At 36.8% G+C, this 83,276-nt stretch carries 78 protein-coding genes and 3 pseudogenes; 29 read left to right on the forward strand and 52 right to left on the reverse strand.

The annotated features are described in order from the left end of the window. Positions 1-141: 141 nt before the first annotated feature. Positions 142-1,002 carry an ROK family protein gene (locus HMPREF0072_RS02140; RefSeq protein ID WP_004827162.1) on the reverse strand — a complete coding sequence of 287 codons (861 nt, stop codon included), beginning with the start codon at positions 1,000-1,002 and terminating at the stop codon, positions 142-144. Positions 1,003-1,302: 300 nt separating this feature from the next. Here HMPREF0072_RS02140 and HMPREF0072_RS02145 point away from each other — a divergent pair, with 300 nt between their 5' ends. Then, positions 1,303-2,442, forward strand: coding sequence for a YtxH domain-containing protein (locus HMPREF0072_RS02145; RefSeq protein WP_004827164.1), 1,140 nt, complete (start codon positions 1,303-1,305; stop codon positions 2,440-2,442). A 77-nt stretch (positions 2,443-2,519) separates the two neighbouring features. Here the strand turns inward: HMPREF0072_RS02145 and HMPREF0072_RS02150 are convergent, their stop codons facing one another. The 3 genes from HMPREF0072_RS02150 to thrS form a co-directional block, all read right to left on the reverse strand. Further along, a complete protein-coding gene (locus HMPREF0072_RS02150) occupies positions 2,520-3,881 on the reverse strand; it encodes an MATE family efflux transporter (protein ID WP_004827165.1) in 1,362 nt (453 codons plus the stop codon). Positions 3,882-3,945: 64 nt separating this feature from the next. After that, positions 3,946-5,121 carry a carboxylate--amine ligase gene (locus HMPREF0072_RS02155; RefSeq protein ID WP_004827166.1) on the reverse strand — a complete coding sequence of 392 codons (1,176 nt, stop codon included), beginning with the start codon at positions 5,119-5,121 and terminating at the stop codon, positions 3,946-3,948. A 3-nt stretch (positions 5,122-5,124) separates the two neighbouring features. After that, positions 5,125-7,047, reverse strand: a complete 1,923-nt coding sequence (gene thrS / locus HMPREF0072_RS02160; protein WP_004827167.1) for a threonine--tRNA ligase — start codon at positions 7,045-7,047, stop codon at positions 5,125-5,127. 409 nt (positions 7,048-7,456) lie between these two features. Between thrS and galE the strand changes: the two genes are divergently transcribed. Both galE and HMPREF0072_RS02170 read left to right on the forward strand, forming a co-directional pair. After that, on the forward strand, positions 7,457-8,482 hold the full coding sequence (galE, locus tag HMPREF0072_RS02165) for a UDP-glucose 4-epimerase GalE (protein ID WP_004827168.1): 1,026 nt from the start codon (positions 7,457-7,459) through the stop codon (positions 8,480-8,482). A 1-nt stretch (position 8,483) separates the two neighbouring features. Then, a complete protein-coding gene (locus HMPREF0072_RS02170) occupies positions 8,484-9,410 on the forward strand; it encodes a nucleotidyltransferase family protein (protein ID WP_039931000.1) in 927 nt (308 codons plus the stop codon). 149 nt (positions 9,411-9,559) lie between these two features. Here the strand turns inward: HMPREF0072_RS02170 and malQ are convergent, their stop codons facing one another. Both malQ and HMPREF0072_RS02180 read right to left on the reverse strand, forming a co-directional pair. Then, the gene (gene malQ / locus HMPREF0072_RS02175; RefSeq protein WP_004827170.1) at positions 9,560-11,059 is read right to left on the reverse strand and encodes a 4-alpha-glucanotransferase; all 1,500 of its coding nucleotides are present in this window, start codon (positions 11,057-11,059) and stop codon (positions 9,560-9,562) included. 2 nt (positions 11,060-11,061) lie between these two features. Then, a complete protein-coding gene (locus HMPREF0072_RS02180) occupies positions 11,062-12,096 on the reverse strand; it encodes a LacI family DNA-binding transcriptional regulator (protein ID WP_004827171.1) in 1,035 nt (344 codons plus the stop codon). Positions 12,097-12,484: 388 nt separating this feature from the next. Between HMPREF0072_RS02180 and HMPREF0072_RS02185 the strand changes: the two genes are divergently transcribed. Both HMPREF0072_RS02185 and HMPREF0072_RS02190 read left to right on the forward strand, forming a co-directional pair. Further along, positions 12,485-12,865: a hypothetical protein gene (locus HMPREF0072_RS02185; RefSeq protein WP_004827172.1), complete on the forward strand. Its 381-nt coding sequence runs from the start codon at positions 12,485-12,487 to the stop codon at positions 12,863-12,865. 46 nt (positions 12,866-12,911) lie between these two features. Next, the gene (locus HMPREF0072_RS02190; RefSeq protein WP_004827173.1) at positions 12,912-13,349 is read left to right on the forward strand and encodes a hypothetical protein; all 438 of its coding nucleotides are present in this window, start codon (positions 12,912-12,914) and stop codon (positions 13,347-13,349) included. Positions 13,350-13,618: 269 nt separating this feature from the next. Here HMPREF0072_RS02190 and HMPREF0072_RS02195 read toward each other — a convergent pair whose 3' ends face one another. The 12 genes from HMPREF0072_RS02195 to HMPREF0072_RS02250 all read right to left on the reverse strand — a co-directional run bounded on the left by HMPREF0072_RS02195 (position 13,619) and on the right by HMPREF0072_RS02250 (position 26,372). After that, on the reverse strand, positions 13,619-14,974 hold the full coding sequence (locus HMPREF0072_RS02195) for a hemolysin family protein (RefSeq protein ID WP_004827174.1): 1,356 nt from the start codon (positions 14,972-14,974) through the stop codon (positions 13,619-13,621). 67 nt (positions 14,975-15,041) lie between these two features. Further along, entirely contained in the window at positions 15,042-15,992 is a 951-nt protein-coding gene (locus HMPREF0072_RS02200; RefSeq protein WP_004827175.1) for a magnesium transporter CorA family protein, read from the reverse strand. Between the two features lie 72 nt (positions 15,993-16,064). Continuing rightward, a complete protein-coding gene (locus HMPREF0072_RS02205) occupies positions 16,065-17,657 on the reverse strand; it encodes a Na+/H+ antiporter NhaC family protein (RefSeq protein WP_004827176.1) in 1,593 nt (530 codons plus the stop codon). Positions 17,658-17,975: 318 nt separating this feature from the next. Then, on the reverse strand, positions 17,976-18,614 hold the full coding sequence (locus tag HMPREF0072_RS02210; protein ID WP_004827177.1) for a V-type ATP synthase subunit D: 639 nt from the start codon (positions 18,612-18,614) through the stop codon (positions 17,976-17,978). A 3-nt stretch (positions 18,615-18,617) separates the two neighbouring features. Then, on the reverse strand, positions 18,618-19,985 hold the full coding sequence (locus tag HMPREF0072_RS02215; RefSeq protein ID WP_004827178.1) for a V-type ATP synthase subunit B: 1,368 nt from the start codon (positions 19,983-19,985) through the stop codon (positions 18,618-18,620). Between the two features lie 4 nt (positions 19,986-19,989). Next, positions 19,990-21,747, reverse strand: a complete 1,758-nt coding sequence (locus HMPREF0072_RS02220; RefSeq protein WP_004827179.1) for a V-type ATP synthase subunit A — start codon at positions 21,745-21,747, stop codon at positions 19,990-19,992. Between the two features lie 11 nt (positions 21,748-21,758). Next, complete coding sequence (locus HMPREF0072_RS02225) at positions 21,759-22,070, reverse strand: V-type ATP synthase subunit F (RefSeq protein WP_004827180.1); 312 nt, start codon at positions 22,068-22,070, stop codon at positions 21,759-21,761. Next, entirely contained in the window at positions 22,063-23,097 is a 1,035-nt protein-coding gene (locus HMPREF0072_RS02230) for a V-type ATPase subunit (protein ID WP_004827181.1), read from the reverse strand. The genes HMPREF0072_RS02225 and HMPREF0072_RS02230 overlap by 8 nt, the downstream gene beginning before the upstream one ends. Continuing rightward, positions 23,094-23,657, reverse strand: coding sequence for a V-type ATP synthase subunit E (locus HMPREF0072_RS02235; protein WP_004827182.1), 564 nt, complete (start codon positions 23,655-23,657; stop codon positions 23,094-23,096). The genes HMPREF0072_RS02230 and HMPREF0072_RS02235 overlap by 4 nt, the downstream gene beginning before the upstream one ends. A gap of 15 nt (positions 23,658-23,672) precedes the next feature. Then, a complete protein-coding gene (locus tag HMPREF0072_RS02240) occupies positions 23,673-24,140 on the reverse strand; it encodes a V-type ATP synthase subunit K (RefSeq protein WP_004827183.1) in 468 nt (155 codons plus the stop codon). Continuing rightward, the gene (locus HMPREF0072_RS02245) at positions 24,140-26,062 is read right to left on the reverse strand and encodes a V-type ATP synthase subunit I (protein WP_004827184.1); all 1,923 of its coding nucleotides are present in this window, start codon (positions 26,060-26,062) and stop codon (positions 24,140-24,142) included. Before HMPREF0072_RS02245 ends, HMPREF0072_RS02240 begins: the two co-directional genes overlap by 1 nt. Continuing rightward, entirely contained in the window at positions 26,049-26,372 is a 324-nt protein-coding gene (locus HMPREF0072_RS02250) for a hypothetical protein (RefSeq protein ID WP_004827185.1), read from the reverse strand. The genes HMPREF0072_RS02245 and HMPREF0072_RS02250 overlap by 14 nt, the downstream gene beginning before the upstream one ends. A 100-nt stretch (positions 26,373-26,472) precedes the next feature. Between HMPREF0072_RS02250 and HMPREF0072_RS02255 the strand changes: the two genes are divergently transcribed. Continuing rightward, entirely contained in the window at positions 26,473-27,558 is a 1,086-nt protein-coding gene (locus HMPREF0072_RS02255; RefSeq protein ID WP_004827186.1) for a hypothetical protein, read from the forward strand. A gap of 83 nt (positions 27,559-27,641) precedes the next feature. Here HMPREF0072_RS02255 and HMPREF0072_RS02260 read toward each other — a convergent pair whose 3' ends face one another. The 5 genes from HMPREF0072_RS02260 to sppA form a co-directional block, all read right to left on the reverse strand. Continuing rightward, positions 27,642-28,700 carry a ribonucleotide-diphosphate reductase subunit beta gene (locus tag HMPREF0072_RS02260; RefSeq protein ID WP_004827187.1) on the reverse strand — a complete coding sequence of 353 codons (1,059 nt, stop codon included), beginning with the start codon at positions 28,698-28,700 and terminating at the stop codon, positions 27,642-27,644. A gap of 9 nt (positions 28,701-28,709) precedes the next feature. Then, positions 28,710-29,042 carry a phage holin family protein gene (locus HMPREF0072_RS02265; RefSeq protein ID WP_231549493.1) on the reverse strand — a complete coding sequence of 111 codons (333 nt, stop codon included), beginning with the start codon at positions 29,040-29,042 and terminating at the stop codon, positions 28,710-28,712. A 947-nt stretch (positions 29,043-29,989) separates the two neighbouring features. After that, positions 29,990-32,518 (reverse strand): ribonucleoside-diphosphate reductase subunit alpha, encoded by a 2,529-nt coding sequence (locus tag HMPREF0072_RS02270; RefSeq protein ID WP_004827189.1) that lies wholly within the window; start codon positions 32,516-32,518, stop codon positions 29,990-29,992. Positions 32,519-32,708: 190 nt separating this feature from the next. After that, the gene (locus HMPREF0072_RS02275; RefSeq protein WP_004827190.1) at positions 32,709-33,182 is read right to left on the reverse strand and encodes an RDD family protein; all 474 of its coding nucleotides are present in this window, start codon (positions 33,180-33,182) and stop codon (positions 32,709-32,711) included. Beyond that, a complete protein-coding gene (gene sppA, locus HMPREF0072_RS02280) occupies positions 33,172-34,155 on the reverse strand; it encodes a signal peptide peptidase SppA (RefSeq protein WP_004827191.1) in 984 nt (327 codons plus the stop codon). Before sppA ends, HMPREF0072_RS02275 begins: the two co-directional genes overlap by 11 nt. Before the next feature lie 241 nt (positions 34,156-34,396). Here sppA and larE point away from each other — a divergent pair, with 241 nt between their 5' ends. The 5 genes and pseudogenes from larE to HMPREF0072_RS12685 all read left to right on the forward strand — a co-directional run. After that, entirely contained in the window at positions 34,397-35,230 is an 834-nt protein-coding gene (gene larE / locus HMPREF0072_RS02285) for an ATP-dependent sacrificial sulfur transferase LarE (protein WP_004827192.1), read from the forward strand. Continuing rightward, entirely contained in the window at positions 35,230-35,988 is a 759-nt protein-coding gene (gene larB / locus HMPREF0072_RS02290; RefSeq protein ID WP_004827193.1) for a nickel pincer cofactor biosynthesis protein LarB, read from the forward strand. The genes larE and larB overlap by 1 nt, the downstream gene beginning before the upstream one ends. Next, positions 35,988-36,929 (forward strand): nickel pincer cofactor biosynthesis protein LarC, encoded by a 942-nt coding sequence (gene larC, locus HMPREF0072_RS02295; protein WP_004827194.1) that lies wholly within the window; start codon positions 35,988-35,990, stop codon positions 36,927-36,929. The genes larB and larC overlap by 1 nt, the downstream gene beginning before the upstream one ends. Before the next feature lie 11 nt (positions 36,930-36,940). Then, positions 36,941-37,354 (forward strand): annotated as a pseudogene (gene larC2 / locus HMPREF0072_RS12575) (nickel pincer cofactor biosynthesis protein LarC2); the annotation flags it as partial. A 343-nt stretch (positions 37,355-37,697) separates the two neighbouring features. Then, positions 37,698-37,835 (forward strand): annotated as a pseudogene (locus HMPREF0072_RS12685) (DUF4177 domain-containing protein); the annotation flags it as partial. Between the two features lie 142 nt (positions 37,836-37,977). On the opposite strand, the gene ftsH reads toward HMPREF0072_RS12685, so the two are convergent. The 16 genes from ftsH to mnmE form a co-directional block, all read right to left on the reverse strand. Then, a complete protein-coding gene (gene ftsH / locus HMPREF0072_RS02305; protein ID WP_004827196.1) occupies positions 37,978-40,020 on the reverse strand; it encodes an ATP-dependent zinc metalloprotease FtsH in 2,043 nt (680 codons plus the stop codon). Continuing rightward, positions 40,017-40,487 carry a MarR family winged helix-turn-helix transcriptional regulator gene (locus HMPREF0072_RS02310; protein WP_004827197.1) on the reverse strand — a complete coding sequence of 157 codons (471 nt, stop codon included), beginning with the start codon at positions 40,485-40,487 and terminating at the stop codon, positions 40,017-40,019. Before HMPREF0072_RS02310 ends, ftsH begins: the two co-directional genes overlap by 4 nt. A gap of 87 nt (positions 40,488-40,574) precedes the next feature. Further along, a complete protein-coding gene (locus tag HMPREF0072_RS02315) occupies positions 40,575-41,435 on the reverse strand; it encodes an NAD(P)/FAD-dependent oxidoreductase (RefSeq protein ID WP_004827198.1) in 861 nt (286 codons plus the stop codon). Beyond that, positions 41,435-41,743, reverse strand: a complete 309-nt coding sequence (locus HMPREF0072_RS02320; RefSeq protein WP_004827199.1) for a thioredoxin family protein — start codon at positions 41,741-41,743, stop codon at positions 41,435-41,437. Before HMPREF0072_RS02320 ends, HMPREF0072_RS02315 begins: the two co-directional genes overlap by 1 nt. A 17-nt stretch (positions 41,744-41,760) precedes the next feature. Next, positions 41,761-42,360 carry a P-II family nitrogen regulator gene (locus HMPREF0072_RS02325; RefSeq protein ID WP_004827200.1) on the reverse strand — a complete coding sequence of 200 codons (600 nt, stop codon included), beginning with the start codon at positions 42,358-42,360 and terminating at the stop codon, positions 41,761-41,763. Further along, on the reverse strand, positions 42,360-43,751 hold the full coding sequence (locus tag HMPREF0072_RS02330) for a DUF1538 domain-containing protein (RefSeq protein WP_004827201.1): 1,392 nt from the start codon (positions 43,749-43,751) through the stop codon (positions 42,360-42,362). Before HMPREF0072_RS02330 ends, HMPREF0072_RS02325 begins: the two co-directional genes overlap by 1 nt. A gap of 62 nt (positions 43,752-43,813) precedes the next feature. Next, positions 43,814-44,833: a phosphate acetyltransferase gene (pta, locus tag HMPREF0072_RS02335; protein ID WP_004827202.1), complete on the reverse strand. Its 1,020-nt coding sequence runs from the start codon at positions 44,831-44,833 to the stop codon at positions 43,814-43,816. Between the two features lie 74 nt (positions 44,834-44,907). Continuing rightward, positions 44,908-45,381 carry a DUF4446 family protein gene (locus HMPREF0072_RS02340; RefSeq protein WP_004827203.1) on the reverse strand — a complete coding sequence of 158 codons (474 nt, stop codon included), beginning with the start codon at positions 45,379-45,381 and terminating at the stop codon, positions 44,908-44,910. Then, complete coding sequence (locus HMPREF0072_RS02345) at positions 45,378-45,941, reverse strand: cyclodeaminase/cyclohydrolase family protein (RefSeq protein WP_004827204.1); 564 nt, start codon at positions 45,939-45,941, stop codon at positions 45,378-45,380. The genes HMPREF0072_RS02340 and HMPREF0072_RS02345 overlap by 4 nt, the downstream gene beginning before the upstream one ends. Next, positions 45,931-46,857 carry a ParB/RepB/Spo0J family partition protein gene (locus tag HMPREF0072_RS02350; protein WP_004827205.1) on the reverse strand — a complete coding sequence of 309 codons (927 nt, stop codon included), beginning with the start codon at positions 46,855-46,857 and terminating at the stop codon, positions 45,931-45,933. The genes HMPREF0072_RS02345 and HMPREF0072_RS02350 overlap by 11 nt, the downstream gene beginning before the upstream one ends. A gap of 8 nt (positions 46,858-46,865) precedes the next feature. Continuing rightward, on the reverse strand, positions 46,866-47,804 hold the full coding sequence (locus HMPREF0072_RS02355; RefSeq protein WP_004827206.1) for a ParA family protein: 939 nt from the start codon (positions 47,802-47,804) through the stop codon (positions 46,866-46,868). Continuing rightward, positions 47,782-48,996, reverse strand: coding sequence for a CinA family nicotinamide mononucleotide deamidase-related protein (locus tag HMPREF0072_RS02360; RefSeq protein ID WP_004827207.1), 1,215 nt, complete (start codon positions 48,994-48,996; stop codon positions 47,782-47,784). Before HMPREF0072_RS02360 ends, HMPREF0072_RS02355 begins: the two co-directional genes overlap by 23 nt. Positions 48,997-49,086: 90 nt before the next feature. Beyond that, a complete protein-coding gene (locus tag HMPREF0072_RS02365) occupies positions 49,087-49,890 on the reverse strand; it encodes a CPBP family intramembrane glutamic endopeptidase (RefSeq protein WP_004827208.1) in 804 nt (267 codons plus the stop codon). A 27-nt stretch (positions 49,891-49,917) separates the two neighbouring features. Then, positions 49,918-50,547 (reverse strand): 16S rRNA (guanine(527)-N(7))-methyltransferase RsmG, encoded by a 630-nt coding sequence (gene rsmG, locus HMPREF0072_RS02370; protein ID WP_004827209.1) that lies wholly within the window; start codon positions 50,545-50,547, stop codon positions 49,918-49,920. Further along, entirely contained in the window at positions 50,540-52,426 is a 1,887-nt protein-coding gene (gene mnmG / locus HMPREF0072_RS02375) for a tRNA uridine-5-carboxymethylaminomethyl(34) synthesis enzyme MnmG (RefSeq protein WP_039930966.1), read from the reverse strand. The genes rsmG and mnmG overlap by 8 nt, the downstream gene beginning before the upstream one ends. Next, the gene (gene mnmE / locus HMPREF0072_RS02380) at positions 52,416-53,780 is read right to left on the reverse strand and encodes a tRNA uridine-5-carboxymethylaminomethyl(34) synthesis GTPase MnmE (protein WP_004827211.1); all 1,365 of its coding nucleotides are present in this window, start codon (positions 53,778-53,780) and stop codon (positions 52,416-52,418) included. Before mnmE ends, mnmG begins: the two co-directional genes overlap by 11 nt. Before the next feature lie 233 nt (positions 53,781-54,013). Here mnmE and HMPREF0072_RS02385 point away from each other — a divergent pair, with 233 nt between their 5' ends. After that, a complete protein-coding gene (locus HMPREF0072_RS02385) occupies positions 54,014-55,705 on the forward strand; it encodes a Na/Pi cotransporter family protein (RefSeq protein ID WP_004827212.1) in 1,692 nt (563 codons plus the stop codon). Positions 55,706-55,802: 97 nt separating this feature from the next. Here the strand turns inward: HMPREF0072_RS02385 and HMPREF0072_RS02390 are convergent, their stop codons facing one another. From HMPREF0072_RS02390 to HMPREF0072_RS02410, 5 genes are all read right to left on the reverse strand, one after another. Beyond that, positions 55,803-57,101: a TRAP transporter large permease gene (locus HMPREF0072_RS02390; protein ID WP_004827213.1), complete on the reverse strand. Its 1,299-nt coding sequence runs from the start codon at positions 57,099-57,101 to the stop codon at positions 55,803-55,805. Continuing rightward, on the reverse strand, positions 57,094-57,570 hold the full coding sequence (locus HMPREF0072_RS02395; RefSeq protein WP_004827214.1) for a TRAP transporter small permease: 477 nt from the start codon (positions 57,568-57,570) through the stop codon (positions 57,094-57,096). Before HMPREF0072_RS02395 ends, HMPREF0072_RS02390 begins: the two co-directional genes overlap by 8 nt. Before the next feature lie 40 nt (positions 57,571-57,610). After that, the gene (locus HMPREF0072_RS02400; protein ID WP_231549495.1) at positions 57,611-58,693 is read right to left on the reverse strand and encodes a C4-dicarboxylate TRAP transporter substrate-binding protein; all 1,083 of its coding nucleotides are present in this window, start codon (positions 58,691-58,693) and stop codon (positions 57,611-57,613) included. Positions 58,694-58,708: 15 nt separating this feature from the next. Continuing rightward, entirely contained in the window at positions 58,709-59,416 is a 708-nt protein-coding gene (locus tag HMPREF0072_RS02405) for a glycerophosphodiester phosphodiesterase (RefSeq protein WP_004827216.1), read from the reverse strand. A gap of 159 nt (positions 59,417-59,575) precedes the next feature. After that, positions 59,576-60,364 carry an HAD-IIA family hydrolase gene (locus HMPREF0072_RS02410; RefSeq protein WP_004827217.1) on the reverse strand — a complete coding sequence of 263 codons (789 nt, stop codon included), beginning with the start codon at positions 60,362-60,364 and terminating at the stop codon, positions 59,576-59,578. Positions 60,365-60,570: 206 nt separating this feature from the next. On the opposite strand from HMPREF0072_RS02410, the gene HMPREF0072_RS02415 reads away from it, so the two are divergent. Next, entirely contained in the window at positions 60,571-61,224 is a 654-nt protein-coding gene (locus HMPREF0072_RS02415; RefSeq protein WP_004827218.1) for an MgtC/SapB family protein, read from the forward strand. 61 nt (positions 61,225-61,285) lie between these two features. Here HMPREF0072_RS02415 and HMPREF0072_RS02420 read toward each other — a convergent pair whose 3' ends face one another. From HMPREF0072_RS02420 to rpmH, 8 genes are all read right to left on the reverse strand, one after another. Beyond that, complete coding sequence (locus HMPREF0072_RS02420; RefSeq protein ID WP_004827219.1) at positions 61,286-62,032, reverse strand: TRM11 family SAM-dependent methyltransferase; 747 nt, start codon at positions 62,030-62,032, stop codon at positions 61,286-61,288. Between the two features lie 15 nt (positions 62,033-62,047). Then, positions 62,048-63,385, reverse strand: coding sequence for a type II restriction enzyme (locus HMPREF0072_RS02425; RefSeq protein WP_004827220.1), 1,338 nt, complete (start codon positions 63,383-63,385; stop codon positions 62,048-62,050). Then, positions 63,369-64,280 carry a DNA adenine methylase gene (locus HMPREF0072_RS02430; RefSeq protein ID WP_004827221.1) on the reverse strand — a complete coding sequence of 304 codons (912 nt, stop codon included), beginning with the start codon at positions 64,278-64,280 and terminating at the stop codon, positions 63,369-63,371. Before HMPREF0072_RS02430 ends, HMPREF0072_RS02425 begins: the two co-directional genes overlap by 17 nt. Positions 64,281-64,392: 112 nt before the next feature. After that, complete coding sequence (gene jag, locus HMPREF0072_RS02435) at positions 64,393-65,349, reverse strand: RNA-binding cell elongation regulator Jag/EloR (protein WP_004827222.1); 957 nt, start codon at positions 65,347-65,349, stop codon at positions 64,393-64,395. Beyond that, on the reverse strand, positions 65,346-66,056 hold the full coding sequence (locus HMPREF0072_RS02440) for a YidC/Oxa1 family membrane protein insertase (protein WP_004827223.1): 711 nt from the start codon (positions 66,054-66,056) through the stop codon (positions 65,346-65,348). The genes jag and HMPREF0072_RS02440 overlap by 4 nt, the downstream gene beginning before the upstream one ends. A gap of 41 nt (positions 66,057-66,097) precedes the next feature. Further along, complete coding sequence (gene yidD / locus HMPREF0072_RS02445; RefSeq protein ID WP_004827224.1) at positions 66,098-66,313, reverse strand: membrane protein insertion efficiency factor YidD; 216 nt, start codon at positions 66,311-66,313, stop codon at positions 66,098-66,100. Further along, a complete protein-coding gene (gene rnpA, locus HMPREF0072_RS02450; RefSeq protein WP_004827225.1) occupies positions 66,303-66,653 on the reverse strand; it encodes a ribonuclease P protein component in 351 nt (116 codons plus the stop codon). The genes yidD and rnpA overlap by 11 nt, the downstream gene beginning before the upstream one ends. A 17-nt stretch (positions 66,654-66,670) precedes the next feature. Then, a complete protein-coding gene (rpmH, locus tag HMPREF0072_RS02455; RefSeq protein ID WP_037326218.1) occupies positions 66,671-66,805 on the reverse strand; it encodes a 50S ribosomal protein L34 in 135 nt (44 codons plus the stop codon). A 713-nt stretch (positions 66,806-67,518) separates the two neighbouring features. Between rpmH and dnaA the strand changes: the two genes are divergently transcribed. The 16 genes and pseudogenes from dnaA to HMPREF0072_RS02530 all read left to right on the forward strand — a co-directional run. Continuing rightward, positions 67,519-68,898, forward strand: a complete 1,380-nt coding sequence (dnaA, locus tag HMPREF0072_RS02460; protein ID WP_004827229.1) for a chromosomal replication initiator protein DnaA — start codon at positions 67,519-67,521, stop codon at positions 68,896-68,898. Positions 68,899-69,120: 222 nt separating this feature from the next. Then, on the forward strand, positions 69,121-70,233 hold the full coding sequence (gene dnaN / locus HMPREF0072_RS02465) for a DNA polymerase III subunit beta (RefSeq protein WP_004827231.1): 1,113 nt from the start codon (positions 69,121-69,123) through the stop codon (positions 70,231-70,233). Between the two features lie 4 nt (positions 70,234-70,237). Continuing rightward, a complete protein-coding gene (locus tag HMPREF0072_RS02470) occupies positions 70,238-70,444 on the forward strand; it encodes an RNA-binding S4 domain-containing protein (RefSeq protein WP_004827233.1) in 207 nt (68 codons plus the stop codon). Then, entirely contained in the window at positions 70,444-71,547 is a 1,104-nt protein-coding gene (gene recF, locus HMPREF0072_RS02475; RefSeq protein ID WP_004827234.1) for a DNA replication/repair protein RecF, read from the forward strand. The genes HMPREF0072_RS02470 and recF overlap by 1 nt, the downstream gene beginning before the upstream one ends. Beyond that, entirely contained in the window at positions 71,501-73,429 is a 1,929-nt protein-coding gene (gene gyrB, locus HMPREF0072_RS02480; RefSeq protein WP_004827235.1) for a DNA topoisomerase (ATP-hydrolyzing) subunit B, read from the forward strand. Before recF ends, gyrB begins: the two co-directional genes overlap by 47 nt. A 9-nt stretch (positions 73,430-73,438) precedes the next feature. Then, on the forward strand, positions 73,439-75,886 hold the full coding sequence (gyrA, locus tag HMPREF0072_RS02485) for a DNA gyrase subunit A (protein WP_004827237.1): 2,448 nt from the start codon (positions 73,439-73,441) through the stop codon (positions 75,884-75,886). Further along, positions 75,879-76,184, forward strand: a complete 306-nt coding sequence (locus HMPREF0072_RS02490; protein WP_039930967.1) for an STAS domain-containing protein — start codon at positions 75,879-75,881, stop codon at positions 76,182-76,184. Before gyrA ends, HMPREF0072_RS02490 begins: the two co-directional genes overlap by 8 nt. Before the next feature lie 2 nt (positions 76,185-76,186). After that, positions 76,187-76,528 carry an ATP-binding protein gene (locus HMPREF0072_RS02495; protein ID WP_004827240.1) on the forward strand — a complete coding sequence of 114 codons (342 nt, stop codon included), beginning with the start codon at positions 76,187-76,189 and terminating at the stop codon, positions 76,526-76,528. After that, positions 76,521-77,297 (forward strand): SigB/SigF/SigG family RNA polymerase sigma factor, encoded by a 777-nt coding sequence (locus HMPREF0072_RS02500; protein WP_004827242.1) that lies wholly within the window; start codon positions 76,521-76,523, stop codon positions 77,295-77,297. Before HMPREF0072_RS02495 ends, HMPREF0072_RS02500 begins: the two co-directional genes overlap by 8 nt. Before the next feature lie 212 nt (positions 77,298-77,509). Continuing rightward, positions 77,510-78,685, forward strand: a complete 1,176-nt coding sequence (locus HMPREF0072_RS02505; RefSeq protein ID WP_037326229.1) for an iron-containing alcohol dehydrogenase — start codon at positions 77,510-77,512, stop codon at positions 78,683-78,685. Between the two features lie 19 nt (positions 78,686-78,704). Then, positions 78,705-79,004 (forward strand): cupin domain-containing protein, encoded by a 300-nt coding sequence (locus HMPREF0072_RS02510; RefSeq protein ID WP_004827245.1) that lies wholly within the window; start codon positions 78,705-78,707, stop codon positions 79,002-79,004. 89 nt (positions 79,005-79,093) lie between these two features. Continuing rightward, complete coding sequence (locus HMPREF0072_RS02515) at positions 79,094-80,419, forward strand: DUF438 domain-containing protein (protein ID WP_004827247.1); 1,326 nt, start codon at positions 79,094-79,096, stop codon at positions 80,417-80,419. Positions 80,420-80,517: 98 nt separating this feature from the next. Beyond that, entirely contained in the window at positions 80,518-81,558 is a 1,041-nt protein-coding gene (locus HMPREF0072_RS02520) for an SH3 domain-containing protein (RefSeq protein WP_004827248.1), read from the forward strand. A 103-nt stretch (positions 81,559-81,661) separates the two neighbouring features. After that, a pseudogene (locus HMPREF0072_RS12640) lies at positions 81,662-82,168 on the forward strand (type IIL restriction-modification enzyme MmeI); the annotation flags it as partial. A gap of 57 nt (positions 82,169-82,225) precedes the next feature. Further along, entirely contained in the window at positions 82,226-82,888 is a 663-nt protein-coding gene (locus HMPREF0072_RS12645) for a type IIL restriction-modification enzyme MmeI (protein WP_322785200.1), read from the forward strand. A gap of 155 nt (positions 82,889-83,043) precedes the next feature. Then, positions 83,044-83,276, forward strand: a 233-nt coding sequence (locus tag HMPREF0072_RS02530) for a replication initiator protein A (RefSeq protein ID WP_004827251.1), incomplete at its 3' end; no start/stop codon positions are given.

Here is an 83,276-nt window from a genome sequence, read left to right on the forward strand (position 1 = left end):
CTCCCTCCATTTACCGAAAGATTTGCATTACTATTTGAAAAATTAATATATTTGAGAATAAATATAGAAAAAGCGCCGATAAATCCAATTTATTAGTGGGTTTGTCGACGCTCTGAGGCCCTTATTAGGGGCCTTGTTTTTTTATAAAATTTCTTGGGCTAGGATTAAAAGTCCGTATGTCGCTGACTTTCCATCATATTTTGGTCTTACTATATAAGATTCTAGCTCCTTTATTTCTATATATCCATTCATCAATTCTTTGAATTTTTCCCTAACTTTTTCAATTAATCCCTCAACTTGCATAACCCCACCGCCAAATACAATGACATCAGGACTAAACATAAGGCTTGTGTTGTAGACGGCCTGGGCTAGGTAACCCGCCTCTATATCCCAAAATTCATCATTTGGCTCAAGATCTTGTCCACTTTTGCCAAGTCTTTTTTCAATATTTGGACCAGATGCGAGGCCTTCAAGGCAGTCACCGTGGCACATACATCCGCCCTCGTACGTATCCCTTGGGTCTTTTTTAATAATCATATGGCCCATTTCTGGATGGCTAGCTCCACCTAGGAAATTATTATTTTGGACAAAACCGCCACCCACACCTGTTCCAACAGTATAATAAGCAAGGCTAGCCTTACCCTCACCGCATCCAACCTTGTATTCACCATAGGCTGAAGCATTCACATCTGTTGTGACATAAATTGGCACAGAAAAATCTTCCTCAAGACATTTTATAATATTGAAATCTTTCCATCCCTCTTTAGGAGTATTTAAAATCTTCCCATAATCATCCGAATCTGGATTTACCTCAATAGGCCCAAAAGAGCCAATAGCTATTGATTCTATATCTGTCTTGTATTTTGCAAAAAATTCCTTAATTTCATCGAAAGTTTCTTCTGGACGTCTTGTAGCAATCCTAACTTGATCTAAAATCTCTAAATTTCGATTGCCAACAGCACAAATCATCTTAGTGCCACCAGCTTCTAACACACCAAACATAAGCCCTCCATATAAGATTTGTTTTTAATATTTTACCCAAAATTTTTATTCTTAGTCGAATCTTTTTTCAATATCAAATCCTCTTAACTTACAATCGCCAATAGCAAAGTATTTTCCATCTTAGCTTTAATCTCAAACCCCACTTTTTTGTGGAGGGCCAAGGATTTTTTGTTTAAAAAGGATTGTTTTTCATACGTTTTTCTGACATCTTTACCGATTAATTGCAATTGATTGTCGTTTCCGTATAATTCATATGGTAAATGTTCACACGAAAAGAATATTTTGAAAAGGAAGGATATTATGAAAAATAAATTTAAATTAACAGCGCTACTTGTAGCCCTTTCACTAGGTTTTGCAGGATGTGCTCAAAATGCCGGCAAAAAAGTAGATGATGCAGCTAAGGATGCTAAGGAAAAAGTTGAAGAAGCTGTAGAAGATACTAAAGATAAGGCAGAAGATGTAAAAGATGAAGCAAAGGATAAGGCAAGCGATGCTTTAGATAAAGCAAAGTCAACCCTAGAGGGCAAACTCGTTCTTAGAAGAAGCCTAAGAGCACCTCATGGCGAAGGTTCTTTTGCAAGAATCGCTGTTATTACAGATGGGGATAAAATTGTAGATGCAGCTATTGATGAATTTCAATTCTTCGATGAAGGTTCAGGTTTCCTCGCTCTCCCAAACCAAGATTCTGATACAGAATTTAAATCTGGCAATAAGGAAGGCAAGTTCTTAGGATCAAAGCTTATGAATGATGAAAAATATTCAGCTCTCATGAAGGAAAAAGCTAAGGCTACAGTTTCAATCGCAGATAACTTTAAGGCTATCCAAGATTTTGTTAAAGGTAAAACCATAGATGAACTTAAAAAAGTTGTAGCTGGGGCAGAAGATGGCAAGGCTATTGATTCTGTCACAGGAGCTACTCTTGTTGATACAAAAGGCTACCTAGAAGCCATAATCGAAACAGCAGAGGATGACGAAAACACAACAGTTTTTGAAGCTAACAAGGATGATGATATACAAATCAAGCAAAACTTTGGTACAGCTGGCAACAAAAATGCCATCACAGATACCTTTGTTGTCATGGAAGATGGCAAAATTATAGCAGCAAATATCGATGAATACCAATATATGGAAGGTAAGGGCGTACCAAACTCTGATAAGAAATTTGGTGAAAACTACGCTGATTCCAAAAAAGTCCTAGCATCTAAACTAGAAAATAACGAAGAATATTCTAAACAAATGAAGGAAATTGCCAAGGCTAGTCACACCCTAAGAGAAAGCCTAAACGCTATCGAAGCCTATGTTGTAGGTAAGACTCCTGATGAAATCAAGGACCTAATTGACGGCAGCAAACCTGGCAAACCAGTAGACGCCATCTCAGAAGCAACTCTATCAAGCACAGTTGGTTACCTAGACGAAATCTACAAGACAGCCACAAAATAAAAAATAAGACCAGAAAGTCTTCTCCTTTCCCATCTTTGGAAAGATTAAAGACTTCTGGTCTTTTATTTTGCTTAATTTTAGAGGATATCAATTTTTTCCCTAATATCCTTTCTTAAAAATATCACACAAACTATAGCATTTAAAATTTCAGCTATAGGAAAGGCCCACCAAGCAAAATTTAGACTTCCAAGCCTTGTAAAAATATAAAAAATTGGCAGAAGAAGGATAACCTGTCTTAAGAATGACTGGATCACAGGAAACTTCCAGTTTCCAATAGCCTGAAATATTCCTCCCACGCCCACTACTGATGGGGTGGAAATTATAAAGGAAAGTGAAACAATCCTAATCATTGGCACGCCGATTTCTCTCATGACATCTGTCGCAGAAAAGAGGTCAAACAATTGTTTGGAAAATATCCACATCAAAACAACTGATAAACCAACAATAACAAAGGATGCTACAAAGGCAATTTTAATCGCTTCCCTAATCCTCTCCTTGTTTTTCGCCCCATAATTATAGGAAACTATAGCTAAAAGTGCATTTGAAATCCCAAACATAGGCATAAAAGAAAAGGACTGGAGCTTATACATAATTCCATAGGCCGCTACGGCTGAAGCGCCGAAAGTGTAGAGCATATTATTAATAAAAAACAAAACCACAGAGCCAATCCCACTTATCAAAACAGAAGGAAGACCAATTGAAAAAATTTGTTTGATATTATCCATGTGGAAGCTTAAATTTCTGAAAATAAAATTCACATCCCTATTTTTCTTGCTATGGAAATAAACTCCTACCAAAGATCCACCAGTCTGACCGATTACAGTCGCAAGAGCAGCGCCTGTAACGCCAAGTTTTGGAAAACCAAAAAGACCAAAAATCATAATCGGGTCAAGAATTATATTTAATATCGCTCCTGTCCCCTGGGTAATCATGGTGTAGACAGTGTTGCCTGTTGATTGGAGGGTTTTTTCGAAAAATATTTGGAAAAATACACCACCACAGAATAGCAGAATCACATATAAATAATCCTTGGTGTACTGGATGATTTCTGGGTCTGTGGACTGACTTTTCGCATAAAAATCTGTAAAAAATATACCAAATAACATAAAGGCTGCCATGGATGCTGCCGCTAAGATTAGGCCATGGGTCGCTATTACTCCGACTCTTTTTTTATCATCCATGCCCAGATATCTTGAAAGCAAGGCTGTTGTACCTATACCTGTTCCAACTGCGAAAGCCACCATTATGTTTTGGACAGGAAAGCAAAGGGAAACAGCTGTGAGGGCCTTTTCAGAAAGTCTCGCTACGAAAATCGAATCCACAAGGTTGTAGACCGATTGGACCAAGAATGAAATGATAATCGGCAGACTCATTTTAAATAAGAGGGAGGGTATGGGCTCAGTTCCCATCCTATTTTTATTTTCTATTTTTTCGCTCATATAAGCTCCTTTCTCGCTAATAACAATATAAAGAGATAGGAGCCCTAGGCTACTATCTCTTTTTTTAATCGTATAGCTCTTTTTCTTGACGTCTTAGGGCATCTTTCACCCTGAGATTTCTCATAATTCCGTCATCATCACTATTGATTATATGGATGGCAGAATTTTCATTTCTTTTTTTATCATCAAATTCTCCTAGAAGACTTGGGTCAACGTGATTTCTCGCCACGTCTTTATTTATTGCTGTAAGCATGAAAGCTCTTTTGGTCCTCTCGCTTACAGATTTTCCTAAAACCATATCTTCTGTGGCAATTTTTATTAGGTTCACCCCAGCTAGGGTTGAATAATAAAAGGTCCTGCCTTGTCTAATATTCATCTCTAGGGTATAGACCTTACCACTTTTTGAATCTTTTTTAAAGTCAAAATTAAAAAGTCCTTCGTAGGAAAGGCTATTTGTAATTTTTTCTGCAATAGCATACATTTCGCTGTCTTCGTGATCGACTTGAACTAGGTGGTTGCCTACCCACATCGGTCTCATGTCAGATAAAAGATTTCTCGCAAGCACCATTGATACCTTGCCATCTTTTGACCTATATCCATTTAGGGAATATTCAGTGCCCTGGCCTCCATGAATAAAGACTTGAACTATGACATGGCCTTGGTAGTCGCTATCGTAGATATTATCCAAGATTTTTATAGCCTCAGCCCTGTCTTTGGCATGGTAGCCCTTTTGCTTAATCTTTATGTCGCTTGCTATGAAGTCATCGTACTCATCAGCCTTTAAGAATAATTCTCCATCAAGGTTTAAATTTTTATAATTTTCCCTATCAGCCACATAGGACTTAGGGTAGGAAACTCCAATTTCTTCTAGAATCTTATAAAACTCAGATTTTTTGAGGAGTTTACTTGCCATGTCTGGGTTTGGGTAAGGGATATGGTAGGAAAAATCAAAGTCCTTAGCATTTCTTACCAAGAGGTCTACATAGTGTTCGGTAGGTGCAAAGAAGATAAAGTCCTCTTCTGGCCTAGCTTTCGCTATCTTATTTAGGGTGTCGATAAAAATCTTATCATCTGCCGAAAAATTTTTCTCAGTATAAACGTCTGCAATTCTTGTTTTATAAAAGGGAACTAGGACTGCTGACCCAGCTACTATTGGTTTTTTGTCAAAGGCTTCATAAAAACTTCTGGCAACCGAATAGGAGTTGTGGTCAGTGCCTAGGATAATCGCATTAAAATTCATGGCTTAATAGATTGATTTTCTTGACTTAGAATCTCTTTCTTCAGAGATTTTTGCGATGAAGTCAGCAAGGTTAACGTCTTTTGTTTCTTCGCCGTCCCTATTTCTAACTGTTAGGAGACCTGATTCAATTTCCTTATCACCTACTACTAGCATGTAGTTTGTTCTCATCATTTGAGCAGATCTAATCTTGTAGCCAACGCCTTCGCTTCTCTCATCTACTCCTACCCTGAAACCTGCTTTTTCGATTTCTTTTGCAATTTCATGAGCCTTGTCAGCAAATCTGTCTGCTACTGGGATTACTTCTACTTGTCTTGGGTTAATCCAAAGTGGGAACCTACCTGCAAAGTGTTCTGTAAGAACTCCGATAAATCTTTCAACTGAACCAAGTAGGGCTCTGTGGAGCATTACTGGTCTCTTCTTTTCGCCATTTTCGTCTATATATTCTAGCTCAAAGTTGGCAGGAAGTTGGAAGTCAAGTTGGATAGTACCACATTGCCATTCCCTCTTGGCTGCATCTAGTAAGTGGAAGTCGATTTTTGGACCATAGAAAGCACCGTCGCCTGGGTTTATTTGATAATCAATGCCACGTTCTTCTAGGGCAAGTTTTAGCTGTTCTTCTGCGAAGTCCCAATCCTTGATATCTCCCATGTAGTCATCTGGTCTTGTAGATAATTCCATTGTATATTTGAAACCAAATGTAGAGTAAAGAAGGTCTGCAAGGTCAATCATCTTGTAAACTTCTTCCTTGATTTGACTTGGAAGGCAATAAACGTGAGCATCGTCTTGGGTGAATGTTCTTACTCTGAATAGACCATGTAAAGTACCAGATAATTCGTGTCTGTGAACTTGACCAAATTCTGCAAGTCTGATTGGTAGGTCTCTGTAAGAATGTTGACGAGATGCGTAAGTTAAAACTGATCCTGGACAGTTCATTGGCTTAATAGCATAGTCTTCGTCATCTATCTTTGTGAAGTACATATTTTCCTTGTAGTGATCCCAGTGACCTGATCTGTGCCATAGGTCTTCATTTAAGATAAGTGGAGTTTTGATTTCACCATAACCACTGTGGTCAAGCACATCCCTCCACCAACCAAGAAGCTCGTTCATTAAAATCATGCCATTTGGATGGAAAAATGGGAAGCCTGGTCCTTCTTCGTGGAAGGCAAATAGGTCCATTTCCTTACCAATCTTTCTGTGGTCACGTCTAGCAATTTCTTTTTGTAATTCTTCGTATTCTTCAAGGTCTTTTGCCTTAGGGAAGGAAATGCCGTAGATTCTTTGAAGCATAGCCTTATCAGAATCTCCCCTCCAATAAGCACCGGCAATTGCTTTTAGTTTTATAGCCTTGATTTCCTTTGTAGATTCAAGATGTGGTCCCCTGCAAAGGTCTGTGAAAGCATCGCCTATCTTATAAAGAGTGATTAATTCATCTTTTGGAAGGTCTTCGATTAACTCTACTTTGTAGTCTTGGCCTTCTTCCTTAAACATTTTAAGAGCTTCGTCTCTTGAAACTTCAATTCTTTCTAATTTGAGATCTTTTTTAGCAATCTCTTTCATTTTCTTTTCGATTTGCTCAAGATCTTCTGGAGTAAATCTGTGCTCAAGGTCCATATCATAGTAGAAACCATCTGCTATGGCAGGTCCTATAGCAAATTTTGTTTCTGGCCAAAGCTCCTTGATGGCAGCAGCCATAACGTGGCTTGTTGTGTGCCAGAAAATTTCCTTGCCTTCTGCATCTTCGAATTTTACAACTCTAAAGTCTGAGTCTTCTTCGATTGGCTCAGCATAGCCCATAACTTTTCCATTTACAACAGCACCTACAGCTGCCCTGTAAAGTCCCATGGAGATGTCTTTTGTCACATCACCAACAAGGACACCTTTTTCGTATTCTTTTACTGAATCATCTGGTAATTTAATCTTAATCATATCTTCTCCTTATTTTTATAAATCACGAATAAAAAACGCCCTACTATCCAAAAGGATAATAGGACGGCAATATTCCGTGGTTCCACCTAATTTACTACTCATTAGGACTGTATCGTAGTCGTACGTCTTGCTTAGTCACAAGAAACTCAGGGTTGGTATTCAGTCAAAATGTCACTAAGGCTTCTCAGCTACACCTCTCTCTGTAAGTTAAATCCGACCTACTAATCCCGTCATCGTCTTATATTATGTAACTACTTTACTCAATCCTTATAATATTGCAAATCAAAATCTAATATATAAAATTTCTTTGCTTATTCTTAAAATTTTTTAAAGCATTAAAACTTGAATAAAAGCCCCAATATTTGATATACTTAAGTAAGCAAGTATTTCCTTAAAGATAGGAGGAAAAATGAAAAATATAATGATAACCGGTGGGGCTGGCTATATCGGCACCCACACTGCTGTAGAATTATTAAACAAAAATTATAAGGTTGTAATCTACGACAACCTATCAAATTCATCAAAAATTGCTGTTGACAGGGTAGAAGAAATAACTGGTAAGAAGGTTAGCTTCTACGAGGCAGATATTCTTGATAAAGACAAACTAAAAGAAGTTTTAACCAAGGAAAAAATCGACGTCCTAATCCACTGTGCAGCCCTCAAATCTGTTGGCGAATCAGTTTCAAAACCACTTGAATATTACCACAACAACCTCACAGGCACACTTACAACTCTCGAAGCCATGAAGGAAGTAGGCTGTAAAAACCTAATCTTTTCTTCATCTGCCACTGTTTATGGCAACCCAGCGAGTGTACCTATTACAGAAGATTTCCCTAAGGGCGAGTGCACCAACCCTTATGGTTGGTCAAAGTCTATGATGGAGCAAATTATGATTGACCTTCAAAAGTCAGACCCAGAATGGAAAATCGTTCTGCTAAGGTATTTTAACCCTATTGGTGCTCACAAGTCAGGCAGGATTGGAGAAGACCCAAGAGGTATTCCAAACAACTTACTTCCATATATCGCCCAAGTTGCTGTCGGCAAACTCGACTACCTCAGAGTTTTCGGTGACGACTATGACACAGTTGACGGAACTGGCGTTCGTGATTATATCCACGTTGTAGACCTAGCCAAGGGTCATGTTTGTGCTATTGATAAACTTGATGAGCTCGACGGAGTTTCTATAATTAACCTTGCCACAGGCAATGGATATTCTGTCTTAGAAGTAGTGAAGGCTTTTGAAGAAGCTTCTGGAAGTAAAGTCCCTTACAAAATTGTTGGCCGCAGGGAGGGTGACATTGCTAAATGCTTTGCCAATGCAAAAAAAGCCTACGAGCTTTTAGGATGGAAGGCAGAAAATGGAATCAAAGAGATGTGCGAAGATTCCTGGAGATGGCAATCTCAAAATCCTAACGGCTATGAAGAAAGGAATTAAAATGGATACTACCCTTGTTGTTCTAGCGGCAGGGATTGGCTCAAGGTATAAGGCGGGCATAAAACAGCTTGCAAAAATGGATACCAACGGCTATACAATCATTGATTATTCAATCTTTGACGCAATCGAAGCCGGCTTTAACAAAGTTGTATTTATTATAAGAAAAGATATAGAAAAAGATTTTAAGGAAGTAATCGGATCTAGAATCGAGAAATTTATCAAAGTCGAATACGCCTATCAGGAATTAACTTTGCCTGGTGATTTTGTTTCTCCAACAACTAGGAAAAAACCTTGGGGCACAGTCCATGCCGTCCTTGCAACCAAAGGGCTGGTCAACGAACCATTTTTAGTAATAAATGCTGATGACTACTACGGCAAGGGGGTTTTTATTGACCTTCGTAACTTTTTACTAAAGACACCAGCCGAAAAAGAAGGAAGACTCCAAGTTGCCATGGCAGGCTACAAGTTAAAAAACACCCTTTCTGATAACGGCACAGTCACCAGGGGAGTTTCTGTAGGAAATAGCGAAAATAAACTTGTAAATATCATCGAAACTCACGAAATAAAATATAACAAGGAGGATGGAACTTTTTCTTCAAAAGAAAAGCTTGCCCCAGACTTGCTTAATTTAGAAAGCCTTGTTTCCATGAACCTCTGGGCGTCTTTCCCAAAATTTATAGACCTTGCAGAGAAACATTTTGTGACCTATTTAGAAAAAAACAAGAATAATTTGGAAACTTGTGAGTACGTTTTGCCAGACATGATTGGGGAATGGATTAAAGAAGACCTTGCTGATATTACAATTATACCTACCAACGAAAAATGGATAGGAATTACCTACAGGGAAGACCTAGAGCCAGCCCAAGAAGCCTTTAGACAGATGTTTGCCGAAAATACATATCCTAGGGATATTTGGTCAGAAAAATAAAACCCAAATGCAAAAATTTTAAAATTTCGCCTAAAACCATCTTGTGTTTTTGGCAAGGAAAAATCCCACCTACTAACCTGTGAAGGTTGGCTAATAGAGTGGGATTTTATTATCTAGGATTGATTTATTAAATAATTTATATTCAAAAATTATTTTTCTATCTTAGCTTCAACGTTTTGTTTTCTTGGGTTATTTTTATTTTCTTCTATAGTTTGCTTTAAAAAGTCTGCTTTTTGTGCATATTCTTTTAAATCTTTTAGCTTATATGACCAGTTTTTATCGTTTAGGGTTGCTGGTTCGTTAATCCTTGCTTCTTCGCCAAGTCCTAGGATATCACCAAGAGATACGATTATATAATCACTGGCTATGCCCATAACAAAATCAAAGAAATCTTCTTTGATGTCTCCGTGGTCTATGCCCAAGTCTTTGAAATATTTTTTTATAGATTCGTGTTGGGCTTCACTTAGTTCGTCGTACCATTGGAAAAGGGTCTTGTTGTCATGGGTGCCTGGGTAGGCAACAGAATTTTCTCTAGCATCAACTAGGTGGTCTTCCCAAGGTCTTAGGTTTTCTTGGATAATTACCATTCCCTTAAGGTCATAGTGGTCACGAAGTTTGTAGACTCCTGGCATCATTGTGCCGAGGTCTTCTGCGATAAATTCTACATCTTTAAGTTCTTCTGTGATTTTGTCAAAAAGTTTAAAGCCAGGTGCACAAATCCATTCACCTTCTACAGCTGTGTCGTTTTTCGCATCAATTTGCCAATAGGTGTCAAAGGCTCTGAAGTGATCAAGTCTTACGATGTCATACAATTTTGCATTGTAAGCTAGTCTATCAATCCAAAATTTAAAATCGTCTTTTTCAAGCTCATCCCACTTATAGATTGGGTTTCCCCACCTTTGTCCTAGGTCTGAAAAGGCATCTGGTGGCACTCCTGCTATTAGGATTGGCTTGCCTTCCTCGGTAATCTCAAAATATTTTTGATTTTGCCAAACATCTAGGCTGTCAAGTCCTACATAGAATGGGATATCACCGATAATTTTAAGACCATTTTTGTTTGCATAGGCCTTTAATTTCATCCATTGAACATAGAAAATATATTGGACGAAAATTTCATAACCTATTTGCTCTTCATAAGGACTTAGGTCAAGCTTCCTGTCAATTATCCATGACTTTTGTTCTTTTGGCCATTCATTCCAAGCTATAAGATCATTGTCTTTCTTGAAACTTATAAAAACTGCATAATCATATACAAAGTCAAATTTTAAAAATTCCTTGTAGGCCTCAGTTTTATCAAGACCCTTTTCCTTAAATTTCTCATAAGCTTTCTTTAAGTATTTACCCTTAAAGTCTCTTACAAAATTATAATCTACCCTATCTTCCTGCTTAAATGGGGCTACTTTTTCATCTAGTAGGCCTTCTTCATAAAGCATATCCAAGGATATATAGACCTCATCTCCTGCATAAGATGAGTAAGGTTGATATGGTGAATTACCATATCCTAGAGGATTTAGGGGAAGGATTTGCCACATATCAAATCCTGCTTTTTTACTAATATCTATAAAGTCATAGCTTGCCTTGCCAAAATCACCTATACCATGGTTGCCATTCAGACTAGCAAGGGGCCATAAAATTCCTGCTTTTTCCATATTCACACCTTTCTTATTTCTGCTGTTGTTTCGCCGATAAAAAGATCGGCATCAAAACTTGTTACTTCCTTAAATTTTCTTTTATTAATAATCTTAAATAATTCCTTAACTGATGTATGGGCAATCTTATCGGTTGGTTGGGCCATAGTTGTAATAGGTTTTAGGAGAAATTCATTAATCTCAAGACCATCAAAACCTGCTACAGAAATATCTTCGGGCACAGATTTTCCCATATCGGCTAGGGCTTTTATAGCACCGATAGCCACTAGGTCTGATATGGCAAAGATAGCTGTACAACCAAGCTCATCTTTTACAATTTTTTTGCCCGCTTCATAGCCATGGCTTAGGGAATATGGATTTAATCCTTTTGGTGGGTAGACTACCAATTTTTCATCAAAATCTATACCGTGGTCAGCAAGGGCCTTTTTATAACCTTCCATCCTTAGGTGTCCAATACTTAAATCGTCGGCTCTTGCTGCTATAAAGGCTATTTTCCTGTGACCAAGACTTATTAAATAATCAACCATTCTTGCGCTTTCCTTAAAGTCATCAATTCCCACACAAGCTGCATTTCTATTTATAATATCCTTATTAACTATAGTTGTCATTGAATAAGGGGTATCAAGAGAATCTAGTTGTTCGCTATCGCTTACAAAATGACCTCCCAAGAAGATAATCCCTTCGGGTTTTAAAATCTTTGCAACCCTCTTTGCAACATCAAACTCTGATAGGTGTTCCTCTACCTTATTTAGGACAAAAGCATAGTCAGTTTTGCTTATCTCTTCTTCTATTACCTTGATCATAGGTGTGAAGAAAGGGTTGGTAATTCCCTTAATTAGGACGGCTATGGTTTTATTTTTATTTATTTTTAGGTTACGTGCATTAGAGTCGGGCACAAATCCCACTTTCTTAATAGTAGCAAGGATTTTTGTCCTTGTTGATGGGCTTATACCTTCAGCATCGTTGATTGCCCTAGAAACTGTACTTACACTCACCCCACAAATATTTGCTATATCCTTAATTGTTGGATTGGTCATACACTCTCCCCTTTAAAATCCTTATTCCTTTTTGTTCTTCTAGTAAGATATCAGCCGGTTTTGTAAAATAGATCAAAATTTGGGAAACCTCTTATGAAATATTTCTCAAAAATCCTACTTATATGTTTCTACAGTCTATATGTAACTTTATTCACAAATTATCCAGAATATTTTTACTAATTGAAAATTTATTAAAGCTTGGCTTTGCTCTAAAAAATCCCAATTTTGTCCTATTGGAAACTTATTTTACGGTATCGTTTTCGTGAGATCAATATATCACATTCGCGCAGAAATTACAAGGGGAAATGAAACTTTTTTTAAAAACATGACAAATTTTTAAAAATTTTTATTAAAACTTCTTTATGTTATAACAGAATTAGGAGGCGTTATGAAAAATAAAAAATCCCTAGTTTTACTTCTGGCTCTTGGACTAATCTTTGCTGGCTGCAAGGATGAAGCGCCCAAAAATGTCTCAAGTGAAAAATCAGTAGTAATAAAAAGTGAAGAACAGATCAAAGATGAAAGTGTAACCGACAACTTTTACAAACTTGTAGAAGATGCAAATAAAGACTTAACTGATGAAGAAAAAACTTTTTTAGCTAATCTCCTAAAAAATATAGAAGATAAAAATTCAGAATATTTATCAAAAATTTTAGCAGGCCCACTTAAAGACCAAGTAGGTGGCAATCTTAGGGTTTTGACTAAGAAACTTGCTCCTGTGGACCTAGCTGGTCCTATCTTAAGTATAAGGAAAATAAAAAAAGGGTAAGTCTTTTATACTTATAACTAAAAATGAAGATGATTCTCTAGTAATAGTGGCTGAAAATGATAAGGACAAATTAACAAAGCTTGATATTACCCTCGGTTCAACCTTTACTAAAAATCAAGAACTCAAAAAGGACAACCAAGCCTTTGTTGATAGGTCTTATGAAATAATAGATGCATTAAAAAATTCTGATAAGGAGCTTTCTGCCAAAGATATCAAGGGCCTAAACCTTGAAGAAAAAAAGTTTGATGACTTGTATGATGGCCTCGTAAAGGACCTAAGAATGGCAGGAAAAACTCTAACTGACAAGTCCAAGGTGAAGGTTTCTTTTGCCAAAGATGTCATAAAAAATGCACCTGTTGACCAAAACCTTGTTAAAGTTGGGCTTATTTACACCTTTGAACACATAGAAAAAATAGTCTATGATTTTGTTTATACAGAAGATATTAACCTCATTTCCCTAGGCATAATTCCTGATGAAAAGTAGATTTATTTTTAAACCTTGTTCCAAATAGAAATAATCTTTAAATTCCACTAAGATATCAGTTTGAAATATGGCAAATTTAAGAAGCTTGCTTTGGGATTTATTTTTTAAGAAATTCTATTTAAAGTCGAAATCTAACACTTTCGGATATATAGGGCAGGGAAAATTCCTGCCTTGTAAGTACAAGTAAATATCAAAAACGTCCAGCAAACTTGTATAAATCCCACTCCCATATTAGGATTGGAAGGCCAAGGTCTTTGCTGGACGCTTTTTTATTTTTCTTCGTTTTTTTCTTCAGGTTCTTCTTCAGTTTTTCCCTCGTTTGGTTTATCCTTTAATTTTCTAATCCTACAAGCCTTTATCCTATTATCTTCCATGTAGAGGATTTTTATTTCATAGCCATTGTAGATTATGGTTTCATTATCTCCTGCTTCTGGGATGTAACCAAGTTTGTCTATAATAAAGCCACCGAGCGAATCATAATTTTCGTTTTCTTCGTCAATATTTATTGGAATTTTCTCATTTAAGTCCTTAATTCCAATCGAAGCCTTGACCACAAAGACATTTTTGCTGTTGATTTTTATTTCTGGAATGTCGTAGTCAAAACTATCTTCCATATCGCCCACGATTTCTTCAATAAGGTCCTCCATGGTGATTACACCTGAAAAACCACCGTATTCATCAATCAAAATCGCCATGTGGATGTGGCCCTTTTGCATATCGGAAAAAAGCTTGTCGGCTTCAATTTTATCCGGTGCAAAGTAGGCAGGTCTGATTAATTTTTCGAGGTCTACATTAAAAAGCCCCACCTTGGTCGCCTCCAAGAGGTAGTCCTTGGTATATAAAACTCCCAAGATATTGTCAACATCATCCTCAAAAATAGGAATCCTGTTGTGGCGAATTTTCACAAATTCTTCCATGTATTCCCTGTCCTTATCGTTAATGTCAATCATAAAGACATCGGTCCTTGCAGTCATGATTTCTTCTACGATTATATCGTCAAAGTTCATGATGGAATGAATCATCTTTGATTCCATAGGCCTAATAATCCCCTGGTCTTCACCGATTTGAACAATAGACTTTATCTGCTCGTTGGTGACTTCTTTTTGGATAACGCCTGCCTCAATGCCAAAAATTTTCATTATGAAATTTGTTACCTTATCAGTAACAAGAACAAAAGGCTTGGTTAAGGCAAGGGCTAGTCTCAAAGTCCCTGTTGTGTTTAGGGCAAAAGCCAGTGGATTTCTAACACCTATCCTTTGGGGAATCTTATCTACAAAAATTATTTTTATTACTATGTAAAACAAGATAGTGATTATAAGGGCAGTCTTCATAGATATATTAGTCACAATAAAATCAGTATCCCTTATTATATCTGCAATGAAAGCAACTGTAACCAAGGACAAAACAGAATTTATCATAGAAAAAGACTGGTTGAGCCTGTCTTGATTTGAAGTTATTCTAAGCAAGACCTCAGCATCCTTGCTGCCTTTTTCTTCTAAATCACGGAGCTTATCCTGGGAAAGGCTAATCACTCCAGTATGAAGGGCTGTAAAAAAACCATTTATCAAAATTAAAAAAATTACTATTAAAACCAAAATTAAACTGTGGTAGGGAACAGAGTCCATATTTTCTCCTTTATATATAATTCTCTTTGACTATATCAACAATCATCGCCCTTGTCAAAGGCAGAGCCTATTTGTCAATCTTTTTAAATAAAAGATAGCAAATGATTACGCTTAGGATAGATAGGCCGATGATATACATATAGCCAAATTCCCAGCTCAGTTCCGGCATGTTTTCAAAATTCATCCCGTACCAGCCAGTTAGGACTGTAATCGGGGTGAAAATCGTAGTTACAACTGTGAGGATTTTCATAGTTGAGTTCATGGTTAGGTCCATTTTTGAATCGTAGGAGTCCTTGACATTGGTAATGTAGTCGGACAAATAGGAAATATTCGCCGAATATCTTTCAACCCTATAGGCTAGGGATTTTAAGTGTTTGATGTCGTCATCATCAAAGATTTCATTTTCATTTTCTACAAAAACTTCGATTGTATCTAGGAGTCTCTCGTAGGATGTGTAAAGATTTAGAGCCTTGTGCCTATTATCAGAAATCACTCCAATCTTATCCTTGTTTGACTTGTTATTTATTATCGAATCCTCTATTTGGGCTGTTGAATCTTTTATCTGATCAAAAATCTTTGTATGTTTATCAATTAGGGCTGTTATAAAGTGTTTTAGGGCACGGCCTGGCGACCTTGATGAAAATCTCTTGGCCACCATCTTGTTGAAGGCTCGAGTTGTGGAATCGTCCTTGTCGTACATATCAACCACAACTAGCCTATTATTTTCTATATAAAAACCAATGAGGTCTGATGTATCAAGATTGCCCCTTATGTCTAAAAGCTCTAAAATCGCAAAGGTGTAGGTATCCTCAACTGCCACATAGGATTTTTTGCTATTTTCTGTGACAAGGAGGTCGACCAAGGCATTATCAAGCTTATATTTCTTAGCAAAGTCAATAAAATCAGCCTTTCCTAAATACATTAGATAAAAGTCGTCGTCTTCTATGGCATCATAAAACTTTGGCATGGTCGTTTCTTCAAAACCATTATCCGTATCAAATTTATAAATATATTCCATGTAAACTCCTATTTTTCAAATATCTTAATCATTCTATGGGATAGTAACTTCCTTGTCAAAAAATCCCCGCACTTAGGCTAGCGATTTATTTATAGATTTTAAAACCACCATAAAGACCATGATTGCAAAAATCCCAAAGGCAAGGGAAATTATTGCCGAATGGGTAAAGCCAGCGATGATGTAGGAAATACTGGCAATGCCTGCGACTGTGAGCCCATAGGCTAACTGGGTTTTGACGTGGTCAACATGGACACAACCTGCACCTGCTGATGACATTATGGTTGTATCTGAAATTGGCGAAATGTGGTCCCCGCAAACTGCCCCAGATAGGCAAGCAGAAATGCCTATGAAAAACAAAGGTTGACCTATTTCAAACATGGCAGTTATGATTGGAATCAAAATCCCAAAAGTTCCCCAACTTGTCCCTGTGGCAAAGGCAAGGCAGATTGCAACAACAAAGATAACTGCAGGTAAAAATGAATTTAGGCTTCCAACTGCCCCCTTCATTAGATTTCCAACAAATTCTTGGGAACCCAAGAGGTCGTTTGAAATATTTTTGAGGCTTGTAGCCATAGTTAGGATTAAAATCGCCCCAACCATAGAAGAAAATCCTTCAGACAGACTTTCCATTGACTTTTCAAAGCTAATCACGCCCCTAATTACAAAATAAATTATGGAAATGATAAGGGCAAAAAGAGACCCCATTGCAAGGGCTACAGATGAATCTGTATTGGCAAAGGCATTCACAAAGTCTCTGTAAAATTCACTTGCAGGATCAAAAAATCCCCCAACGTAGACTAAAGATAAAACAGAAACAAGGATCAAAACCAAAATCGGAAAGATAAGGTCAATCACTTTTCCGTTTGGATTGCCGTCTTCTGCTGTAATTTTACTTGTCTTAAGAGCTCCAAGGTCCCCTGTTTCCATAGCTTTTTTCTCAACATCCTTCATCGGACCAAAGTCGTTGTCAAAAAGTATGATTGACACTACAAAAACCAAGGTCAAAAGCGAATAGAAATTGAAGGGAATAGACCTTACAAACATTTCTATGCCAGAAATCCCCTCAGCATAGCCAGAAACCGCCGCTGACCAAGATGAAATCGGTGCAATCATACAAATTGGAGCTGCTGTTGAGTCTATGATATAGGCAAGTTTGGCCCTTGAAATCTTGTAGGAGTCAGTCACCGGCTTCATGACAGAGCCTGATGTCAGGCAATTAAAATAATCGTCAATAAAAAGCATGGAGCAAAGGAAAAAGGTCGAAAGTTGGGCGGCCTTTCTCGATTTTATCTTTGAGTGGGCAAATTCACCAAAGGCCCTTGACCCACCCGAATGATTTATCAAAACAACCATGATTCCCAAAACAACAAGGAAAATAAAAATCCCCGCAGTTTGGGAAACAGAAGTTATAAGCCCTTTTTCAACTACATTATCAAGGGATTTAGAAAGTGAACCACCAGATCCTAAAATCCCTCCGACTATGATTCCCAAAAACAAGGACGAATAAACTTCCTTGGTCAAAAGTGCCATAAAAATAGCAAGCACAGGCGGAAAAAGCGCCCAAGCAGTAGCAAAAGTATTGGCCTCTGTAAGGGAAATATATATTGATAAAATTATCGAAACAAGCCCCACACAAAGGGCAAGTTTCATATTTTTCTTCTTCATAAAAACCTTCCTCTATCTAAATAATCTATAATAAAAATAAAAGCTTAAAATAAGCACGTTTAACATTATACTGAATTTAAAAATATAAGAAAGGGTAAAACATCGACTATATCTAGTTTTACCTAAAATCGGAAGGAAATTACCTAATAAATATTATTTTGAAATTTTTAGTCTAATTTATTTAAAAAATCTGATGGTGATTTTCCTTATCTGAGTCTTTCTTTTCTTTATAAGATTTCTCCTCCCTTCGGTCGTCGAAATGGCGGATAACACTATAAATTCACACAGAAAAAAACCACCGAAAAATCGGTGGTGTTCTTATCTTTCTTCTGAAATTATATCTTTGACTTTCATTAGTCTTGATATGGTTGCCCTTTCGTTTTCTTCTAGTTTGGCTCTGATGTATTTGATTGTTTCTTCAAGGTCTGGGATGGTCCTGTATTCTAGGGCGTTTACCCTTCTTCTTGTCGATTCAATCTCATCTGCCATTAGCTGGGTTGTTTTTTCAAGCTCAGCTAATTGCAAAAGCCTATCTACTACATGGTTTAGCTTTAGGATTGCTTCATCTAGGCCCACGCTTGTTGTGGCGTAGCCGTATGGAAACATGGAAGCTTTTTCGTTTACCTTTACCTTAAATTCCATCTTAGGAATCCTAACACTCATGACGTTTTTACTTGTAATATCAACGCCAACTTCCTGTGTTGGAAAGCTTACTGCTTCTTCGAGGATTTCTGGACTCATGAAGGCTGATGCCATTAAAAAAGCTGCGAAGGAGTCTGATAGTTCCTTTTCTACATCTTCACGAAGTTTTTTATTTTCCCTGATGAGCTCCAAGAATTGCCTCATCAATTCATCTTGCTTATCTTTTAGGAGTTTGTATCCTCTTTTGGCAGTGGCAAGCCTTCCCTTTAGAGCGTTTAGGTTCATCCTAGTAGGGGTTACTTTTAGCTTTGCCATAGGCTAGTCCATGTATTTTTCTATTAGGGCGTCGTCAATTCTCTTAAGCTCTGATTTTGGAATTATCTTTAAGAGTTCCCAACCCAAGTTAAGAGTCTCTTCGATTGACCTATTTGTGTAATAACCTTGGTTGATATATTTTTCTTCGAAGGCCTTAGCAAATTCTGCAAAGGCTAGGTCGGCAGCTGATAGGGCAGAGTCACCGAGGATTTTTTGAAGCTCTCTAGCATCCACACCTGAAGCGTAGGCTGCGTAGATTTGGTTCATGGTATCTGCGTGGTCTTCTCTAGTCTTGCCCCTACCTATACCCTTATCTTTTAACCTTGATAGGGATGGAAGGATAGATACAGGTGGTGCTATGCCTTGGTTGTAAAGGTCACGACTTAGGATAATTTGTCCTTCGGTAATATAACCTGTTAGGTCTGGAATTGGGTGGGTAATGTCATCTTCTGGCATTGATAAAATAGGAATTTGAGTAATAGTTCCTGGTTTGCCACGAAGTTTACCTGCCCTTTCATAGATTGTAGAAAGGTCTGTGTATAGATATCCTGGGTAGCCACGTCTGCCTGGCACTTCTTTACGGGCTGCAGATACTTCACGAAGGGCTTCAGCGTAGTTGGTCATGTCTGTCATGATTACTAATACTTGCATATCCTTTTCAAAGGCAAGGTATTCTGCACATGTTAGGGCCATTTTTGGTGTTGAAAGACGTTCGATAGCTGGATCGTCAGCTAGGTTTATAAATAAAACTGAACGGTCAATGGCGCCTGTTTTCTTAAAGTCATCCATAAAGAATTGGGCTTCTTCAAAGGTGATGCCTATAGCTGCAAATACTACAGCAAAGCCTTCGTCATCTCCCAAAACCTTAGCTTGTCTAGCGATTTGGGCTGCTACTTGGTTGTGTGGCAGACCGTTTCCAGAAAAGATTGGAAGCTTTTGGCCACGTACAAGGGTATTTAGTCCGTCTATTGTTGAAATACCAGTTTGGATAAATTCTGATGGGTAGTCTCTTGAAACAGGGTTTATAGCTGTGCCGTTAACATCCCTCTTATCTTCTGGAATTATTTCTGGACCGTCATCTATAACTTCACCTAGACCGTTAAAGGCACGACCTATCATGTCTTCACTTACTGCAAGTTCTAGGGGTCTACCTAAAAATCTTACAGATGTGCCTTCAAGGTTGATTCCGCTTGAGCCTTCAAATAGCTGAACCATGGCACGATCCTTATCGATTTCTATAACCCTGCCTCTCCTGTGTTCGCCAGTTTGAAGTTTTATATCTACTAATTCTTCGAAGTTTACTCCCTCAACGCCTTCAACAAGCATAAGAGGGCCAACTACTTCTGTTACAGTTCTATATTCTTTTAACATCCGTCTATGCCTCCTTTATTAGCTTGCTAATTGCTGAGTCAATCTCTGATCTGATTTCATCAAATCTTAATTTGTTCTCTTCGCTAATTAGTTTTAATCTTGAAATTGATTCGTTAACATCAAGACCTTCTAGTTGTTTAATCTCAACGCCCTTTGACAAGGCTTCTAGGCACTTATCATAGTTATATAAAATTAGACCTAGCATCTTATCTTGTTTGCCTAGTGAGCAGTAGGTATCCACATCGTGGAAGGCGTTTTGTTGGAGGTAATCCTCTCTGATTGACTTAGTAACATTTAATTTTAACTTATCATCATCAGATAGGGCGTCACGTCCAACAAGCCTTACTACTTCCAGGAGTCCTGATTCTTGTTGCAAGAGACTCATGGCGCGTTTTCTCATAGTTGAGAATTCTTCGTCAACATTTTCGTCTATAAACTTATCCATCTTGTCTTGGTAGAGAGAATAAGATGATAACCAGTTAATAGCTGGGAAGTGTCTTTGGTAGGACAAATCGTAATCGAGTCCCCAGAAGACCTTAACAATACGTAGGGTTGCCTGGGTTACTGGCTCTGACATATCTCCACCTGGAGGAGATACGGCTCCTATTACTGAAAGGGTACCGATGTCATCTCTTTTACCTAAAACCCTGACCTTGCCGGCTCTTTCGTAGAAATCAGCAACACGGCTGGCAAGATAAGCAGGATATCCTTCATCACCTGGCATCTCTTCCAAACGACCACTCATCTCACGGAGGGCTTCTGCCCATCTTGATGTAGAATCAGCCATCATGGCTACGTTATAGCCCATATCCCTGTAGTATTCTGCAAGAGTAATACCTGTATAAATTGACGCTTCCCTGGCAGCTACTGGCATGTTTGATGTATTTGCAATTAGCACTGTACGTTTCATGATTGATTCGCCAGTTTTTGGGTCAACAAGTTCTGGGAATTCATTTAGTACGTCAGTCATCTCATTACCACGCTCGCCACAACCAACGTAAATTACGATATCAGCATCAGCAAATTTTGCTATCTGGTGTTGGACAACGGTCTTACCTGAACCAAATGGGCCTGGAATTGCAGCAGTACCACCCTTAGCAACAGGGAAGAAGGTGTCTATTACCCTTTGACCAGTGATTAATGGTTCGTTAGGGTCTATTTTTTCCTTGATTGGTCTTCCCTTCCTAACTGGCCAATATTGGATCATGTTTAATTCTTTATCACCGTCTTTGGTTTCAATAACTGCAATAGTATCAGCTACTGTAAATTCACCAGTTTTTATATCTTTAAGTTTTCCTTCTACTCCGTAAGGCACCATAATCTTGTGGGTAATAACTGTAGTTTCTTCTACAGTTCCTAGGATATCCCCTGCAACTACTTCGTCACCTATATTTGCTACCGGCTCAAAATCCCATAGCTTTTCCCTATCTAAGGCTGGTGCTGTAACTCCTTTTTCTAGGAAATTTCCTGCAAGCATTTCAAGTTTTTCCAGTGGTCTTTGGATACCATCGTACATTCTCTCGAGCATACCAGGTCCAAGCTCTACTGACAAAGGTCTACCTGTTGACCTAACTTCATCACCAGGGCCTATACCAGTTGTCTCTTCGTAAACTTGGATACTTGCGACATCTCCCCTCATCTCTATTATTTCACCGATGAGCTTATCTTTTGATACCTCAACCACGTCATAGATATTAGCATCGGTTAGACCCTCTGCCTCTATAAGTGGTCCAGATACTTTAGTAATTTTACCTATATTCAAATTAAGCTCCTTTAATTTAGAATGTTAGCTCCAACTGCCTTTTCAACCGAACGGTTGATGTCGGCAAGGCCAATACCAAGTGATCCCTTGTTAGATGGGATTAGGATAATGGCTGGAGTCATAGATTCTCTGTATTTATCTATAGTTTCGCTGACAAGCTCTGCCATGGCTTCAGTGATAAAAATCACTCCGTAGCCTTCGCCAGCTAGCTTATCTATTAGTTTACTTGCGTCTTTGTCGTCAATGGCTGTAAAGGCGTCAATTCCAATTGCCTTGAAGGCTAAAATCGAATCCTTATCGCCAATTACTCCTATTTTATACATAAGTTTCTCTTAACCTTTCCCTAGTAAAGTCTTTTGGAAGTGAATTTAACTTAGAGATAAAGATTATCCTTAGGTTTTTGATTTCTTGCTCCTTGGCAATTAAAAATCCTAACAAAACTTCTGGGCCATAGGTCATGGCTTTTGCTTTTTTGGCAAAGTCCATAAAGTGATCATCGATGGCCTTTTCAAGGTCAAGAAGATTTTCCTTGTCATTTTTATCCCTATCCAAACTTTTTTTGAGGTAGGAATTCACCTTAAGGCTTGAAGTCTTGGATACAATCTCGTTTTCGTCCATGCTTATCATAGCAAGAACATCATTTTTATCGAGGTTGCCTCCTTCGATTAGGGCATTTTTCAAATGATCAAAGTCAAGTTTTTGTCCCCTAATCCTTAGGAGAGTCTTGATATTGGCAAGGTCGATTGCTTCCTTTGTATAAGTAAGCAAACTTTCTATTCCAGTCGCCTCTGCAAGATCAAGCTCCCTTTCATAATAGGACTTATCAAGGGATATGTCTATCATGGCAGGGTTTTCGCTTTGCCTATAAGCATTAAGAGCTTTTTGGGCATAGGCAAGATAGATTTCCCTATCTTCCTTTTTGCCAATAGAACCAACAGAAACATCCCCATCTGTAGCCTTTAAAAGTTCCCTTTTGATGAAGGCTGTATCCACATTTGCCATAGGCGAATAGATTTTGGAATAATCTTCTTCTTGGATAAGTTCTTTTACCAAAAGTTTTAGGTTATGGAAATTATATTTTTCGATTAGGTACTGGCTGATATTTTTATCAGGAGTCACATCAGCTATTTTCCCATAGACCTTAACTAATTCCTTATTTAGGATTTTCTCATACTCCTCATCCCTGTCAAGCTCTCCTATTGCGCTGGCATAGGATGAATCATTTAGAGCATTTAACACTTCGCTTAAACTTTCATAGTCATTTAGTCTTTCAAGGTCACGGGCCTTAAGCAGATCATCTTCGTAAATCCTTGTGGAAGTAGAAGCTGCTATGAAGTTTTCTCTTTTCATATTTCTTCCTTAGTAAAAAGTGCGTCAGATATTATTTTTTTAATTTCATCTCTTTCGTATTCTATGATTGATGAAAAAGAATTATCATAGGTGACATTGCCATCTTTTATGATAAAGCCATCATTTGTGGTTTCACTTGCCAGCCTAAGTCCCTTTAGGTCGCTAGAATCAAAGGCAAAATCTTCTCCACCTCTAAGGATAATTTCTGCACTTGAATCTGGGAAGCCCTCGAGTCTATTTAAGACAAATTTCTTATAGGTTGGACCATCCAAATTTTTAAGCTCAGCTAAAACTTTATCAATCACTTGGTCTATTAGCTCATTTTTGGCTTTTATTTTTATATCACGACCCCTACGAGATGAAGAGAGTTCTTCGTTAGTAAGGGTAGTGGCAGCTTCTTTTTCTGCCTTATCCATAATGATTTTTACTTCTTCGCTAGCCTTACTCTTGGCTTGGTCAGTGATTTCTTTCGCTTCGGCTCTCGCCTGATCTAATATCTGATTTTTTTCTTCTTCTGCTTTATTTTTTATAGATTCTAATATTAAATCAAGATTATTCATAATCTTATCCTAATATTACGCTCTTAAAACAAGGAGTAGGGAAATAACTAGGGCTAGAATTGCGTAAAGCTCAACCATTACTGCGTAAACAACGCCCTTGATAAATTCGTCTTCCTTCTTAGCTAGGATATTAATACCTGCTACTGCTACCTTTGCCTGAGCGATTGCTGATGTATAACCTGCTATAGCTATTGGTAAAGAAGCCATAAAGAAATATAGGCCCTTTGCAAAGTCAACATTTCCATCAAGTCTTAGCATAATAAAGAAAGCTATTACGAAACCGTAAAGACCTTGGGTACCTGGCAATAATTGAAGTACTAATGCCTTACCAAATTTTTCTGGTTGTTCTACTGTAAGTGCTGCAGCAGCCTCACCTGCCATACCTGTTCCCCTAGCTGATCCTGAGCCTGGTAAAAATGTAGCCATTGCCATTCCAAGTACTGCTAGTATAATTCCGCCATTTTCAATAAAAAAGTTACTCATTATTTCCTCCTTTTATTAATGATAATCTTTTTAGTATCTTCTAACATTTCTCTAAATTTAATTCCACCACCCTCGTAGAACTTGTTAAACATCTCTACATAAATAAGTCTTAGGCCGTGGACATAAGCTGATAAGTAGGATAGGAACATATTAAATATTTGAAAAATTACAAAAATTAATATGCCACCAAGGATGCCAACAATACCTGCACCTCCTACCATTTTAACAATTACATTTACTGCATAAGCTACAAAGCCACCTGATAAAACAAGGGCCATAAGTCTTAGGAAGGATACAAAATCTCCTATCCAAGATGTAAGTCCATACACATTATAAAAACCAGAACCAAGTCTACCACCGATTGTTTTTGCATCTCTTCCTGAAAATAGGAGGATACCAACCATACCGGCTGCCATCACATAAAGGCCGATTTTTGACTTGCTATAAACATAATAACCTATTCCACCAAGGAACATATAAGTAAATAGCGAATCGTAAACGGCATCTAGTGGTCTGTTGTTTTTAAGATTAATAATTATGGTCATACCCACACTTACCATCAAGGCAACTGTACCAATGGCAAAGCTCATGCCAATGAGGGTGTAAACATCTTTTTGGGTATCTACCCAGCCAAAAGGAACTTCGATTATGCCACCAAAGACTGAACCGAAAAGTATTCCAAAGAAACAAGCTGAAAGTGAAATAGCAAAAAATAGCTTGACCATCTTCTCGCTTGACTTTGTAAGATCTTTCATCTTAAGCATGGCAACAGTTCCAATCACTCCCAGAAGTCCATAGCCCAAGTCACCAATCATAAACCCAGTAAAGATAGTATAAAATATTGCCACAAGCAAGGATGGGTCTATTTCGTTGTATTTTGGTAGGGCATAGGTTTCAACTACCGACTCAAAAGGTTCAACTATCGAATTATTCTCAAGGATAATTGGCACGTCTGGATCATCAAGGTCGGCTTTTCTTATATCAAGCATAAACTCTTCGCCAAGAACACTTGTAAGGTCCTCCTTAAAAGCATCCACCATATCAGCAGGCACGAAGCCTTCTATGACATCCATAGACTCAGTTTTTAAGAAATACTCGGCGCTTGCTTCCTTTTTTCTTTCGTTTTCAAGGAAAGATTCGTAGAGGTAGAAGTCATCCATGTACTTAAAAAATCCTGCAATTTCCTCTTCAAGTTTAGTGATATCGTTTTTATATTTATACGAATCAGCTTTTAGTTTTTCAAGCTCATCGCCTACTGGGCCACTTGCTTTTACCCTTATCCTGGTAAAACCAAACTCCCTTAGGATCTCTTTAAATTCTTCTTTTTCATCTAGGGAAGAAATTCCAACTATGTAGCTAACCTTATCTTTTTCGCTTAGCCTATAGACTAGAGATTTTTCCAAATGTTTTTCTACAAGCTCTTTTCTTAGGTCATCGTAAAATTGACTTGAAATCGAGCCAGTTTCTACCAAGACCCTTGTCGAATTGTAGAGGTCATTTATATCTAGGTTTATGTCCTTCCATGGAAATAAATCGTCGATTTTAGAATCATTCGCCTGTTTTTTATCAACCAGGCCTTCCCTTTCTTTAACTAATTTAATTAACTTATCATAAATAAGGTCAAAATCAAAATTCTCAGAATCCCTATAGACATTTTCTATATCTAATCTCTTAAGCTCGTTTGGGCTTTCTTCTTTGGAATATTTTTTGACAGTCTCAACAGCGTATTTAAGCTTATCCTGCCTATCTTCCAAAGACTTAAGGGCAACTGAATTTTCAACCTCTTTTAGGTAAGATTCATTTTCTTCTAATTTAAGGTCATTAAAATGCACATAGTTAAAATTTTGAAGAATATCAAGCAGGCTAGATCGCTTATTGTAAAAACTAAGCAAGCTAAACTTATTCATCTTAACTATTGCCATTATTTACTATCCTTTCTACAAGCAAGTCTACAGTCTTTTTAATGTCGCCTAAATCTCTTTTTTTGATTTCCTCTGCAACTTCACTCGCTTTTTCTAACACCGGTTTGCTTTCTTCAAGGGCCTTAAGCTTAGCTTCCTCTACTAGTTTTTTTGCCTTTACCTTAGCTCGATCAATCTCTTCTTTGTAGGACTCATCTGCTTTGATCTTAGCTTCTTCTACTAGCTTTCGGGCTTTTTCTTTGGCCAAATCAAGTTCTTTTGCAGCCGACTCTTCGGCTAATTTGACTTGATTCAAAATGTCATCAGTCATAATTCACCCCCTAGTTAATTAAATTATATCATATTTTTACCCAATTCGGGTATAGTCTAGACAAAATAAGACTTATATTTTATAATTTAGAGGAAAATTTATGAAAAAATACTTGCTGATACTCATAATTATGTTATTTTTGCCAGGGTGTGAAAAAGAAAATAAGGCAAATACCGAAATTTATCCCCTAGCAAAAATTGATAAATTCAAACAAGATGATAGCCTTTATACTGGCGAAAAACTAATAACCTACCCAACATCAATTAAAGAAACAAATGAAACCTATTCGAAAAAAGATTTGGATAACTTAGACTATGACAAGGAAGTAAGGCTAAATGATATATTTTTTAGAATTCCTTCTAAGTGCGAGATTTTCAAAAAAGAAGACAGCTATTTTATTGATTTTCCCCTAGACTCATCCTACAATATCTTAATTAGCTTCAAAAAGCTCGATGCGACTTATGACCTTATCGACCTTTCTAACGTTCTAATTAAGGAGGAAAATCTAGCAGCAAAAATCATATCCCAACCTGTCAGAAATAAGTTTACAGACTTGGATAGCGCTTATTTTATAAGCAGGGACGATGAGTACACCTACACCCACTTTTTTATAAAAAGCGCCAACTCCACCCTATATTTTACAATCAAGGAAAACGGAACAAGGGCTGGTGGGAAAATTATGTCCGACATCTTAATGACTTCCTATGTGACCGGCAACGACCCATTTGAAGTCAGAAAAACCTTTGAAGACTTTAAGGACAGCCTATCAATTTTTGCCACAAGCGATGTAGATTTTGCTGACCTATCCCTAAAAATCCCAGAAAATTTTCTCCTAAAACAAGAGGGCGATGGTTTTAAATATTTCTTGGCCAAGGAAGATAATGAAGTCCTAGGAGAAATCATCATGAAAGAAGATAGGCTCGATGGTAGTCTTTATGATGCATACAGCCTAAATTCTGGAGATATAATCTACCCAACCCAGCTGATAAATATGGGTGAAGTTTCACTTAATAATGGTATTTTGGAAGGAGAAATCAGACTTTATTCAAGAGAAAACACCCTCACAGGAAAAAAATTTGTATTAAAGAAGAAAAATTACCTTACAATAATAGTTGTGGGTCCCCTTGCCAATAAGTCCCTGGCCATTTCTATGGCAGAGTCAATTAAGGAATCTATAAAAAAATAATGTTTCGTGTGAAACATTATTTCATGAGAAATACAATTTTGATTTTTTCAAAAAATAAACAGAGCGAAAAATCGCTCTGTCTTTTATAGGTCGTCTTCGATTATAGATGATTTAGAATAGGCAGTTACTTTTGCTTCGAAGAAGTCAGTCTTAACTCTATTTGGATCTGAATATTCATCTACCCATTTCATTGATTGTGGAATCTCGGTGTAACCTTCAAATAGTGGGTCAAATCCTAGGCCCTTAGCACGAAGGTTGCCAAGATATTTGATGTAGTCTTCAATCATGGTTGTAGATAGTCCTGCAATATTATCGCCGATAGCGTATTTGCCCCATTCGATTTCCTGGCGTACGCCTTCTTTTAGCATATCTCTATAAACAATTGTTGCCTCTGGTGTGAAAAGATCTGGTCTTTCCTTCTTTAGGTCGTTAATTAGGGACCTAAAAAGCCAAAGGTGGGTATTCTCATCCCTGTTGATGTATCTGATTTCTTGGACAGTTCCTGGCATCTTGCCATTTCTTCCTAGATTGTAGAAGAAGGAAAAGCCTGAATAGAAGTAGATTCCCTCAAGTATATAATTTGCTATAAGTGCTCTCACAAATTTAAACTCATTATCATCAACCAAAAATTCGTTGTATTGTTCACCAATAAACTCATTACGTCTTAGAAGGTGATCATCTTCCTTCCAAAGGTACAAAATTCTTGTCCTCTCCTCAGGTGAGCAGATGGTATCAAGAATGTATGAATAAGACTGAGAATGGATTGACTCCTGGTAGGTCTGAATTGAAAGACAAAGGTTAATCTCATTTGCAGTCACATAAGTTTGTAGGTTTGGCAAGTTGGCTGTCTGGATAGAATCAAGATAGGTTAAAAATGACAAAATCCTATCAAAAGCTCTCTTTTCGTGTTGGTCAAGCTTCCTATAATCTTTGATATCTTGGTTGAGGTTTATCTCCTCTGGAATCCAAAAATTATTCATAGCCTGCCTGTACCAATCGGATGTCCAGGTATATTTTAAATTGTTAAAATCATTAAGGTTTGTTGTGTTACCTTGAATAATCTTTCTCTTAGCAAGATCAATATCGCCATTTTCATTGAAAATGCCACGCTTCTCGACTTCTTTCTTTTTACTTTCTTCCATTTCTACCTCCTAAGAAATAATATTCAACACAATAGATGAAACTATTGAAAGTACAATAGATGCAAAAATCAAACTAAATAAATGGGAGTCAATATAGGCCCCATCAACAAATTTAAAAGCCAAATACAAGACAAAAGCAGAAATCACAAGGTGAAATAAACCCAAGGTCAAAAAGCTAATAGGAAAGGCAAAAAACCTAAGAATAGGCTCAACAACCCTCTGAAGCAGAGTCAAAACAATAGCTGTAATAATAAGCGCCGAAGTCTTATCAAAAGAAATATGGCTAATAAACTTACTCATCAAAAATAATGAAATAGCATTTGCTATAAATAAAATCAACAAAATAAACTCCTTTTCTTCATCCAAGATGAATTGTTCTTATAATATTATTATACCAGATTATTATTTTCTTATCCGAGATAAGTTATCTTTTTTTCTTCTTATCCGAGATAAGTTATCTTTTTTTTCTTATCCGAGATAAGTTATCTATTTTATATGTGATGATTTTATTTACAATTGAATCTTCGTTCAAAGGGGGAAACCCTAGGGAACGTTTCGCACGTTCCCTCATCGGTTTCCCCCTTACACCCCCATTCCGTTACACCCTCCGGGCGACCCCTCTCGGGGGACAAGGAGTTTGCCTTCGGCAAACGTGTTGGTATGGAGGAGCCCTTGTTTAAGTTGAACTAGCTTCTAACTTTTTTTGACATTCAGTCGGCTAAAATTTGATAACTCGCATACGCTCAAACAATCAAATTTTTTTACGCCGACTTCATTTACAAAAATTCTTGGTCTTAGGTTTTTAAGCTCTTCGTTTGAAAATAAACATTAATTTAGCAAAGTTTGGCAAAAGCCAAACGAGACCAAGTCCTGTATGTACCTCGAGACCAATTCTCCCTTTTATTGGGCAAAGATTTCTAATCAAGGGTTGCGTAAAGAAAATCGCTTGTTTGAGCGTGAGCGAGTTTGCGATTTTTAGCAACCTGAAGATTAGAAATCTGTGGGGAAATACGTAATCTTATACAATGACGTTCTCTCTACAAAAAAAAGCTTGCCGAAAAGGCAAGCTTCCTTACCCGCACTCCGCTAAGGAGCCGCTCGGGGGTGTAGCGGAAAGGGGGCCTGGGGGAACCCAGTGAGGGACCCTGCGGAAGGTCCCTTGGGGTTCCCCCAGATACGGAGCAGTCATGTTAATGACTGAGAAAATATAATAGATGTAGTCAATCTCGGATTGAAAAAAAGAGGGCTTTTGGGAGCCCTCCCAAAAATTTATTTATATTGTATAAATCCTATGCGGAGCAAGTATCACACTCTTCCACTTCAAGCGATTTGCCTCTCACATAGTAAATGCTCTTTACTCCACTTTCCCAAGCTGTTAGGTAAACATTTAAAATTTGTCTCATGGTGTATTCTGTGGTGATGTAGATGTTTACTGATTGGGCTTGGTCTAGGTGACGTTGTCTGATTCCTGCCATACGCATTGAGATGTTTTGATCTATGTCGTGGGCGTTTTCGTAGAGCCAGAAGGTTTTTGTTGTTAGTCCTGGTGCCACTCTTGGGACTATGGCTCCCTTCTTTTCTTCTAGGAAGTAGCGGCTCATGATTGGATCTACTCCTGCTGATGTGCCTGAGATTATGGATGTTGATCCTGTTGGGGCTATTGCCATTAAATATCCATTTCTAAGTCCGTATTTTTTAACATCTTCCGCAAGCTTCTCCCATCTTTCTGAAGTGTAGTCTCTGTCAGTGAAGTATGCTCCGCTTTGCCAGTCGCTGCCTTCAAAGACCTTGTAAGACCCCTTGTCTTTGGCGATTTCCACACTTTCCTTGATGGCGTAATAATTTATGTCTTCATAAACCCTATCTACAAGTTCTGCATGGGCTTTTTCGTCTGACCATCTGATGTCATTTTTAACTAGCATGTGGTGGTAGCCACTGGTGCCAAGGCCAATTGCCCTATATTTTTTGTTGGTTACTTCCGCATATGGGGTTGGATAATAGTTTAGGTCAATTACGTTATCTAAGGCCCTTACAACTGTTCTTACAGTTTCTTCAAGCTCTTTAGGATTGTTTACATCAAGCTTGCCAAGGGTGAGGCTGGCTAGGTTACATTCTACAAAATCTCCCGGTTTGGTTTTGTTAACTATAACCACATCCCCATCTTCTGTGACTATTTCTGTAGAAACAGTTTCTGATGGGCTCATATTTTGCGCAATCTCAGTACAAAGGTTTGATGAATAAATTATTCCCTTGTGCTTGTTTGGATTATATTTATTTACCAAGTCCCTATTGAAAATAAATGGTGTGCCAGTTTCTGACCAAGACTTGATTAAGAGTCTTACCATGTCCTTGATCGGCATGATCCTTCTTGAAATTTCCTTATCATCGACTAATTTTTTGTAAAATTCTTCAAATTCTTCCCCGTAGGTATCTTCTATGGCCCTGCCATATTTTTTCTCTACCTCATGTGGGTCGAACATGTACCAATCGCCTTCCATATTATTTTTGACTTGTTTCCAGAAAAGATCTGGCACGCATACTCCTGGGAAGACATCGTGGGCCTTCATCCTGTCATCGCCGTTATTTGTCCTTAGGCCCAAAAACTCTGGCATATCCTTATGCCAAATATCAAGATAAACAGCCACAGCTCCCTGGCGCACACCAAGTTGATCAACAGCTACAGCAGTGTCATTAGCAAGTCTAATCCAACGGATAACCCCACCTGCAACTCCTTCAAAGCCACGAATATCAGAGCCATTTGCCCTTACCTTGCCAAAATAAAGTCCCATTCCACCACCGTGTTTGGAAACTTCAGCAAAATTAGTAATGGACCTATAGATTCCCTTTAGGGTGTCAGGAACTGTTTCTATAAAGCATGATGAAAGCTGGTTAAAAGGCTTTCTGGCATTGGTCATAGTTGGGGTTGCCATGGTTGCCTTTAAGGTTGATAAAATATCATAAAGTCTCTTGGCAAAGCTAACCTTGTCTTCTTCTGGAATAGCAAGATGCATGGCAATTCCCATAAACATCTCTTGAACTTTCTCTAAAAGACGGCCATCATAGCTTGTAATTAGGTATCTTTTTCTAATTAAGTCTAGGCCTGAATAAGTGAAAATATCATCCCTATCATAGTCCAGGTGTTTTTCTAGCTCATCAATTTCAGCTGAAGAATAATTTTCTAAAATATAGGATCCATATAGACCTTTTTCAGTCAAAAACCTTATCTTTGACTTGAAATCATAGATATCATATCGTTCTTCCTCTTGTCTAATTTCTAAATTTATCTTATAGGCTAAAAATCTCGCTGCAATTATTTCCCAATCCGGAGCTTCCTTGCTAGTTAGCTCGCTTGCCGCACGAATGACTGCGTCAAGCACTTCCTTATCGTTCATTTCTGGCTTAGTGAAAGATTCAAATTTAAAATAAAGTGATTCTATTGGATACCTTTGACTATCAAACTCCCTTTGCACCTTAGAAATGATCTCCATTAGATCCTTATCACTTACATATTTAGTAAAGTCGGATATTACCTTCCTGTCCATGTTATGCTTGGCGCGGTAGAGGATAAAGGACTTAACTTCCCTATAATAATTTTCATCAATAAGACTTAATTCAACTAAGTCTTGGACTTCCTCAACCGTAACTACGTGGTCAACAGGGAATTTTTCCTCGATAGTTCCTACAATTTTTTGGGCGATGTATTCAAGTTTTTCGTCAGTTATCGTAGAATCCACTGACTTAAAGGCTTTGAATATAGCTCTTTTAATTTTTTCTAATTCAAAGTCAACTTTTGACCCGTCTCTTTTAATTATCTTCATTCATAACTCCAAATTAACTACTATATATAGTGGTATTTTATCAAAATCTACATCTATCATACCTTATATAGGGGCTGGTATGCAATCGAGCCAAAAAAGAGCACAAAGACCTTTAAAGCTTATCTTTGTGCTATTGCTTGTAATTTTTCTTCTTTTTTAAAAGTTTATTTGTTGACAAAAACAAATTTATCTAAATTTCTTCTGTGTATAGGGCCTTAAAGGCATCTTCTTTTACAACAGATGTATCAGTGAAAAGATCGATAAAACTTTGTTTTTTTGGAGTAACTAGGGCTAGGGCATAGAGAAAAATAAACTTGTTTTGAATATATCTTCCAGCTATTTCCCTTATTAAAATTTGACTTGTTGATAAATTTCCTCCACCAACAGATACCACCCTGAGTCCTGTAATAATTTTCCCAAGGCTTTGGCCCCTGGTTATTAAAGATAGGATTGTAAAGTAGGCTAGGCTAACAATGGTGTAGATGACATCGGCAAGCACTAGGCCCAGTACTTTAGCCTCTGGATCTATTGGAAAAATGAACTTACCTATGCTAAAGATGGCAGATATGACCATCATATCTATCAGGTAAGCCAAAAATCTTAGGCCGAATGATGAGTAGGCATATGCAAAATCTCTTTCTTCGAAAACTTTTTTATCTTCCATAGACTCCTCCGTAGATATACATAGGAGCTTGCCTATTTTCTTCCATTAATTCCTTGAGGATGGCGAGGTCTGATGAAGATTTTTTCAAATCACTAACCTTTTGGAAAAGTTGTCTAAGCGATATGTTTGCATAAGAACTTTCCACAACTTGTGGGTCGTTTAACTTATTTTCCTTGATCATATCAGCTATTGCCATGTCAATATCGCCTATCTTATCTACAAGACCATTTTTCACAGCTTGGGCTCCATCATAAACCCTACCATCGGCGAGTTTTCTGACGTCTTTTTCACTCATATGTCTGCCTTCTGATACGATTTTTACAAAACGACCAAAGGCTGAATCTACTAGAGCTTGGAGGTAGGCTTTTTCTTCAGCATTTAAGTCCCTGCCCATAGTGCCTGTATCTTTCATCTTGCCTGAAACTACGTTTTGTTCCTTGATTCCATATTTTTCAAAGAGTCCTTGGAAGGAACGACCACCCATGATTACACCGATAGAACCAGTGAGGGTTTCATTTGAAGCGTAAATCCTATCTGTTGGAGCAGATATATAGTAACCACCAGATGCAGCCATTTCTTCCATAACAGAATAAACTGGAATCTTCTTTGCTTTTAGGCTTTTGATTTCCTTGGCAATTTTTTCTGACACATAAACAGATCCGCCTGGGGAATTTACTGTAAGGATAACGCCCTTGGTTGTTGGATCTTTCGCTGCATCCTTAAGCTCGCTTATGACAAATTCACTATTCTCGTCACCTTGGATTACACCTTCTAGAGAAATTTTTCTGATTTTTTCGGCAGAGTTTGTTCCTTGGATGACTTCCTGGTCAAAAAGTGTAGACTTGCCCCAATCTCTAAGGTAAGCCAAGCCCTTTGCCTCTTTTTCTTCACTAGCATCTTTCATAAACATAGAAGCAACAAGAACAAGAACTGCAAGACCTACTGCTATCCATCTTTTTGCATTGTTTTTCATAATATCTCCTTAATTTTAATTTTCACTCCTCCATTATACCCCAAAATAAATCAAGACTTAATAAAGATGATTGCATTTTTATAGACCAATCAGTACAATGAATATGCATTACAATTATCGTTAACACTCGATTACATTGTTATGTATAGCTCCTGCCCGGAGCTATTTACATAAAAAATTAAGCTGTATTTTTAATATAGCTTAATTATTTTTTATTATTTTAATAAAGGAAGTGTTATTTATGGACAAATACACTAAAAAGCTCTACCAAATCATGAGGGACTTGCTAAAAGAAAAAATAGTTTTGGCCTTTTCTGGTGGGGTAGATTCTGCCTTACTTCTAAAAATCGCATCTTCTCTAAGGCAAAATGAAAACGATGTAGTCGCCATGTTTTTCAAGGCACCATCAAGTACAGAAGAAGACCTTGTAAACGCCAAAAATTTGGCAGAAGAAATGCAAGTTAAGTTATATATAAAAGATGTGGATATCTTTGTAGATGACCACATTACCAACAACGAAAAAGATAGGTGCTACCACTGCAAGAGCCACCTTTTTAAACAAGCTATAGATTTAAAAGACGAACTCGGTTACGGCTATGTCATTGACGGGACCAACACCGATGACCACAAGGTTTATAGACCAGGTCTTATGGCCCTAAAAAATCTTGGAGTCGTAAGTCCTCTAAATATGGCTGGTTTTTCTAAAGAAATGGTGAGGGCCCTTGCTAGCGAGCTTGGAGTAAGTGTTGCCAAAAGGCCGTCAGCACCTTGTCTTTTGACTAGGTTTCCTTACGGTACAAAGATTACCCCGGCGAAACTAGACAGACTTGAAAAAGCAGAAGCTTTTATAAGGGACCTAGGCTTTATCAAATTTAGAGTAAGAGACCACTCAAATATTGCTAGGATTGAACTAGAGCCAGATGACTTTATAAAATTTATCGACAAGAGATACCTTGTCATAAAAGAATTTAAAACCCTTGGCTTTTCCTATGTGACAATCGACCTAGAAGGTTTTAGGTCAGGGTCAATGGATGAGGGTCTAAGTGAAGAAGAAAAGAAAAAGTGGGTCTTATAATGGATAAAAAAACCTTAATCAAACAAATCAAAGAAGGGCTAATCTCAGAAGAGGATGCCCTTAAAATCCTTGAAGACAAAGGATATGCAGACGTAGGTGAAAACGCCAAAATCGACTTCTCAAGAAGAGACAGACGTGGTTTTCCAGAAGCAATTTACTGCGCATCAAAAGATGACAAGAGCCTCATAGAAATCTTTAAGGCCTTTTACGAAAGAGGCGAATCCGTAATCGGCACCAGGGCAAGCCGTAGACAATACGAAATCGTAAAAGCTGTCATCGATGACGTGGAATATTCAGACCTTGCCCAAATTATTAGCCTGGACTACTCCAAAGAAAGCGAGAAAATCGGCGAAATCGCCATAGTATCTGCTGGCACATCTGATTTGCCAATTAGCCTTGAAGCTGAAATTACAGCGCGCTTTCTTGGGGCAAAAGTAAAAGCCTACAGGGATGTGGGAGTTGCTGGAGTCCATAGGCTCTTAGATAAGACAGAAGAAATAAAAAAAGCAAATGTAATTATAGCCATAGCAGGTATGGAAGCAGCCCTTGCCACAGTGCTTGCAGGCCTTGTTGATAAGCCAATTATAGCTGTCCCAACATCAGTCGGCTACGGAGCAAACCTTGGAGGGATTACCGCCCTTTTGTCAATGATCAACTCCTGTGCCGAAGGCGTAAGCGTAGTTAATATCGACAACGGCTACGGAGCCGCCTACCAAGCTTGCCAAATCAATAGGCTAATCGCGAAAGGAAATAAATAATGGACCTATATTTTGAAATGTATTCAGGAATAGCTGGTGATATGACCATAGGAGCTCTTTTAGACCTCGGTGCAAGCAAGGAAAAATTAATCGAAGGAATCAAATCTCTCGGCCTTACTGGCTACGACTTAGTTTTTGAAAGAGTAAAGAAAAATGGGATTGACTCCTATAACTTTGACGTAATCCTAGCAGGTCACGACCACGACCATGAAGGCGACCACTGTCATTGCCATGAACACACTCATGAAGATGGCCATACTCATTCTCATGAACATTGTCATGACCATGACCACCATGACCACGACCATAATCACCACGATCACGAACATTGCCACGAACACACTCATGAAGATGGCCATACTCATTCTCATGAACATTGTCACGACCATGACCACGATCATCACCACGACCATGTTCACAGAAACCTAACAGATATCGAAGAAATTATAAATTCATCAGACCTAAACGACAATATAAAGAAAAATGCCCTAGGAATTTTCGACATCATTGGCGATGCAGAAGCCAAGGCCCACGGCATCGACAAATCTGAAGTCCACTTTCACGAAGTTGGAGCGATTGATTCTATTATAGATATTGTCGGCACTTGTATATGCCTAGATGACCTAGGTGTAGAAAATATTTACTTCTCAGACCTCTATGAAGGATTTGGCTATCAAATGTGCGCTCATGGCCCAATGCCAATACCTGTACCAGCTGTAGCCAATATCCTAGCAGATTCTGAAATTAATCTTAACTTCATCGGAGAAGAAGGCGAGCACATCACTCCAACAGGGGCTGCAATCGTCAAATACTTCTATAAAAAAGCTCCAGAAAGTTTTAAAATCAAAAAAATCGGCCTAGGAGCTGGCAATAAGGACTTCGAAAAATCAACTAATGTCCTAAGGGTCATTGAGATTGACACAGGTAAAAAAAAACTGTAAGACTACTTGAGACAAATATCGACGATACCAGTGGGGAAATTATGGGCCACGCCACGGAAAAAATCATGACTATAGCCCTCGATTGCTACTACAGCCCGATTTTTATGAAAAAAAACCGTCCTGCCTATAAATTATCAGTAATCTATAAGGCAGAGGACGAAGAGAAAATCGAAGATATTATTTTTAACGAAACCACATCCATAGGAGTGAGAAAATTTGACCTAGAAAGGACAACTCTAGATAGGAAAATAATTAAAATTCCTTATGGAGATAGGGACTACCTTGCAAAACAAGTTACCTATAAGGATAAAACTTACACCTACCCAGAATACGAATCCACCAAAGACTTGGCAGAAAATGAAGGCCTTTCCCTAAAAGAAGCCTACGATTTGATGAGGGCCTTGGTAGTAAAAATAGAAAAATAAGACAGACCAGGACTGAAAAAATGTCCTGGTTTTTTGTGAACATTTTATGAAACATTAATAATCTCTTCGGTCATTCTATTCCCGACTTTATAAGATTCTTCCTTAAATCTCTGCAAGTATAGGTTCGAAAGGACCTTTACAACCATCCCGAGTAAGTGACCTTACCTAGCGATGAAAAATCTCATAAATTAAGACAAAGCAAAGTAAATTTTTTTAAATACGACCTTAGCCCAAAACTTGGTATATAAGTATTAGAATAATACATATGGAGGGATCTATGTTTAAGTACGAATTTATCGACGTCGTCCCAGAAGGAAGTCTTAAGTAGGGAAAGACCGACACCTTTGAAAGGTGCAAGGATCTTATAAATGAAAAAGCAGGGGAAGGCTGGGAGCTTGTACAGATAATCCCTGTCACAAATGAAAAATGGTCAGCATATTCCTTTATTAAATACACTATTATTTTTGAGGTGAATTTATAATTTCTTAGAGAGCTGAGGGAAAATCTAGCTCTTTTTCCATGTTTAAAATCAATATAATTTTAATTATTTATTCTTATTATTTATTTGTGTCTTTAGGTTGAAAATTTAAGCAAAAAAAGCCAACCCTGAGGCTGGCTTGGTTTTACTCATCTTCTTTTGATAAGTCTATAAATCTCTTATTTTCATCTTCCACATTTTTTTCTTCTTCTTTTTCAGTTTTACTTTCATTTTTAACTGATTTTTCAGAATCTTCTTGTGGTTGATTTTCTTCTTCAGAATTTTCAAGATTTTTTACATCTACATCTGTATTTTCATCGATTTTTTCTTCGCTTACTTCTTTATCTTTCTTTCCTTCAAGAATTTCCATGAACTCTTCTCCAGTTATGGTTTCTTCTTTTAGGAGGTAGGCTGAGATTTCGTGGAGTTTGTCGATATTTTCTTTTAGAATTTCGATAGCTCTATAGTGGGCATCGGCTATGATTTTTGCTACCTTTTGGTCAATCTTGTTGCCTGTGCCGTCTGAGACAATCATGGCTCTTTGTCCACCAAGGTATCTTCCTTGGATCTGTTCTAACTGCATAAAGTCAAATTCATCGTCCATACCGTAGATTGTGACCATATTTCTTGCCATAGCTGTGGCTTTTTCTATATCATTTGAAGCACCAGTAGTCTTGGTGTTAAAGATTAGCTCTTCTGCTGCCCTACCACCTGCAAAAGTCACGATTTCGTCGATTAACTCTTGCTTGGTCATGATATATTTCTCGTCCTTGTCGACTGTCATAGTGTAACCTAAGGCCCCACCAGTTCTTGGAACTATGGTTATCTTTGTAACTGGGGTCTTGTGGGTTTGAATAGCTGCTACTAGGGCATGGCCAACCTCATGGTAGGCTATGATTTTCTTTTGGTCATCTGATATTACCGCATTTTTCTTTTGCATACCTGCTATTACTGTTTCGATTGATTCTTCTAGGTCCTCTTGGCTTAGTTTCTTTCTGCCTTCCCTTACAGCCCTCAAAGCACCTTCGTTTACGATATTAGCAAGGTCTGCACCAGATGTGCCTGCAGTCCTCTTGGCTATTTCTTCATAGTCTATATTTTCTTCTTTTTTAATCTTTTTGGCGTGAACTTTTAGGATATCCTCACGACCCTTTAGGTCAGGTAGTTCTACCTGGACTTGCCTATCAAACCTGCCTGGTCTGGTTAGGGCTGGGTCTAGGATTTCTGGCCTATTAGTTGCAGCAAGAAGAACAACTCCTTCTGCTGCATCAAAACCGTCCATTTCATTTAGTAATTGGTTTAGGGTTTGTTCACGCTCGTCATTACCAGAATATCCAGAAACGTCACGTTTTTTACCGATCGCGTCGATTTCGTCTATAAAGACTATACATGGGGCCTTTTCCTTGGCTTGTTTGAATAAATCTCTTACCTTAGAAGCTCCCATACCTACGAACATTTCCACAAATTCAGATCCTGAAATGGTGAAAAATGGTACTTTTGCCTCGCCGGCAACAGCTTTGGCAAGGAGGGTCTTACCAGTTCCTGGAGGACCTACAAGTAGGATTCCCTTTGGTACTCTGGCTCCGATTTCCTTGTATTTGCCTGGATTGTGGAGGAAGTCTACAATTTCTGCCAAACTTTCCTTGGCTTCTTCTTGGCCTGCTACGTCCTTGAAGGTCTTGCCTGTTTCATTTTCCATATAAATCTTGGCATTCGATTTACCAAAATTCATGAAGTCGGCACCACCTCTGCCACCCATGGTCTTTGATAGGGACCTGGATGCGAAATAGAAAATTCCTATTAGGAAGATAAATGGCAACACACTTGTAAGGAAAAGTGACAAGTATGGATTCATTTTTGTTTCTATTTCCTTGCCGAATTTTAATTTATTGTTGCGTTCTTGAGCCGCAAGCAACCTTTTTGTAAGGTCTGTATCTTCCCATAAACCTGTTTGGTAAGTCTTTTCAACTCCCTCAACCTTGGCCTTGAAAGTGTATTTTAAGTTATCCTTGCTAACTTCAGTGACCTGATCATTGTCAATCATCTCTACAAATTGGCTATAGGACACTTCCTTAGCTCCATCTTGGCTTGAAATAGGGCTGAATACATATGAAAATATGAAATAAATTATTATAGCACCTACCCAATAATAGAGTAAGGGCCTATTTTTTCTTGGTTTTTGATTCATATAAGTCTCCTTGATATATACTTATCAAGTAATAAGTCAAGTTCTTTTAATTCTTCTACTATGGTTTCTAAATTTACTTCTACAGCATCGTCTGGGAATTCTTTCCTTATCTTATTGAAATATTCTCCCAAGTCCTTGCTTGCTGTAATACCAGTCTTGGTCAACCTGACATTAACCACTCTTTCGTCTTCTTCGCTTCTTATCCTATCCACAAAGCCTTTTTTCTCAAGCTTCTTGCAGATGTTAGATATATTTCCACCTGTTACTCCTATGGCCTTACCAAGATTGCCTATAGATACGTCTTTATCGGATGAATACAGGGCTATTATTATCTTTAACTGTAAAGGTGTAAGGTCTAATTTATTGGCTGTGTCCTGAAGTAACAAATCTATTTTGTGTGATATTTCTCTAATCATAGAGAAAATAGTATTGTTAAATTCAAAAAAGTTTATGTGTTTATCTGGCATAGCCACCTCCTATTTACTATATTATTTTACATATCTTAAATTTAATTTCAATATAAATAGCTATATTTTACACATATTATATTTTTATCAATTGTTTTTAGATAGGTAACTAGCTGCACTCAAAGCTGCGACCTGGCCTTCGCCAACAGCTTTCATTATCTGATATGGCTTGCCTGTGATATCTCCAGCCGCAAAAAGTCCCTTGATTGATGTTGATAAGTCCCTTGCTACTTGAATGTGGTTTCCTTCCATTTTTATACCTGGCACCAATCTTTCTGGCTTGGACGAATCTTTTTCTATAAAAAAACCATCAGCTATTATCTCTTTGCCAGATTTAAAAATTAGTTTCTCGGCTCTTTTTTCACCATCAAAGCCAATAGGAATTTCTCCCTCAATCACTTCTATACCTGAATTTAGGGAAACTTCCTTGCCTGTCATGTTTACAAATACCAAACTTCCCACAATCTCTGAAGTGAAGTTTGCTTCACCTACTGCTTCGTCATTATATCCTATAACTACGACCTTCTTTCCCCTATAGAGGGCAGCATCGCAAGTTGCGCAATAATTTACTCCCTTAGCAAAAAACTTATCTTCATTAAGCAAGTCTTTTTTTAGTTCTATGCCTGTTGCCATTATCACAGACCTTGCTTCTAGCATTTCGCTTTCATTTTCGATTTCTATAGCGAAAAAATCTCCCATAGCATAAATAGTTTTAACCTTTCTGCTATCCCTTTTAATTTCAAAACCTTCTATGGAATTTTTGAAATTTTCATTCAGGTCAGAGCCTGTAATATCTTTAAAACCCAAATAATTAGCGATTTTCTTAGTTTTAACAAGTTTTTCGGAATCTTTTCCAAAAATTATTACCGACTTATTTCTTATTTTAGAATTTAAAGCGGCGCTAAGTCCTGCGGGACCTGCGCCGATTATTGCAATATCATAGGTCATTAGAGATATTTTGCCATTTCCTCTACAAGAGCTTCCTTAGGATGGAAGCCTATTAGGTTTCCTTTTAAAACTCCATCTTTAAATATTAGGAGAGATGGCACTGCATTTATATTATATTGGGCTGCAATCTCGTTTGACTCATCCACATCTACTGTATAAATGTTATAGTCAACTTCGCCTGCTAATTGGTCTAGGATTGGCGCTTGCATCTTGCATGGCCCACACCAAGTTGCAGAAAAATCTACTAGAGAGAGTCCTGTTCCGTTTTCTACCTTTTCTCTAAATTCAAATGTATCTAATTTTTGCATATATGCTCCTTAATTTTTTAATTGTCGCTTTGTTCTACCAGACCAGCTACATGATTAACTGGTAGTGAATATATTATACCCTTTCCTTGGCTTGCTAAATCCATCTGATCATAAATTTCTTGGCGAATTTTTTCGGCTAGGTCTTTTTTTACAAGCATAATTACCAAATCTTTTTCTGGTTCTATATTCATTGACAAAAATAACTTGCTTTTAACTGCCTCTCCTGACCCCCTGCCGTGGATAACTGTTGCACCCCTAGCACCATGGTCTTGGGCAATGTGGATGGCTTTTTGGCCTTGGTGTCTGTCGACAATTACATACAAACAAACATACTCCATTTTATTTTCTCCCTCTAATGATGTTGAAAAAGCCACAGCCGAATTAACTGCTGCTAGTTTTTCAGAAATTTCTTCTATTATCTTCTTTACAGATTCTTCTTCAATAAGAGCTGTAACTATTTCTTTTTTTGTCTTATCTATAGCAAGGGCATTTAGAATTTCACTTGGCGCCGAGCCTTCTCCGTAAAAACAACCAATAGCTGTTGCCCCGTCGTTTTTGAGGATTTTCATAAACTTAGAGCCCTTACCCCTAGGTAGGATTATTCTTAATAATTGCATTATCTTGCCCCCTTATACAAATTGCCCATTATCATAATGGTTAAAACTGGCATCATGGCTACAAAGGATATTACTCCAAAACCATCGGCAATATTTCCAGCAACCCCCTGGCAGAAAGCTAGGATAAAAGTCGCAGTCATAGGCCCTGATGCAACTCCACCTGAGTCAAAGGCAATGCCCACAAAAATTTGATCAACCCTCCTAGAAAGGATAAGGGAAATCAAAAATCCTGGCACAATTAGCATCCAAAGAGCAAAACCTTCTATCCTTATCCTGAAAATCGCAAGCATTACTGCAAAGGCGACTCCTATTGAAAGGGCGGTTAGGATATTTTTCCTTGGAATTGAGCCACCGGTCACGTCTTCTACCTGTTCAGATAAAACAGCCACAGCTGGTTCTGCCAAGACAACAAGAAGTCCAAGGACAAAGCCAATCAGTGGCAAAAATTTACTATCAGCTAGACCTTCGCCCATCACTCTAGCGAGTTCCATAAATCCACCTTCAACGCTAGTTAGGAAAATAATTAGGCCGATATAGGTATAGATAAGACCCAGAGTAATTGACTTTAACTCATCTTTTTCTGTCTTGAAATAAAGATGATTCATTATATAAAATACAAGGGCAATTGGCACTATGGCAAAGGTTGAGTTAATAAAGCCTGACATAAGTGGGGTATGGGCTACTTCTTCTGCCACAATTTCTCCGCCTCCACCCTTAAATAGGCTCATCAATAAACCTGCGAGTATTGGTCCTGTTGAGGCAAGCCCTACTAGGCCAAAGGAATCATCTTCGCTCTTTTCTCCCTTAAGGTTTGCAACCCCAAGCCCCAAAGCTATTATAAAAGGAGTAGTCATAGCTCCTGTAGTAGCCCCTGAGGCATCGAAGGCTATGGCGTGGCCCATTTCTTCTGTAAAAATCATAAGAATAAATACCAATCCATAAATCACACACATCATAGTAGAAAGGCTTATATCCTTAAAAATCCTAAAAAGTCCAGCAGAAATCATAATTCCAACTCCAAGGGAAATAATCATTACAATAACCTGGGCAGGGATACCTATGGCAGATGTTACCTCACCTGCAAGTATTAAAAGGTCTGGCTCTGCAATTGAAATTGTAAAACCGATAAAAACTCCAAAAACAATTACCTTTATTAGCTTATCAAACCTTCCAAGAAATTCTCCCATCATAGATCCGATTTCAGATACAGAGATTTCTACACCTGTGAGAAAAACTCCAAGCCCCACGATTACCCCGACACATCCTAAAAAGAAATTGACTAGGAGTCCATTTTCAACCCCTACAAAAAAATTTAAAATTACTACTAAAATCGCAATGGGTATTACGGACTTAGACGTATTTTTAATTTCGTCTAAAAAAATAATGATCACCTTCTTCCTTAAAAAATTTCATAAAAAAAGAGCAACCAAAATGATTGCCCTTAAATATTTACTTATTTATTAGCTGCTTCAGCCGCTTCTCTAGCTCTTTCTGCTGCTTGCATGGCTGTGATGATAGCTATTTCATACACATCTTGAGCTGAACAACCTCTTGAAAGGTCGTTAACTGGTGCATTTAATCCTTGGAGTATTGGTCCTAGGGCCTTGTAACCACCAAGTCTTTGAGCTATCTTATAGCCGATGTTACCTGCTTGTAGGTCTGGGAAGATAAATACATTGCACTTGCCAGCTACATCAGATTCAGGAGCTTTATTTTTTGCTGTTTCTGGATCAATGGCTGCGTCGAATTGGATTTCACCAACTATTTTCATATCTGGATTTATATCCTTAGCAATAGCTGTTGCCCTGGCTACCTTAGTTGCAAGGTCGTGGTGAGCAGAGCCATGTGTTGAGAATGATAGCATAGCTACATATGGATCAAGACCAAATGTTTTTGCTGTATGAGCTGTTTCTACTGCTACTTCTGCAAGCTCATCTGCTTCTAGGGTGATATTTACTGCTGTGTCTGCAAATACTAGTTGTTCACCATTTGGTCCTAACATTACCATAACACCAGATACTCTCTTTCTACCTGGAATTGTTCTTATAATTTGTAGGGCAGGTCTAATTGTATCTGCTGTTGTATGGATAGCACCAGAAACAAGTCCGTCTGCATAACCAAGTTTTACTAGCATAACGCCAAAGTAGTTTAGGTCTCTCTTTAGGATAAATTCTGCTTCATCTCTGTCGATTTTGCCTTTTCTAATTTCTGCAAAGGCATCAACCATGTCTTCAAATTGTTCAAAAGTTTCTGGATTTAAAATTTTAATTGCAGAAATACTTTTTCCTAATTTATTTGCTGTTTTTTGGATTTCACCTTGGTCCCCTAAGACAAGTGGCTTAATAAGTCCCTCTTCTTGGTGCCTAATAGCTGCCTCTAATACTCTAGGGTCATTACCTTCTGGTAAGACTATGGTAAGGTTTTTTCCTTTTATTATGTTAATAGCTTCTTCTAGAATTCCAATTCTTGCCATTAAATCCTCCTTGTTTTTTAACTACTTTTATTATATTGTAAATCTCAATTAAAGCTAGCTTTATTTGCAAATTTTTATCTTTTTGCTTTATTAAGAGCCTTGGTCTCTGCTTCAGATAATTCACCCTTGCATGCCCCATTTACAATCTCTTTGAGGTAAACATTTGCTCCGTCATCTCCGTATAGACTTGTAAGGATAATTCCGTTATGGAAATTATCTAGCATACAAAGAGCAAAGGATAGTTCACGGCTCTGACCTTCAAAGGCATCAAAATGAACAACAGCCATATTTGACACAGCTCCCATGGTTGTATCCTTAGCATCTGCTGCAGTTTTGTTTATATTTCTTAGCTCCTTGTGGGAGGATTCTATCTGATCATTTAAGTTGTTTAACAATTCTTCAATATTTACATCTGGGTCATTGCCCCTTAGTAAATGGTCATATCTTTGCTTTTGCCTACGTGTTCTGTCTTGAAGACTTTTTAACATCGCAAATTGCAAGATTACTATGAGGGCCAACAAGCCCAATCCTACATATATTCCAGTCAAGCTTTCCTTCTTTCTATAATATTCCTATTATTTTGATATAATCTATAAGCTTCATCTAAAACTTCCCCTATATTATACTTATAGTTTGTTTCATTTAAATTTGCCTTTAGGGTAGGCTCAGATGATTTTATTGAGTTGTAAATTAACTCATTAGCTATCTCTCCGTCAGCTAAGGTTGATGCCTTGCCGTACTTTAGAAAAAAACTTAATACTTCCAAAGCCTTAAGGGCAAGAGTATTTAACCTTATCTGGGGTTTTGACGCATCTACATAAAACTTCTCATCTATTGGCGCCTTCGTTTTATATTGGTCTATCAAAAGATTTGCATAGTAGATATCATCGTCAGCACACTTAGTCAACAAATCCGAGATTTCTTCCATGACCTTGCGATTTTCCTTCGCCTTTTCCTCAAGGTCTCCCCAATTATTTTTATCCATCATAAGACCTAAGTTTACTGCAAGATTTGCTGTCAGAATTACAATAGCGCCCCCACCTGGTTTGGCATGGACCTTTCGCGTTTCTTCTATGAGTTCTCCCACCCTTAGGTCATTAATCTTCATAAGAAATCCTGTCGTAAATTTTTTCTATATCTTCAATAGAATAACAATCTATAACCACTTTATAGGCATCCTTGGTTTTTTCTATGGCAACCTTGGTTGCTAGTTTATCCATGAATTTTTCTTCAAAATCATCGAATAAAAGACTGTCAAGGTTTGGAATTTTTTCTTCTTTTGGCTTATTATCGGACTTGCCTGTTAGGTCTATAAAATTTTTGCGAGGTGGGTTTTTATCTTCCCTCGAAATTTTCTCAACATCTCGAACTACAACTTTTTTATTTATATAATCATCAAGGGCCTTATCCCTTTTTTCTCCATCATCCAGAGACAAGAGGCTTCTAGCTTGTGATGGTGATATAGACCCGTCCCTTAGGGCTGCTTTTTCTTCCTCATTTAATTTTAATAGCCTAATGGTGTTTGCTATATAAGAGCGTGACTTACCCATTTTCTTAGCTATTTCCTCCTGGGTTAAGCCATAAGAATCAATTAGCTTTTTATAGGCTGTCGCTTCTTCTATGGCAGATAGGTCTTCTCTCTGGACATTTTCAATTAAGGATAGGACTTCAATATCTTTTTGCTCATAGGTTTTTACAATCGCATCAATTGTATCAGCCTGATTTAGAAGAGTCGCCCTATACCTTCTTTCACCTGCAAGGATTTCGTAGTAATCACCATTCTTTGTAACTGTAATAGGGTTTAAGAGGCCGTATTCTTTTATAGAATGGGCTAGGTCTTCAAGAGCCTTTGAATCAAAATCTTTTCTTGGTTGCCCTGGCCTTGGTTTTACTTTTTCTATAGGAAGGCTTGCCACTTTTGAAAAATCTACTTCATCAAATCCACGAATAGAGTCTTTTCTTTCTTCCTTTATATCCGGTATTAGGGAACTTAAACCCCTACCTAAAGATCTTCTGTTGGTCATATCCCCTCCTATTTTATTAATTCTGATGCAAGGCTAATATAGGCCATAGCCCCTTGGCTTTTTGTATCATATTCTATCGCTGATTCTCCATGTGATGGAGCCTCTGCAAGTCTAACATTTCTAGGAATCATAGTCATAAACACCTTATCCTTAAAGAACTTTTTGACCTCTTCAACTACCTCATAAGCAAGCTTTGTCCTTTTGTCAAACATTGAAAGCAAAACGCCTTCTACATAGAGGTCCTTATTCAAACTTTCCTTTACAAGTTCGAAGGTATTCATTAATTCGCTAACACCTTCTAGAGCGTAGTATTCTGTTTGGATTGGGATAATAATTGAATCGCTCGCTACAAGAGCGTTTATAGATAAGAGTCCTAAGGATGGTGGACAATCTATAAGGATAAAATCATAAGGTGCTTTTATTTCTTCAACTATTTCTTTAAGTTTTTGAGTTCTTTCTAGGGGATCAAGGTCCACTAGCTCAACTTCTAGACCTGACAAGGAGTTTTCAGAAGGGATTAAGTCTACACCGGACTTACTTCTTATAATGTATTGAGCAAGTCCCACCCTATCATTTTCTTTAATTTTTTCTTCGGTTTTTTCTTCGATTTTTGCTTCTGAATCCTTTTTGCCAGTTAGATCAATAAACCTAGCTTTCTTTCCTTCATCAGCAACCTCTTTGTCCTCTTCCTTAGTTTCTTTACTTATTTCTTCATCATGATTGGCTTCTTTATTTTGAACTTCTTCAGCCATAATATAGAAGAGGTCGTAAATAGAAGTATCAACTTTGTTTTTATCAATACCTAGTCCTGTTGTAGCGTTGGCTTGGGGATCCATATCAATTACTAAAACTTTTTTGTCTAAGTAGGAGAGAGCTACAGCCAAGTTCACAACCGTAGTAGTCTTGCCTACCCCTCCTTTTTGATTAAATACCGATATAGTCTTCATATTCACCTCTCACAATCAAAATACTCATATCTATCAGTTTATTTTTCACAACTCTTCTTACCTTGTTTCGGTCACCCTTGGCTTTAACTTTTCTAATATATTTCTTTCCTTTATATAGGACGCCAGCATAAGCAACTCCCAAATGAGCGTAGCCTGTTGTTGCTAGACACAAGTCAGAGCCCGTAGCCTTATGTAGTCCATCAAGCATTTCTCCTGCAACTTCCGGACTAACTACGTCATACTTTTCAATTGTTTCATATGAAACATTTAGCAACTTATGTTTTATTTCGTTCGCATAGGTGATGTAAGATTCTTTTAAAACATCGCTCGCGCCTGGAATATCTACTATAGAAGAAGCAACCAAGCCTCCTGTTATAGATTCTGCAGCCGAAACAAACTCGCCTTTCGCTCTTAGTTCATCTATTAAAACTTCTTCACGAGATTTATCTTCTGTAGTTAATAATAGGGGACCAAAAGTATTTTTCACTAAGTCAACGCCCTTTTTAAGCGAAGCTTCCAAGTGGTCTTTATTAGTTGAACTTGCAGTTACCCTCAACTCAACGCCAGTTGTTTTTGCATAGGGGCTTATGGTTGGGTCTGAGCCAGATAGGTCAATCCTTTTTGATATTTCCCACTCGCACAAGAGCGCAATCTTACAATTAACTGATTTTATCATAAGGTCGGTATGGATTCTTGGCACCACCTCTTCGTCAAACATATGACACATTTCATTTGGTGGCCCTGGCATCAAAATATATTTTGTCTTATCTCCAATTATGCAACCAGGGGCAGTGCCTTGGTTGTTTTTTAAAATAGTAGCTGACTTAGGAAATATCGCCTGCTTTTTGTTGACAGTCATCGCTTTCTTTTCGTCGTTGAAATATTTTTTTAATTCTTCATAAGAGTCATCATCTAAGACCATTTCATCCTCTAATCCCAGCACTCTTACTGCAGTTTCCTTTGTTAGGTCATCTTCTGTTGGCCCAAGCCCTCCACTTACAAATACATAATCATACTTGCCATTAGCTTCCTTGAGTGCTTGGTACAGTCTTTCTGGATTGTCTCCAACAGTCACCATCTTATATAAATTTATGCCAAGGTCTTGTAGCCTTTCTGCAATAAATTTAGAATTTGTATCCAAAATTGAACCTAGTAGGATTTCTGTTCCTACCGAATAAATTATAGCTTTCATAAATCCACCTTAATGTTTCACACGAAACTTTTATACCTATATTTTACTCCCAATGTTGGTAAAATCTAATTTTGTGAAACAAAAAAACACCTAGGCTTTTTGCCTAAGTGTTATTAGTGAATATATTCCTATTATTAGAAGTGCTGTGTAGATACAAATTCCGATAGGACTCAAACCCTGATCCAAAAATGGAATCATGGCAATCATATTGTTAGTAGCGTGAACTATTATAGAAGCTTTAATAGATCTAGTTTTGTAATATACATAAGCTAGGACAAGACCTAAGAAGAAAGCGTTAGAGCTTTGTAAGATATTAAAGTGGTATATCCCAAAAACTAAAGCTGTTAAAAATATAGTGACTTTTAACGAAATCTCTTTTCTTAATTCCTCAAATAAAACTCCCCTGAAAAGTAATTCCTCGACTAAAGGAGCTCCTATTATAACTGCTATGAGTATAAATATACCATCGACAGGCCCCTTGGCTCTGAAAGCTTTTTCTAGAAGTTCAAGGGCATCATTTACTAATTTTGATCCTTCTAGGGCTTTCATAATGATATTTTCAAGAATATTTCCAAAACCAAGTGTGCCGAATCCAATTCCGACAAAAATAAGAGGATTCGAAATTTTCTCATTTTCTATATATCTTCTTCCCAGTTCATTTCTATAAATATTATCTCGTTTTCCTATATAGAAATATAAAATAGTGAGTTTTATAAGTTGACCAATTAGTAGTCCGTAAATAATGTAGTCACCAGCTTTGAGCATGTCACCATCTTTGATGTTAGCTATAATGCCTGGTACACTCGCTCCTGTAATAACGTCTATAATAACATTTATAATAACGAAAGCCATTATTATAAAAAATACTTTTAATCCTTTTTTAAATTTCTCCATAAAATCTCCTTTGTTTCATATGAAACACTATAGGGGCTTTCTCTTTGGGAGATTTTGTCCCCTTGGATAAGTCTTTTTGCAAGACCTAACTTTTTTTACAACAACATTGCACCTCTCATTACCTGCGAGGTCAAAGTGGTTTTTCTCAATTACTTCACCACCCAAAATTTCAAGTGCATTTGAAGCTTCCTTTACTTCTTCATCAGCCTTTGGTCCCTTTAGAGCTATAAAAAGACCTCCGACCTTAACAAGAGGCAGGCAGAGCTCTGAAAGAGTTGCCATATTTGCTACAGCTCGTGATACTACTACATCAAAGCCTTCTCTATGATCTTTTGCAAAATCTTCTGCCCTGGTGTGGATGGCTCTGGCATTGGTAAGTCCTAATTTTTCTATGACTTCATTCATGAAATTAACTTTTTTATTAACTGAATCTATCAAAGTTAAATCAAAATCTTTTTCAATTCTTAGTGGAATGCCTGGAAAACCAGCACCAGCACCCAGGTCCAAAACCTTATCGCCTTCTTTTATATAATCCAAAACTGTAAGGGAGTCCTTAAAGTGTTTTAAGTCAATTTCTGCCGGGTCTGTTATTGTGGTGAGGTTGGTATGGGAGTTTACTTCCAAGAGATAATCAGTATAAACTATATATTTATCCATAAAGTTCTCCAGTCTTTAGCCTAATTAAAAGCACATTTATATCCGCAGGGCTTACTCCGGAAATCCTTGAAGCTTGACCAATGGAATCAGGTTTGATTTCATTTAGTTTTTCTGCTGATTCTTTTTTGAGGCCAGGAATTTTTGCATAATCAATATCATGACTTAGCTTTTTACTCTCAAGCTTTTTGAATTTCTCTATGTCCTTAAGTTGCTTTTTGATATAGCCCTCGTATTTTATTTCTGTTTGGACGCTCAAGCTTATATAAGAAGGAAGGTCTGATCTTTCCGGGTCAAAAATCACTGAGTTTTGGTATGTGATTTCTGGCCTTTTTATCAATTCATAAAGGGTTAGTCCATTGTTTAGTGGAGTTGACCCAAGCTCTTCTAGGGCCTTGTTGGTTTCATCCTTTGGTGTAAGCATGATATTCTTAAGTCTTTCTATTTCGCTTGTAATTTTCTCACGCTTATCTAGCATTTTTTGATAACGCTCATCTGTAACAAGTCCAATATCGCGACCTTTTTTTGAAAGTCTTTCGTCAGCGTTGTCCTGACGCATAGTTAGTCTATATTCACATCTTGATGTCATCATCCTGTATGGTTCATTGGTTCCTTCTGTAACGAGGTCATCAATCAAAACACCTATATAGGCATCAGACCTATCTAGGATGAATTCTTCCTCGCCCTTGATTTTTAGGGCTGCATTTATACCTGCTATAAGACCTTGGCCAGCAGCTTCTTCATAACCAGATGATCCGTTAATCTGTCCTGCAAAGTATAAACCAGAGTAAGCTTTGCTTTCTAGTGTTCTTTTTAATTCTCTGGTATCAATCATGTCATACTCGATAGCATAGGCAGGTCTCATTATTTTTACATCTTCAAGGCCGATTATGGTCTTGTAAAATTCCATCTGGACTTCTTGAGGTAGGGAAGATGACACGCCTTGGACATACATTTCCTTTGTTGATAAGCCTTCTGGTTCGATAAAGACTTGGTGGATATCTCTGTCAGGAAATCTCACCATCTTGTCTTCGATTGATGGACAATACCTTGGACCAATTCCCTTAATCTTGCCCCCATAAATTGGAGACCTATCGAGATTATCCATGATGATTTGTTTGGTTTCTTCTGTTGTGTAGGTTAGGAAACAATCCTCTTGGCGCCTGTCAGTATAATCCTTGCCTTCATTTAGAAATGAAAATGGAATTACTTCCTTATCGCCTTCTTGAACGGTTGTTTTTTCATAATTTATTGAATCCCTGTGAACTCTGGCAGGTGTGCCTGTCTTAAACCTACGGATAGAAAAGCCCATTTCCCTTAGACTATCTGTTAGGTATGTGGCTGCAGAAAGGCCGTGAGGTCCACTTACCTTTTCGTAATCGCCGATTAGGATTTTTCCATTTAGGTAGGTGCCAGTGCAAATTATGATAGCCTTGGTTTCATAGATTGCTCCTTGGACTGTTTCACATGAAACAATTTTTCCATCCTGGTAATTTATTTTGTCCACTTCTTGTTCAAAAAGATCAAGATTATCTTCTAAAACTTTTTTCATTTCATCGTGGTATTTTCTCTTGTCAGCCTGCACTCTTAGGGAATGGACAGCTGGGCCTTTTGATGTGTTAAGCATTCTTGATTGGATGAAGGTCTTGTCGATATTGATCGCCATTTCCCCACCAAGAGCATCTATCTCTCTTACTATGTGACCCTTGCCTGTGCCTCCAATGTTAGGATTGCAAGGCATGTCCGCGATTGACTCCATAGATGTAGTTAAAACTAAGGTCTTCATTCCTAACCTTGCAGCTGCAAGACCTGCTTCGCAACCAGCATGACCTGCACCAACAACAACTACATCGTAGCTTCCTGCTTGATATTTATTTTCCAACGCAAAACTCCTTAAATACTTTATCCATAATTTCTCCAGAAACACTCTCACCTATAATTAGTCCCAAATCTTCGTAGGCAGATGACAAATCAACCTCGCAGGCATCTATAGGAATGCCAGCCTCCATATCATTTAAAGATTGGTCTATCTTTTCCTTTGCTGACTTTAAAAGTCTTTCGTGTCTGGTATTTGTAATTAAAACCGATTCCCTCTTTATTTCCTTAGTATCAAAAATATCCCTGATTGTATCCTCAAGTTTTCTAATGCCCAGCTGATCAACCATGGAAGTTTTGATAATAGGAAGATTGACATCAAAGATTTTCTCGTCAAACTTTCCTTCTAGGTCTGCCTTGTTCAAAATTAAAAGGGCATTTTTACCCCTAATTAGGTCAAGGATTTTTTTATCTTCCTCATCAAAATCTCTAGACATATCGAAAATCGCAAGGATGAGGTCGGACTCATCAATGAGTTCGATTGATTTATCAACACCAATTTTTTCTACTAAGTCATCGGTATCTCTGATTCCTGCTGTATCGTTAATCTTTAGAGTAAAGTCGCCCAGGGAAATATACTCTGTGATGAGATCCCTAGTTGTGCCCGGTATATCAGTGACAATCGCCCTGTTTTCATCTAAAAGCACATTCAAAAGTGAAGACTTTCCCACGTTTGGTTTGCCAACGATTGTGGTATTAATCCCATCTTTTACAAGTTTTCCCTTGTTTGATGTGCTAGCAAGGTCGTCAATTTTTGCCTTAGCTGTTTTTATATAGGCTGTAATGTCTGATACAGGCAGGTCTTCACCATCTTCTGTAAAGTTTATCGAATACTCTAGACGGGCAAGACCCTCCTTAAGGTCTGTCCTAATTTCTCTAATTTTTTTGGTAAGAGAACCTTGAAGTTGGCTAATACCTTGGCTGGCTGATAATTTATTGGTCGAATTAATTATATCAAGAACTGCTTCTGCTTGGGAAAGGTCAATCCTACCATTTAGGAAAGCTCTTTTGGTAAATTCACCTGGCTCTGCAAGGTCAGCGCCCTTATCCAAAAGTAAATTCAAAATTTCCCTAACAGCGACAAAAGACCCGTGACAATTAATCTCACATACATCTTCCCTAGTATAGGTAGCAGGCGCCTTCATAAAGGCAACCATAACCTCATCAACAATTTCTCCTTCGCCATCAACTATGTGCCCATAACGTAGGTACCTATTATCTATGTCAGGATCAATCAGCCTATTGTTAATTGGCCTAAATATTTCATTTATAATATCGAGAGTCAAATCTCCCGTCATTCTCACTATCGAAATCCCACCAGTGCCCGCTGGAGTTGAGATAGCTGCTATTGTTTTTGCCATAAATCCTCCTTATGCTTTTAGTGATTGTCCACTACTTTCACTAGTGGTTATTAACATAAAGATTATAGTGGAAATTAGCGTTTTGTCAACATAAAAGCTTGACTTATAGCCACTTTGAATTATTTTTATAATTTTTTTGAAAAATAAGTGCCTGCACAAAATTTTCAAAATTTCATTTTATTTATTTAATAAATGTGATATATTAGAAGTAATGAAGATTTATTGGAGGAATTATGAATTTATCATCACTATCTTCCCTACAATGGAACCTCATAGCTGGAGGTCTCGCTATATTCTTGTTTGGTATCAGCCTTATGGGCGATGCCCTAACAAATTTCGCAGGCCCAAAGATGCGAGGTTTAGTTGAAAAATACACTTCCAACCCTATCAAAGGGGTCCTCGTAGGAATAGTAATCACAGGACTTATCCAGTCCTCATCAGCAACCACAGTCATTGCCATCAGCTTTGTAAGAGCAGGCATCATGAGCCTAGAACAGGCCATCGGAGTCACTCTCGGAGCCAACATAGGTACAACTGTAACATCAATTCTTATCGGTTTTAACCTTGGATATTTTTCATATTTTATCGCCCTAGTTGGTGTTTTAGTATTTATGTTCTCTGCTAAAAGGAAAAACAAATACATAGGTGAAATTTTTATAGGTTTCGGTCTATTATTTATCGGTCTTGAAATGATGGGAGCATCCCTTGAAGAACTAAAAAATATACCAGGCTTTGAAGAAGTAGTAGCAAATGTTGGTCAAAAGCCAGTCTTAGGTGTCCTAATAGGTACAGTCCTCACAGCCCTACTCCAATCATCATCTGCCTTTATCGGTATTACCCAGTCCCTATTTGCTACCGGAGCTATCAAGCTAAACGTTGCCCTAGCCCTAATGTTTGGTGCCAACATAGGTACTTGTATCACAGCCATCCTTGCAAGTCTTGGAGGAAGCTTGTCAGCAAAAAGGACATCCCTCTTCCACATCCTGTTTAACGTATCAATATCCATTGTATTCCTAGCAATCCTAGGTCCTTACCAAAAATTGGTAGAATTTATTGCAGGAGCAATTGGAGCCAACAAGCTCATGACCATAGCAGTAGGACACTTTACCTTTAACTTTGTAGGAATGATTCTCTTCCTACCATTCATAAAACTAGTCGCAAGAATCTTAAGAAAGATTATCCCAGGCAAGGATTCAATCCTAACTGATCTTGGCAACATAGAGCTAGATGAGAAGTTAATATCAACCTTCCCAGCTGCAGCCCTATCACAAACAAAAACAGCAATTATCCAAGAATCAGTAGTAGCCCTTGAAAATATCAAGGCAACAAAGTCCTACCTAAATACCAAGGATAAAAAATATTATGACACAGCCAAGGAAGCAGAATCAATGGTAAACGACATGGATACCAAAATCCAAGCCTACCTACTAACACTTGCCCAAAGCCAATCTCCACCAGACATAGAAAGAGATATGCAAACCTACTTGCAAGTACAAATCAACGTTGAAAGAATTTCAGACCTATCTGAAAACTTAGCAGACTATTACCACGAAATATACGAGACAGGTACAGGCTATGGGGAAGAGGCTCTAGCTGACCTAAACGACATCTGCGACCTAGTCATAAATAACATCGCAATGGCAGTAGAAGTCTTCGAAGAAGAAGATGTAGCCAAATACAACAAGCTAAGCGAAGACGAAGCAGCTCTCGACCTAATGGAAGTAAAATTAAGAAAGAGTCACTATAGAAGACTTAGGAAGGGCCTTGACATGACAACCATGGCATCCTACGTCTACAACGACATCCTATCAACTATGGAAAGAATCGGTGACCACGCCTTCAACATCGCAAGAATCACAGTAGACCCAGTAAAAACCCACACCGGCTACCACATCGAAGGCGAAGAAAATATGGAACTTTTCTAATAATTTAAAGATGCTGAAAAAAACAGCATCTTTTTTAATACAAAAAAAGAATTTAGCTCGCCTAAAGCTTGCTAAATTCTTTTTAATAAACAATTATTTATCCTATCAAGTTCGGTAAGAATAGTACTATAGCTGGAACATAGGTGATAAGTATGAGTACAACAAGGATGGCTAAAATAAATGGCCGAACTTCTTTTATAAATTCTTCAATACTACACCTTGTGATGCCACACACAGTAAACATCATAGAACCAAATGGAGGTGTTATACCACCAACCATTATATTAACTATAACCACTAAACCAAAGTGTAAAGGATCAACACCAAGTTGGGTTACGAGTGGTACTAGAAGTGGTGCTGTAATAACCATCGCTGCTCCACCTTCTATAAACATGCCCAACACCAACAAAATTATGTTACAAATCATAAGCATTATATACTTATTTGTTGTTATTCCTAATAGGAGTGTTGTAAGTTTTTGTGGTATTTGCTCCCAAGATAGGTAATATCCGAATACATTAGCTGCAACTATTATTAAAACAACTGAACCAGTTCCATAAATTGTTTCCTTGAAAATATTTATGAAATCGCTAGGTTTTAATCTCTTGTAGATAAAGAATCCAACTACTGTTGAATACAATATTGCTACGGCACCTGCTTCTGATGGAGTTACCATGCCGATTCTAATACTAGCGATGATACCAAAAGGAAAGAGGAGTGCCCAAAATGATTTAAAGGCTTGGATCAAGATTTCATAGGCTGTCGCTCTTTTTTCTCTGGTTGGTTGGTAGTCTCTCTTGTTGGCTATAATTGCAACAACTACCATCATAGATCCTGCCATCAAAAGTCCTGGTATATAACCAGCTATAAACATTTTGTTAACGCTAACTGAAGCGATAATACCATATATAATTAGGTTTATTCCTGGAGGAATAACAGGGGTTACTGCAGAAGATGCAGCTGTGATAGCTGAAGAAAAAGCATTAGAATATCCTTTTTTGACCATCTCTGGCACTAACATCTTTGATTGCATAGCTGCATCAGCATTAGCTGATCCTGAAACCCCGCCCATAAGTAAGGATAAAACTACATTAACATGGCCAAGTCCTCCCTTTAGGTGACCTGTAAGTACATCAGCAAAATCCATTAACTTTTCACTGATTCCCGAATAATTCATTATGGAGCCAGCCATTATGAAAAAGGGGATAGCCAAAAGCGAAAAATTCTGCGTAGATGTTATGAATTTTTGAAAAACCAAAACAGGACTTGTACCCTTGTCTATAACAAAAAAGTAGAACAAGGTTGATGCAAATAAGCAAAATACTATTGGAACATTCAAAAAATAAAGTACAAAAACTAAAATTATAGGCAAAATAGAAAGGAATTCTCTACTCATCACTTTTACCTCCTAATTTCTTTATATCATCAAATAAAAATATAAAAGCCCTTATTAGCATGAAGGTAAAACCCACTATTATTGATGATGATATGTATGCAGATGATACTCCAAGAACAGGTGTAGGTTTAGTATAAGATGTTTTAACATAAAGAACGCTAAACACAGTTATGAAGCCTATAACAATCAAAACTACTAAATCTATTAACACATTGGCAATTGCTCTATTCCTGCCACTTAATTTGCTAACTATAATATCAATACCTATATGTTGGCCTTTTTTGAAAGCTGCTGCAGCACCTATAAATACTGACCAAACAAAAAATCCAGTTGCAACTTCTTCAGACCAAAATATACCCGTCTTCAAAAAATATCTAGAAATAATATTTGCCACTACCAAGACGGTAGTGCCCATTAGAAACAACGAAGCTATTATCTCTTCGAAGTTATCAAGTAATTTTTTTCCCATAAAAATCTCCTAAAATAATAAATAGGCCGAAGCCTATTTATTATTTCATTTTTTCAATTTCAGCTAATAATTTATCTAATATACCATCAGATATTCCTTCCATCTTGTCATAAACTGGCATACAAGCTTTTTGGAAGGCTTCATAATCAACATCATTAAATTTAATGCCGTGATCATCTTCAAGAGCTTTCTTTTGAGATTCGTAGTTGTTTTTAACCTTTTCTGTCATCTCTTCACCGTTTTTAGTAAATTCTTCAACTATAATGTCTTGATATTCTTTTGGAATAGAATCAAAGACATCTTTGTTTATATAGATACCACAAACACCTAAGAAATGTCTAGTAAGGGCAACGTTTTTAACAACTTCAGCACTACCATTAGCTCCCATAGCATCAACTGTACCTTCAAGACCGTCTACTGCTTTTTGTCCTACAGCAGATATTGTTTCTGAAAATGCCATTGGTGTAGCAGTAGCTCCCATAGCGTTGATTGTATCTATAAAGATTTGAGAACCAGGAACTCTAATCTTCATTCCTTTTAAGTCTTCAGGTTTTTCTATTACCTTATTTGTCATTAGGTTTCTAAAACCAAAGGTGTAGTTTAATGAAAGAACCTTAATTTTGTGTTCATCTTCTAGTTTTTGAATCATACCCTTAACTAGGTCTGTTTGAGTCATTTTTGTATATTGGTCAATGTCTTTATAAAGGAATGGTCCAACTAGAGCTTTGAAATCTGGTACGTAGTCACCTAAATATGATGGGTCTTCTACTGATATGAAGTCTGCTCCATTAGCTACTTGCTCAAGTCCATCTTTATAAGTTGGTAATTGACCTTGAGGGTATGTTTGAATCTCTACAGCGCCATTTGTTCTCTCTGTAATAGCTTTTGCTGCTTTATCAGTAGATATTGTTAATTGTTCACCAGGTGCGAAAACGTGAGATAGTTTTAAAACTATTTTAAAATCATCTTTCTTTTCATCTTTTGCTGTATCTTTATCTTCTTTGCTTTCTACTTTTGTTTCTTCTTTGGCATCTTTGCCTTCTTTATTATCCTTTCCACCACATGCGCTAAATGCAAATACGCTTGCTAGTAAAAGTGCTGTTGCTAAAATTCTTTTTTTCATCATAATCTCCTTGAATTATTTTAGTTTTTTAATTAGATCTGGATAATCAGTTATAAGTCCGTCAACACCTAGGTCCTTTGCCTCTTGGAAATCAAAATCTTCCTTGCCAAACCAAACGTTTACCTTAACATTATTGTCCTGGCATTTTTTGATATCCTCGCTAGTTACAGTTTGAACCATTGGATGGAAATATTCTATCTTATTTTTTCCTACATAGTTCCAAGGTTCAATCAAAACAGACTCTGTTAATAAGGCACATTTTAAATTTGGCTTAAGTTCTTTCACCTTCAATATACTTTGATGGTTGAATGATGAGATTATTATATAATCCTCTAAGTCAAATTCATCGATAAGCTCGCAAACTTTTTCTTCGAGATTCTCGTATCTGAAAATACTATTTTTAAGTTCGATATTTGTAAGAATTTTTTTATCTTTTACAAATTCAAAATATTCCCTTAAAGTAGGTATTTTTTCATCTACGCCCTCATAATCTTTGGCGGCATTCAATTGTCTAAGCTCTGCAAAAGTTAAATCTTTTATGTATGCATCTTTACCGGTAGTTCTAAGGGTATTTTCGTCATGCATGATTACGATTTCATTATCTTTTGTAAGATGGACATCGAACTCAATTCCATCAGCCCCTTCTTCGTATGCTTTTACAAATGCAAGCATAGTGTTCTCGGGATACTTAGACTTAAAGCCCCTATGAGCAAAATTTAACATTAACCCTCCTTGTTTATTCCCGATTTACAAAAAATTTTAGAAATAAAAAAGTACAGACCCTTGGCCTAATACTTTTCTCTCTCTAATCTCTATTGTATTCAGTTTATTTAATTATAATATATATACAAGCAATTGTCAAAACTTTTTACAATCCTTTTCCTAAATTTTTTCCACCATATCCTTAACAGAAGAAAAAATATAATCAGCCTTAACATCACTCTTTTTATAATCTTCTAAACTTGTTTCTCCTGATAGGACCAAAACAGACTTAATACCTGACTTATATCCCATAGCTATGTCAGTATAAAGCCTATCACCTACCATAATAAGATCGTCTTTCTTAAAGCCATAGGCTCCTATCAAGGCTTCAATCATTTTATCCTCAGGCTTGCCTATAACAATTGGTCTCCTGCCAACACAAGCAAATAAAAGTTCGATAATAGAGCCAGCATCCGGCATAATCCTACCACCTTCTAGTGGGCAAACAAAATCTGGATGAGTAGCATAATAATCATATCCATCTTGGAGATAATCGCAGGCTATCCAAAGTTTTTCATAATTAAGCTCTGTATCAAAACTAACCAAAACAGCGTCTATATCTTGGTTACGCTCATCAACAATCTCAAAACCCGCATCCAGCAGTTGGTTTCTTAGAGAAGTGTTACCCACCAAAAATAGCCTCTTCTTGCCAAGCTTGCTAAGGTAAGAAATACTGGCATCAGCAGACGTAAACACATCATCCTTACCAGCCCTTATCCCCAAAGCCTCAAGTTTTTTCACATAGGTAGACTTATCTTTTGATGCATTATTAGTCAAAAAAATATATCTCTTACCCTCAGAAATAATTTTATCTAAAAATTCCTTCGCTCCGTCAATAAGCACATTTCCCAAATAAATAGTGCCATCCATATCCAACAAAAAAACTGACTTATCAATAGTATTCTCCATAATACCTCCCGTTTATTTATAAGATAACCTATCCATAATTATAAATCGATACTAACACAGATAAAATTTAAAGTCAATCATAGGAAAATGTTTTGACATATTTATCCTAATATAATATAATGAATAAAAATAAATAAATTAGAGACTAGAGAATAGGTACTTATTTGTACACCCCTGTTCTCTAGTTTTTTATTTAAGGAGGAATTATGAATATATTAGATAGCTTCAACCTAAATCTCTTATTAAGGATAGCCCTATCAGTATTGGCAGGATTCATAATAGGATCAGAAAGAGAGACCAAAAACAAATCAGCAGGAGTAAGAACCCACACCATTGTCTGCCTTGGTGCTTGTATAGCAATGATAATATCAAAATACGGTTTCTACGATGTAAAAAACTACGACGCAGCAAGAGTTGCTGCGCAAATAGTATCAGGCGTAGGCTTCCTCGGCGCAGGAGTCATCTTTGTAAAAAACTACGGCGTCACAGGCCTAACAACAGCAGCAGGAATGTGGACAACATCAATAGTAGGCATGGCATTTGGAGCGGGTATGTATTTCGTAGGCATAGTAGCAGCAGCATTTATAGTAATATTTCAAACCTTTATGTTTAGTGGTGAAATCTTCAAAAGACATGACCAATACACAGCCATCATAGAATCAAGAAACTCCAACATCATAGGCAGAATCGACACCTATATAGAACAAAACCACCTAATCAAAAAAGCCTACAACCTAAGATTCAAAGACCAAAAATACATACTAAACTTCCTAATCTACCCAAAAGACGCAGAAGAACTAAACGAATTCATAGCCTTCCTAGAAAGCGACCTCCACGTTGAGAAGTTTGATATATTTTAAAAAAAATCCCTCCTGGAAGATGCAAAAAAGCAGTAGTTTGTACTACTGCTTTTTGTGAGTTTTACTTTTTTAATATAAACAAATATTCATGAGCTATCAGAAGAAAATTATAATCTACACTTCTTTTTTTCCAAAATCCTGTAGCTCTTGTATTATGTTGTTCTTTGATAATAAGTTCTTTTAATTTAAATCCTTCATCTTCAAAAACTTTTAACACATCAAAGCCCAAATGAATCATATGTTTATTTTTTCTGGTATCACCCATTAATATTGCACAAAACTTATCTTTTTTCAAAACTCTATAAGCTTCAGCTGCTACTTTATTCATTTCTTTTAAAAAATCATTTATTTTTAAAAGTGATAAATCATTTTCAATACCATCTGAATATTTTATTATATCTGCATAAGGTGGGTGCGTACAAACAAGATCAATGCTTTCATCTGTTAGAAAATCTAAGTTCCTAGCATCTCCCTTTAAAAGTTTAACCTTGCCTAAAGGTCTATCAGTCAAATTGAAATCTATCTTTTCTTTACACCTATTTAGAGCTACGTCATTTACATCAAGCCCTATAATATTTCTATTTAACAACTTCGCTTCTACCAAAGTTGTACCTCCGCCAGCAAACTGATCTAAAACCAGATCTCCTTCTTCTGAATATCTTAAAATAATATTTCTAGGTATATATGGCGACCAATTTCCTCGCCATTTTGCGTCATGAGTAGCCCAATTGCCTCTTTGTGGAAATGACCAATGCGTAGTCATTTCTAATTCAAAGTCATCTGGTTCCCATTTTTTTATTTTAGACATCACTTGCCCCTTAGTTTATATTTCTTCTATATTTGTTAAACTACATATCCAACTTAACCAGCCAACTACAGAGCTTGAGCGTCTATCAATAACACGCTCGCTACAAACATTGTATTTTCTCATTTTTTCTTGAATGCTATCCTTTATCGGAATTTTTCCAGTTGAATATAATTCAAAAAATAGTTCACTAAAAATTTTATGTTTAAACATTAATTTAACTAACGCAAGTTGCCTATCCTTATAAGATTTCTTTACAATTATTTTCCCTAATTTTGTAAGTCTTACCTTTTTCAAATTTTTTCCTTCTGCATCAGTATCTTCAGTATCTATATATTTTTCAAAAATTCCTAAATACTTTCCTGCGTTATAATAATAATCAGATTGTCTAGTTTTAAATTCCATTACACCTGCAATTTCTTCAGTAGTTAAATCCTCTTTATATAAAACTTCTAGTAAAGAAATGACTCTTTCAAATGAATCAGCTTGAATGAAAGGTGTAGAATCTTTTGAGTTGGAGATCATATTATCGTCTGTCTCAACTTTAGTAGATTTATATATTTCAAAAATTTCACCTATTGATATTTCTGTGTCTTCTAAGCTATAGTAATTTTCTTTAACTAATTGTATTGAAGAATAATTATTTATATCTGTAAAAACATACTCTTGTAGCCTATATATTTGATTAGAATAGACTGAAAATACTAATCTAATCGGCTTGTTTACTCTTTCACGCCATAATCTATAAGGATAGTATAATTGCCTAATGTGAAAATCATTATTTACAACGTTTTTTGCCTCCATTATGACAACTGAATTTTTATTTTCCATTCCACCGTCTATTTCACATTGTGCTTTATCAACTTCTACTTCCAACGGTCCCCTATTTTTTCTATCAACATTGAATTTAAATTTGCCCGTTCCCATTCTTCCGTTGAATGTGGACACATTGCCATCTTCATTTAAAAATTTATCAAGAATATTAGATAGTAATAAAACATTAATAGCGTTTGATTCAGAAGTTATATTTCTTACATCCACGCTTTCTAATTTAGGAATTTTAACTTTATGCATTTTTGTACTCGTAGTAAAGCTGTTTTTTACACTTTGATATAATTTAAAATCACTTAATATGTAAGATCCTCTAGTGATTGGTAATATATTAATGTTTTTGTCCTTTAAAATTGATGGTAAAGAATCATAACTATCCCACTTAGCCATAAGTCTAGGTTCCCTAAATTCTTTAATCTGACTTGCTTTGATCTTAAAATATCCCTTTTCTTTAACATTCTTTACTATATCGTACTTATTAAATAACTCTTTCCATGCTTCATTAGATTTATCTGTCTTTATCATAATTATTAATTAATACCTCATATATTTGACCACGATTGTCTTTATTAGAATTGATTGTTCTACTTGCTTTTACTCTATTTATATTAAAATCTTTATATAAGTTATCAAAAAAATTATCGTCTTTATTGTAATTTTTAGGATCAGAATTACTTAATAATAAGTGAGCCGATTTTTTGTCCATCTTTTTAAAGTATTCAGCTAATTCAATTTGGTTGTCATCTGTGAAATCACTTTTGTTGTAGGCTGTAAAATTAGATGTCGGTTTAATCGGTCTGTATGGTGGATCAAAATATACAAATGTGTTGGAATCTATAAAATTTTCAGATTCTTTATAATCTCCATGAACTATTTTTACATTTTGTAGTTTTTTATTTACATTAATAAGATTTTCTTTATCTACAATTTTAGGATTTTTATAGGATCCTATAGGTACATTGAAGTCACCACTCATATTTTCCCTATATAAACCATTAAATCCAGTCTTATTCAAGAAAATAAATAATGCTGCTCGTCTTAAATCAGTAGAATTTTTTGCGTGTTTCAGAATGTTAAATTCATCCCTATTTCGATAATAAATAACTTTTCTTTCTTCAAGCGTTAAATCAATGTACTCATTCTGAAATAAATCCAAAATTTCAATCAATCCCTCAACATTATCTCTAATTACCCTATAAGAATTAATTGCTTCTTTATTGATATCGCTTATATAAACTTCTTTCAAATCAAATCTATTTAAAACATCAAATAAGACAGCTCCAGCACCAACAAAGGGTTCGCAATATTTATTAATTTCATTATCAAATGGATAGTATTTTCTTATTTCATCCAATAATTGACTTTTTCCACCTGCCCACTTTAAAAATGGTTTAGCTTCAATATTCTTATCTGCACTCATAGTTGTCCTTCCTGATATCTGTTAACTATAAGTTACTTTACTCTATTACTTATTAAAGATCCCCTTATAATTTTTCCCCAACAAAAAAGCACCCTTTCGAGTGCTTTGTTTATTATTCTTCAACGTAATCTACTACTACGTATCTTTGTGGTTCGCGGCCTTCGGAGTGGCTTGATACGTTTCTGTGTTTACTTATTTCTTCGTGGGCTAGGCGTCTTTCGTAGGAGTTCATGTATCTTAGGTTCCATGATTTTCCACTTTGGACTACTTTTTGTGCTGTTTCTCTTGCTAGCCTTACGATTTTTTCATCTCTGCGTCTTTTGTAGTTGTTGATGTCTACATTTACTCTTAGGTTGTTGCTTCTTGAGTCTATGGCTTTTCTTATTATAAATTCTATTGAGTCAAGGCAGGCCCCATTTTTGCCAATTGCAATTCCGGTGTCGCTTTCATCTACCTTGGCATCTAGCTTTATAATTGAGCCTTCAAGATTTCCTATAACGCTTACATTTTCAAAGTGCATAGCTGTTAGGATTTGTTCTAAGAGTTCTTTTGCCTTGTAGTAGCTGTCTATATTTGAACGTTTTTTAGATAGGGCGTAGTCTCTATTTTCAGCTTCTTCGTCTGAATTTTCTTCTTCTACAGTTTCTTTTTCGTCCTTATCTTCAAAAATTTCGTCGGTTTCTTTTTCTATGAAGTCTCCGATTTCATCAAATTTTTCTTTGATGGCATCTCCCAAGTCTTTGGCTTCTTCTTTGATTGGCTCTTCTGTTGGGATTCCTTCTTCTCTTTTGATTTCTTCGCTTCTTTTTTTGACGTCGTAGTCTTTTTCTACTTCTCTTAAGGAGTCCACTTCGATTTCATTTTTCAAATCTTCTAGGACTCTTTCCATGTCTTCATCGTAGGTTATTCTTACTACTGCATCTTTGCCGCCGATTAGGCCAAGAAATCCGCCGCTTCCCTCGTCTAGGACTTCGATTGTGACTTCATTTCTTTTTTTACCTATTTCGTCTAGGGCAAGTTGTACTGCTTCTTCTACTGTTTTAGCTGATTTTGTTAAAGATTGTTTCATTTCTCTTCTACCTTTTTGCCTTTCATTGCTAAGTGCATCACTACCATTATTAATAATCTGAATACTGATGATAAGGTGTAGTAGAGTGGAAGTCCTGCTGGTAATTGTCTAAAGGTAAAGAAAAATACTAGAGGTAGGACTAACATCATTGTATTCATACTTCCCATTGCTTGTTGCTGTTGTGGGTTTGTTTTTATTGAGAAAAGTGTTGTTAATAGTTGTGATAGGGATGTTAGTAGTGGAAGGCCAAACCATAATGGATCTGCTTTTAATAGGTCTGGTACCCAGTAGAAGTCTGTTCTTATATGGTTTAATCCTTCTGGGAATACATATTTGCCTGTGTTTCTCATCATTTCAAACAAGCCAAATAGGACTAATAACTGGATTATCATTGGTAGACATCCTGATAGGCCTGGGGTTACGCCTTCTTGTTTATAAAGCTCTTGCATCTTTTTTTGAAGCACTTGTTGGTCGTAACCGTATTTCTTTTGTATTTCGTCCATTTTTGGTTTAAAAGACCTAGTTTTTTCTGCTTGTTTTTGGGTTGAAATTGTAACTGGTATTGAAATTAAGCTTACAAGCAGGGTCATTATTATTATCGCTATAGCATAAAAGCTTATAGTCTTAGGTTCGGTAAAGTTTGTTGCGATGTTATCATAGAGTATTCTCATTAACTTACCGAGTATATTCGCTATAAATTTAAACATATCTTCTCCGTTTTAATCTGTGGTATTATCTGTGGTGGTTTTCATTTTACTGGGTCGTAGCCACCCTTAGAAAATGGATTACATCTTAAAATTCTCCACAAAGACATAAAAAAAGCTTTGACTGGCCCATATTTCTTAAATGCTTCTATCGCATAGTTAGAACAGGTTGGGTAGTATTTGCATTTTCCATGACCTAATTGTGGAGAAATGAATTTTTGATAAAATCTTATCATTTTTATAAAAACTTTATTTAGCATAAAATATCTTCTTTTTTCTAAATGCTTGATTTAGGGCATGACCTAGAGAGGATTTTAGTCTTTGGTAGTCAAATTCTGTGGTATGTTTTTTGGGGATAATAACTATATCGACACCATTGAGGTTCGCATAGTTAATCCTTGCTATCTCTCTAAGTTTTCTTTTTAATTGATTTCTAGAATGTGCCTTGCCAATTTTTTTGCTTATAGTAAAGCCGAAACGCGGATTTTTTAGGTCGTTGTCTCTGACAAGAACAGTGAAATCTCTATTATAGCATGCAAAGTTTTTTTTGTAGACTTTTTTGAAGTCTTTATCTTTCTTTAAGCTTAATCTCTTTTCCATTAATTACTTCTTAGAAATTAAGCTGAAAGTCTTTTTCTATTTTTCTTTCTTCTAGCTTTAAGTACTCTTCTTCCACCTGGAGAAGACATTCTTTTTCTAAAACCATGATCTTTAGATCTTTTTCTTCTATTTGGTTGATAGGTTCTTTTCATATTTACACCTCCTAATAAATTTTGACTCTTACTATTATATTGAAAATACGCTCCTCTGTCAAGATGATTTTGCTTTTTTTGTAGGCTTTAGGAAAGATTTTTCTTTTATATTTTCTGGTGAATAAAAATTTTTATATTTTTGGTATGATTATTCTTTTTTATTTGGATTTGTAGCATAAATATTTACTGTTGATATCTTTGGGGATTTTTTTCTTTTCCACAATTTGTGAAGAGGAAAATTTATGTGAATATTTTTTTAAAATTATGCTTAGCCCTTCAAAAAAATTCTAGAAAATAGATAAATTTGGTTTTCAAATATACAAAAAATTTATAAATACACAGACTTATCCACATATCAACAAAGTTTTTTTCTAATTTTATTCCTTCTCTTTGACTTATCCATAATTTTATCCACTTTTTGTGGATAAGTTGAAATAATGGCTAATTTATGGTAAGATTAGATGTGTAAAAGTAGGGGTAAAACTATGTTTTAACTTAAGATTTGCCTTTTTCTTGTGGATAAAGTCAAAATTTTTATGAGAATTAAAATTTTATTCCCAAGCAAATCTTAAAAAATAAAGATAATTTTTATCAACAGATGACTTATACACAACTTATCCCGATTTTGTGGATAAGGTTAATATTTTAGGGTCTAAGCTTAAAATTACAAAACAAATACTCATGTGGATAAGACTTAAGAAAGGAATGCTTATATGAAGAATCTAGAATTCATTACGAATGAATTAAAAAATGAAATGAAAATGCATGTAAGTGATAAGCAACAATTTAATACATGGATTAATATTTTAAAACCCTTAAACCTTCATAAGGATGTCCTCTACCTAGAAATTCCAAAAAAAGATACGCTTTTTATCTTTGAGGGCATATGGAAGGCTAAGCTTCAAGAAGCTCTTGATGGTATAGCAGAAAAGATTGGTGGCAAGCTTAAGGTAGAAGTTGTTGCCAAGGATGGGGAAGACTATCAAAAAATCCTAACTCTTGGTAGGGACTATGACAAGGACGGGCAGATGAGAATAGATAAGGTGAAATCTTTTCCTAAACCTCAACTTGAAGAAGCAAATGTTTTTGAAAATTTTGTCCAGGGCAAGTCCAACCAATATGCCCTAGGCATCAGCCAAGCAGTAGCTGACACCATATCTAGAGGTGATGTATCCAAGGTATATAATCCACTTTTTATTTATGGATCAAGTGGGCTTGGCAAGACCCACCTTATCCAAGCTATCGCTCACCAAATCCTAGAAGCTAGGGATGACGCATATGTCATGTACCTTTCCAGTGAAAAATTTACCAATGAGATGATAGCTGCTTTAAGAACCAACAAAAACCAAGAATTTAGGGAAAAATATCGTTCAGCTGATATCCTTCTTATAGATGATATCCAATTTATTGCCAACAAAGAAGCAACCCAGGAGGAATTTTTCCATACCTTCAACGACCTTTACAATGCTGGCAAGCAAATAGTTATTACTTCAGATAAGCCACCTAGAGAAATAAAACACCTCGAAGACAGGTTAGTTTCAAGGTTTAACTATGGCATAATCGCCGATATATCAAGACCTGACTATGAAACAAGGGTCGCAATTTTGCAAAAGAAACTTGAAGACCTCGGTGCTATTATTGATAATTCAATTTTATCTTACATAGCACTTGAGATAGATACCAATATCAGAGACCTAGAAGGTGCTCTTTCAACTGCCATTGCCTATGCAAAAAGTGACGGCAGGATTGAAGTATCAATGGAAGATGCTATTAAAGGTGTAGGAACCAGGGTCAAAAATAAGAGGAAAAAGCTAACCATAGCCGATATCCAACAGGCAGTTGCGAATAAATATAATGTAAAACTTCAAGATCTAAAGGGCAAGTCAAGGAAGAAAGAAATAGTAAATCCAAGGCAAATAGCCATGTTTATTTCGAGAGAGTTGCTTGATGATTCCCTTGTGACTATTGCTAATGCCTTTGAAAGGGACCACACAACAGTCATTCATGGTATAGATAAAATTACCGATATGATTGATGAAGATGAAGATTTAAAAAATGAAATAGATGCCCTAATAAAGGAAATAAAGGACTAATTGGGCATAAAGCTGTGGATAAGTATGTTAATATCTTTTGAAAATTATTTTGGCAAAAAATCCTTGTGCAAAGTGTGGAAAACTAGCGATTTATCCCTAGGATTATCCATAAGTTATAAACACGAGTAAAGTTTGAAATCTAAAAGTCTTTCAAAGATATCCACATTTATACAGGTCCTACTACTAATACTACTAAGTCTAAATAATAGTTAAGGAGAAGCTATGAAATTTGAAATTAAACAAAAAGAACTTATGAAAGCCTTGAACATAGTTAATAGGGCAGTATCTAAATCTACCAATATCCAGATACATGAATTAATATACTTCAGTACTGAAAACAATAGACTTTCAATGACTTCCTTTGATGGGGAAATCTCAATTAAAACCCTAGCAGATGCTAAAATTATCAAAGAAGGAGTTATGGCAGTAAAGGCAGACTTAATAACTAATATTATAAGGAAACTTCCTGACGAGCTTGTAAAGATAGAGCTTGATGGGGGAAAAATAAAAATTTCTTGCAAGAGAAGTAACTTTAACCTAGTCGCCTTTGAATATTTTGATAAGGAAGAAATAAATATACCAAATACTGTGGCCTTATCTATAGATAATGATAAGTTGAAAAGGTCAATTAGCCAAACAGAATTTGCCACAACCCTTGATGAAACAAAGCTTGCCCTAACAGGTATTTTATTTGAACTAAAAGAAGGTTGCTTGAACATGGTAGCCCTTGATGGTTACAGAGTTGCTCTTAAAAAAATCAAACTTGATTACCCAGGAGATTTTGAGGATACAGAATACATCATTCCAAAAAGATCGCTTTTAGAATGGTCAAGGATTGTATCAGATGATAGCAAAACTTCCTTATATAGAAACGAAAATGATTTGTTATTTGCATCAGAAGATACTATTATGCTATGCAAGGTAATAGACAAAAACTTTATTGACTACAGAAATATTATTAACGATATTTCAGAAACCACAGTCTTAGTAGAAAAATCCGCTCTTATAGCAGCCTTAGACAGGGCCCAAGTTCTATCAGACCCAGGCAGGGCAAATTTAATTAGAGTAAATATCGAAGATAGGGCTATGACTCTAAGGTCTAATTCTGAGATAGGTGATGTAAAAGAAGTTATAGAAATAGACCAAGAAGGCGAGGGCTTGGATATAGCCTTCAATGCAAAATATATGCAAGATGGTGTCAGAGCTTGTGACAGTGAAAAAATAAAATTAAACTTCAAATCAAGTCTCAACCCATGCTTGATTTATCCAACAGATTCTAAACACGAGGGTGAAGACTACACCTACTTGGTTCTTCCAGTAAGGCTAGCTAGGTAAAAATATGGAAGTAATCGAATTTAAAACTGATGAAATAAGGCTTAAGGACCTCCTAAAGGCAACTGATTTATTAGCTTCTGGAGGCCTCGCTAAGCATATAATAAGGGAAGAAGGCGTCCTCATAAACGACGAACCTTGTTATATAGCAGGTAAGAAACTCCACCCAGGAGACGAAATTGTCTTTGATGGTGTGAAAATAATAATTAAATAATGTGGATTCAGGATATAAAATTATACAATTTTAGAAATTATTTTTACGAGTCGGTAAATTTTAATGAGTCGACAAATATTTTTATCGGAGACAATGCGCAGGGAAAGACAAACCTTCTCGAATCTTGCTACTACTTAGCCAATGCAACTTCTTTTAAGAAATTAAGGGATAAGGACATCATAAAGTTTGGCCAGGAAAAAATGGAAATTTCTGGCACAATAAGGAAGGGTCGCTCCTTCAAAAAAGTCCTAATAAGGGTCGATGGGACTGATAAGAATATTTTTGTAAATGAAGTAGAATATAAGAGGAACAAAGATTTAAAATCACTATTTAGACTGGTTTTATTTACCCCAGAGGACCTCAATATTATTAAAGAGGGACCTAATTTAAGGCGTGAGCTTTTAGATGAGATAATCGCTTCTATAGATTTTTCTTATGCTAGGGTTAAAAAAGACTATGATAAGATTTTGTTTGCTAGAAATAAATTACTTAAGAATAGGAATTCCTCATATTTTAAGGAACAACTTGATGCCTTTGACAAGTCTTTGGTCAAGGAAGGCTATAAGATTTATAAGTCAAGGATTAAATTTGTAAAGTTTGTGGAAGAGTATGCCCAAGATTTTCAAAATGCCCTTACTGACGGTAAGGAAAAGTTAGAAATAGACTACCTACCAGACATAAGTGCTGAAAGTCTTGATGAATATTATAAGAAATTTTTAGAAAAAAGAGAGGATGACCTAAGGTACCTTAGTACCCAGGCGGGCGTCCATAGGGATGATATAATAATTAAAATTAATGGAAAAAATACCAGGCTTTTTGCCTCCCAAGGCCAACAGAGGTCAGCTATCATTAATATAAAGCTTGCTGAAGTAAAGCTTGTAAGACAGATAAGTGGTGATAGGGCTGTGATCTTGCTTGATGACGTGTTTTCGGAACTGGATGAAACGAGGAGCAAGTTCCTTTTGGAAAATCTTTCTGACTACCAAACCATAATCACAGCAACTAATACAAAAAGTTTGGAAAATGTTCCTGCTGATAAGATTTCATATATTTCAGATGGCAGAATTAGAAAGGAAAAATATGACAGAAAACAACAATTATGACGCTGGTAATATCAGGGTCTTGGAGGGACTAGAACCCGTTAGATTAAGACCTGGAATGTATATCGGCTCAACAAGTTCAAGAGGACTCCACCACTTGGTTTACGAGGTTGTGGACAACTCGGTAGACGAGGCCCTAGCTGGTCGTTGTGACTACATAAAGGTAACCATAAATAAGGATAATGTTGTAAGTGTTGAAGATGATGGTTCGGGAATCCCTGTAAAGGAGCACCCAACAACTCATAAGTCAACCCTTGAGACAGTTTTAACAGTCCTCCACGCAGGTGGTAAGTTTGATGACTCTGCCTACAAGGTTTCCGGAGGTCTCCATGGTGTTGGTGTATCAGTAGTAAACGCCCTTTCAGAATATCTCATAGCAGAAGTCAAAAGAGACGGCCACGTCTATAAGATGGAATTTGCTAGAGGTGAAGTAACCAAGGACATAGAAGTAATCGGTGATACTACAGAAACCGGTACAAAAATCACCTTCAAGCCAGATGGGGAAATTTTTGATACAACTATTTTTGAAAGATCCATCCTAGAAAATAGGTTTAGGGAAATGGCCTTCTTGAATAAGGGAGTTGAAATTCGTTTTGAAGACGAAAGAGAAAATTTTGAGACTTCTTTCAAATTTGAAGGTGGTATTTCAGAATTTGTAAGCTTTTTAAATAGAAACAAAGACCCTATCATGGAGATGATTCCACATTTTGATGGCAGCCAAGAAGGTATAGAAGTAGAATTTGCCTTCCAATATACAGATGGTTATAGCGAAAATATTCTTTCTTATGCCAACAATATCCAAACCCCAGAGGGTGGTACTCACCTTTCTGGACTCAGGTCTTCCCTAACAAGGTCTGTAAATGACTATGCTAGAAAATATAATTTTATAAAAGATAATGAAGAAAACCTTCAAGGTGAGGACATTAGAGAGGGTATCACAGCCATTATTTCTGTTAAGATTTCTGATCCACAATTTGAAGGTCAAACCAAGTCTAAACTCGGCAACTCCGAGGTAAGGGGCGTTGTTGATTCTTATGTATCAGAACACCTAACAGCCTTCCTTGAGGAAAATCCAAAACCAGCCAAGTCTATAATCGACAAGGCTCTTGCAAGTAGGCGTGCAAGAGAAGCTGCAAGAAAGGCAAGAGATCTTACAAGAAAAAGGTCAATCCTAGATTCAGCAACTCTTCCAGGCAAGCTTGCTGACTGCCAATCAACAGACATTTCTGAAAATGAAATATTCATAGTAGAGGGTAATTCTGCGGGTGGTTCTGCTAAAGGTGGTAGAGACAATAGGATTCAAGCCATCCTCCCACTTAGGGGCAAGATTATGAACGTAGAAAAAGCCCACCTAGACAAGGTTTTAAATTCAGAAGAAATTAAAAATATGATTACAGCCTTTGGTACAGGTATTGGCAAGGAATTTGACATATCAAAACTCCGCTATGGCAAGATTATCATCATGACAGATGCGGACGTGGACGGGGCCCACATTAGGACCTTGCTCCTCACTTTCTTTTACAGATACATGAAAGACCTTATAGATGAAGGTCATGTTTATGTTGCCCTCCCTCCTTTATATAGGATTAGCCAGGGCAAGAAGGAAAGATATGTGTATTCCGATGATGAAAAGGATAAGTATATCAAAGAACTAGGCGATGCGACCTTTAAGATAAACAGGTACAAGGGTCTTGGTGAGATGAACGCCGAACAGCTTTGGGAAACAACTATGGACCCAGACAGGCGAGTGCTTTTAAGAGTGGAAGAAGACTTGGAATCTACAACCACAGACGATACCTTCTCACTATTGATGGGAGAAAAGGTAGAACCTAGACGTAACTTCATCCAAGAAAATGCCAAGTACGTTACAGATATAGACGTATAGGAGGCTGAAATGACAGAAAATCAAAACATAATTAATATAGACCTTGAAAAAAAGATGAAGTCATCTTATCTTGAATATTCAATGTCTGTAATAGTATCAAGAGCCCTACCAGATGTTAGAGATGGACTAAAACCTGTTCACAGGAGAATCCTCTATGGTATGCAACAGCTAGGCCTTGATCCAAATAAACCAACCAGAAAATCAGCCAGGGTTGTCGGTGATGTAATGGGTAAATTCCACCCACACGGTGACTCTGCAATTTATGATGCCCTAGTAAGATTAGCTCAAGACTTCTCAACCAGGTACCCACTAGCCCAAGGCCAGGGTAACTTTGGTTCTATAGACGGCGATCAGGCAGCTGCCATGCGTTATACAGAAGTAAGGATGAGCAAGATTGCCAAGGAAATGCTAAGAGATATAGGCAAGGATACAGTTGATTTTATTCCAAACTTCGATGGTGAAGAGATGGAACCATCTGTCCTTCCTTCAAGATTTCCAAACCTTTTAGTTAATGGGTCAAATGGTATAGCTGTAGGTATGGCAACCAATATGGCCCCTCATAACCTAGGCGAATCAATCGATGCTTGCATAGCCTACATGAGAAATCCAGAAATTTCTATTGATGATCTAATCAAATTTATTCCTGGACCTGACTTCCCAACAGGTGCCCTTATTTTAGGCAAAACCGGCATCAAAGAAGCCTACACAACAGGCAGGGGCAAGATTAAGCAAAGAGCAGTTTGTAGGATTGAGCCTTTCAAGAAAAACAGGGAAAGAATTATAATTTCAGAAATTCCTTACCAGGTTAATAAGGCAAGGTTAATCGAAAAAATTGCCGACCTCGTTAAGGAAAAAAGAATAGATGGGATTTCTGACATCAGAGATGAATCTGATAGGAAGGGCATGAGGATAGTTGTTGAAATCAAGAGAGATTCCAATGCGAATATAGTCCTAAACAACCTCTACAAATACACTCAACTAGAAAACACCTTTGGTATCATAAACCTAGCCCTAGTTGGTGGCGAGCCAAAGATTTTAAACCTCAAAGAACTAATCGAATACTATGTTGACCACCAAAAAGAAGTGGTAACCCGTAGGACCAACTTCGACTTATCCAGGGCTCGTGAGAGAAAACACATAGTAGAAGGTTTGATCATTGCCATTGACCACATAGATGAGATTATTAAAATCATCAGGTCATCCTATGACAATGATGAAATCAAAAAGATTTTCTTTGACAGGTATAAATTATCAGATGCCCAATCTCAAGCCATCTTGGATATGCAATTAAAACGCCTATCAGGTCTTGAAATTGAAAAGCTTAATGCAGAAAACAAGGAACTTGCAGATACAATTGAATATTTGCTATCAATCCTTAACTCAGAAGAAAATTTAATCAACCTAATAATTGATGAGATTACAGAAATCAAAGAAAAATACTCAGATGAAAGACGTACAAAGATTGTCCCAGATGAGGGAGAGATAGATATAACTGAGCTTATCGAAGAGGAAGATATTTTAATAAACCTAACCAAGGATGGTTATATAAAGAGACTTCCTATTGATACCTACAAGGTTCAAAACAGGGGTGGCAAGGGAATTGCTGCTGGTAATACCAAGGAAGGCGACTTTATCAAAAAGATAATCACAACCAACACCCATGAGGACCTCTTATTCTTCACATCATTGGGCAAGGTTTATTCGCTTGAAGCCTACAAGATTCCTGAAGGAAGTCGTACTTCACGTGGCCAAGCTATTATTAATATCCTAAATCTAGAAACTGGTGAAAAAATTACAGAGATGATGACCCTATCAGAGCTTAGCAAAAATAGTCAGTTAGTTCTTCAAACCCAACAAGGACAAATCAAGAAAACTGACGCTGAAAACTTCACCAACATCAGAAGGAATGGTATTATTGCAATTTCTCTAAAGGATTGGGATAAGTTAATTTCTGTTAGACAAATAGACAAGGATGAGGAATTAATTATCTCAACTCAAAATGGTATGACCATCCAGTTTAACACAAAGGATGTTAGAAGCATGGGTAGAAGTGCCGTTGGAGTTAGGGCAATCAGACTTGATAAGGATGATGCAGTTGTGAGCATGAATATCAAGGGAGAAGAAACTTATCTATTAGTAGTAACTGAAAATGGTTTCGGCAAGAAGACAAGCTTCAGCAATTTCAAAAACCAAAATAGAGGTGGTAAGGGCGTAAGGTGCCATAAGGTCAGCGAAAAGACTGGCAAGGTAGTTGACACCCTACCAGTAGACTTAGATACTGACATAATGATGGTATCTTTAAAAGGAGATATGATCAGACTATCAGCAAGAGACGTATCAACCACAGGTAGAAATACCATGGGTGTTAAGCTTAAAAATTTAGCTAGTGAAGAAGATGCTATTGTATCAGTAACAACCTATGACAATATGTTGGAAGATGAGGAAAAAGATGTTTGAAAGCAAGATTTACGACAAGGATAAGTTTCTATTAGTAGAATTGAAGGGTGATCTCGATATCTATGCAGAAGATGAGTTTAGGAGCTTCATAGAAAAAGAAATTGAACCTGTGGATAAGGACCTGCTTATAGATATAAAAGACTTAGACTATCTTGATTCTACTGGTCTTGGACTTTTTATGAAAATCTATAAAATTTCCCAAGCAAGAGCTAAGTCAGTATCAATAATAAATCCTAAGGAAAATATCCTAAAATTATTTAAAATAACAGACCTAACCGAAGTCTTCAATATGGAGTAGCCATGGATAAGATTAGTATAAAAATCCCAGCCAACAAAAAATACCAAAAATCAATCAGGCTTTTTGTGGCAGGTCTTGGCTCAGAGATGGGTTTTGATATCGAACAAATCGAAGATTTAAAGGTCCTTGTAAGCGAGGCGATAAACTACAAGATGGGCGAAGAAGGGCTCAACCTTGCCTTTCTTGTAGGAGATGAATCATTGTCCTTGGAAGTAGTTGGCAAGGATAAAAACGAAGATGCCAGAGCTATAGCGATGAGAGATGCAATTCTTTCAGCCCTCGCTGATGAGATAGCCACAGAAGGTGACCTTTTAAGAATAACTATGAGGAAGACTCATGCCTAAGCCAAATGCCAGCAAAGAGTATAAGGAAGAAATCGAAAAGAAATTTGAAGAATTTCACAAGACTCGTGACAAAAAATTAAGGGACGAGTTAATTGAAGAACACTTGTATATAGTCGATATCTTATCCAACAAGTATGTTGGCAAGGGGATCGAAAAAGATGACCTCTATCAGGTGGCAAGCTTGGGTCTTATAAATGCAGTTGACCGTTATGATCCATCAAAGGGTTATGCCTTTTCATCCTTTGCAACCCCAACAATCATGGGGGAGATTAAGAGATATTTTAGGGACAAGGGTTGGGTAATAAAAGTGCCAAGGCGCATACAAAACCTTTATAAAAAGATTAATGTTGCCAAAAAAGTCCTTCCTCAAGAACTTCAAAGGGTGCCAACCATAGCAGATATTGCAGATTATCTTGGTGAAGATGAGGAAACCATCCTTGAAACCATGGAGGCAAGCAAGGTTTATACTCCTCAGTCGCTGGATATGAAATATAGTGTGCAAAAGGGAGAAAACGCTATTGATTTAGCTGAAATAATTGGCGAAGAGGATAAAAATTTTGATTCGGTTGAGCTAAAGGATTTGATCGAAAAATCTAAGGAGAGGCTAACCGATCTTGAAAAAGAAATCCTTGAACTCAGGTACTACGAAGGCAGGACGCAGGTAGATATAGCAGAAAGTCTAGACATTAGCCAGATGACCGTATCAAGGATAGAAAAAAAGATTTTAAATAAGTTTTCCCTAGAATTTGATAGGTCGGCTGATAAGTAAGAAAATTTACTTGCTAATCAGGCAAGTCTTCCTGCTCGAATACTATGTAAAACCGAGTATGTACTTACTTTGCTAAGCCTATCCATAGTTTAGAAGTAAGGGCAAGAAATATTCTATAAAGATAAAACTCTTTCTAATATAAAAATTAGGAGGAGTTTTTTTATGGGATATTTTAATAAATGGGTAAAAATAACAAAAAGAGAGGAGATTTTATGAACAATTTTACTTACGATATTGGAACAAAAATTCACTTTGGAACAGACGCCCTAGACTACATAGGAGAAGAGGCGAAAAAATATGCCGATAAAATTCTTTTAACCTACGGTGGAGGCTCTATAAAGAAAAATGGGGTCTATGACAAGGTTATAAAAGAGCTTGAGGGCGCAGGAATCGAAGTTTTTGAACTTTCTGGCATCCAACCAAACCCTAGGATAGATTCTGTTAGGGAAGGAGTCAGGATACTTAAGGAAAATGGTATCGGAGCCATTCTTGCAGTTGGTGGTGGATCAACTATTGATGCATCAAAATTTATGGCAGCAGGTGCCTGTGCTGACTTTGACCCATGGAAATTTATTTCAGAAAAAAGACCGATGAGTCCAGCTATCCCACTTCTGTCAGTCTTAACCATGGCAGCAACAGGATCCGAGATGGACTGTGGAGGAGTAATCACAAATCCAGAAACTAAGGAAAAATTATCTTCAGGCCACGCTGACACCAGGCCAAAGGTTTCATTTTTAAATCCGGAACTTACTTATACAGTTTCAAAATTTCAAACAGCAGCAGGTTCTGCAGATATCTTATCCCACATTTTTGAAACTTATTTTAACATAGATGGCACCATGTTTATGCTAGATAGGATTATGGAAGCCTTGATGAAAACAGTAATCAAATACGGACCAATCGCCATAAAAGACCCAGAAAACTACGAAGCAAGGGCTAATCTCATGTGGGCTTCATCTTGGGCGATAAATGATTTTATTTCTGATTCGAGCCAGGCCGCTTGGACAGTTCACCCAATAGAGCATGAGCTATCAGCCTTCTACGACATCACCCATGGTCTGGGCCTTGCGATTTTAACTCCAAGATGGATGGAATACTGCCTAAGCGAAAAAACTGTCCACAAGTTTGTAGATTTGGGAGTGAATGTATTTGACCTTGATAAGGATCAAGAACCAATGGAAATAGCAAGGCAAACAATAGAAAAAGTTAAGAAATTTTTCTTTGAAGACCTAGGCCTTGATTCAAATTTAAGAAAAGTAGGCATTGACGAAAGGCACTTTGATGAAATGAGCAAAAAAGCTTGTGGCAAAGCCGGGGTTAAGAAAGGTTTCATAGACCTTAGACCAGAAGACGTAAAGAAAATCTACGAAATGTGTTTAGAAGATTAGCTGAGGATAAGAGCTGGATATGAAAATTTATAATATTTTCGACAAGCTAGAATTTTCTGAAGATAGGGAAATAGAAGAAATTATTTTTGAAAATGAAAAGATAAAAATGATCAGAATTAGCTCCCTTAACCAAGTTACAGATTATTATGACCAAGACCAACTAGAGATTGTAAAAATTGTCAGAGGAAGGGCTACACTTGAAATTGAGGGAGAGCTTGTAAACCTGAAGGAAGGTGACATACTTCCCATCCATCCCCACCAAGTCCACAGGGTAATAAGTCAAGATAAGACCGTTTGGCTTTGTATATTTGTGAAATAAATATAAAAAGGCAAGATAAAAAATATTTGTAACAAAAGTTACTGATTATCATTATCTATAGCTGTATAATAATTCTAAGGAGTGATATTATGCAAATTGATATAAATAAAGTTGTTTACGACCTCATAAAAGACAATGATAAACTAAAGGCAGACCTCATAAGCCTAGGCTTTACTGGTCTTAAAAACCCTCTTATGGTAAAGAGTTTGGCAAAGAAAGTTTCTCTTAAACGTGGAGCGAAGATGATGGGTCTTAGTGACTACAAAGAAAAATTGGAGGCGCTTGGTTATGAACTTTGCGACTCTTCGCAAAATCCCGAAGCCCTAAAAAGAAAAGATTTGATTAAGTCTTACCTATCAAGGCTTTCTAAAGGAGAAGACCTAGAGAAAGTGAAGGCTGATTTTAAGAAAAATTTTGAAGGAGTTTCTTCTGCAGAGATAATGGCAGCCGAAGAAGACCTCTTAGCTTCTGGCATTGACAAGGAAGAAGTAAGAAAACTTTGTGATGTTCATTCTGCGCTTTTTCATGGCTCTACAGAGACGGAAAGCAAAGAAACCACCTATGAACCAGGAAGTTTTTTAGCGTATTTTTCAAAAGAAAATGACGAAGTGAAAAAAATCTTAGAAAGAGCGAAGAAGTCTATAGAAAATGACAAGGAGCTTGGAGACGAAATTTACAAAGTCTTTAAACATTATAGGAAAAAAGGCGATCTTATTTACCCAATCCTTAAAGCCAAATACAACTCACCGGGACCATCAGATGTTATGTGGGCTGTGGATATAGAAATTGCCAATAATATAAAAAAAGCCATCAAACTTGGCAAAAAAGATTTGCTTTTGGAAAGTATAAAAAGAGCAGAAGAGATGACCTACAAGGAAGAAAATATCCTCTATCCCCTAGTTTTTGAAAAAATGAGCGATGACGATTTAAGGCTTCTCTATAAGGATTTGGGAGATTATGACCACGACCTAGTGGCCTACGAAACTCTTGAAAAATCAAAATCAACCAGCTATGAAGATGGCTATATAAATTTCTCCAAAGGAAAAATGAGAGTCGACCAACTAGAAGCCATGCTAGACACCTTAGAAATAGAAATAACCTTTGTTGATGAAAATGACATAAGCTCTTACTACAATAACCACAAGGGCAAAAAAGTTTTCAAAAGACCAGAATCATCCCTAGGCAGGGAAGTGTATTATTGCCACCCACCACAAGTTGAGCCGATTGTGAGAAATTTAATAGGAGAATTTAAGGCGGGAAAAAAAGACAGCTTTAGGATTGTAAAAAATATCAAGGGAAGCGACTTTGCAATCACCTACTACGCAGTAAGGGATAAGGAAGGGGTCTACAAGGGAGTTCTTGAAACAGTTCAAGACCTAAGTTTTTATAGGGACTACTTGGCAAATAAAAAATAATAAAAATATAAGAGGATTTTTCTTGTTTTGTTAAGTCTTTATAAAATTTATGATATAATATAAGCAAGTAAAAATTTCGATTGATAATAGGAGGGAACATGATTTGTAAAAAATGCGGCCACGACAACATTGATGAGGCCAAAGTCTGTGAGGCTTGTGGGGAAAGTCTCGTAGAAGATAATAAAAATCAAAAAATAAAAATATCTAAGGAAGAAAGCCAAAAACGTACCCAAAGGCAGAAAAAAAGAAGTCAAGACAGGGACCTTATGACCTACGGTCTAATCCTAGGATCTGTAATGGCTTTTGCGGTAATTTTTATAGTTCTTTCTTATTTCTTTAAGCTCGGCGCTGATAGGGAAATGGCAAAAAATACTCAAGTAGAAGAAAGTAGCCAAGACAATACTGACCTATATGAAAAAGCACTCAAAACCAGTGAAGAAAACATCAAAAACAAGGAATACGAAAAGGCAATCAAAATCCTAAAAAAAATTCCAGAAGATGCTGAAGACTTCTACAAAAAAGGTCAAGAAAAACTCGGTCAAATAGAAGACCTCGTCATAGAAGATATCAAAAAAGCAGTCGGTGAAAAAGACTACAAGGAAGCAAGAAACCTCGCAAACACCTATGCAGATCTCATGCCAGAATCTAAAACCCTTGCAAAAATCAAAGATAAACTTAAGGCAGACAACAAAGATATAAACAATCTTGATGCTGAAAAGGAAGATGAAAAAGAAACTAGCGAAAAAGAAAATGGCGACGAGAAAGAAAGTGAAAGCGAAGCTAAGAACGACAAAACAGATGAAAAGCTCGATGCCAAAGAAGCTAGAGCCAACAGGAGAGCCCTTGCAGAAAAATATGACCTTGAACAACTAAGGGCAACAAACTCTTACGGCCAAAACGGCAACCCAGCCTATACAGACATCTATAAGGAAGCAGACTTCCTAAACAAGGACCTAAAAATAGATGCCAACATGGGAGAAGTCAGAACCGAACCAAACCTAAACTCAGGAGTGGCAGCCTATGTCAACAACGGCGAAAAAGTCCACTGCGAAGAAGTAGTAAACGACGGAGGAAGGTACTGGCTAAAAATAGAAAAAGGCTGGATATCATCAAAACTAATAACAGGTGAATTTAGATAAAACCAAAGCTCAGCGATATGGCTGGGCTTTTTGTTAAAAGCAAGAGAATAATAAACTTGGAGTGACTATGAAATTAGTAGATTAACAAAAAAGAGCAAGAGAATTTGCTAAGAGATGGGCAAATACAGGAGATGAAAAAAGCGAGAGCCAAAAGTTTTGGCTTGAATTATTGGAAAATGTATTAGGAGTCGAAGATCCTTATTCCTACATAGAATTTGAATCAAGAATAAAACTAGATAATACTTCCTTTATAGATGGTTATATAGAGGCAACTCATGTACTAATTGAGCAAAAATCATCAAATAAAGATTTAAAAAAACCTATTATTCAATCTGATGGAACTAAGCTTTCACCCTTCCAGCAAGCAAAGAGATATTCTATTGAACTACCCTATTCTCAAAGACCAAGGTGGATAATTACCTGCAATTTCAAAGAATTTTTCATCTATGATATGGAAAAACCAAATGCAGAAGCTGAGATTATAAAACTAGAAGACTTAGAAAATGAAGTCTATAGGTTAAACTTTATAGTCTCTGAAGAAGAAGACTTCATAAAAAGGGAAACCCAAATATCCATAGATGCAGGAGAGATAGTTGCAAGTCTTTATGACGCTCTCTTAAGGGAATATCAACACCCAGAAAATGAAGCCACCCTCCATTCTCTAAATATCCTCTGTGTAAGATTGGTATTTTGCCTCTATGCAGAAGATGCAGGTCTATTTGGCAACAAAAATATGTTCCATGACTACTTAAACAAGTATAAGGATTCAAATCCAAGGGCAGCCTTAATAAATTTATTTAGAATATTAAATCAAAAGGAAGAAGACAGAGATCCTTACGAAGACAAAGACCTCCTAGCCTTTCCTTATGTGAATGGTGGGCTTTTTGCGGATATGGATGTGGAAATCCCTAGATTAAATCCAAACATAGTCGACATCATCTTAAATAGGGCATCACTTGACTTTGACTGGTCAAAAATATCCCCAACCATCTTTGGTTCAGTATTTGAATCAACCTTAAACCCAGAAACCAGACGTTCTGGAGGAATGCATTACACATCTATAAAAAATATCCACAAGGTAATAGACCCTCTATTTCTAGATAATCTAAAAGAAGAATTTGAAGAAATCAAGGAAATTGACCAAGTAAAACAGAAAAATCAAAGGCTAGAAGACCTCCACAACAAAATAGCAAATCTTACATTCCTCGACCCAGCCGCAGGGTTTCGTGTCATAATAGTGATAGAGGCAAATAGTTATGTAAATATAAGGAGTTCAAGACTTCTACCAAAGTTTAAAACTCAAAAAATAAATAGTTGGTGTGCTGCTTAGAGTATCCATTTTAATAATGGATATTGTAAATAGCATACCAATAAAACTAAAGATTCTTTAAAGAGTCTTATTTTGTGATGAAAATTTAATATGTAAATTTCAGACGATAGAAAGTAATTCTGTCGTCTTTTTTATTTCAAAGAAAGGAGGTAAGGATGAATTTTGATTATTTTTATAATAGGCAATCTGAGATGTATAACTTCATTAGGTTACCTATGGTATTAATGGAAGATGAGATTTTTGAGAGCATTTCTATAGAAGCAAAAGTTTTGTATTCATATATGCTTAATCGAATGGGTCTTTCATATAAAAATGGCTGGATAGATGAAGATGGAAAAGTCTTTATTTACTACACAATTGAAAGTATAAAAGATCAATTTAATTGTGC

This window comes from Anaerococcus lactolyticus ATCC 51172 (genome assembly GCF_000156575.1).
GTDB classification, from domain to species: Bacteria; Bacillota; Clostridia; order Tissierellales; family Peptoniphilaceae; genus Anaerococcus; species Anaerococcus lactolyticus.

Coding starts and splice junctions, on each gene's coding strand:
- HMPREF0072_RS02410 (WP_004827217.1), bottom strand. CDS start 60,364: ATGGAGAATACTATTGATAAGTCAGTTTTTTTGTTGGATATGGATGGC.
- ftsH (WP_004827196.1), bottom strand. CDS start 40,020: ATGAATCAAAAACCAAGAAAAAATAGGCCCTTACTCTATTATTGGGTA.
- HMPREF0072_RS02350 (WP_004827205.1), bottom strand. CDS start 46,857: ATGACCAACAGAAGATCTTTAGGTAGGGGTTTAAGTTCCCTAATACCG.
- HMPREF0072_RS02150 (WP_004827165.1), bottom strand. CDS start 3,881: ATGAGCGAAAAAATAGAAAATAAAAATAGGATGGGAACTGAGCCCATA.
- HMPREF0072_RS02405 (WP_004827216.1), bottom strand. CDS start 59,416: ATGTTAAATTTTGCTCATAGGGGCTTTAAGTCTAAGTATCCCGAGAAC.
- HMPREF0072_RS02400 (WP_231549495.1), bottom strand. CDS start 58,693: ATGAAAAAAAGAATTTTAGCAACAGCACTTTTACTAGCAAGCGTATTT.
- HMPREF0072_RS02325 (WP_004827200.1), bottom strand. CDS start 42,360: ATGCAATTATTAAGAATAATCCTACCTAGGGGTAAGGGCTCTAAGTTT.
- HMPREF0072_RS02145 (WP_004827164.1), top strand. CDS start 1,303: ATGAAAAATAAATTTAAATTAACAGCGCTACTTGTAGCCCTTTCACTA.
- HMPREF0072_RS02360 (WP_004827207.1), bottom strand. CDS start 48,996: ATGAAAGCTATAATTTATTCGGTAGGAACAGAAATCCTACTAGGTTCA.
- HMPREF0072_RS02515 (WP_004827247.1), top strand. CDS start 79,094: ATGCAAATTGATATAAATAAAGTTGTTTACGACCTCATAAAAGACAAT.
- larE (WP_004827192.1), top strand. CDS start 34,397: ATGGACAAATACACTAAAAAGCTCTACCAAATCATGAGGGACTTGCTA.
- HMPREF0072_RS02195 (WP_004827174.1), bottom strand. CDS start 14,974: ATGGACTCTGTTCCCTACCACAGTTTAATTTTGGTTTTAATAGTAATT.
- mnmE (WP_004827211.1), bottom strand. CDS start 53,780: ATGGCAAAAACAATAGCAGCTATCTCAACTCCAGCGGGCACTGGTGGG.
- rnpA (WP_004827225.1), bottom strand. CDS start 66,653: ATGGAAAAGAGATTAAGCTTAAAGAAAGATAAAGACTTCAAAAAAGTC.
- HMPREF0072_RS02500 (WP_004827242.1), top strand. CDS start 76,521: ATGCCTAAGCCAAATGCCAGCAAAGAGTATAAGGAAGAAATCGAAAAG.
- HMPREF0072_RS02170 (WP_039931000.1), top strand. CDS start 8,484: ATGGATACTACCCTTGTTGTTCTAGCGGCAGGGATTGGCTCAAGGTAT.
- HMPREF0072_RS02275 (WP_004827190.1), bottom strand. CDS start 33,182: ATGGAAGATAAAAAAGTTTTCGAAGAAAGAGATTTTGCATATGCCTAC.
- HMPREF0072_RS02180 (WP_004827171.1), bottom strand. CDS start 12,096: ATGACCAATCCAACAATTAAGGATATAGCAAATATTTGTGGGGTGAGT.
- HMPREF0072_RS02240 (WP_004827183.1), bottom strand. CDS start 24,140: ATGAGTAACTTTTTTATTGAAAATGGCGGAATTATACTAGCAGTACTT.
- HMPREF0072_RS02315 (WP_004827198.1), bottom strand. CDS start 41,435: ATGACCTATGATATTGCAATAATCGGCGCAGGTCCCGCAGGACTTAGC.
- HMPREF0072_RS02310 (WP_004827197.1), bottom strand. CDS start 40,487: ATGCCAGATAAACACATAAACTTTTTTGAATTTAACAATACTATTTTC.
- dnaA (WP_004827229.1), top strand. CDS start 67,519: ATGAAGAATCTAGAATTCATTACGAATGAATTAAAAAATGAAATGAAA.
- HMPREF0072_RS02200 (WP_004827175.1), bottom strand. CDS start 15,992: ATGGAATATATTTATAAATTTGATACGGATAATGGTTTTGAAGAAACG.
- HMPREF0072_RS02415 (WP_004827218.1), top strand. CDS start 60,571: ATGAATATATTAGATAGCTTCAACCTAAATCTCTTATTAAGGATAGCC.
- HMPREF0072_RS02235 (WP_004827182.1), bottom strand. CDS start 23,657: ATGAATAATCTTGATTTAATATTAGAATCTATAAAAAATAAAGCAGAA.
- HMPREF0072_RS02470 (WP_004827233.1), top strand. CDS start 70,238: ATGGAAGTAATCGAATTTAAAACTGATGAAATAAGGCTTAAGGACCTC.
- HMPREF0072_RS02395 (WP_004827214.1), bottom strand. CDS start 57,570: ATGGGAAAAAAATTACTTGATAACTTCGAAGAGATAATAGCTTCGTTG.
- HMPREF0072_RS02440 (WP_004827223.1), bottom strand. CDS start 66,056: ATGTTTAAATTTATAGCGAATATACTCGGTAAGTTAATGAGAATACTC.
- HMPREF0072_RS02385 (WP_004827212.1), top strand. CDS start 54,014: ATGAATTTATCATCACTATCTTCCCTACAATGGAACCTCATAGCTGGA.
- pta (WP_004827202.1), bottom strand. CDS start 44,833: ATGGCAAGAATTGGAATTCTAGAAGAAGCTATTAACATAATAAAAGGA.
- HMPREF0072_RS02495 (WP_004827240.1), top strand. CDS start 76,187: ATGGATAAGATTAGTATAAAAATCCCAGCCAACAAAAAATACCAAAAA.
- HMPREF0072_RS02250 (WP_004827185.1), bottom strand. CDS start 26,372: ATGACTGATGACATTTTGAATCAAGTCAAATTAGCCGAAGAGTCGGCT.
- HMPREF0072_RS02140 (WP_004827162.1), bottom strand. CDS start 1,002: ATGTTTGGTGTGTTAGAAGCTGGTGGCACTAAGATGATTTGTGCTGTT.
- HMPREF0072_RS02425 (WP_004827220.1), bottom strand. CDS start 63,385: ATGATAAAGACAGATAAATCTAATGAAGCATGGAAAGAGTTATTTAAT.
- HMPREF0072_RS02260 (WP_004827187.1), bottom strand. CDS start 28,700: ATGGAAGAAAGTAAAAAGAAAGAAGTCGAGAAGCGTGGCATTTTCAAT.
- galE (WP_004827168.1), top strand. CDS start 7,457: ATGAAAAATATAATGATAACCGGTGGGGCTGGCTATATCGGCACCCAC.
- HMPREF0072_RS02320 (WP_004827199.1), bottom strand. CDS start 41,743: ATGCAAAAATTAGATACATTTGAATTTAGAGAAAAGGTAGAAAACGGA.
- gyrB (WP_004827235.1), top strand. CDS start 71,501: ATGGCAGAATTAGAAAGGAAAAATATGACAGAAAACAACAATTATGAC.
- HMPREF0072_RS02245 (WP_004827184.1), bottom strand. CDS start 26,062: ATGGCAATAGTTAAGATGAATAAGTTTAGCTTGCTTAGTTTTTACAAT.
- yidD (WP_004827224.1), bottom strand. CDS start 66,313: ATGCTAAATAAAGTTTTTATAAAAATGATAAGATTTTATCAAAAATTC.
- HMPREF0072_RS02355 (WP_004827206.1), bottom strand. CDS start 47,804: ATGAAGACTATATCGGTATTTAATCAAAAAGGAGGGGTAGGCAAGACT.
- sppA (WP_004827191.1), bottom strand. CDS start 34,155: ATGAAAAACAATGCAAAAAGATGGATAGCAGTAGGTCTTGCAGTTCTT.
- rpmH (WP_037326218.1), bottom strand. CDS start 66,805: ATGAAAAGAACCTATCAACCAAATAGAAGAAAAAGATCTAAAGATCAT.
- thrS (WP_004827167.1), bottom strand. CDS start 7,047: ATGATTAAGATTAAATTACCAGATGATTCAGTAAAAGAATACGAAAAA.
- HMPREF0072_RS02430 (WP_004827221.1), bottom strand. CDS start 64,280: ATGAGTGCAGATAAGAATATTGAAGCTAAACCATTTTTAAAGTGGGCA.
- HMPREF0072_RS02155 (WP_004827166.1), bottom strand. CDS start 5,121: ATGAATTTTAATGCGATTATCCTAGGCACTGACCACAACTCCTATTCG.
- HMPREF0072_RS02505 (WP_037326229.1), top strand. CDS start 77,510: ATGAACAATTTTACTTACGATATTGGAACAAAAATTCACTTTGGAACA.
- larB (WP_004827193.1), top strand. CDS start 35,230: ATGGATAAAAAAACCTTAATCAAACAAATCAAAGAAGGGCTAATCTCA.
- HMPREF0072_RS02420 (WP_004827219.1), bottom strand. CDS start 62,032: ATGTCTAAAATAAAAAAATGGGAACCAGATGACTTTGAATTAGAAATG.
- HMPREF0072_RS02230 (WP_004827181.1), bottom strand. CDS start 23,097: ATGAAAAGAGAAAACTTCATAGCAGCTTCTACTTCCACAAGGATTTAC.
- HMPREF0072_RS02390 (WP_004827213.1), bottom strand. CDS start 57,101: ATGAGTAGAGAATTCCTTTCTATTTTGCCTATAATTTTAGTTTTTGTA.
- larC (WP_004827194.1), top strand. CDS start 35,988: ATGGACCTATATTTTGAAATGTATTCAGGAATAGCTGGTGATATGACC.
- gyrA (WP_004827237.1), top strand. CDS start 73,439: ATGACAGAAAATCAAAACATAATTAATATAGACCTTGAAAAAAAGATG.
- jag (WP_004827222.1), bottom strand. CDS start 65,349: ATGAAACAATCTTTAACAAAATCAGCTAAAACAGTAGAAGAAGCAGTA.
- HMPREF0072_RS02345 (WP_004827204.1), bottom strand. CDS start 45,941: ATGAAGATTAATGACCTAAGGGTGGGAGAACTCATAGAAGAAACGCGA.
- dnaN (WP_004827231.1), top strand. CDS start 69,121: ATGAAATTTGAAATTAAACAAAAAGAACTTATGAAAGCCTTGAACATA.
- HMPREF0072_RS02270 (WP_004827189.1), bottom strand. CDS start 32,518: ATGAAGATAATTAAAAGAGACGGGTCAAAAGTTGACTTTGAATTAGAA.
- HMPREF0072_RS02520 (WP_004827248.1), top strand. CDS start 80,518: ATGATTTGTAAAAAATGCGGCCACGACAACATTGATGAGGCCAAAGTC.
- HMPREF0072_RS02225 (WP_004827180.1), bottom strand. CDS start 22,070: ATGTATAAAATAGGAGTAATTGGCGATAAGGATTCGATTTTAGCCTTC.
- recF (WP_004827234.1), top strand. CDS start 70,444: ATGTGGATTCAGGATATAAAATTATACAATTTTAGAAATTATTTTTAC.
- HMPREF0072_RS02210 (WP_004827177.1), bottom strand. CDS start 18,614: ATGGCAAAGCTAAAAGTAACCCCTACTAGGATGAACCTAAACGCTCTA.
- HMPREF0072_RS02215 (WP_004827178.1), bottom strand. CDS start 19,985: ATGTTAAAAGAATATAGAACTGTAACAGAAGTAGTTGGCCCTCTTATG.
- HMPREF0072_RS02490 (WP_039930967.1), top strand. CDS start 75,879: ATGTTTGAAAGCAAGATTTACGACAAGGATAAGTTTCTATTAGTAGAA.
- malQ (WP_004827170.1), bottom strand. CDS start 11,059: ATGGAAAAAGCAGGAATTTTATGGCCCCTTGCTAGTCTGAATGGCAAC.
- HMPREF0072_RS02510 (WP_004827245.1), top strand. CDS start 78,705: ATGAAAATTTATAATATTTTCGACAAGCTAGAATTTTCTGAAGATAGG.
- HMPREF0072_RS02205 (WP_004827176.1), bottom strand. CDS start 17,657: ATGAAGAAGAAAAATATGAAACTTGCCCTTTGTGTGGGGCTTGTTTCG.
- HMPREF0072_RS02255 (WP_004827186.1), top strand. CDS start 26,473: ATGAAAAAATACTTGCTGATACTCATAATTATGTTATTTTTGCCAGGG.
- HMPREF0072_RS02365 (WP_004827208.1), bottom strand. CDS start 49,890: ATGGAGAAATTTAAAAAAGGATTAAAAGTATTTTTTATAATAATGGCT.
- rsmG (WP_004827209.1), bottom strand. CDS start 50,547: ATGGATAAATATATAGTTTATACTGATTATCTCTTGGAAGTAAACTCC.
- HMPREF0072_RS02185 (WP_004827172.1), top strand. CDS start 12,485: ATGAAAAATAAAAAATCCCTAGTTTTACTTCTGGCTCTTGGACTAATC.